The organism is Ketobacter sp., assembly GCF_003671495.1.
Lineage (GTDB): Bacteria > Pseudomonadota > Gammaproteobacteria > Pseudomonadales > Ketobacteraceae > Ketobacter.
In genome coordinates, this window is record NZ_RCHN01000028.1 from 1 (window position 1) to 102,884 (window position 102,884).

Consider the following 102,884-nt stretch of genomic DNA (forward strand, 5'->3'; position numbering starts at 1 on the left):
TGCCCGATAGTCTGGTGTTAAGTTATGGCGACAGCAGCCTGTCGATCATGCCGGGGAGTGTGAAGACGGTGGGTAAGCCGCGGCATCACTTCGGGTTTAGTGCGAGTTTTGACGCGTTATGATGCTGATTTAATAGCCATTGTTCCAAGACTGACCGGGGCGTACGCATAACGCCCCGGTCAGTTTTTGCCCTCTAAAAACGCCTACCAACGCCGAAAAACTGTGAACCAATAGACTATTTGACTTAATTTACGTCGATTTATTTTACAGTTTTAGTTCCATTTAAAACTTAACTTATTGTTTTTTATGCCTAAATTATGTTTGGCTTGGATTTTGCGAGCGGTTTCAAGTCAAATGCTTTCATGGCTGTGCATTTTTTAGTCACCGAGCGCTTTGGCTTATTGGGGGATGGGCGTTATCAGTCGATTCGTACTGTTAGTTCCCAGCTCATAATCAAACACTTTTGGAGTTTTGCTATGAGAAAAGCTATTTTGCTGGCATTTGCCTTGAGCGCAGCATTGTTCTCATCCAGTTCCTTCGCTACCTATGGACATGGCGGCGGTCACGGCGGTGGTGGATACGGCGGCGGCGGATACGGTGGTAATTGTACTTGGGTATGGTACGGGTTCATTCCCGTGAAAAAGTGCTCCAAGCCTGATCCAACCCCGACCCCAGATCCGGGCCCCACAGCCGTACCTGAAATCGACGGTGCCGGCGCGGGTATTGCCTTCGCACTGGTAGGTGGTTTGGTTCTCGCGTATCGCGAGCGTCAACTGTCCAAGAAGTCGAAGTCCAAGTAAGCTTCTGAAACAAAGATCAACCCCATGGCCAGTGTCATGGGGTTAATCTTTTTGATCCGCTGATGTTCTGGGCTTGCCTGGAGATTTGATTCCCCATGATGATCCATTCAGACCTGAAGTTGTCGTTGCGGTCGGTGTTGATATGCAACCTGGTTGCGGTGGTGGCCATCCTGCTGGGGGAAAAGTTTGCCATCGGCGCCCACGTTTATGGGGCGGTCAAACAAGCGGACCCTTCCTTTCTTTCTGATCTGCTGTTCAATCATGGCAAAAGCCTGTCCAGAACTCTGTTCCTCTCGCTGGTTGTCTTTGCGATTCTGATCCAGGGGCAGCTGAAGGATTACCGCAAACTCTATTTAAACCATTACAGCGTCTCCCAATTCTATTTTATGCCGTTGCAGTTGCTCTGCTTTGGTCTGTTTTATCTGCTCACCCACAAAGCCTTTCCTATCGGTTCGCCGCAGCCGGTGTATCAGGTGTTATGGCTGGCCGCCGGGGTGGCACTGGTGACCTTCACGGCGCTATCGGTCGCAAGCCGATCCTTTTGGGCGCTGGTATTCCGCCAACATAAGTGGCATCTGCTGAGTGCACTGGCCATCAGTTATGGCGTGTGGTGGCTGGGTGTTTCCACGCAGAGTTTATGGTCCTATCTGAGCGACATTACCTTTTCTTGCGTTGCCTTCATGCTCAGTCTTTTCAGCGATGGCATTCACCTGGATTTCGGCAAGCGGGTCATCGGCCTGAACGGTTTTCTGGTAAGCGTGGATACGCAATGCTCAGGCTATGAGGGCATCGGCCTGGTGATCTCGTTTATCTCTATCTTCTTGTACAGCTTTCGCAACGAATTCAGGTTCCCGCGGTCTTTGTGGCTGTTCCCCATTGGCATCGCCACCATCTGGCTGTTCAATCTGTTGCGCATTGTGGTGTTGATTTTCATCGGCAGCTATTGGTCGGAAGAGGTGGCAGTGTGGGGATTTCATTCCCAGGCCGGTTGGATTGCGTTTATTCTGACGTCGCTGGGCATCATGATGCTGGCTCACAACAGTCGGTTCTTTTCCAAGTCCCAGGCAAAGCCATCCCTCACGCACAAGCAGCCGATGGGCCTGCCACTGGCCACCCTGATACCGTTGCTGGCGTTGTTGGCCATGACCTTCCTCACTCAGGCATTATCCGGGCAGTTCGATTGGTTATACCCGTTGCGAGTGGTTGTGGTGGGCGCGGCGGTGCTGTATTGCATGAAGCATCTGGATTTCTTCCCAATGCAATGGAGCTATGTTTCGGTGCTGGCCGGTGCGGTGGTGACCGTGCTTTGGATCTGGATGGTGCCAACGGATACCGAGGCAGACCAGTTGATCGGCAGCACCCTGGCGGAATCCAGCGGCTCATTGGCCCTGTTCTGGCTGGTATGCCGCTTTATCGGCACCGTGATCACCGTGCCCATCGCCGAGGAACTGGGCTTTAGGGGTTATCTGCTCTGTAAGCTGGCCGGCAAAGAAGTGGTCACCCGGGGCAACATTGAATTCTCCATCGTTGCAGTTGTGGCCAGCTCCCTGGCGTTTGGCCTGCTGCACGGCGCCTGGCTGGCAGGCACTGTAGCGGGTTTGATTTATGCGTTCGTGCGATACAAAAGCACGCATGTTCTGGATGCGATCATCGCCCACGGCACCACCAACATGCTGTTGTTCATCTATGCGTTCTACAGTGGGCAGTGGTCATTGTTGTGATCAGCGTTCACCGTTCATTCAGTACCGTGCCGCTTCCCTCAGTTTTTTGATATCCCGCAGCGGTGGCTCCCCAAACAACCGCGCGTATTCCCGATTAAATTGCGAGACGCTTTCATACCCCACCTGTAATCCGGACGTGCTGGCGTCCAGACCTTCGTTCAACATCAACAGTCGTGCCTCTTGCAACCGCAGGTGCTTTATGTATTGCAACGGGCTGATGCCAGCGATGGTTTTGAAATGCTGGCGAAAGGTGGTGGGGCTCATGTGGGCTTGATCTGCCAGTGATTCGATGCTGATGGATTCCATATAGTGCTGTTTCAGCCACGCAATGCAATTGGCGATCTGGCGACTGGGTGTGCCCATGGCATTCAGCTGCAAAAAGTGGAGGCCGTGGGGGCTCACCAGCAAGCGGGCGATGATTTCTTGAATAACCAGTGGCGTCACCGTCGCCAGCAGCGCGGGCTCATCCAGCAAGCCAAGCAATCGATCCAATGCGTTCAGCATTGCCGCGTCCAGAGTGCTTTTCGACAAGGCTCGGTATTGGGTATCCCGTGTGGCGCGGGCCGGTGTTATGCCGGAGGCCACCTGCATAACCAGTTGTGGATTAAGTTGCAGCATGATGCCAAGATAGGGTTCAGTCGGGCTCGCCTGCATCACGCGGGAAACCACCGGCATGTCCACCGAGGCCAGGAGGGCTTCCCCACCACCATAGTTGTACACATCCTGACCTGCAGTCACTTGCTTCTGCCCGGCAATGGTCACAGCAAGCCCAAGATCGTAGATGCAGGGGATGTCGTCGGTGATATGGTTTCTGCGATGCACAGAAAGAGCAGGTATATCAGTGGCATAGTCACCGTCGGTTAGGGCAATTTTTAGCAGGCGCTTGCTGATGGCATCCAAGAGCTGTTTATTTGCCTCTTGCCGGGATTCACCATTGCCTTTTGTATTGTTTTTACTGATTTTTTCTTCAATTTTTTGCATAACCGTGCACCTTTTCTAGCAGGTTACAGTTTACCCACTTCCATCCTGAAAGATAGACACAAAAACGCAGTATCGTTGAAACAGGCAAAAGTTGGGGTGCAATGGGCAAGAACCCCTCCGCTGTTTTTCGCACACTGTATCTCAACGGGCACACAACCACAGACGCCCATTCATCCGATAACGCGAAAGCATCGTACCCAGGAGAACACCATGAACCCAGGAAACAGCACCATGAAGACTGTGAGCTTGCCCAATACCAACGGATTGAACATCACCATCGCGGCCGTCATCAGTTTTCCCGCAGGGTTCGATGAGGACAAGCAGTATCCGGCCATCGTGGTTTCCCATCCCGGTGGTGGCGTAAAGGAACAGACCGCCGGCACCTATGCCCGTAAATTGGCAGAGCAGGGGTTTATCAGCATTGCCTATGATGCCTCGTTCCAGGGTGAGAGCACCGGCGAGCCGCGACAGCTTGAGAATCCTCACATCCGTACCGAAGACGTCAGCGCGGTGATCGATTATCTGACTACCCTGCCTTATGTGGACAACAGCCGCATCGGTGCCATGGGCATCTGTGCCGGTGCGGGCTACACCGCCAACGCCGCCATCAATGACCGCCGCATTAAAGCGGTTGGCACCGTGAGCATGGTGAACATCGGGCAGATGTTCCGCAACGGTTGGGACAACTCGATTGCCGACAGCGATGCGATTCCCTTTATTCAGGCCGGATCAGATGCGCGCACCTCCGACGCAAGCGGTGCTGAAATTGCGACTATGCCCATGGCACCGTTGAAAGAGGAAGACGCACCCAACGAGGAATTGCGCCAGGCCTGGGAGTATTACCACACCAAGCGGGCAGAGTATTGCACCGCACCGGGTTTTGCTACCGCCCGCAGCTTGAACCAGATTATCACCTACGATGCCTTCCACAAAGCGGAAGCGTTTCTGACCCAACCATTAATGATGGTGGTTGGCAGCGCAGCCGGTAGCAAATGGATGAGCGACGACTTGATGGAGCGAGCTGCCAGCAACGACAAGCACCTGCATATTGTGGACGGTGCCAATCATATGAACCTGTACGATGGCGAAGCGGAAATTGCCGAAGCCATCAGCGTGCTTGCGCCCTTCTTTGAGCAGAAGTTATGAGAGATACTTTAAGAGTCATTGAGAGAATAGAAACCTGGTGAGCACCATGGAAAAAGTAACGTTTCGCAATACCGATATGGCGTGGGATATGTCCGCTTTGATTTTATTCCCACCCAACTTTGATGACGCAAAGCAGTATCCCACCATTGTCAGCGTGCATCCGTTCGGCAGCTGTAAAGAACAGACTTCCAGCGCCGTATTTGGCAAGGCACTGGCCGAGGCAGGGTTCGTGGTAATCGCCTATGATGCCAGTTTTCAGGGTGAATCCGGTGGTACACCGCGCTACGTGGAAGATCCCACTCAGCGGGTGGAAGACATCAGTCGGGTGATCGACTATGCGGTAACCCTGCCTTTTGTGGATGCCGAGCGCATCGGCGGTATTGGTATCTGTGGTGGCGGCGGTTATGTGATAAATGCAGCGCTCACCGAAAAAAGGATCAAAGCCGTTGTCGGGATAACGCCAGTGAATGTGGGCCGTCTGTTTCGAGAAGGCTTCAGCCAACATGACCCGCTGGGCGCATTACACGCCATGGCCGCACAACGTACCCTGGAAGCACGGGGTGGCGAGTTGCAGGTCAACGAGTTGTTACCACCCAGCCCGGAGTTTGCCCGGGAGAACGGCCTTACCGAACGGGATGTGTTTGAAGCAACGGACTATTACAAAACAGCTAGAGGGCAACAACCCGGTGGTGCTACCCGGATGCTGTTTTCTCATGCACAGAAAACACTGTCCTGGGACGCCTTTGCCTTCTCTGAGATTTTGTTGACGCAGCCGGTCATGTCAGTGGTGGGGCAGAAAGTCGGCGCATTTGGTGCCTATCGCGACGGTTTGGAAATTTTTGGCCGTGCGACGGCTTCCAAAGATCGGCAGTTGGTTGAACTTGCAGAGTGGTCTCATTACGACTTGTATGACCGTGCAGAACCGGTGGGCCTGGCGATGGAACGGATTGTGCCTTTTTTTAACAACCACCTGACCTAGGTGGCTGCGTTCTCGATTCCGCCTATGTGATCCAACCCCATAGATCTGAGCATTAAACCACCACATTCTGCTGGAAGCATTCCACCGGCCATTAAGCTGTTAACGAATAAAGGTTCATTTTGGTTAATATTCACTATTTCTAGGCAGTGTCTCCACCAAATAATATAGGGCTCAATATTCACGCGCATTCAGATGACCTTGCTGTATTGCGTCGAATGCAATTCTCGCCCGGGGAGAATGCCACGTGCACCGATCATCGAACATTTCAATGATGATGCTGGCCGTCATGGTTTACGCTTTGTCTGCATGCGGCGGCGGTGGCTCCGGTTCCAGCGCAGACCGAAACGCCAATCAAATCGCCATCAACGGGCAGGTGGCCATTGCCCGCAGCGACAGCACTTTCTATTCCATGGAAGGCGCGGATTTCGCAATCTATGGCCTGGATAAGGATCTGGTGCTGCGCGGCAAGCAGCAGGTGGCGCTGGGTAACGGCAAAGTGGAACAGGATGGCACACTGAGGTTGGCGGTTCCCTCCAGTGCCGTTCGTGACAGTCGCCTGTATGTAGTGGAAATTACCTGCCCCCCCACACCACCCGCGACAACCTGCGCAGTAGAAGCCCCGATTCACGTCATGCTGAGTGGTCGTCAGCTGCAGCAAGGCAACTGGACGGCATCAGCGCTGACCGAAATTGTGTATCAGAACCTGGCGTATTACGTTGCGGCTGAATATTCCGCTGACCAGCTGGCGAATATTATGAACAGTATGGCCAGCTGGCTATTCAATCAGTCCCCGTCGAAGCGCATCACCTATCAGGATCTGTTGCGATGGCACCCCGACCGATCTGCAGAGTATCCTCCTACAGCCCGCTCTCTGCTGCTGGAGCAAGTATTGGATAATCTGATCTCGGGTTTTGATGTCAAAGAAAATCGACGTTTGTCTGTGCAGTATATTCAACCGATGGTTGCCAGCGCTGACCCTGGTGGGTGGTTCTTTGATATTGAAATTCAGGATCACCTTGCCTTCATCGCTGACACCCGCTTCGGTCTTAGGGTGTATGACATCAGCCAGTCCGAAGAACTGCAAGAAATTGGGTCACTGAGCATGAATAGCACCGGTAGGGATATAGCCCTATATGGTGACTACGCCTTCGTTTCAGCAAGAGACCGGCTTCACATCGTGGATATCACAGTCCCTCAGGCACCCAGGATTTTGAATACCCTAAAACTTACGGATGTGCATTCTATCTCGATCACCGGGCAAAACCTTATTGTCAGCGACGGTGTAAACGGCGTTCTTATTTACAGCATCATCAATCCAGATAACCCATTCATTTTCAGAAGTTATCCAGCATCACTCGAGGCGCACAAAGCGGTCCTGGACGGCAATATTCTCTATGCGTTATTCATCAATACCGAAATACCCTCCCCAGAAAGCAAACCCGACAAATTACTGGTGGTCGACATCAGCCAGTCAGATAGCAATGACATATATTTTGGCGACATTGACGGACGACATCTCACATTACTACCGGAACATCTTTACGTCACCTCGCCAAGAGGTATTACTGTCTTTGATCGGTCCAGGCCAGATACTTTGGTGCAGGTTGGACATTTGGAACTTGATTTCGCCATCACGAATGCTGTACTGGGGGATGATGAGATCTATCTGTTGCAACACGGCGGGGACATTCAGGTGGTTGATATCAAACAACTGGCTAACCCGTCGCTCCTCACCCGCATTTCAACCCCCACTTTGACCTACAGCGCAGCCATTAAAGAACAACGCTTGTTTGTCGCCGCTGGGCCGTCGGGGTTGCTTTCGATGGAACTGGATAAGCTGGCTGATCCTATTAGCCGGCCGATAATTTCAGAAAATCGCTTCGTTCGCAGCACTTGGGCGAATAACGACAGGTTATTTTCCCATGAATTGGATTACGGCATTGAGGTCCTGGATATTAGCCGCCCATCGACACCAAAGCATTCGGCGAAATATGAAGATCCAGAGCGGCACATCAGTGGCATCACGCCGCATAATGGTATTGCTTACCTCACTTTGTATGGCAATGGGGTTCAGGCTTTGGATTTTAGTGATCCAACAGCACCAACCCTACTGGCTGAATACGATGTTGGGGCACAGGCTTACTCTATTCTAATAGATGGAAACGTCGCCTATATCGACTTCGAGGATCAAGGCCTGCACGTTGTGGACATCAGCGATCCTGCCCAAATGATGACAATAGGCCGGATGGAATCCATAGGGCAAATTCTTCGCTCAACAAAAATCGGCGACTATCTCTACTCCGCATTGGGCCCAGGCGGGCTGGCTATTATCGACGTGAATAACCCTACTGATCCGCAGTTGATTGCGGTGACGGATGACCTTGGGCAGGTTCTAAGTGTCGCCCGCCTGGGTGACTTCGCTTATGTCGCTACCCGAGACTCGGGCATCCATGTACTGGATGTAAGCAGCCCCGCAGAACCCAGCTTGGCAACCACCATTGATCTGGAAGATCCGGCCTATCATATTATCTTTAATGGCCGCTATGCCTATATCGCGAATCACAGCTCTGGAGTCACTGTAATGGATGTATCCACGCCATCCGCGCCTGAAATTCTTGGCACGGCTCCCACTTCGAGCTATGCACTTCACCTGACTGCCCACGGCAACAACCTCTATGTTTCCACCAGCCGCGGTGTAGAAAGACTGTCACTTATCAAACAGTAGACGTTATGACGATGCATCCGATTACCAAGCCAAGCACACTCTCTCTCATACTGCCGGTGTTCCTGTTACTGTTGCCGGCAAGCACCTGGGCCAGCGAGGTCGGCGCCGGCTTTTCGCTGGCGGTGCAATACAAACAACTGGAAATGGAGCAGCGGTTTACGGGCTTGAACCTGCTCAGCAACAGCAACGCCAACGACGGCGATTTGAAGGCCACCCTGCCGGTGGCGACGGTGCAGGGGATTCTGTTCTACAAACAATTCTATTCGGTACTCAAGGTGGAAAACACGCTTTCGGAGAGCAGCGTCGATTCCAGCATTCCCTTCACCACCGAGGGGACCTCGTTGTCCACCGATGTGCTCCGCAATGACATCAGCCTGGTGCTGGGGTATAACTTCAACGATACCTTCTCGGTGTTTACCGGCTACATGCAGGGGCTCACTGAACTCACACCCGACGCCTGCCGGGATGTAACCTGTACCAATGCGGCCTCGGTCATGCTGCAGGATGACGATCAGGAATATAAGCAGCGCTACGAAGAGAAAGGTTTCTTTGTGGGTGTGGGTGCCGGATGGCGGGTTGGTCCCGGTAAGGTGTCCGCCAGTTTGGCCTATGCCTATATGGATGGCGAGTATTCGGATAACTACCACGATGCGTTCGGGTCTTCGGAATTTGATTATGAAGGCAAGAGCAAGGGCACCAGTACCTCTTTGGCGTGGACCGCCCCCTTGAATGAGTACTTGTTCTATTTTGTAGATGGCCGAGCACAGTTCTACAGCATGGACGCGAAAGACACCACTGGATTGCCTTCGTTCGAGGGCTCCGAGGTTGCAACGGATGAAACCATTCTTGGTCTCAGTGCCGGCTTACAGTTTATTTTTTAGAAGGAACCGAAAGTCCGAACTTTGGGTTGGGCCGGCGTCTCTTCTAGTGGGGCCGGTTCCGGTTCTGATACCGGTGCAGGCGCAGGTTCAGGCAGCGCTTCAGCAACCGTTTCAGCGGCAGTCTCGGGAATGGGTTCAACGGCTGTTTCAGGAACAGAGTAAGATTCAGGATTGGGTTTGGATTGCACTTCCTGAGACGCCTGTTGATGCTGCTGGACCGGATTGCTTTCTACCTGCGGCGTAATCGGCTCCGCCAGCGGGCGGGCAGCAGCAATTTCGTCTTCGTCACTGGGTTTGATGTCCAACGCTGGCAATTGCTGGTAGAGATCCCCCAACCGTTTTTGCGTATCCCAATCGTCCAGATCGGCGTCGGGAACAACGACTTCGAACACGTCCGGCAGAGCCGTCAACGTTGTGGCAGGCTCCGGTTTTGCCGTAGTGAGTTCGATCACCGTGGGTGTAGTGTCATGCTTTCTGTCGCTTAGGTTGGAGGGCGTTTGAATCGAGACTCGAGTGTCATTCGCCCACCAGATCCCGCCCCCTATCAACATGATTAAAAGCAAGATCAGCAACCTCGAGCCTGAGCGCCGCTTGGCTGACTCCGGCGGCACCTCAGCACCGGTTCTGTCTTCCGCATTGGGATGGATTAACGCTGAATTCACCAACGTGGTGTTTTTATGGAACGAATGGTTGGCAGCCTGGTTGGGGGCGCCCGGCATGGTCAGGGTGGCCTCGTGCTGTTCCCCTGCAGGGTATTGCAGCAACTCCTCCGACAGGGTTTTCTCTAACGCATTCAGTGCCGCTTTCAATTCGTTGCCCCGGGCAAACCGGTTAGCCGGGTTCTTGTCCAGCAGTTTATTCAGGATCGGCTGGAACGCCTGCAACGCCTGTGGTAGATCCGGCGGCGGGCTGTTGAGATGGGCGTACACAAACAACTGAAAGGCTTCCAGGGGGTTACGCTGCTCGAACTCAAACGGGCGCCGTCCGGTGAGCATTTCATACAACACCACACCCAGGCTGTACAGATCACTGCGGGCATCCACCTTGCCTGCATTGGGATTGGCCTGCTCGGGGCTTAAATAGGCGCCGGTTCCCACTAACATACCACTGCTGGAAATCACCGTCGTCGAGCTGCTTTTTTTGGCAATGCCAAAGTCGAGAATGCAGGGTGAGCCATCTTCCCGGAACAGGATATTGTCCGGCTTGATGTCGCGGTGGACGTAACCCTTTTCGCCAGCGAAATCCAAACCCGAAGCCACCTGCCGCACAATATCGATCACCCGCCGCAGGTTCAAGTGCCCCTGTCGGATGTGCGTCTTCAGGTCGCCGCCTTTCATATACTCCATGACAATATAGGCATTACCTTCGGCGTTGCCCCAGTCAAACACGGGCACGATGTTGGGATGCGAGAGTTCCGCCAAGCGGGTGGCTTCATCCAGAAAACGATTGGCCCAAAGGGAGTCCGATTGCAGGTGTGTGGCCAGAATCTTGATCGCCACTTCCCGGCCAGTGCGGGTTTGCCGCGCCAGGTATACCGACGCCATTCCACCTTCGCCGAGCTTGTCCAGCATTTCAAACTGGGGGATACGGGGAAAATCCGCGGAAGTCGCAGGCGCAGGTGTGCGCTTCCTGCGTAACGACAGGCGGGAAAAGATCGAGCCACTGAAGAGATCGCTTTTTTCTTTTATAGTCATGGTGTGATTATAGAGTCTTCATGGCTATAAAATAAGCGGATGTTTGTGATCAAAAAGCAGGCAACCCTGGTCGGTATTGCCTGCAGAGGCTCAGGGTAGATGAATACCAAAACTTCCGGTGTAGCTTTCCATGTCCTGACCCACAAAGCTGAAACGGCCTTCCAAGTAATTCGGCTCAACAGCAGTGATTTCGATGGTAGCTGCATCCGGAGCGAGGATATTAGAGCCGACGGCATCCCAAAAACCCGTTGCTCCAGAGTACACGTTCACATCAATTATCTGGTTGTTATCGTTGTATTCTTCGTACTCATATTCACCGACTTGAAGAACCCCAATGAACCGAATTGAAAAACTCAGGTAATGGTCCAGATAGGGCACCAATAGTTCCACGGTCTGAGTGATTCCCAGTGTGCTCGTTACATGCCAGTAGCACACATTATCGCTTTCACTCACGTTGACGTTAGTCCCGGAAATGGTCAGATGTCCATCGTCTACCAGGGTTTCAGTACCCAATCGCTGCAGCTTTTCTTGTTTTTTGAATATAAAGCCCGGGCGGTACTCATCCGTGTACTCTGATCTCCGCAATAAGGTGTTTTCATCCTGCATTTTGTATCCATCTTCGTAGACACTCATGTAGAAATGCTCAAGGGTCTTCACGCCGTATCCTGCGTAGCCTCCCAATTCCCAACACCTCTCAGCTTTGACACCGTTGGGTGTGTCTTCCAATACGTATTTGAATTTAACGTAGGTAGTGGACAGATATTCTCCGGTTTCCTCTTTATACATCTCGGTTGTATCGGTGTTAAGCCAGGTCCCGGTGAGATCCACATCAGAAACCGCAACAAATTCTTCCTCTTCGGGCCCATCGTCATCAGAAGAGGACTTATCGGAACCACCACAACCAAATAAAAAAAGAGCTGCATTTATAAAAACGAAAAGCCTGAAATATTTCAACATCATCGAATGACCAAACCCAGTTCACTCACAGACACACGACGCATCAAACGTCACTAATTACGATCAATTATTAATCGGTCGCTTAGCTTAGAGATAATTCTTGCCTAGATCAATGGCCGCGAGCGACAGCTGCGCCCGAATCATCGAACAGATAACACTTGTGGGGCTCCATCTTCAGCACCACTGGCTGACCGGTCTCCCACACCACGTCTCCATTGGCTCTGAATACCAATGGCTCAACCGGGGCGTCGGTTTTCAGATTCAGATGGACATAAGCCTCTGACCCCAAATGCTCAACAGCCACCACAGTTCCTTCCACATTGGCAGGAGGTTCGTTGTTTCCATTGGCCGACGCACGGGTAACGGACAGGTGTTCTGGTCTCACGCCCAGCGTGACGGGCGCGCCGGAACCTAATGCTGATGCTTCACCCACCTCCACCGGGATCGGATTCCCTGCACCAATATCCACCTGCACCTGCTTGCCGTTGCTGGCCACCACCTTCCCCGCAATGAAGTTCATCTTCGGCGACCCAATAAATCCCGCCACAAACAGGTTGGCCGGGTGATGATACAACTCCAGGGGCGTGCCGACCTGTTCCACCTTTCCGCCGTTCAACACCACAATGCGATCTGCCAGAGTCATGGCTTCCACCTGGTCATGGGTAACGTAAATCATGGTGGTACCCAACTCACGGTGCAGCCGTTTCAGCTCCAGCCGCATCTGCACTCTTAACGCTGCATCCAGGTTGGAGAGGGGTTCATCAAACAAGAACACCCGGGGTTTGCGCACAATGGCACGGCCGATGGCCACCCGCTGCCGTTGCCCTCCGGACAGCGCCTTGGGTTTGCGCTGTAGTAGATGTTCGATCTGCAGGATGCGTGCGGATTCCTGTACCCGTTGTTGGATGGTGGTGCTGTCGGTTTTTTTCAGTTTGAGGCCAAAGGCCATGTTGTCGTACACGCTCATGTGAGGATAGAGCGCATAGGACTGGAACACCATGGCCACGCCGCGCTCGCTGGGTTCCAGCGCCGTGACATCCTGTTGATCGAACTGGATGCTGCCGGCGCTGACGTCTTCGAGGCCCGCGATCAGCCGCAGCAGCGTGGATTTGCCACAGCCGGAGGGCCCCACAAACACCGCAAACTCACCGTCGTTGATGGCCAGGTTCACCTGTCGGATCACCTCGGTTTTGCCAAAGCGTTTCGCAACCGTCTGCATGGAAATGGCCGCCATGGTTTATGTTCTCCTCATCCTTTCACCGCGCCGGCGGTCAATCCCGACACGATTCGACGTTGAAACACCAGCACCAGAATAATCAGCGGCACCGTCACAATCACCGAAGCCGCCATAATGTTGCCCCAGGGCAATTCATGGGCGCTGGCGCCGGAGGTCAAGGCAATGGCCACCGGCACCGTACGCATTTCGCTGGACAGCGTAAAGGTCAGCGCAAATAAAAATTCGTTCCAGGCGGCAATGAACGCCAGCAATCCGGTGGTGACCAGCGCCGGCCCCATCAGCGGCAGAAACACCTGGGTAACGATGGTAAAGGGCGTGGCACCGTCGACGATGGCGGCTTCTTCCAGTTCTTTCGGCAACTCACGCATGAAGGTGGTGAGCACCCACACGGTAAACGGCAAGGTGAAAATCAGGTACGAGAACGACAGCGCCAACAGATTGTTGTACAGGCCCAGTGAATTGATCAGCTCGAACATACCCGACAGCACCGCGATCTGCGGGAACATGGAAACCCCCAGGATCACAAACAGCAACAACATGCGCCCCCGAAACTGAATGCGGCCAATGGCATAGGCCGCCGCCAAAGCCAGCACCAGCGACAACGCCACCGTGGACACCGCCACGAATAGCGAGTTCAGGATGTTGCGGCCAAACGGCTGTTCCTGGAACACCGACACATAGTTCTGCCAATAGGGTTGCGAGATCCAGTATTCCACTTCAAACAGTGCCGAGCCGGTTTTGAGGGACGACACAATGGCCCAGTAAAACGGGAACACCGTGTACATGCCAATGACCACTAACAGCAGATAGAAGGCGATGCGTACGATAATCTTTTTCATCCGCTTAACGTTCATATCAGTTCTCGCGCCCCACCCGTGCCGCCATCAGATACACCACGGTGAACAAGGCAATGATGGCAAAAATCAACGTGGCGGCGGCGGAACCAAAGCCCAGGCCACCGAAATCAATCAATTGCTGCCGAGCGTACACGGACATGGACATGGTGCTGCGATTGTTGCCGCTCATCACGTACACCAGATCGAACACCCGCAATGCATCCAACAGGCGGAAGATAATGGCCACCGTCAACGCCGGCTTCAATAACGGCAGGGTGACTTTAAAGAACACCTTGAGCGGATGCACGCCATCCACCCGGGCGGATTCATAACACTCCCTGGGCAGCATCTGTAACCCCGCCAGCAGCAACAGTGCCATGAACGGCGTGGTCTTCCACACATCCACCAGAATGATGGACAGCAACGCGGTATCCGGGGAGGCGGTCCAGGCGATGGGCGCCTGGATCAGGCCCACATCCAGCAGCAGGTGGTTGATCACCCCGAACACATCATTGAACATCCAGTTCCACATCTGCGCCGACACCACCGTGGGAATGGCCCAGGGAATCAGGATCGCCGCACGCAAGCCACCACGGCCACGAAACTGCGCATTCAAGGCCAACGCGATGATCAATCCCAGCACGGTTTCCAACAATACCGAGCTCAGCGCAAACACCACCGTGTTCCACACCGCTGACCACCAGTACGGGTCCTGCAGCAGAAACGCAAAGTTATCCAAGCCCACAAATTGCGCCGACTCCGGATCAATCAAACTGGCGTCGGTAAAACCATAGGCCATGGTTTTCAGCAACGGCCAGCCTGCCACCAGGGCCAGCACCAACACCACTGGCGCCAGGAAGATCCAGGCCCAGCGCACCCGTTTTTTGTGCAGATGGCTTTTCTGATGAAGAGAGGTCACCACTGTTCCCCCCGCGATAGCCGGACCAGTTTTTGGTGCAGTGCGTTCAGTGCCGGGGCAGCTTGCAGCTTGCCGCTCAGAATATCGTGCACGGCGTAATAGAACTCCGCGCTCACCCGGGCGTACTGGCTACCGGTCACCCTGGAGGGCCGGGCCACCGCGTGTTCAAAACTGCGATACAGGGTGCCGAAAAACGGCACCGCCTCCAGCACGTCTTCATCCTGATACAGGGCGCGAATGGTAGGGTTGTAGGAGGCCGCAATGGCGCGCCGCTTTTGCTCCTCATAACTGGTGAGGTAACGCACCAGATCCGCCGCCAGCGCCGGGTGTTTGGAATAACGGGACACCGCCAACTGCCAGCCCCCCAGGGTGCCACTGTGATGGCCCTGTACTTCGCCCCTGGGCAGCGCGCTCACCCCAATCTTGCCTTTGATGGGGCTGTCCGCTGCATTCCCCAACGACCAGGCATAAGGCCAGTTACGCATAAACACGGCGTTGCCGGACTGGAACACACCGCGGCTGGCTTCCTCGTCGTAATTGAGCACACCCTGCGGGGCAATGTCGCCGATCCAGCTGGCAGCCAAGTCCAACGCAGCAACCGCCTGTGGATTATCAATAGTGACCCGGCCTGCGCTGTCCACCACCGTGCCACCGCCAAAGCTGTCGATCCATTCCAGGGCATCGCAGGTGAGCCCTTCATAGCCCTTGGCCTGAAACACAAACCCCTGCATCCGGCTGTTGCCCGCTGCGCGCTCCGCCTGTTGAATCCTGCGGGCCGTGGCCGTGAGCTGCTGCCAGGTCTCAGGCGGTGATTCACCGTATTTCTGCAGCAGGTCTGCGCGGTAATAGAGCACTCCGGCATCGGTATACCAGGGCATGGCCACCAGCGCGCCATCGATGGTGTTGTTGTGAATCATGCTGGCAAAGTACTGGTCGGTGATGTCGGGCCCGATATAGCGGGAGAGATCCACCAGATGGGGTGCAAACGTGCCGGGCCACACCACATCAATCTGAAAAACATCAATATCCGGGGAATGGGAGGCCAGAATCTGTTGATATAAGGCAAAGCGCTCGGTGGAGGAGTTGGGTGTGGCCACCACGGTCACCGCGGTACCGGTGCTGCGGGACCAGGCCGCCACCCCTTCCTGGCACAGGGTGAGCTGTATCCCCAGTGCACCGCAGGAGATCGCCAGCTGGGCCGGCTGGGCGGCCAATGCTCCGCAAACCCCCAAAAAAGCCAGCCCACAGGCCCATTTGAACAGCCTTGCGGTGAATTCCTCAAAATATCGCATAGTCAAAAACTACCACAATTGGCAGTTGGAGTGAAAATTCGCCGCAAGACAGGCGGGTGACGGGGCTCGGCCATCCGGCGCCTAAGACGCTGGTGCTTTGAGCTGAATCACACTAGTATCATCAAAGCAGGGTAATCTCTACAGCACGTATTTATGCCAGGGGAAACATTATGCTCAAAGTCGCGATTAATGGTTTTGGTAGAATAGGCAAGCTGACGTTCCGTAAAATCTTTGCTGACGATCGTTTTGAGGTGGTGGCCATCAACGACCTCACCGAGCCCAAGATGCTGGCTCAGTTGTTGAAGTACGACAGTGTGCAGGGTCCATTTACCGGGCATACCGTAGAGAGCGATGAGGAATCCCTGATCGTGGACGGCCAACGCATTCGGGTGCACAAAGAGCCCGATCCCCGCAATCTGCCCTGGGGCGACTACGATGTGGATATCGTCCTGGAATGCACCGGGTTCTTCTGTTCCAAAGCCAAAAGCCAGGCCCATATTGATGCCGGCGCCAAGCGGGTCCTGATCTCCGCCCCGGCCGGCAATGACCTGCCCACCATTGTATACGGCGTCAATCAACATACCCTGAAAGCCGAAGACCGGATTGTTTCTGCCGCCTCCTGCACCACCAACTGCCTGGCCCCCATGGCCAAAGTACTGAATGATTATCGTGAAGTGCGCACCGGCTTTATGACCACCATTCACGCGTACACCGGCGACCAGATGATCATCGACGGCCCCCACCGCAAAGGGGATTTCCGGCGGGCCCGGGCCGGCGCCATCAACATCGTGCCCAACTCCACCGGCGCCGCCAAGGCCATCGGCCTGGTGATTCCCGAACTGGCTGGCAAGCTGATTGGTTCCGCACAACGGGTGCCGGTGCCTTCTGGTTCCATCACCATTCTGGATGCAACCCTGAAGGATGAAACCGAATCCGTCAGCGTGGAAGGCATCAACGAGGCTATGAAAAAAGCGGCGGACGAATCCTTCGGGTACACCGACGAGGAACTGGTGTCCAGCGACATCATCGGCATCAGTTATGGCTCTCTGTTCGACGCCACCCAAACCCTGGCGCAACGCTGCGGCACCAAGATTTACGAAGTGCGGGTGGTGTCCTGGTACGATAATGAAATGAGCTATGTGAGTCAGTTGATTCGAACGTTGAATCACATGGGGAACCTGGCTCAATAAAGAACACAGGTACTCAGATTACAATAATCAACATGAACTATTTTTTTCTGCTGCTGTTGACCGGGCTGCTGTTATCCGGTTGCAGCGGCAACAAGCCACTGCCCAATCAAATCTTCCTGATGCCCACACCCGGTCTCTTCGACGAGGAGATGACCAATCAGTTCCTGGCAGGAAAGTCCGTATCCGGTGATCCCCCCACCATACTGTACGCCACCGATCGCGAACCCGCTGCGCACGACGACAAGCGCTTTGAATTTTACTCTGACCAACGGGGCCAGGTGCTGCGGCTGGGTCAGGCTCAAATTCGTTTGACCCATGAGGAAGCGGTGTCGTATGAAGAGTTGCGCCATATCGCTTTACTGAAAGATCGCGATGAGGATTACCCCCTGGAAATTGCCGAGGTGGATGAGTTCGGCGCCTTGCAACGCACGATTTCGCCGTTGGACGAGCAGACACCCGTCAGCCCCGAGCCCGGCTTACGTTTCAGCAACCTGATCAACGCACAGCTGACACGATCCAAATCCAAGGACGTATATATTTATGTGCACGGTTATAAAGTGAATTTTGAGAACCCCGTGCTGGTGGCCGGTGAGCTCTGGCATTTTATGGGAACACAAGGGGCGTTTATAGCGTATTCCTGGCCTTCCAGTTTCAAGGTGACCGACTATTTTTCAGACATCGAGGATGCCGAGCAATCCGCCCGTTACCTGCGCAGCCTTATCCTGCACATCAGCCAAACCACCGACGCAGAGAAAATCCACCTGCTGGGATACAGCATGGGCACACGCTTGGTGGCGCGAACGGTGGCTGACCTCAGCCTGCTTGCCTATGGCCTGGATGCCGGCGCGGTGGCCGATCAGGTGAAACTGGGCAACGTAATTCTGGTGGGCAGCGATCTGGATCGCTCGATTCTGGCGGGCTACCTGCTGGACGGAATGCTGCGGGTGTGTGACAGCTTCTCCCTGTATCAGTCTGCTCAGGACAAAACCCTGCATCTCTCTGAGTTTCTGTACGGTAAGGCCCGGGCAGGTAAGGCCATGGATGCGGCTGCGCGGGGGGATAAAATCCGCCAGTATCTGCTCGACAACCCGCAGATCCGCATCATCGACATCAGTCAGGCAGCGGAGATAGAGCGCAACAATGGTCACAGCTATTTTCGCAGCAGTCCCTGGGTTTCCAGCGATATTCTGGCCACCTTGCGCTTCAACCTGTCGCCGGAGCAACGTGGGTTGGAGCGGGGAGAGGATGGGGTGACCTGGCAGTTTCCCGAAGACTATCTCAGCCGCCTGCGGGTGTCCGTGCAACGGAAAATCACCGCTCATCAACCTTAACCCCATCCGCTCCTGTGTGGTTGCACCTCTTGGTTTGGGTTACTAAATCTCATCCATGGCATTGATGGCGATCAATCGGTCCAACCGATCAAAGTCATTCACCACCCGCCAATTGCCGCCGCCGTCCAGCACCCGTTTCTGCCACTGGGCCAATCGGTTCAGGTAGTCCCGCGGATCAATATTGTCGGAACGCAATTTGGTGACGTTGAGGGCGATGACCTGTATCCCATCCAATTCCAGGGGAAAGTCCCGGATATGGCCTTTTTGCAGATCCTCCTCCAGATCTGAGAACACCAACACATACTTTTCCCCGGCACCGGTTTCCTGCAGGTATTCAGCCGCCTGCAGAATGGCGCCGGTGATGTCGGTGTGGGCACTGCCGGTTTTGATGGTCGCCACAAACTGATCCATGTCGTGTTTGAAAACCCGCTTCTGGTCATTGGCCATGCTGGGGCGTTCATCGAAGGTGGCCTTGGCAATGACATCCTTTTCACTGAAGCTGCCGCTGTCGATGCGCGCCACCGCGATGGAGTCACCGCTGTCCAGGGTGGCCAACAGGTAGTTGAGAATACCCTGGGCCTTGTTCAGCTCCTCGGTGTAGGTGCCGGAAGTATCCACCAGCAGGAACACGGCCTTGTTGGTGGGTTGGGGCTGCCCGCAAGCGGACAGCGTCAGAGCCAATGTGGCGAGTGCTAATGAGACCAATAATGTTTTCATGATCGTTACTCCTTAGTTGCTATTCGTTCAGCTCTTGTTGAGCGCCAGATCCGTATCCAGGTCCGGCGTTTTGCGTTTGCGAGTACGCTTGGGCTTTTCAGAAACCGATACGGTTTCTTGCTGAATCTCATCTGCATCCTCTAGTGGCAGATAAGGTTCTATCGGGTATTGATGGGTTGCTTCCGTGCCACGGTCACGACGGGCTTGCACACCCTGACGCACCCACTTCTCTATAGAAAGTGGCACCGTGATCACCATGTCGTAACCGAACACCAGCATCTTGCTTACCTGATGGGCAAAGCCACCCACCAAACGCAGGCTGATGATCACCGTGCGCAACACCGCGACCGTCAACACACCCAACACCGTGCGTGATGAATGGATGAACGACTCCAACGGAATGGCCACGAAAGCGAGCGCGAAAGGCAGAATGAAACCCATCACCATTTGTCCGATGGAGGGAATCCAGCGAAACTCCGCATTCAGCGCCGACACCCCTGCCAACGATTGCTTCAGTGCCTCGCGATCCAGGGCCAGCAAATCCCGCATGTAGGCCAGTGAGGCTTCAATGCCCGCCAGGATGAACAGGATGCTGAAGGAAATCACCATCATGCGTTTGCGCATCTTGTCGTCCATGTGGGCGATCACCGGGAACAATTTGGTGATGCGCAGGCTTTCCAGCAGGAACAATCCCATGGCGATCTCCACCATGATGATCACCAGGGCCGCGATGTCCGAGGTTTTGAAACCTCCGGTATAGGTGTTACCGCCCACCATTTCCGCCATGGGCATGGCAATCAACTGGAAGTTGATCAGGCCACCCATCACCGCCACAAACAGCACCAGTCCGGCGATGAAGAACTGGGTCAGGGATGAGGCCGTCAGGGAACGGGCAATGTGATCCTCGTGATCGCGAATGGCTTCGTAGTTCGCCATGTGTTTGTCCACGGCATCGGCCCGTTCCTGGGTGATGGCTACCACGTCCTTGGTTTTGTTCAACTTGTTGGCCAAAGCACGCCATTGGGGTTGCAAGGCACCCAGCAGGCGATGACGCTCAGCGCTGGATTTTTGGTACGCCTTTAGCGTTTCCTCATGGGCGGTGACCACTTCGTCCTGAATGTTCTCGAGAATAGAAGACACCACCGGATCGCCTTGCCGGGGCAACTCGGAAATGGTCTGCACCACACTCAGCCATTCCGGCGGTAACGGCGGCGCATCCGTTGCAGCCTGGTAGTCGTTTTCCAGGCGCTCGATGGCATCCGTTAATTCCCGGTGCAGGTTGGGGTAGTGGCTCAGGTCCCGCGCCACGATCTCATTGATGCGGGTGAATTCCCGTTCGATGAATTTCTCGGTGGCTTCCCTGCCCTGGGCCAGTATGATTTCCTTGTTACGGTGAATGGCCCGCTGTTCAATATGCGAAACCGCGCGGGCGGCGCTGCGCATAAAGCGATAGATGGCACGCCCGGTGCTTTTAATCAGCAGATGGGCCGGCTCCCGGGCCAGGTACAGCACGGTGACCAGCACCAACAGCCAGACGGCCAGGGAAATGGCCGGTTGCTCCGACCAGAGCAATAACAACTCGTTTAACATGACAGACTCCTCAAGTTTTTGTGATCAGTGGCGCACTCGTTGCTTTTCGGCGCCCTTGAGAAGGGATTTTTGGCTAAGCTGGTGAATAATCCGTGAGTTTTTATTGATCCGTTCGCATTGGGGCGACTTATTTGTTAAGTGTTTGATTTCTTATGGCTAAGCTGTTTTGGGTAGAAGACCAGTCCCATTGGATCGACCGCTTTTCCGCTGTGTTGAAGCAGGCGGACCTGGACGGCGAGCCCAATCATCTGGAGGTTTATAAGTTTCCGGAAGCCGCCAAGCAGCGCATTGCGGTGATGACCGATCAGCATAAGCCGGATCTGGCGTTACTGGATGCCCACATGAACGGTTCCGATCAGGCGGGTTTCAGTGTGTCCCGTGCTTTACTGAAAAAGTGGCCGGACCTGCCCATCCTGTATTTGTCGGAACACAGCGGCACCGAGATCGAGGAACAGGCCATCACTCAAAACGACGCCCAGGATTTTATTGCCAAGCATCAACGCAATATCGAGGCGGTGTTGTGTTGGCGCATCAAAGCCGCGTTGAAAAAACGTCAGGCGCAACAGCTGGGTGAGCAGGCCGGATTACGCAGTGGCAGTCTGGAAATCCATACCGACAGCTGGGAAGTGTTCTGGAAAGGGGTCAAGCTGATGAACCCTCACAATCCGAAGCGGCCACTGGCGCCGACGCCGCGCAAAATTCTGCGGTTCCTGGTGGAGCGCAGTCCGCGCCCCTTGAGCACGGAGCAGATCGCCGATTTGCTGGAGGCGGATCTGGAACGGTTTTCCTACGCCAATTATCGTCAGCACATCAAAACCCTGCGCTCTGCATTTGATGCTGCCGAAGGGCATTCCGGTGAATTTTCTGAGCTTTGCCAGCAAGGACGCGGCATCGTCACCTTCGGCGATGCCCACGCCTATTTCTGGAAGAGCGACTCATGAACCCGAGCCGAATGAAAACGCCGTATCCGTTGTTGAGCATTCTGCTGGCGTTCGCCCTGCTGAGTTATTTTTATCTGTTGGTGCATCCGGATCTGGCGCAGTTTTATCGCATCCCGGCCCTGGTGTTTGAACCACCCATTCCTGAGGCCCTGCTGGCCGCCTTCGCCCTGGTGGTGTTGCTGGAGCTGCGCAATGTGCAGATGCAACGGCGCCATCAGCACGAGATGATGCTGCGGGTGGAAGAGCAGATCGATGAACTGCTGGACAACAAAAAGCAGCTGCACGCCAAAGCCCATGTGTACGCCAATCACGCCGAAAAGCTGAAGCTGTTCATCAGCGACAAACTGCTGGAATACATTGAGTACGACGAAAAGTTTCTGCACTTCAAAAGCATTGCCAGCGAAGTGCGCCACAACGGCGTGATCAGTTACGATACCCTTTCCACGTTACTGGACCGGCAGATGAATGAGATCGGCATCGCCGACCTTGACGAAGTGCAACGGCTGCAGGAGGCCCGCGACAGTCTGCGTTATCTGTGGGATCTGCTGGATCTGTCCACTGCGGATAACATCGCTCTGCACATCGCCAACCAGGTGTGCGAGGCAGAGGAAGTGATTTTTCAATCGGAGCTGGATAACGGGCAGGACGTCAATCCGGAGCGGCCGGTGTTTCAGCCCGACTCCGCCCTGGTGAAAGCACTGCACCGTTGTTTTGGCAGTGCGCCGCAACGGCGGGAAGACGGTTCCCTGCTGCTCAGCGACCATGATTGGGTGTGGCTGCAGGTATCCGCCACCGACGCCTTGCTCGGCAACGAAAATCATGTGGTACTGGCCCTGGAAAACCTGATCAGCAACGCCCAGTTTTTTACCGGCCGGGTCAATTCGCGCAAGATTGAAAAGCGCGCCCGCATTGCCATTCAACTGGATCAGGAACACGGCTATGTGCGCTATCGGATCTACAATCGCGGCCCCCACATCGATGCGGATACCGCCACCAAGCTGTTTCAACTGGGCTATTCCACCCGGCGGGTACGGGAACATCATGGCAAGGGGCTGGGCCTGTATTTCGTCAACGAGATCATCAAGGGTTATGACGGCAAGATTGCGTTCAGCAACCTGTACAACCAACCGGATGTATTGTCACTGCGGCTGGAAACCGGGAGCGGGGAAGTGATTACCGAGGTCATCGAACTTCTGGTAGAGGAGGGCACGCCGGTGTGTCGTAAATCCGGCAGCGAGTCCGCCGTTGACCGGCTGGAGTGGGAATTCAGCGGCAACCTGGTGTCCATTGAGATCACCCACCAGAGTGATCAGAAGACCCATCGCCGGCAGCAGGAGGATCTGGTGGACGGCTGTGTGCTGGACCCGAGCCAACCGGCCCAGCCACGCTGGCGCCTGCAATTGGATACCAAACGCCGCAAGAGCACCGTTCTCAGCTTTACCCCGCTGGACGTGGCCGGCGTGGTGTTTGAACTCCAATTGCCGAGCCTCAGCGCCCGCCTGGAAGGGGATCTGCTCAACGCCGATGAAGCGGACATGGAGCGACAGGTGGAGATGATCTCCCGCCGCTTCACCGGATTTTCGGGGGAACTACCGGAGTAACGTTACTGGGCCTGGACACCCGCGGTCGCGCCAACCACTGCTGAAGTCTCTGCCGCTTGCCAGACCCCTGACGCAGCGGTCTTGCGAACGTAATCCCGGAAACTTCGGGCAGGTCGCCCCAGGGCCTGCATCACCCCCTGCTCAAGTCGGCTGTTGCGTCCATCCATCACCACGGTGAACAACTCATTCATCAACCACTGCATGGGCTCCGGCAAGCCCTGCGCCTCCAGACCCTGGAGCAATTGCCGGGCACTGATGGGCACAAATTCGATGGGGCGCTGCAGCTCCTCCGCCAGGATGGCCACGCACTGTTGAAAGGTCAGCAACTCCGGCCCGGTCACTTCAAACAGGGTATTGGCCAACTCCGGCCGGGTCAGGCAGGCGACCGCCACCTCCGCAATGTCATCCACATCAATAAACGGCTCTGGCACATCACCGGACGGTAAGGCAACCTCTCCCTGGAGCACACCTTCAATCAAAAATCCTTCGCTGAAGTTCTGGTCAAACCAACTGGCCCGCACCACGTTCCAGGTGAGGCCACTGTTCATCAACACTTGCTCCGCCTGTTGCGCGCCGGCTTCGCCGCGGCCGGAGAGCAGCACCAGGTGCTCCAGGCCCGCCTGCTTGGCGGTTTCAATAAACCGGGCCAGGGTTTCCCGGGCGCCGGGCACCGCGAGATCCGGTTGAAAGGTCACATAGGCGGCCCGGCAGCCGGCCATGGCCTGGGCCCAACCGGATGGGTTGTCCCAGTCGAATGCGGGGGCGGTGGAGCGGGAAACCGCCCGGGTGGCGTGCCCCTGCGCCCGCAGCAGGGCATCCACGCGGGAGCCGGTCTTGGCGTGTTTTCCGATGATCAGGGTGGTGGGTGATGACATGGTCGTATCCTCTTTTGTGGTATGGATGGGCTTGCGTTTACTGCAACGAAGCCAGTATCCTGTAACTCCACTGGATATTTAATGCCTGTTATTCCATGAATATTGATTATTCGTCCAATTCCGCGCCCACCCCGGCGCTTCCAGCCGCCAATGATCCACTGGGGGAAATACTGCACCAGCTGCGGTTGACCGGGAGCCTGTACTGTCGATCCACCCTGAGCGGTGATTGGTCCCTGGCGATGCCCAGCCTGCCGGGCAGCATGATGTTTCACATCATCACCCGGGGGGAATGCTGGCTGCAGGTGGAGGACGAAGCGCCCCGCCCCATGGGCCAGGGCACCCTGGCGCTGATCCCCCACGGACGCGGGCACAGCATCAGCAGTGACCCTCAGCTGCCCCCCACACCGCTGTTCGACGCCGGTATCCGCAAGATCAGCGAACGTTATGAGGTGCTTGAGATTCAGGGTGCCGGGGCCACCACAGAACTCACCTGCGGCGTGATGGGGTTTGATCAGGCCCTGGGTCACCAGCTGCTGCAGCAACTGCCCCCGCTGATGATTCTGGATAGCCTGGACCACTGTGGTGAACAATGGCTGCACAGCACCCTTGAATTCATCCGTTGTGAAGCCAGTGACCTGAAACCCGGCGGCGAAACCATCATCACCCATCTGGCGGACATTCTGGTGATCCAATTGATCCGCCACTGGCTGGAACGCTCTGACCGGGGGGAACAGGGCTGGCTGGCGGCCCTGCGGGACCAGCACATCGGCGTGGCCCTGCGAGCCATCCACCATCAACCGGACAAACACTGGACGGTGGACAGCCTGGCGCGGGAATGCGGACTCTCCCGCTCCGGATTTTCCGCCCGCTTCACCCAACTCATGGGCAACAGTGTCAAACGCTATTTAACGGAATGGCGCATGCGCCTGGCTCATCAGCGGCTGCAACAGCAGTCAGTACCACTGATCGTGTTGGCGGAAGAACTGGGCTATCAATCCGAGGCCGCCTTTTCCCGAGCCTTCAAACGCATCATCGGTGTTTCACCGGGACGGGTGTAGCGGGCCGGATAGGGTGGATCAGGCTTTGGCCGGTTCTGACCACACCGCAAATTCGTTACCACTGGGCTCACTGAAGTGAAAGCGCCGCCCACCGGGAAAGTCAAAAATCGGCTTGATGATGTGCCCACCCGCAGCGGTCACTTTCTGCAATGTGGACTCCAGGTCCGCACTGTAAAAAACCAGCAAGGCCGATCCCTGTTGTGACGATGCACTGAGATCACTCTGATAGAACCCGCCGTCCAGACCCTGGTCAGAAAAGGCCGTGTATTCCGGCCCATAGTCGGTAAACACCCAACCGAACGCCGCTTCAAAAAACGACTTGGTGGCGGGCAGATCCCGCGCAGGATATTCGACATAGTTGAGTTTTTCGTGTTGGTTCATGGGGAATTCCTTTTTTGTGGTGGTTGCCTTTCTGTGGTGGTTAACGATCAATCGCTGAACACTCAGCAATGCCTATCCCCCAAGGGGCTTGATCAAGCCGATTGATGATTATAAAGTTAGCGCAGCATCACCCGGGACGGGTGATTCGGCCTCCACCTGAACGGTTCGGATGGTGCTGGCTTAATCTTGTATCACCCGACTGTTAACCCGCGTTACTCCAAAAGAAGAATAACATGTTATGGAAAACGACGAATTCAAGCACGGAAAGCAAAGCCTTGAGTATGCACTTCCCAACTACACACCCAATACCTCGGGGAAAATCATTTCAGAATCGGACGATCACTTTATTGGTCGTACCAAGATTCTGGAAAAGACCACCACCACCATGCATCAGCTGGATCGCACAGGCCAGCGCCGCAGTTTTCTCGTAACCGGTTACCGCGGGTCTGGTAAAACGCTGTTCGTCAATAAAGTCATCAGAGAGTATCGACAGAAGTTCGGCCAGCGTATCCGGTTTCAGGAAAAGATCACCCACTGCCAATACCGGGAGTGCGAAACCATCTATCTCAACCTGGGCAACTCCCAGAATCTTGATATCAATCCGATTCTGTTTGACATGGCCCGCCAGCTGAAAGCCCGTTTGGCCCGCATCAACCTGCGCACATCAATGGTCTGCAACGTCAGCCTGGGTTTGTTGCTGCTGTCGTTTCTGTACCTGGTGACCTGGGGTGCCGCCAACTGGTATCCCAACCAGGTGGAGAAACTGCTGCCATCCGGTCTGGATTTCTTACCGGCTCTCAATATTGCCAGCACCCTGACGCTGATCGAGATGGCGTATGCCCTGCTGGTGTTCACCTACGTTCGTAACATCAGAAAAGTCCCTAAATCCCGCTTTCTTCCCCAGGTGCTGTTTCGTTTCTTCAACCAACTGAAAATAGGCCGGGAGCTGCAACAACTCATTGATGATATTGATTACACCGTCACGTCGGATATCCGCGCGACCAATTGGGCACTATCTTTTCGACAACGGCGTTCGCGCCGCGACATCACCGAACGCGAGTGCGAAATCCGTTTGATTGAAATCCTCGACCTGTGCAAACACTCTGGCATTCGCGTGGTGTATATTTTTGATGAACTGGATAAGATCTCACTGAGCGATAAAGACCAGCGGGAGCTGATCGAACTGAAGGATCGAAAAAACCAGATCGATCTGGTGCTCACCGGACTGAAGAACATCATCAGCTATGGACACGCGTACTTTTTCTTCATTGCCGGGCGGGAGATATTTGATACCTATCATTCCGAAATCGGCAAAACCGGCAATCTGTACGAAAACCTGTTTGATGAGATCATCAATGTGCCTTCCCTGTTGAAGGACTTTTCCGATGATCAACCCGCGTATCCGGATTCGATGATCGAGCGTTTTGTGATTTCCAAACTGTATCCCCCCGTCAAGAAGGATACGCCTATCGGTGACGAGTGTTTCACCCTCGCGTTTCATATCAAAGGCAAATTCGATTTGTCCACTGTTGATGCGAGCTGGGTGCGCAAACATGCCTTTCTGCGTTCCTTTATAAACTACCTGACGCTGAGATCCTGGGGCAACTGCAAACGTCTGAATCAATTGTTTCATCAATATGTGGAGTCCAAGGATGACCAATCCAGCCTGGTTTTTTCCATCGAGGATCAACAGCGGATTCTTCTGGGGTCCTTTTTATATAACGCGCTTTATCGCAGTATGGCGGACAAAATCATTCGCGGTGATGACAAGCTGGTGGTCTCTACACTGCTGATCTTCGATCACATTCTGAAGTTTCACAACACCGGGTTTTCCCGTCGCCATCTGGAACGGGTTGCCACGGTCCTGAACATCCATAGTTCGCCGGAGCTCACTGACGTCATCGACTCCATTATCAATAGCGTGCTCTATCCTTATATTCGCCACATCCGCAATGGCGTGCACGATCTGCGCTTCTCCAGTCTGTTGTCCAATGAATTGAAATACTCCTCTTACATCAATCCTGTGGAGTCGGCGTTGTTCAACTTCTCGCTGGGCGCCAATGAAGATGTAAAACTGTATTATCTGGAGCAGATCAGTATTCTGGGGAACTGCCCCAGCAACCATCAGGGTGGCCTGATCAGCCTGGCAAAATACCATTCGATCCTGGCGGATCTGTACCGCTGGGAACGCAAATTCGACAAAGCCGTACAGCACTATGATCAGTCCATTGAGATTTATCTGAATGCCTATCAACAGGACGAGGCCAACATCGAGCTGCACAGCCTGATTTACTCCCTGCTCAACGCCGGCAACGTGTACGAAATCTCTGGCGCGTTCAATAACGCGGAATCCTACTATCACCATGCCTTGGTGTTGCTCTCCCGTTTTCGCAATCACCACGCCTACGACAATCGTAAAAGCCCCTATCTAAGCTCCATCAGTCAAGCCTATATGGCCATGTCTTATGTACAGGCCAAGTCCATAAAAAATTCGATCACTACCCGGGGTGCGTTTTCCCTGCGACGGCCACACCCGGAATCGGAAGAGGCTTTAACCACCGAACCCAAGTACAGCATTGAAATCATAACCGGGGATAGCAGCGAGACATTCACTCCGGACGACATGACCCTGTTACGAATTGCCACCCTGAAGTTCATCAACCATAAGCTGGACGAATCCTCTGAGATATTGCAGGAGCTCTCCGTTAAAAAGCAGAGTTTGCTGCAGGAAGAAACCGTTTCAGAATACGGAACCGATACCAATGTGGATCGGCATTCCCACTTTCTGCACGCCATTTCCAACGTACGGCTGCTGGAGCTGAACCTGTACCGGCGAATATCGGATGTGTGCAAGCCCCTGGCGATGGCGCCGCCCAATCTTTCTTTAGGCGAAGCAGATTCAAACTTCTGGAAACATTGGATCAACACGGTTAAGGAAGTGATCAAACAGTACCGCTCCGATCATAACGGCTCCATAAACTATGAGCTGAGCCTGGTATTGGAAAAGGTGCCTGTACATGCCGCCAATCTGTGCAGGAACAATCTGAAAATACGCGGCATGATGAAGATTCTATCCATTTTCAACATCAAGATTGCACTGACTGAATTGTTTCCGGTGGATCTTCTGCATTTTATTGAACTGGACCGGGATCACTATCTTCCGCCTTCCATTCAGCCCCATCGTTTCCGCCAAACCCGCGATCAATTGCTGAAAACGCTGGTGACCGAACTGGAACTGGTGGAGGGCGATTCCAATTATCAACCCCTGATGAATTTCATTTATCGGGATCTGCAACTTGGCCAAGGCAACGCCGATGATGATCAGCCATCCCAATCCCCGGCATCATTGGGTTTTAATCTGCATGAACTTACCCGCTGGGACAAGCTATTGGAGCGTTATGCCGATCCTGCACTTCAGCCCACCATCAATAACCTAAGCCCACTGCTCACCAATCAAAGCCCCCTGTCACAACTTATATGGGCGTACAGTCGCTGGGCATCCCTGCCGCAATACAAGAATGTACCCGTGTTTCCTGAATCAGCGATGTTCTCGGTGCGCTCTCGCCTGTTTGAATTGCTGCTGGAGGCCAAGAATTGCTATGAGGATATTGATGGTTGCCTGGTGAGTTTTGAGTCGTTGGACCAGATATTCAGCAGCAAAGTGGAATTGATCCGCTTTGACAGCAACTGTTTGGACAGCGTCTACAGAGCAGTCTATGCACACTTTCGGCTGATCAAAGCGATTCAACGCTTTGTGGACAACGACAACCACCTGATGTGCCCACCCATTTGTTACGCCTATTATGGCATGTGGAAGGTACTGTTTCGGTTAGTGGCCCACCTGGCCATTGGTGATCATGAATGCCGCTACTCACTCAACCGGGCCATCGCCAAAGCCACCCGTCTGCTCTGTAAACAGCACGCCACCGTATCCCAGAAAGATACCCAGTATCGCCCGTTATACGATTTCTCTAACATCGAAAGCCTGGCCATCAGCAGCCTGGATACCCTGGGCCTGTTCAAAAAACCCATTGGCTCTGCCAAACGCAACGTGTTTTCCACCAAGTACTTGATCAGCGACGATTACGAAGACTCCCTGTTCCTGATGGAGACCTATTTTTATAAGCTGATTTCACTGTCAGCGGATACGCACACAAACTTCATCCGTTTTTGTCGCTTCAAACTGGAGCAGAACATCAACGACACCAGGGTGTCCAAGTCGATGCGCCAGACCGTCACCTGAGTTGAAGTGGCTTTGGCCGAGGCAGGTCATGATCCGGACGTCACGCCACCTCTTCCTCCTGCCGGATACGGGAGGCGAAGTCCTGCGCGCTCATGGGCCGACCCAGAAAAAAGCCCTGGACACTGTGACAATTGAGCCGTTTCAGGTAGTCCAGTTGCAGTTGGGTTTCCACCCCTTCCGCCACCACGTTCAACCCCAACTTATCCGCCATCGCAAGGATGGTTTCAATCAGGGTTTCGCTGGTGGTGTTGACACCGATGCAGTTCACAAAGGAGCGGTCGATTTTCAGTTTGTTGACGGGGAAACGGGTCAGGTAACTCAGGGAAGAATAACCGGTACCAAAGTCATCGATGGAGATTCCAATCCCCAGTCCGGCCAATTCATGCAACACTTCCTCCGTGCGGGTGGATTCTGCGGTAAGCAGGCGCTCGGTGATTTCCACCACAATGGGCAGTGAGCGGCACGCTGAGCGCACCAGATCCAGCCACCGGTCTAATGCCTGGTCCTTGGTTTGGAACAGGCGTGGTGATACGTTGACAGACAGCGCGATGGGCACTGCACGCTGGGCATTGATCGCCGTCAGCGCTGCAATGGCTTTATCCATGATCAGATAATCCAGTTGATTGATCAGCCCGGTTTCTTCTGCCAGAGGCACAAACTCACCCGGCGACACCCATTTTCCATCCCGGCGCTGCCAACGGGCCAGGGCTTCACAGGCGGTGGTTTTCCCGGTGCGGGTGTCCACAATGGGCTGCAGATGGAAAGTCATTTCCTCGCGATTGATGGCGGTGATCAGGGCGGTGTTCAGCTGATGACGATATTCCGATTGGCGCTGCATTTCGTCGGTGTAAAAGTGCCAGCCGTTACGGCCGCTCTTCTTCACTTCATACATGGCCTGGTCCGCGTTGATGAGCAGCTCTTCCGCGCTCTTGGCATCCCCCGGGAACATGGCGATGCCGACACTTGCGCCACTGTACACCACCACATCATGCAATTTGAAAGCCTTGCTCATTTCCACGACGATCATCTCGGCAATATTGGCCGCGGTGCGTTCGCTCTCCAGATCATTGAGAATCACCGTGAATTCATCGCCGCTGTGCCGCCCCACCGTATCGGAAGCACGCACGCAATGCTGCACCCGGCGCGCCGCCTCACACAACACCAGATCCCCTTCACGATGGCCATGGTTGTCATTGATGGTTTTGAAATTATCCAGATCCACAAACAGCAGGGCGATTTTTTTGCCATTACGACGGCTCATGGCCATGGCGTTCTGCAGCCGGTCCAGAAACAGCAAGCGGTTGGGCAAGTTGGTGAGGCCATCGTAATTGGCCTGATGTTCAATTTTGGCATCGGCCTGTTTTTGCTGGCTGATGTCCTGTATCGCGCCCACCAGTTCCACATTACCCAGTTCATCGGTGGACGGGTCGGCGATCAATCGCAACCAGCTTTGCTGATCCTTGGATTGCAGTTCCAGATCCAGCGGCTGCACCTGTTGCAAAGCGGCTTTCAATTCCCGCGCCAGCATCCCACGGGCACCGCTGAACAGTTCGGCGAATTCTTCGGTGGCCAACGCCACCTCACTGAAGTCGATGCCCAGCAGGGTTTGGGCTTGTTCCGACAGTTCATAGACCACACCGGCACTGTTCATGCGCCAGCCGCCCACCTTGGCCACCGTTTCCACCTCACGCAGAAACTCCGCGTGGTGCTTCACCACTTTTTGATACTGACGCCGACTGTTGAAGCGCTGGGTTTGGGAGTACAGCAACAACATGATCAGCAACCCCACCAACGCACAGCCGATCCTGACCCCGGCAATACGAGTGGACAGACCGGCGTCAGCATCCGCCGGCATGGCGGCAATCTGCCAGGCGCCACCACCGAAACTCACCGATTGCGTCACCACACCGGGTTGATCAAACAGTTCCGCTCTGCCGTAGAACGTCTCGCCGTCTTTGCCCAGGCCGTCCTTACCGCGGATGGCCACCTTCAGCTCCAGAGCCGGGTCCAACAGGCCGGCTTCCCGGTACACCGACGCCACGTCGATGGGCGCCGACACGATGCCCCACAGGCGGTGTTGCCCGCGCTGGTTCAGCACCCGCACCGGAGCCCGACTGATCAGGGCCCGCCCACCCTGAACCAGGGTAACCGGCCCGGCCACCACCGGCTCATTGAACTCAATGGCCCGCAGGATGGCAGGCAGCTGCTGGGGATTGTTGCGATAATTCAAACCCAGAGCGGCTTCATTGCCGGGCAGGGGATAGATGTACTTGATGACCAGATCCGGCGCCGCCGCCAGGTTGATCAACTGGGGGTCCAGCTTGAGCACGTTCCTGGCGTAATCGTTGAACTCCGTCTGGGTCAGATCCGGATTGGCAGCGATGAATGCCGCGGCGCCGGTCAACTCCGCCAGGTTGCGGGAGATGACCTGTTCCAGCCGGGAACGTACGGTGGCAAGGGTTTCCAGCGTGCTCACCGACTGCTGCACTTTGTGGTCCCGTTCGATCCAGGTTTCCAGGCCCTGTTCCGCCAGCAGCAGGAGCAACAGCACCACCAGCTGTAATCCATAGGCCGGCTTGCCTGAGGCCAGTGCAACCCCCAGGATCAGCACCGCCAGCGCCACCACCGCCAGCAACCAATTGAAGTTGAGCCAGTGTTCCTGGCTGGCTTTGGGTTTGCTGAACAACAGGGATTCCGGTTCGTAAGGGTGCTCAATTTCCCCCAGGCGTTCCAGAATATCGTAGGTGCGCTGCAGGCGTTTCTGATTCACGTGACCCAGCTCCACCGCCGGGTAAAAGGTGTAATCGTCGATGACGTGGGCAAACGCCAGATTGTAGGCGGCAAAGTCATCATACCGGTACAGGTGGCGGGGCAACTGCTCCGCTATGCGCTGCGCCACCTCGGCTTTGTTGTCCAGCGCGTAACGCCAGCCCGCCAGGCTGGCCCGGCGAAAGCGTTCCACCAAATCCGGATTGCGGCGCGCCAGGGTGCCGGTGGTATACAGCGAGTCGCCGTAAAACTGCACCCCAAAATCACTGGGGTTCATGATGTTCAGCTCCAGGCCCAACTCCCTGGCCCGGGTTTCGGCGGATATGCGATAGGTGATCAGCGCATCGGCCTTGTTCTGCAGCAAGGTCTCCATCGTGAGCGGCTCCTGCACAAACTGCACCCGGCCCGCATCCACCCCGTTCATCATGAACATGGCCCTGGCCTCCAGCGCCGTATCGTCGTCGGCCACGGCGGCCAAGCGCAGGTGAGAAACCTGTTCCACATCCTGCAGCGGCGTGGTATGCAGGCTCACCAAGGCGGTGGCCGAACGTTGGAAGATCGGGGCCACCATCACCAGATCGTAGCCATGCCCCTTGTTCAGCAGAATATCATTGGCACCCACCGCAAACTGGGCTCGACCACTGAGCAATTCCTCCAGGGGCGACACCACTTTGCCCGTTGGCGCCGCCCAGGAGCGAATGTCCACCTCCAGGCCCTCGCGCTCATAGTAGCCCTGCCATTGGGCCGCATAATATCCGGCAAACTGAAATTCGTGCTCCCACTTCAGCTGCAGCACAACCTTGTCGACGGCATACGCCTGGCCATACACGCAAACCAGCAAAAGCACGGATAGGAAATGTCGAATCCAGAGGGCTGTTTGAAACATCGGCAGAAAAAGCTCAAACCTATCGGGTAATCATCACCAAAATATAGCCTATTGGCGGCGAAATCACCTGATCTTTCAGTATATTGCCTGTTTTCCGCTCAATTGTGGGGTTGTTTCAGATGACCTGTACGATGGTCAGGGCGATGGGCAGGAAGAAGGGGGTACCCGGCAGGGAACGGGCGGTGTCGTGTTCACCGCCCGCAGGGTCAGGCTCAGTCGCCGCCACGCAGTTTGGACAACAGGCGCAGCATTTCCAGATACAGCCACACCAACGTTACCATCAAACCGAACGCCGCATACCACTCCATGTATTTGGGTGCGCCGTAGGCCACGCCGTTTTCGATGAAATCAAAATCCAGCACCAGGTTCAACGCGGCAATGCCCACCACGAACAGGCTGAAGCCGATTCCGATGGGGCCACTGTCGTGAATAAAACCCATGCCTTCGAAGCCGAACAAACGCATGCCGATGTTCACCAGGTAAATCAATGCAATTGCGCCGGTGGCGGCAAACACACCCAGTTTGAAATTCTCTGTTGCCTTGATCAGGCCACTGCGATACGCCATCAACAGCGCCAGCAGGGTACAGAAGGTCAGGCCCACCGCCTGCATGACGATCCCGGGAAAGCGCACTTCAAAAAACGCCGACACCGCGCCCAGGAACAAGCCTTCGGACAGGGCATATAACGGCGCTACGACAGGCGCGCTGGTTTTTTTGAAGACGCAGATCAGCGCCAGGATAAATCCACCCACCGCACCCCCGATCATCAGCGGCATCAACAGCGGGCTCATCTGGCCCCCATTCTGCGCTGCTTCGATGGATTCCAGGGCCATGCCCCAGGTGATCATGGCGGTAATCAAACTCAGGGCCAGCAACATGGCCGTTTTGTTCACCGTGCCCGACAGGGTCATCGGCGGGCCGCTGCGTTCTACGTTCGCAAACGCCTTGTCGCTCAAAGCAGGATTCGAGGTGCGCATAAGTACTCCAACAGGATAATCAGGAATCGTAACCACAGCCAAAGGGGCCGCTGGTTACGATAAGCATAATCGGTGATGCTTGAATGGGCAAACTTCGGGCGGGTGGCTATTGCTCCTCACCCAATACCCGATCCAACTCCCCATAGGCCTTGCTCAGCCACACCCGCACCCGCTGGCGCTCCAACATGCCCAACGTGGGGCCAACGGCTTCGTCTTTATTGTTGGCGGCGGCCCACAGGCTGGCACCGATGCGGTCGATTTTGCGCATGGAGGCACCGTGCAGTTCCGGCAGGTCGATGATGGTGGCGCCGTAGGCTTCCGCTTTCGCCTTGGCCTCGGATTCGTTAAAGAACGCAAAGTCGCTGCCGCGCCCATGGTTGCGCACGATCACATAGGCGGGCCGGGGGCCGTAGGTGTCCAGAGTCTTTTCCAACAAGCGCACGGAATCCGTGCCGTCGTCCATCACATGCCAGAGGGTGACCACCAGGCCCATCTCTTCGGCAAACTCCACCAGGCCGCTTTCCGCAATCCAGCGATCCACATTACGGGCAGACTGGGCCGCCAGATCCACCAACACATCGCAACCCTGTTCGGCGCAGGTCTCGGCAATCTGATCTGCACTGTCAAACCGGCTCACGTCCACCGGCTTCGAATAATCACCGTAGTAGCGAATCAGGGCACCGTGGGACAGGTCCGCATCGAAGGCACTGAATGGCTTGTTGCGATCGATGTAGTACTGGGCCAGCACCCGCGCCAGCACGGATTTACCCACGCCCCCTTTTTCTCCACCTACAAAATGGATGCGATTCATAACAGTGATTCCTCTCGTTGACTGCTGGATGGGTTGGTTACTTCAATATTGGACGGGAGCAGATATTGCTATACAAATATGAGCGTAAGATGAACCCTAAACCATCCCCGGGGTATCAATCAACCGGCTTGCCGCGCAAGGCTTTAATTTTGCCCCGATGGGTCTTGCTGTCGACACGGCGTTTCTGCGAGGCACGGGTGGCTTTGGTGGGGCGGCGGGCTTTTTTAACCACCGTGGCGTTGCGAATCAATTCCACCAGACGTGCAATGGCATCGTCCCGGTTTTTCTCCTGGGTGCGATAACCCTGGGCCTTGATGACGATCACGCCGTCTTTGCTGATGCGCTGGTCGGACTGGGTCAACAGGCGCTGTTTATAGGCATCCGGCAGGGATGACGCCTGAATGTCAAAACGCAGGTGAATGGCGGACGACACCTTATTCACATTCTGCCCGCCGGCGCCCTGGGCTCGAATGGCGGTGATCTCGACTTCCTCGTCCGGAATGGACACCAGGTGATTAATCACGATCATAGGCAATACTGAAATCAGGCTTCGAACGCCATGCTTTCCTCTTCATCATGGGTGTACACCTTCACGCCGAACCGACGCCGGTATTCGCTCATGGTCAAACCGGTGTGACGCTTGAACAAACGTTGGAAGGAACTCAGATCCTCGTAACCGGCTTCCCATACAATTTTGTTCACCGGCTCGGGGGTCAGCTGTAAGGAATGCATGACGGATTCAATGCGCACCCGCTGCACAAACTGCATGGGGGTCATGCCCAGTTCCCGCTGGCAGGTTCGGTTCAGGGTCCGTTCCGACAGGGAGGTGGCACCGGCCAGATCCGAGAGCGTCAGGGCGTGGCGAAAATGCTGCGCCACATACTGTTTCATCATTTCCATTTTGGGGTGCTCATAACGCACGTCCAGCGCGCCGCGAAAATACACCGCCTGGCGCTCACCCTGGGTGTCCAGCAACAGCATACGGGACGTTTCCATGGCCACATCGCTGCCCAGGTGCCGCTGGATCAGTTGCTGCAGCAACATGGTGTAGATGTTGCCACCCCCGGCGGTGATGACTGCGCCGTGTTCCACCATGGATTCATCCACCCGCCATTGCACCTGTGGAAAGGCCTGCTGCGCCACCTGCTCGATGGCCCAGTGGGTGGTGGCCGGTACGCCCTGCAACAATCCCGCGTCCGCCAGCAGCAGGCTGCCGGTGCAGGTGGAAGCGATCTGGGCCCCATGGGCATGGACCTGCTGCAGCCAATCCGCCATGGGGCGACAGGCCTGAAGCCAGGCCTGCAAACTGCCCCCATCAATCACCGGCGGCGGCCCGGCCGGCACCAGCACCAGATCCACCTGATCCGGTGCCGGCAACGCATTCACCTGCTCCACCCTGGCCCCGGAGAAGGACTGGGTGCCCAGCGCATCCAGGCCCACCAGCTGGGCACGGAAGTGCTTTTTGCGCACACCAAACTGCGAGGCACAGTAGTTGGCCACCATCAGGCTTTCCTGCATGGCAAACACACAGGACAACAAACCCATGGGGAAGGTAAGAATGGCGACCCGGATGTCGTTGCTGTGCTGATCGCCGTCGGTTCTTGTGTCCATTTTGCCTGTCATCTTGTCAATCCTGCCAATTCAGAAGCGGATGAGGTGAGCTTAGCCTAGCACTGTCGACCAAGACAACCGGGCAAACGCCATTATTCGCCAAATTTTATTTTGAGTGTGCTGTGAACACTTGAAAGGATTTCACTCAGCCTGAAAAAGGCAACAGGAGGACACCATGGGATACGTATTTGTCATTTTCGGATCACTGATCGCACTGAATTTCGGTTTCGGCGTCAAGATGTCGGACGCCACGTACTCCACCTGGGATGCAGAATCCAGGGTGGAAGTGGAGGCGGTGGAAACACCTTCTGTAGAGGGTGGTAAAGAGCAGTGATGCCGCTTGAGTGTTACTAACAAGTACGCTTTGAAACGTGGGCTGAAGGCCGGCCCACGTTGTTCAAGGTGACCAGTTCAACGTGCCCGGCCCGAGCCAACCGCTTCCCGAAACACCGCATTCAACTGCTCATACACAGCCTGCTTGTGCTCTGAATCCGGTCGCCCCTGACCGGAAAACGCCGTACCGTGGCGATTCAATTCCGCTTCCACAAAGTCATTGATCTCGGGAACACGAGCCCCCATTCCCAGCTCGGCTGTATTGCGTTTCAGCTCCAGCAGGCGATTGATGCTGGGAACCAGATGCGCAGGGGCAACGGCGTCCATCAAGCGCGCAAATTCCACCGGGGGAACCCCTTTGCCGGCCTCAATGTGTCGAATGGCCAACAGCGGGCGTAACACATAAAAATATTTTTTCAGTTTCACTTGTTCCTGAAACAGATATTCCCGTGCATTACCCCGCGCCATGTGACTGTAGTGATAACAAAGCGCCGTGGGATTCATCACCACCGGCGCCAACCGTCGCAAGGATTGCGCCGTGGTTCCGGATTCAATGTACTGCACCGGACTGTTCAGCCATTCCAGCAGGGCGCCATTGGTGCGTGTCAGCAGGTAGAGCGCTTTACGCAGATCCCAGCCACCACAGTCGATCTCGTCCACAATCGGGTATTCGATCACGTCCCGTTTACGCTCAACATCAAATGACAAATACCATTCCGGTTTGCGCACGTAAATAAAGCGCACATCGTAATCGGAATCGGGAGAAGCGAAGCCCCAGGCCCGACTGCCGGATTCACAGGCGTAAAGAATGCGAACGTCATGTTCCAACTCAGCGGCACGCAGGCGGGTAATGATCTCCTGGCGTACCTCTTCTTGAATGATGTTGTCCTGAAGACTGGTCACTGGCTCCTCCCCAAAATCTTAATACTGTACGCCGCTCACTCCGGGGCGCAAGTAATCAGCATGAATTAACCTGTTAATAAAACTGCACCCGGCACGGCACCTTGCCAGACATGACTCCTCATTTGCCGAAAGTAACATGGCTCCTGCGGTTGGTTCTGGTGTTTCATATCCATCCCACTCAATGCTTTACACACAAACGACAGGAAGGAACCGCATGAACACATTAAAAGCCTGGATCGGAGGCAGCCTGCTGGCCTGTGCCGCCGTCACCTCGATGAACGCCAGCGCCGGCATTTACGATTACGAAGGCACCTATCAGATGGACTGCAACAACGCCACCCGCACCATCGGAGTAGCCTTCGCTTACGGCGAGATCGCCCCCACTCAAGGCGCCGTGCTGTTGAATGACGCCGACAGCCATGGTCACGAATTCACAGTGGAATTCGATACCTGCGACGACTTCACCTTCGACGACATCGACGCCGCCAAAGTTCAGGAGCTTTACGCCAAGGCCAGAGCCAAATGCATCGAGACGGACATGCCCATCGGTGGCATTGTGAAAGAGGCCGTCTGCAGCATCGCGGCCGGTGAGGTGCGAAACAGCCTGGAAGATTCCGTATTCCCCGACCCACAAACCTATATCGGAAACTATGTCACCAACGCCATCAACCTGGACGTGAGCTGTGCCCTGGTGTTCTTCTCCTGGTGTCTGCAGTATGGCACCGACACCACCTACAGCTTTGATTCCGGGAATTCCCTGTACTACCACGCCTACATCAATAATGCCGGTAAATGGATGGAGAATTTCGCGCTGAACAACGTACTCCAACAACCTTCCCTGCCCTGTGTGAGCCTGCAGCAAGCGGTGTTGAATGGGGATGCGGCCGCGGCCGGTACGGTGGTGACCTCCACGAACCTGCTGGATGGACACACCTGTTTGATCCCCAACCCGTTTGACCCGAGTGAAATGATTACCATGGTGCTGGGAATGAACGTGGGAATCCGTCAGTCCGGCGCGGAATAACGCTTCCGCTGAGTCAATGAAAGCAGGGCGGCGTGCCAAGGCTCAGCCCTGCTTTCCGGTGGTTCACAATCGAGGATCAGGCCAGTCCCAGGGCCACCGCCAGACCTTTGTTGTCCTTGGTGGGGATGGTGGAACAGGTGCGCAGATCCTCCTTCTTCAGGTTGGGAATCCAGAACTGATAGGCTTCGATGCCACCGAGCACTTCAGGTACATAGTGGCCTTTTTCCTGAATTTTGATTTTCGCCTCAATGTTCTTGATCATCTGTTCCACCCGCTTGCCCTTCTCGGCAGGACTGTAGGCCGGTTGCGGCTCGAACTGGCCCCATACCGCTTCCACCTCCTTGGTCAACGAGATTTCCTGGTAGTTATCCAACCCATTCCAGTCCACCCGCACCGCCGACGCAAACCGCACCATGGCCTCAAAACTGATGCCATTCAGCTCGGCCTCTTTGTAGCGGCCCACCGCACCCAGCTTGTCCTCCCGAAACGGCCGTACCGGCGACCACCAGGGTGACACACTGTTTCCTCTGGCTTCATTCACAATGGGGTATTGAGACAATTTATACAGCCCTGTGCCTGCGGGAATCGTAATGATCTCGAACTGCCCGCCTTTAAACGCTTCTTTCACATAATCCGGAATATCAGACTTATTCATCGCAAACCCTTATGAGGCCACTGCGCCGTTGCAGATGACTGGTTAAAAAGTGAAGGTTCCGGATGAATAGTAGACGTCCGAAACGGGTTAGTCATCATACCAAAGACTAACCCGGTCGCAGTTTCCGCTATCGGGGCGGCTTGAGTCCCGCCAGCCCCTGCCCCGGCTTGGGGAGCTGAGCGCGGTCCGGCACCAGACCCGCCAGAGTCAGCGTGGGGGTTTCGGACAATTGCTTGTTTTCAGGCCCAGATCGACTACTGCTGCTGTCACCTCCGCAGCCAGTGAGTAAAAGCCCTGCACCCAAGAACAGTACTGGAAAATAGTATCGCATCGTCCCACCCTCCCTAATACTTAATCCAGAACACTTCACCGGGGTGAATCTGTTCCAAGGTGGATGCCTCTGCATCGTCCTCAATCAATTGCTGGGTCACCGGATTGGGGCTGTAAGCCGCACTGCCTTTCCACACGATCTGGGCGTCTTTGAAAATACTCATATCGTGGAGGTGATCGGGAGCCGTGTATTGATTCCATCCGGGTGACCGTGGGGGATACACAAACAAACTGGGCGCGGGCTTTTCACCGGCATCTGCACCCCCGCTGCCCCCACCATGATCGTGACTGCTGTTGATACCCACCCAGGCGGCGGTGGATTCCACCCCTTGTGTGTCGCGACAAAATTGAGTAGTGGGAAAGTGGTAACGCACGAATTCAACTGCCGGTAATTTGGTGCGAAAGCTCACTTCATAGGTATGGGAGTCCGAATCCAAAAGCTCGGCTTCCGGCTTCTCCCAAATCAACCGGGTGGGCAGCCCGGTATCCGCCTCGGCTTCAATGGTGGCATAACCGAGAGGGCCCAATACTGCGCGAACAGGCGGAAATCCAGCGGGCAACACCACTTCTACCCGATAGCTATCGGCCCCTTCGCATCCGTGCGGCACCGACAGGTCCACCTGATAATAGCCGTTGGCATAAGCCGTGCCCGAGGTCACCGAAACATGGGCATGGGTCAATTGGATGCAACCCAGTAACAAAATCGTTCCCATCAACGCCTGCAACTGCGCAACCTGTGTCCTGTTCAAATTCATGTGCACTTCCTTTTGTTTATTGATTATAAGGAACGAAACGATACACAGGATGAGGTCAGTGCGGGATGCGACAAATTGCCTCAGGGCTGACCCGTGAACAATGTGAACAAATCATGACGCCAACGTGATACCCCTGTAATCGTTTTTACCACCCGCTGTAACCTGCCTTTGCTACCGTTCGTTCCCGCAAAACCCCAGAGAGTCCATCTCCACCCTGAAACTCATCTTTATCAGTAGACAACAATAATTGCGATCCACGGAGAAACGCATGTCTTCAACTATCAATCGCCGTAAGTTCATTCAACTGTCCAGCGTCGCCGCAGCCGGCACCATGGTTGCGCCACTGGGCCTGTTGAACTCTCGCATGGCCGAGGCGGCCGCAAGCTGCAACCTGGCCAGCTTTGCCGTCAATGGCTTCGGTCCGATCAATCCAACGTTGCCCGAAAACACCCTGATGCTGGCCTCCCATCCCCGCGGGGACCTGTCCAACACGCCGCTGTTGCGGTTGCCGCAAGGTTTCCGTTACAGCGCCGTCAGCATCGTCGGCACACCCATGAGTGATGGCGTGCTGACCCCGGGCGACCACGACGGTATGGCCTGTTTTCAGGGCCGTCGCGGTGATGTGATCCTGGTGCGCAACCACGAGCTGAGCCCCACCGAAAACAAATACGGCAACAACCTGGGATGCCTGGCCCCGAACGGCAAACAGTACGACCCGTTCACCGGCAGCGCGGCCGGTCTGGGTGGCGGTGGCACCTCCACCGTGGTCATCAACCGTCACGGCCAGGTCACCCAGGATTACATCTCCCTGGGCGGCACCATCCGTAACTGTGCCGGTGGTCCAACCCCCTGGAACTCCTGGATCAGCTGTGAAGAAGACACCAGCCTGCCGGGCAGCACCAACACCAAGAAACACGGCTACTGCTTTGAAGTGCCCTCTCAGCTGGGCGAAGCCGTTGACCCGATCCCCCTCACCGCCATGGGCCGTTGCAATCACGAAGCCGTATCCGTGGATTCCAAAGACGGTTATGTGTACCTGACGGAAGACCGCGGCGACAGCTGCTACTACCGCTATGTGCCCCGTAAGAAATCACATTGCTTTGGCAACCTGCAGGATAACGACGGCGACCTGTACGCCATGGTGATTGAAGCCGGTCAGGTGGCACACTGCGACGGCGTATCTCAGGTGCCGGTGGCCAACTATCATAACGCCGATCTGGTGGATACCCGCGGTGTGCGCCGTGGTGCGCCCGCCAGCATGCTGCCGTTCCTGGGTCAGCCCTTGAAAGTGCGCTGGGTCAAACTGGAGGACGTTGATCCCGAGCAGGACACATTGCGCCAGGAAGCCCAAGCCAAAGGCGCTGCGGTGTTCTACCGCGGTGAAGGTGCCTGGTTCCATCAGGGTAAACACTACTTCGTGTGCTCCGGTGCCGGTGAAGCGGGAGAAGGGCAGGTGTACTGCTACGATCCCAAGCGCGAAACCATCACCCTGATCGTGGAATCCACCGACGAAAACCTGCTGGATGGCCCGGACAACATGACCGTGGCCCGCGATGGCACCCTCTATCTGTGTGAGGATGGCAGCGGTGGCAGCGAAGGCGACGCCAACTACAGCCAGTACGTGGTGGGTGTGGACGCCAGCGGCGGCCTGTTCCAGTTCGCCCACAACATCATTCCGGGCGACACCAGCGAATTCGCCGGTGCCTGTTTCTCCCCGGATGGGCGCTTTATGTTTGTGAACAACCAGGGCATGGGCATCACCTACTGCATCTGGCGCGAGGATCACCGTCCGATTTATCTGGAAACCGGCTATTCCCGCCGACCCGGACACGGTCGCGGTCGTGGTCGTGGTCGCAACTGGTTCTGATCACGGGTGATAGAAGATAGAAGAGCCCGGCGCACGGTGAAGTTCGCCGGGCTTTTTACTCTCCCATTGCCATCCTCATTGTCATACAAGCAGCATGGATTTCCCCTCAAACTTGGATTATAAGTAAGTTTCCGGTGTACGGGGATTCAAGTCCATGTCATCCATCCCATCCAATTCACGCTGGCCTGCCCGGCTGGATCTGCTGCAAAGTGCCAGCGGCCTGGCTCTGGCCCTGTTCATGTGGGTGCACATGTTCCTGGTGTCATCCATCCTGATCAGCAACGATGCCATGTACGCGGTGGCCAAGCTGTTCGAAGGTTACTATGTCTTTGGCCGTTCATATCCGTGGCTGGTATCCGCAGCAGCGGCCGCTATCCTCGTCTTGATCATGCTGCACGCCGCCCTGGCCCTGCGCAAGTTTCCCCAAAGCACCCGTCAATATCAATTATTCCTGGGGCATAAGAACCGCATGCATCACCCGGATACCACCCTGTGGTGGTGGCAGGTGGTCACGGGGTTTCTGTTGTTCTTTCTGGCGCCCATGCATTTGTTCGGCATGTTTTCCCAACCGGATCAGATCGGACCCTATGCCTCGTCCTACCGGGTGTACAGCACGCACTGGCCCCTGTATCTGATTCTGCTGTTTGCGGTGGAGTTGCACGGCGCCATCGGCCTGTATCGCCTGGCCATCAAATGGCTGAGTTTCCCCACCATGCCGGTGCCGGTGATGCGGAAGCGACTGAGTCTGTTGAAGTGGGGCATGAGTGCGTTCTTTATCATACTGGGGCTGTGCACTCTGCTGGCCTATTACCGATTGGGCAGCACCCTGCAGGATCAGCCGGGGGAGCGTTATCACCCGGTCACGCAATCCCAATGCCCCACCAACAGCGAGGTGCTGTCATGAAGATCCTGCATACCGATGTGCTGGTGATCGGAGGGGGTCTGGCGGGATTGCGCACCGCCATTGGTGCCCGCCGCCGGGGTTTGGACGTGTCCATTCTGTCACTGGTGCCGCCGAAGCGTTCCCATTCCGCCGCTGCCCAAGGGGGTATGCAGGCCAGCCTGGCCAATGCGGTGAAAGGTTATGGCGATAATGAAGACGTGCATTTTGCCGACACCGTACGCGGCAGCGACTGGGGTGCGGATCAGGATGTGGTGCGCATGTTCGTGCATATGGCGCCCAAGGCCGTGCGGGAACTGGCCCACTGGGGTGTGCCCTGGAACCGGGTACAAGGGGGCAAACACAACGTCATTATCAATGGCCAACCGGTAACGCTGGAAGAATCCGAAGCCGCCCACGGCCTGATTACCGCACGTAATTTTGGTGGCACCGCCAAGTGGCGCACCTGTTATGTGGCGGACGGCACCGGCCATTCCATGTTGTACAACGTCAGCGACCAGGCCATCGCCGCCAACATCCCGGTATTGGAACGCACCGAAGCCATGGCCCTGATCCACGACGGCCAGCGCTGTTACGGCGCCATCGTGCGCAACCTGATGACCGGCGAACTGTTTGCCCATACCGCTAACGCCACCTGCATTGCCACCGGCGGCTTCGGCCGCATCTATCGCATCAGCACCAATGCCGTCATCAACGAAGGCATGGGGGCCGCCATCGCCCTGGAAACCGGTGTCGCCACCCTCGGCAACATGGAAGCGGTGCAGTTTCATCCCACCGGCATTTTCCCCGCCGGCATTCTGGTGACGGAAGGCTGTCGCGGCGACGGCGGCCTGTTGTTGGATGGTGATGGTCATCGCTTCATGCCCGATTACGAACCGGAAAAAGCCGAACTGGCCTCCCGCGATGTGGTGGCCCGCCATATGGAATACCACATCAAACAGGGCAAAGGCGCCCGCTCCCGTTTTGGCGAACACCTGTGGCTGGACATCCGCCTGTTGGGGGAACAGCACATCAATCACAAACTGCGGGAAGTGAAAGAGATCTGCCAATACTTTCTCGGCATCAACCCGGTGCATGAACTGATTCCCGTACGCCCGGCACAGCATTATTCCATGGGTGGCATCCGCACCGACGCCCACGGCCAGAGCCCACAACTGCAAGGCCTGTTCGCCTGTGGCGAAGCCGCCTGTTGGGACATGCACGGCTTTAACCGACTGGGTGGCAATTCCGTGGCGGAAACCGTGGTGGCGGGCATGATTGTGGGGGAATCCATCGCCGATTACTGTTTATCGGAAGCAGGGCAGGGGATGATTGATACCGCACTGGTGAAACGCTTTTTGCAGCAGGAGCAGGATGCTTTGGATGGCATCTGCAAATCCAAAGGCACAGAAAAAGCCAGTGAGCTGATCAAACAAATGCAAACCCTGATGACCGATTACGTGGGCATTTATCGGGATGGTACCAACCTGCAAACCGCAGTCAGTGAGCTGAAATCGTTATTAGAGCGTAGCGAAAGGGTCGGCCTGCAATCCAGCGCACCCGGTGTGAATCCGGAACTGGTGATGGCGTATCGCCTGCCACGGATGTTGAAGCTGGCCCTGTGCGTGGCACAGGGTGCATTGAACCGCACCGAAAGTCGCGGCGCCCACACCCGACTGGATTATCCGCAACGGGATGACAGCCAATGGCTGAAGCGCACTTTGGCCAGCTGGCCACTGGGTGCATCCAGCCCAACGTTGAACTACGAACCCATCGACATTATGAAAATGGAATTGCCCCCGGGTTGGCGCGGCTATGGCAAAAAGGATTTTATTCCCCATCCGGATGCAGACACGCGACAACAGCAGGTGGACGCCATTCACCGTAAGACTCAAAATCGTTTCGAGCGTCAGCAGGCGCTGCTGCCGTTCCACCACCTGTTGCCCGAGAAATTCCACCAGAACAACGCCCGCTTTCAGGAAAACAGCGAAGGGGAATCCCCATGACCCAAGACAGCAAACAGCGTATTCCTGTAAATGAATCGGAACCCAATAGTCGACAACTGACCTTTGAAATTTTTCGCTTCAACCCGCTGGACCCGGGCAGCGAACCCCACTTTGACACCTTCACCCTGGAAGAAACCGCAGGCATGACGCTGTTCATTGCCCTCAACCTGATCCGCGAAGAACAGGACCCCAGCCTGCAATTTGATTTTGTCTGCCGTGCCGGTATCTGCGGCAGCTGCGCCATGCTCATCAACGGCCGACCCGACCTGGCGTGCCGCACGTTGACCCAAGCCCTGCCCAGCACCATCCGCTTGGCACCGTTACCGGTGTTCGAACTGATTGGGGATTTATCGGTGAACACCGGTAAGTGGATGCACGGCATGAGCGAACGATTGCAGACCTGGGTGCACACCGAAACCGAACCGGATCTTGATGCCATGGAAGCGGCCATGGAGCCTGCCCTGGCGGAACAGATCTATGAGTTGGAGCGCTGCATTGAATGCGGATGTTGTGTGGCGGGTTGTGGCACGGCCGTAATGCGGGAGGCATTTGTGGGGGCCGTGGGGTTGAACAAAATGGCACGGTTTCGCCTGGACCCAAGGGATGAACGAGACGATGGTGCGTTTTATGAGTTGATTGGCCATGATGACGGAATTTTTGGCTGCATGTCGTTGATGGGATGTCAGGATGTGTGTCCGAAAGCATTGCCGTTGCAGACGCAGTTGGCGTTTTTGCGCAGGAAGATGGCGTTTGCCGGGATCTAATGCAGTGATGAGGCAACCCAGTTTCATTCAGTTTATTGCAACTAGAAAAATAAAAAAACGGCTGACAGTCCCCCATCAGCCGCTTTCTTCCAACCCTATGTCGAAGCAATTACCTCAAATCACCCCGCCATAAAACCCTTCTGCACCAGCCACTCCAGACACTTGCCGGTGGCTTCATCCAGTTTATCTTTCTGCCCGAAGTAATAGTGATTAGCACCCTTCACTTCATACATCTCTTTATCATCATGGCCCACTGCTTCATACAAACGATGAGTATGGCTCGGGGTACAGGCATCATCAGCGGTATTACCAATCACCAGCGTGGGCACACTGATCTGCTCAGCGCAGGTCAATCCATTGGCATTGGAATCGTCATAACTCCACTGTGACAGCCAACCTCGCAGGGTACAGAATCGCGCCAGGCCTACGGGGCCGTTGTTCACCACTTTGGGATCACCCAGGTAACACCAGCCGGGCATGCGGTCGTTGGGGTCTTGAGTGGGATCCAGCCAGCGAGGATCGGCCATGGTGCCGTGCACCACAAAGGCAAACTCTTCGGTGGTGAGGCCATCCTTGCGGAAGTCTTCCAGCTTTTGTTTTACCCAGGCGGTGATTTTACGGTTACGGGCAATCTGGGCGGCGCGATACTTTTCCACAAACTCAGCGGAGTAGGGCGGCTGGTTGGGATTGTTGGGGTCGTACAGGTCCAGCTCGGGATCGCGTTTGGTGGGATCGTTTTCATCCAGGATGGACGCATCCATCCACTCGGTCATGGTGCCGGCGCGGCTGATGTGAGCCGCCAGCAGCATCATGCCGTCGGCAGGGATCAGGTTGGCACCCACCAGGTCCACGGGATCGCCGGCGGGGGTTTCGGTGATGGTGGGATTTTCCGCCTGGGCCTGATAGAACAGGGAGAGGGAACCGCCGCCACTCCAACCTGCTAATACCACTTTTTTATAGCCTTTCTTCTCTTTCGCATCCCGTACGCAGGCCGCCATATCCAGGGCCACCTTTTCCATGATCAGGGCACTGTCGGTGCCGCGGTAGCGGCTGTTGCAATAAATCACATGACAGCCCTTTTTTGCCAGGGCCGACACCATGGGCAGGTAGGCACCACCACCGATGGGATGCATAAAGATGATGACGGTGTCGCTGGGTTTGTCTTTGGGTTTCAGCCAGTAGGATTCCAGGGCCACGATGTCGGCGGTGCCGCCGTAGGTATCCTTGAATTTGGACTGCTCGGCAAAGGCCAACAGGTAAGGGATGCGGTCGTATTCGTATTTGGTGCTCATGATTGTGCCCCCTCTTGCTTCACCTTGGAGAAGTCCGCTTTGCTCATATCAATGCCGCGCTGATCCAGCATGTCCGCCTGCAGGCGTTCAAGTTTTTGCGCACGGGTGCGTTCGGTCCATTCTTTCAATACGTCGTGGGCCTTGGCGCTGTCTTCCGCCAGGATGGCATCGTAGTTTTTGTCTTTCAGGGTGAGCTCCACCTGCACGCCGTTGGGATCGTACATGTAAATGGAGTGCACAAAGCCGTGGTCGATGGGGCCAAAACAGGGGCGGCCCATTTTGTTAATGTGGCGGCGCCAGGCTTTCAGCTGTTCCAGGCTGTCCACTTCAAAGGCGATGTGCTGGTCAAAGCCGTGGCGGGCAATGAACATCTTTTCTTCCACATCATCGGGCACATCAAAGAAGGCAATGAAGTTGCCGTCGGTGGTCTGGAAAAACAGGTGCATGTATTCGCGCTTTTTGGCTGCCCCTGGTTCTTCGTCGAACACCATGGCCGCAGCCAGTTTGAACCCCAGCACGTCTTCATAGAACCAACGGGTTTGTTCCGCATCCCGGCAGCGGTAGGCGGTATGGTGCATGTTGTGCACGGCTTTGCGGGCAATAGTGGGCTTTTCTTGTGGCTTGTCCTGGCTGGTTGGCTCGCTCATGGCACTTCTCTACCTTCTCTCTGCAGTCTTCTCTTTTAGCGATGTGTGAGACCGATTTTGTATTTGACTTATGGGTCACGATTGTAGATTGTATACAATCATAATGATTGAGCAGTTTCAACCCCTATTTTATGCCTGTTTCAGGCTCTGTTCGGCTGGAATTGCATACAAGTTGTAGCGTTATCCTTGATTCCACAGAAGGTTTGCCCATGAGTGCGTTGTCCCATATCACGATTCTTGATCTCACCCACATGTTGTCCGGCCCCTATTCCAGCCAGTTGCTGGCGGATATGGGGGCCCATTGCATCAAGGTGGAGCCGCCGGGCCAGGGGGAAGGCACCCGCAGGCTGCTGGCGGACGATGAGAAGTACTCCATCGACGGAGTGGGCGCTTACTTTCTTACTCTTTCCCGCAACAAGAAGAGTGTGGCCATCGACCTGAAAAAGCCCGCCGGCCTGGCGCTGTTCTACCAGCTGGTAAAGCACGCGGACGTAGTGATCAACAACTTCGGGGAGGGGGTTCCCAAACGCCTGGGCATCGATTACGAGGTGCTCAAGCAGCACAATCCCCGCATCATTACCTGTTCCATCACCGGTTTTGGCGAGACCGGTCCCGACCGCAACCGGGCCGCGTTCGATCTGGTGGCCCAGGGCATGGGGGGCGGCATGTCCATTACCGGGGAGGAAGGGGCGCCGCCGCTGCGGGCGGGGATTCCCATCGGTGATCTGGGGGGCGGCCTGTTTGCCACCATCGGCATTCTGGCGGCCCTGAACCAGCGGGATCAGCCCGGCCCGCGCCAGGGGCTGGGGCAGCACGTGGATATCTCCATGCAGGATTGCCAGGTTTCCATGCTCAATTACATGGCCACCATGTACCTGATGAGTGGGGTGCAGCCACCCGCAGTGGGCAACAGTCACTTTGTGCACGTGCCCTATGGCACCTTCAAAACCCAAACCCGCTACCTGATCCTGGCCTGCATGGGTGATGCCTTCTTCGGCAAACTGGCGGCGATGTTGAACGATCCGGAGCTGATGGACCCCAAATTCGCCACCCAGCCGGTGCGTTGGGAGCACCGTCATTTCATCAACGCCCGGGTACAGGAACACCTGGAGCGGGAAACCTGCGAGCACTGGCTGGAACAATTGAAGGAACACCGCATTCCCGCTGCCCCGGTGAACGATTTCGAGCACGCCCTGAATGACACCCAGATCCAGGCGCGAGACATGGTGGTTGAAGTGCCTCTTGGAAATGGTAAGATTGTCAAACAACCCGGAAACCCCGTGAAATTGTCTGCAGCAGGTGAGCAAGTATTTACTCCACCTCCCACTTTAGGTCAGCACACGGCATCGGTGCTGCAGGAATTACTGCAAATGAGTGATTCACAAATCGCTGAATTACGTCAAAATGGCGTGATCGATGGATGATTACCGTCTCAGTTACCTTATAATCGACACTGTTGTTTATTTCTGAGACCACCAAAGAAGAATCATGACTATGCGCGAACGTATCTATATTAATGAGGTGGGCCTGCGCGACGGCCTGCAGAATCAGCCCAATCCCGTTTCCACCCAGGCCAAGCTGGAGATGGCCCAGGCCCTGTTGGACGCCGGTGTGGAATACCTGGAGGCGGTGGCTTTTGTGCACCCCAAAGCCGTGCCGCAAATGGCGGACGCTGCTGAAGTGCTGGCCGGGTTGGCTCAAATCCCACTCAAGAAGGATGTGGAGATCTCGGCCCTGGTGCCTAATATGCGGGGTTATGAGCGGGCCCGCGCCAACGGGGTGAACTCCGTCGCCGTGGTGGTGGCCTCCACCGATACCTTCAATCTGCGCAACCTGAACATGACCACCGCGAAGGCCACCGACGTCTGCCGCGAAGTGATCCAGCAGGCCCGGGCAGACGGGGTGAAAGTGCGGGGCTATGTATCCGGCGCGTTGTCCTGCCCTTACGACGGCAAGACGCCGGTGGATGTGGTACACCGCATGTGCGCGGAGATGATTGAGTTCGGCGCCGACGAAATTTCCATTGGCGACACCATCGGGGCCGGAAACCCGCAACAGATCAATGATATTCTGGGCCCACTTGTGCAACAATTCGGGCCTGAGCGCTTTAACCTGCATTTGCATGATACCCGGGGGCAGGCGCTGGCCATGGCCTGGGCTGGTATCACCCAGGGTGTGCGTCGCTTTGACAGTTCCATCGGCGGGTTGGGCGGTTGTCCGTTCGCACCGGGGGCATCAGGGAACGTTGCTACCGAGGATCTGGTCTATATGCTGGAGGAAGCCGGCTTTGATACCGGTATTGATATCGCCAAACTGCGTGTTGCCGTGCAGGCCGCCGAGCGTGCCACCGGCCAGGCATTGGGCGGTCGTATTCTGCAATGGATGAAATCCCAGGAAATCAGGGAACAAAACAAACAAAACCCCTGCATATAACAAACAAGAGCGCGACCAAAGCAGGGGCATAACGAAAAAGGTCCAACGACACATTATGCTTACACGAAGCGCCAGATGGGTAATGGCCAGCCTGTTCGTGTTGACGGGAATCATGACGCCGGGGGTTCACACCCTGGCGGACAAGATCGATCGCATCATCGACGGGGAAAAGGCCAATATCAAGTCCGCTGTGCAGTCGCAGGAGCGGGTCAACACCATCGCCGACACCACGCAGCAAATGTTCCAGGATTTTCAACTGGAACTGAAACGCATTGAGGATCTGACCGCCTACAACGCGCAACTGACGCAGCAGATCCGGCGTCAGCAACAAAGCATGCTGGAAACGGAGAAGGCCATTGAAGATGTGGCCATCATCGAGCGCCAGCTGACTCCGCTGCTGGACCGCATGGTGCAATCCCTGGAAACCTTCATCCGCCTGGACGCCCCCTTTCTGCTGGAAGAGCGCTTTGAGCGCATCGCTTTTCTCAAACACACCCTGGCCCGGGCCGATGTCACCATCGCCGAGAAATTTCGCCAGGTGGTAGACGCCTATAAAGTGGAACTGGAATACGGCAACACCATCGAAAGCTACCGTGGCACCCTCACCAACGGTGAGCGGACCAGTGAGGTGGAGTTCCTGCGGGTGGGCCGCATCGGCCTGATGTACCAGACCCTGGACGGCAGTGAGCGGGGCGCCTGGAGCAAGGAAACCAAACAGTGGGAAGCATTGGGCAGCCTGTATGCCCGTGATATTCGCCTGGGCCTGAAGGTGGCCAAGAAGCAGGCCGCCCCGGAAATGTTGACGTTGCCCATGCCGGCACCGGAGCCCATGCCATGATGCGAATGACCTCCCTATTGGTGTTGGCACTGCTGTGCTGCTTGCCCCTATCCAAAGCCCATGCGGTGTGGCAACCGAAAGAAGAAATCCAATCCCTGGATGAACTGCTGGAGCTGGTGAAACAGGGCCGGGTTGAACAATCCCGAGAGAATCGCGCGCGGGAACAGCGCTTCCTGGCCGAACAATCCAAACAGGAACAGATGCTGAAAGGTACGGTGGAGGAACGGCAGAAACTGGAACGTCGCAGTGAACTGCTGGAAACCACCTACGCTGAGAACAAGGAACAACTGGATGAGCTGACCCGGCGCCTGGAAAAACGCATGGGCTCGTTAAAGGAACTGTTCATCCAGTTGCAGACCGACACCGCAGAGGCATCCGGCCTGTTGCAGCAATCCATCACTTCAGTGGAGTTTCCCTCCCGCAATCTGGAAATGGAGGATCTGTCGGATCGCCTGGGCGGCAGTCGCAGCCTGCCCAACATCAACAACATCGAACAGCTGTGGTATCAGATGCAGCGGGAGATGGTGGAGTCCGGCAAGATCAAACACCTGAACCTGGAGGTCATCACCACCGACGGTGAACCGGTGAAAGCGGATGTGGTGCGGCTGGGTTCATTCAACCTGTTGTCCGGCAACCGCTACCTGCAGTTCATTCCCGAGACCGGCAAGATCATCGACCTGAATCGCCAGCCGCCCCGATACATGCTGAGCTATGTGGAGGATTACACCCAAAGCACCGAAGGCTTTAATGCGGTGGCCATCGATCCCACCCAGGGCACTCTGCTTAACATGCTGTTGGACGCACCGGACTTTGTGGACCGGGTGGAGCAGGGCGGTTTTATCGGTTACGTCATCATCGTGCTGGGCTTTGTGGGCGTGGTGCTGGCGCTGGAGCGCATCATGTTCCTGATCGTGGTGACCCGCAAAGTGGCGGACCAGACCCGTATGAAAGAAACCCGCCGCGACAATCCCCTGGGCCGCATCATCCTCACCTATGAGCAACACAAAAGCCTGCCCCTGGAATCGCTGGAGCTGAAGCTGGGCGAAGCCATTCTGCGGGAGCGGGGTCCGCTGGAAAAACACCTGGCCATCATCAAGATTGTGGCGGTGATTGCCCCCCTGCTGGGACTGTTGGGTACGGTCACCGGTATGATCAACACCTTCCAGACCATTACCCTGTTTGGCACCGGTGATCCCAAGTTAATGGCCGGCGGTATTTCCCAGGCGCTGGTGACCACCGTGCTGGGTCTGTCGGTGGCGATTCCGGTGGTGTTCTTCCACGCCCTGGCCAGCACCCGCAGCAAAGCGGTGATTTCGGTACTGGAAGAACAGAGCACCGGCCTGGTGGCGGAAAAAGCGGAGCAGGAGAACAGCTGATGTGGGCGGTGATGGAAGCCTTCGCCATCGTGCGGGATTTCCACTTTGCCGGTGGGGTGGTGCTGTGGACCATCGGCCTCAACACCCTGCTGATGTGGACGCTGGTGATCGAGCGGGTGCTGTTTTATCGCTTCACCCTGCCCAGGGAAGTGAACCGGGTCACCCATTCCTGGTTTTCCCGCGATGACCGCCGTTCCTGGTACGCGCGCCAGATTCGCCAGAAACTGGTGGCCGAGATCAGCCAGCGGGCGCACTTTTCCCTGCCGGTGATCAAAACTCTGGTGACCCTGTGTCCGCTGTTCGGTTTGCTGGGTACGGTGACCGGCATGATCGAGATTTTTGATGTCATGAACGCCTTCGGCATGAACAACACCCGTTCCATGGCATCGGGTATTTCCCGCGCCACCCTGCCCACCATGGCGGGCATGGGGGCGGCCATTTTTGGCCTGATGGCCTATCGCGCCCTGCTGCGCTATTACGAAATCCAGGTGCAGGGTGTGGCCGACCAGCTGTCGCTTTCCACCCGTGCTGCCACCCGCAGTACGACAGGAGGTACTCCCGCATGAGACGCCCATTCGCCCACGTTACCGAAGACGACGATACCAATATCGACATGACCCCCATGTTGGATATCGTGTTCATCATGCTCATCTTTTTTGTGGTGACCGCGTCGTTTGTAAAAGAGACCGGGATCGACATCAATCGCCCCCAGGCCAAAACCGCCATCACCAAGGAAACCGCCAACATCAAAATCGCCATCGACGGTAACGATGCCATCTGGATTGATCGTCATCAGGTGGACGAACGCAGTGTGCGGCCGTTGCTGGAGCGCATGCACATGGAAAACCCGCAGGGGGGATTGATCGTGCAGGCGGACCGCCGTTCCACCAACGAAAAACTGGTGCAGGTCATGGACGCCGCCCGCCAGGCGGGCATCACTTCCATTTCCATCGCGGCCTCTGAAAAGTAGTTATGCTGCGCCGCTATTGCATCGCGTTCGTGTTGGCCTTCTGGATGGTTACCTTTCTGTTTGCGCTGATGATCGCCCTGATCAAAACCAGTGAGGTGCCGGTGGCCGATAACAGCCGATTGAATCTGGTCAATTTCATTCGCGAGAAGCGGGACCCCAATCTGCGCCTGGAAGACCTGAAGCCCGAGCCACCACCGAAACCTTCCGAACCGCCACCACCGGCCGCATTGCAGATTGAAACCCTGGATCCCAGCGGCGAATCCTTTGCCATTTCCGAACTGCCGGTGGCGGACAGTTTTGTATTGGAGCCCGGCCTGGGCATCGGTGAGGGCGACGGCGAGTATCTGCCGGTGTATCGGGTACCGCCACAGTATCCCCGCAAGGCCCTGTTTGACCGGGTGGAAGGCTGGGTGGTGGTGGAGTTCACCATCGGCACCCAGGGTGAGGTGAAGGATGCCCGGGTGGTGGAATCCAGTCCCCGCGGCACCTTCGATCAGGCGGCCCTGGATGCGGTGCGCCGGTTCCGCTTCAAGCCCCGCAACATCGCCGGCACTCCGGTGGAAGTGCAGGGCGTGCAGAACCGCATTCGATTCAAGTTGAAGAAATGATGCGCCGGCTGCCTGTTCTTGTTCCGCTGATCCTGCTTTTGAGCCTGTTGCTGAGTCTATTGTTCGGCAACCCCGCCCGGGCCGACAGCCCCTCGCTGACTGCCCGCGTCTACAAAGTGATTGTGGATGCCCAGACCGCACTGCAAAAAAAGCAACTGGACAGCGCGCAAAAGATGCTGGAGGACCATACCGGCGACACTCGCAATTCCCCCTATGACAATGCCATGCTCTGGCATCTGCTGGGCTATGTGTATTACGAACAGGGTCAGCTGAACAAGTCCGCCGACGCCTTTGAAAAAGTATTCGACTACGACATCCCCGTCAGCCTCAGCAACAGCAATCACAAGATGCTGGGGCAGGTGTACATGGCCCGCAGCCAATACCGGGAGGCGTTACCCCATTTACGGCGCTGGCTGGAAAACGAGACCGATAACCGCGAAGAGATCCACGCCCTGATCGCCCATTGCTACTACGAGATGAAGCAGTACAAATCCGCCGTCACCCATCTGGAAACCGCCATCGACGGCTATCAGGCCCGCCGCAAAACCCCGCGGGAATCCTGGCTCAATCTGCTGCAGGCCAGCCTGGCGCAAATGAACGACGTGGAGCACCGCATCCGCACCATCCGCATGCTGCTGGCCTGGTTCCCAAAGAAGGAATACTGGCTGGCCCTGGCCAGTGCCTATGCCCAGTTGGAGCAGATGGACAAGTACCTGGCGATTCTGGCCCTGGCCGAGCGCAAGGATCTGTTGAATACCGACGCCCAGTTTGTGTCCCTGGCCAGCGTTTATTTTGCCGAAGGGGCACCGCAGAAGACCGCGCAGATTCTGGAAGAGGGCATGCAGAAAGGCGTTGTCAAACGCAACATCCGCAATCTGCGTTTTCTGGCGTCCGCCTACACCATGGCGCGGGAATACGAAAAGGCCCTGGTGCCGCTGCGGGCGGCGGCAGCCCAATCCAAAGACGGCGAGCTGGACATCATGCTGGGCAACGCCCTGTATCAGCTGGCCCGCTGGGAAGAAGCCAGCAAGGCACTGCTCACCGGCCTGGACAAGGGCGAGCTCAAACAGTCCACCACCGCCTGGCTGATGCTGGGACAATGCCAGATAAATCTGAAACAATACGACGCAGCCATCGCGGCGTTTGAGCAGGCAGCCCTGGATGAAGAGCGCAGCCAGCAGGCGCAGCAATGGATTCAATACGCCCGCTATGAAAAAGAGCGCCAGGAAAAGCTGAAGCTGGAGGCCGACCCGTCATGAAAGCCATTGTGATTGAAGCAGACAAGACCCTGAGCTGGCAGGACCACCCGGAGCCGGCGCTGGGCCCGGATCAGGTGGCCATCGCCGTGCGGACCACTGCGGTGAACCGGGCCGACCTGATGCAACGGGCCGGCCTGTATCCACCGCCGCCGGGGGCCAGTGAGATTCTGGGTTTGGAATGCGCCGGTGAGATCAAAGCCATCGGCGCCAATGTGCGCCAGTGGCAGGTGGGGGACAAAGTGTGTGCACTGCTGGCGGGGGGCGGTTACGCCGAAACCGTGGTGTGTCACGCCGATCACGTATTGCCGATACCCGACGGTTTCGATTTTGTTCAGGCCGCTGCCCTGCCGGAAGTGTTCGCCACCGCCTGGCTCAATCTGTTTATGCTAGCGGAGTTGCAACCTGGCCAGAAGGCCATCGTCCACGCCGGTGCCAGCGGAGTGGGCACCGCCGCCATCCAGCTGTGTAAGGCCCGCGGCAACCCGGTGTTCGTCACCGTTGGGGATCAGGCCAAACTGGACAGCTGCATTGCATTGGGCGCCGATGCCGGACACCTGCGCACCGAAGGTGATTTCGAATCCAAAGTGAAAGACTGGGCTGGCAAGGCCGGTGTGGCCGCAATCCTGGATCCGGTGGGCGGCAGTTATCTGGAGCAGAACATCCGGTGCCTCAACACCGATGGCAGCCTGGTGATCATCGGGCTGATGGGAGGCCGTTCCGGGTCGCTGGATCTGGGCCGCCTGCTGGTGAAACGCATTCGGGTCATTGGCTCCACTCTGCGCAGCCGCAGCGATGCCAGCAAGGCTGCGGTGATCGCGCAATTGCGGGAGCAGGTGTGGCCAGGGTTTGCGGCCACGGCCAACACCAACCCGATACTGCAGCCGATCGTCCACAGCCGCTTTCCCATTACCCAGGCCAATCAGGCCTTTGAGCTGGTGGCCAGCAACCTGACCACCGGCAAAGTCATCCTGGAGTTGCCGTAGCGCTGTCAGCCGCCACTGGTGTCTGCCAGGTCGGCCTGTTCAAAGGTGCCTTTGTTGGGGGTCAGATCCTTGGGCTTGGTGCCAGGCATCAGTTCAAAGCCGATGTCGAACTGCACCAACAGGGTTTTCAGGGTCTCATAGGCTGACTTGTCGCCCTCCAGTTTGGCCTTGCCGGATTTGATCTGATCATCAAAGCTCACCGCACCCATCATGGTTTTTTCCAGGTCGGAACGGTTGATGGTGATGGTGAGGTCTGCGTTTTTGTTGGTAAAGCCCTGAATGCTGGTCAGGGTGCTGTTACTCAACTCCACGGCGAATTTTTCCTTGTTGTCCGGCGTCACCAGGTTAATGGAAAACGCCTTGCCTTCCGCCTTGTGGCTATCCAGTCGAATGCCGAGAAAATCCAGCCACAATTCGGTGCTCATGGCCTGGATCATATCCGGACCGGAACTCTTCGGGGAGGAACCGGAGGGAATGCCGGAACGCAATTCATAGGCAGCGGCCAGGAAGCTGTTACGCACACTGGGGCTTTCCTGCTGATAGCCAATCTGCTCGAATACATCCGCCAGCAGGTCCTTGGCTTTCTGGTTATCCGGTTCCGCATAGACCAGTTTGTTGAGGATCTCCTGGGCGTGGCGGTACTTGCCTTCGTTATACAGCTGCTGACCTTTTTTGAGGATTTTCTTTGCGCCACCCATCATCTCCACGTACAGCGGTGCGGAATCTTCCGGCGACAGCGGGATCAGGGTGGTGGGGTTGCCATCCCAATAGCCCAGGTAACGGTTCACCACAGCACGGCTGTTGTGTTCCACGGAGCCGTGATAGCTGCGTGCGGACCATTGTTGTTGCAGACTTTCTGGCACTTCGTATTGGTTGTGGATCTGGTTGATGGTCACGCCCTGATTGGCCAGGTGCAGCACACCGTTGTTGAGGTTGGCGTAAGTGTCGCGCTGGGCCCGCATCACTTCCTGAATGCGTTCATTACCCCAGCGTGGCCAGCTGTGGGAAGCAAACATCACCTGGGCATCCTGACCGAACAGGTACAGTGCGCGGTTGATTTCTTTGGACCACTTCAACGCATCCCGCACCAGGGCGCCGCGCAGGGTATAAATATTGTGGATGGTGCCGGTGATGTTCTCCGCCGCCCAGAAGGCTTTCCACTCCGGGAAGTAGGTATTCATCTCCGCCGGTGCTTCTGTGCCCGGAGTGTTCTGGAATATCATTTTCACGCCATCGACGGTGAGGGTTTCCAGATCTTTGGACACGATCACATTGGGTGGGATCAGGCCCAGGTTACCGGCTGCGGTGTTTTTACCGATGGACTGGTCCACGTGGCCGAAGGGGCTGCGGGGCAGCAACACGCCGTACTGGAAGAACATGCGGCGGTTCATGGCATTACCGGCGTACACGTTTTCCGCGACGGCATGATCCATAAAGCCCACCGGGGCAATGACTTTGACTTTACCACTCTGGACGTCTTTCAAATCCACCACACCCCGCACTCCACCAAAATGGTCGGCATGGGAATGGGAATAGACCACGGCCACCACAGGGCGTTTGCCGAGCTTTTCGTTAACCAGTTTGAGGGCCGCCGCTGCGGTCTCTTTTGCCGTCAGGGGATCAAATACAATCCAGCCGGTGTCACTTTTGATAAAACTGATGTTGGCCAGGTCGAAGCCTCGCACCTGATAGATCTTACCGGGCAACACTTCATACAGGCCGTAGTTCATGTTGAGGATGGCCTGGCGTTGCAGGGAAGGGTGGATGCTGTCCCAGGTTTGGCCTTCTTCCAGCAGCCATTCATAGCTGCCCATGTCCCAGGCCACATTGCCGGCTTCCGCCATGATCTGTTTGTAATCCGGCGCCGCGATGAAGCCGCGTTTGGACTCCTCAAAATCGCGGGTGTCCTCAAACGGCAGGCTGTCCCGCTGCAACTGTTGCAGTTTGACGGTGTATTCAGAGGGCAGCTTGCCTTTGGGATGGAAGTGTTTACCCTCAGCGGCACCGGCGTCTGACAGGACGCCACCACCACCGGCGGCCATGGCGCTGGATGCCCCAAGGCTGCAGGCGATCAACAGGGCCCGGGCGATATTCGAGGATGCGGTCATCATGACTCTCCTTTTGTTATCCTGAGTGTGATTAGATTGAATTCCCACTGAGCAAAAAATCCGCGTTAGAGAAATTGCATGTTGAGTCCCATGTAGACCTGCCACTGGGGCTGCCCGGGGCCGTCGTCTGCCAGGGAAAATTGAGGCTCGATGAACAGGTTGTAAACGGTTTTCTGTTGCTTGAACACCTGGCCGATGCCGATGCCCACCGGCACACTGTAATGGTCGTTCTCAAAGTTGTACACCCAGATGGGGGCCGCACGCAGATAGGTGCCTCCCCCCAATTGATACATGCCGAACGGTTGGAAAGCGCCCACGTTCACGGTATCGCGGTCGTCTTCTCCGGCGAAGCTGTGCTGCCAGGAAAGCAGATAACCAAACTGGAACTGTGCCGAAGTGGCGTTGAACAAGACATTCACCAAGCCCGCTGACCACTTTTCACTGCCCACGGCATCCTCGGTGGCAGTGGGGGCGGTGAGCTGCGGACCCACCCCAAAACTGATGGCCGGGTTGCCCGTATCAATCAGGTAAGCCGTAAACAGGTTGAGATCGCCAATGCCGCTCTCACTGCTGCCGCCGGGACCCACCGGGAACCGGTTGAAAGGCAGAGACGCTCGCAACAGCCAGTTGCTGTCCCCCAGGCTGAAGGGCTTGGCGAAGCGCAGCCAGGCCTGATTGGCGGTTTTGTCGGTATCGCTCAGGTCACCAATGTAGTAATCCTGGACATTGAAAGCAGTCATATTGGCGAGCGGATTGTTGGCCTGGGCCGCCGCCCGGTTGTCGGTCTCCGCCCAGGCTAGAACCGGCAGTAGGCTGGCATGCAGCAGCGCGATGAGCAATCGCTGCCGTGTTCTGTGAAGCATGGTTTTTCCCTTCCTCAACGTGTAACAGGACGTTCGATAGCATACAGGGATGGCCGCAAAGTTCAATGCACTGGCCTGGCCGGACGACACCGCCAAACCCGCGAAAAATTGATCCAGTCGATGGCTTTGGTGTAAATGAGTCCTGTATAAATCGGGCCTGGCTGGTAGAATCATCAACACAATAAAGACAAGACGAGGGGAAGGCTGTGGAAGCGCCGATACTGGATGAACCGGACCTGATCATTGCACCTGATGATCTGGCGATGTTTTCGGATCAGGACGATCTGTTTCTTGCCGGTGACACCCAAACGTTCAATACCTCCCGCCTGCATCAGACCATCACCGATTCCGCCCATCGCGCGCTGCAGGTCTGCAATGCCCAGGCTCAGCTGATGCTGGCCAAGTACCAGAGCGAACACGCCGAGGACACCAAAGTGGCCCAGCTCAAGGCCGAGCACATTGCCTATGACCTGGGGGATTCCGAGTTCGACCCCAGCCAGGAACGGCAGAACCCCTTTGAGGAGGAAGTGCTCGCCCAGGCCTGGCAGGAGGGCTATAACGCCGCCCGCGACGCCAAGCGCTTCCGCCCCATGTTGCAGATCGAACAGAAGTATTGGGAAGATGGGGTGGACACCGAAGACGCCCGCTCCCAGTACGAATTGTGTGCCCTGCAGTTGTTCCGCATCGCTGCTCAGTTGGAAGACGCCGCCCAGGCAGAACGGGCCAAACGCCTGGCCATGGAGATGTGCCGCTACCACGAGGGGGAAACCCCATCCAACAACCGCCAGGGCGAAATTGATCGTTTTATGGCCAAGCAGGCGGAACGCATTGCCCAGGCCATCGACTTCTGAGGATCTGGTCTTTGCCATCGACTACTCCCGCATCCTGGCGGGGGTACTGAACCTTGACCACCATCAGCTGCCCGCCCTGCTGGCGGACACCGGGCTGACCCCACAGCAGTTCCTGGAGAAGGAAGGCTACATCTCCTGGCCGGAGCAGCACCGCATCATCACCAACGCCCTGGCACTCTACGGCGCCCCCGGACTGGGGCTGCGGGCAGGAGAACGCTATTCCCTGATGACCCACGGCCTGGTGGGTGTGGCCACCATGGCCTGCCCCACTGTGATGGAGGGATTGCAGGTGCTGGCGCGCTACCACCCCACCCGGGCGCAGTTTGTTGAGCAATCCCTGGAGGTGGTGGCCGACACCCTGATCATCCAGTTTTCCCTGCGGGTGGAGCGGGATGCGGTGGGTCAGTTCCTGTTGGACGCCCTGCTGGTGTCCCAGGTGTCCACCCTGCGCTTTCTGCTGGGGGACCGGGTGGCGGACCTGACCCTGGAGCTGGCCTTCCCCGAGCCGGATTACGGCGCCCTCTATCATGAAATCCTGCCCGGCACGCTGAGCTTCGGCCACCCGGTGAACCGCATGCTGCTGCCCCGGGAGGTGGGGGATCTGGCGGTGGCCACCCACGATGCTGCCCTGCAGCAATGGGCCGTTCAGCAATGCGAGCAACAGTTCGAGCGCTTGCACAAGGCCGCCTCCTTCACCGCCCGTACTCTCACCATCCTGCGCCAGACACCCGGTCGCACCCTGGGCCAGGATCAGGTGGCGTATATGCTGAACGTCTCGCCACGCACCCTGTTAAGAAAGCTCAGGGAGGAAGGAAGTACTTACAAACAGCTGGTGGACCAGGAACAGAAGCGGCTCGCCCGTTATTATCTGGAGCATACCCGCCACACCATTGAGTCCATCGCCGAACAATTGGGCTATCACGACCAGTCCAGTTTCCGCCGTGCCTTCAAACGCTGGTTCGGCCAGTTGCCATCGGAATACCGACGCTGATCAACACTCCGTCAGCTTGGCGGCAAATGTCCCCCTGATCGTCCGCCCCGGTCCTCCTGTAGACAATCCGTCTATGCCATTCTCCGGCACATAAGAACAAAAGGAGAACCCCGATGACGACGCACATCCAACCTCAACCCCAGCCCAGCCTGGGCGCCGCAGAGAAAGCGGCCATTGCCACCCTGCGCAAGAAACCGCTGGTGGCCTGGCCCACGGTGATCCTGCTGTTTGCCTCCCAGGCCCTGGTGGCCGGGGTGTGGTATCTGGCCCTTACGGATCAGATTAATCTGTGGCTGGGCTGTCTGGTGAACACCATCGCCTATTACGCCCTGTTCACCCCGGCCCACGATGCCATGCATAAGTCGGTCTCCAGCAAATCCTGGATCAACGAGTGGGCGCTGTACCAAACCGCGTTCGGCTACCTGCCGCTCACCAGCGGCAAGCTGCTGGGGCTGATGCACATGCAGCATCACCGCTTTACCAACGACACCCTGGACCCGGATCACGATCTGGTCCAGGATTGGAAGAACGTACTATTTTTATGGTTTTTCTGGGATTTTCGCTACATTTGGGTCTACAACAAGTACCGCGACCAGTATCCGGATATCAACCTGACCCGCATCTACACCGAACTGGCCCTGGGCCTGTCCATCGTCGGCATGGTGGCCGTGTTCTTCCCCCTGGAGGTGTTGATCCTGTGGTTCATCCCCACCCGGCTCATGGTGTGGCTGATCTGCCTGGTGTTCATGTACCTGCCCCACGTACCCCACACCTATAAGGACAAAGACGCGCCGTTCCAGGCCACCCTGATCCGCGAAGGCTGGGAATGGCTGCTGACTCCGCTGATGATGTACCAGAATTACCACCTGGCCCATCACCTGTATCCCACGGTGCCGTTCTATCGTTATAAAAAGGTGTGGCGAGCGGCAACCCAATACCACGAGGCCCAGCAGCCCGCCAAGGTCAAAGCCTTTGGCCTGCACCCTTACAACCTGCCCGTGTAATGCCATCAAGGTGGCCTGTCAGATCCAGAAAGTGACAGGTCACCACTGCCCCGACACGCTGATCTGACCCCGTTCCCGCCTGATCATAAATTATCCTGAATCTCATTTTTCCTAACAAATACAACAGATTACAATATTGGCACAGAATCTGCGATAGACCGGTCAGAGCAGTCATCTTTCGTTTGATCGGAGCAACATCATGAGTTGGGATACAAAAGTAAGCACAGGAGTACAGAAATTCGGCGGCCAGGTTCTGGTGCTGTATCGGCAGGGCCTGGACATCCGGGTCAAGAGCGGGGGCTCCCTGGTAAACGGTGGCTGGTGTCTGGCCATGTCCATCCAGTGGATCATCAAAACCGCCAATGAGCAGAGCTTCTGGGGATGGTTCAAACCCCCGGCGGTGGCCTGCCCCTCCCTGGCTGACCGCAATGCCTCCGCCGGCGTGGGCGCCCCCTTCGTGGCCCTGAAAACCATCATGCAGCATGACGCCAAGCTGGTGAAGCAGAAGGAATACCTGATCCAGAGCGGTCTCAACCCCACGGCGGTAATGAACTGGTACGCCCCCAAAATCACCTTCGAAACCCCCTGCCAGCGCAACCAGAATGGGGATTCCCTGCAGCAGAACGTGGTGAGCGGGGAGACCTTGGCCCAGATGTGCACCCGCACCAGCGGCTATAAAACCATCAGTATCTACGGCGATAGCGGTGCTCACGCCATGGCCGCCCGGGTCATCGACGATACCGTGGTCTTCATGGACCCCAATTACGGAGAGTTCTACTTCCCGGATTTCACCGCTTTCAGCAAGTTCATGAAAGGATTCTGGACCAAGTTCAAGTACGCCAACAAGTTTTCCAAGCTGGTGGCGGTGACCTCTTTCACAGACCCCGAAGGCAGCTACGGTCAGGTCTCCTTCTGATCCAACCGCTGCCCCCGAAAAGGGCAGCGGCTGGCGCCACGCGGTAAAGCTCCTACACTTATAGGATGAGCTTCAATCAATGGACTGTGTCACGGTAGCCAATGGCGTTAGATCTGATTCCCTATCACAAGAAGAGCGTGCTGATCATCGAGGATCTGGCAGAGATGCGCTCTTCCATGAAATCCATGCTGGCCAGCCTGGGCGTGCAGAAGATGGAGACCGTGAACAACGGTGAGGAAGCACTCACCAAGATGGCTTACAACCGCTACAACATCGTGTTCTCGGACTACGAGCTGGGGCGGGGCAAGGATGGCCAGCAGATCCTGGAAGAGGTGCGCCATTCCGGCCTGATTCCCGCCTCCACCGTGTACATCATGGTCACCGCCGCGCAGACCGTGGAGATGGTGATGGGTGCCCTGGAATTCGAACCCGACGGCTATATCACCAAGCCGGTGACCCTGGAGATCCTGCGCACCCGCTTGAACCGCATCATCCGTACCAAGGATGTGTATCAGGAGATCAACCGGGCCATCGACAAGAAGGACATCAACGGCGCCCTGGAAGCCTGCAACCGGCTGGCGGTGGAGAAGCCCAAGTTCGCCCTGCCGGCCTATCGCATCAAGGGCAAACTGCTGATCGGCGAGCAGCGCTACGAAGAGGCCAGGGACATTTACGACACCGTGCTCGGCATCAAAAGAGTGGCCTGGGCGGTCCTGGGTATGGGTAAAGTGGAGTATTACCAGGGTAACTACGAAGCGGCCCAGACCCTGCTGGAAAGCCTGGCGAAAACCAAGTCCAAGTATGTGGAAGCTTTCGACTGGTTGTCCAAGGTGTTGGAGGCCCAGGGCAAGTTCAAGGCGGCACAGACGGTGTTGCAGCAGGCGGTGGAGGAATCCCCCAAAGCGGTGGTGCGGCAGCAGGAGCTGGCCCGGCTGGCGGAGCTGAACGGCGACATGGAGACCATGTACAAAGCCTGCCGCAAGGCGTCCGGCCTGTCCCGCAACTCGGTGTTCCGCAACGCCGAGAACATGATTCGCTATGCCAAATCCCTGCAGGCCAAGATCAAACACGGCAGCATGCGGGACCAGAAAATCGCCACCAGCGAAGCCTTCAGCCTGATCGAAAACGCCAAGACCGAGTTTCACCTGAATCTATCGCAGATGGTGAAGTGCGGTCTGGTGGAAGCGCAAACCCTGTTCAACGCAGGCAAGCCGGAGGAGGGTCAAATGGCCTATCAGGCGGTGCGCGCCATGATTAAAGACGATTCCTCCCTGTCCCTGGACGATCAGTTGGACGTGCTGGTGGCCAAACTGCAGTTTGAGGACGAAGCCGATGCCAATGCCTACTGTCAGAGCATCTTGCAGAAGATCGGCGGCGACCGGCGCCTGCAAACCAAGTATTACAATATCCTGGATTTCCACCTTTCCCGCACTCCGGAAGCCCGCCTGGCGCTGCTGAAAAAGCGCGGTGCCGAATTGCTGGGCATGAAGGATTTCGAGGAGGCCTGGGAGGTGCTGTACAAGTCCACGCGCCTGCCCTGCGCCGATGTGGATTGCCAGTTGGACGCGCTCAAGGCGGTGGTGAATCTGTACAAGCAGGGGGATCGTTCCCAGGAACATCTCAATCAGGCCAACGAATTGTTTGCGCTGCTGCAGAATATGGACAGCGGCGATCCCCGTTACCCCACCTTGGAAAAACTCCGTTTGCTATGGGCAGAACAATCCTCCGATGACTCACAAACCGCAACTGGCTGACCAGCTTCTCGCTGCCTCGATCCACGAAATCAAAAACCGCTTCGGGCTGATGTTTTCACAACTGGATCAATTACTGGCAGCCTTACCGCTGGATGACGCCACCACCCACAACGCCGAGCAGATCAAAAGCGAAGCCGAATTCATCGGTGCCGAACTGGTGCGGGTGCTGGCCAGCTACAAAACCCTGGAAGGCGACAACATCATCAACTCCGACCAGCAGTTCGTGGTGGATTTTCTGGAAGAGAAGGTGGCCCGCCACGCCAACACCGTACGGGCCCATGGCCTGGCACTGGAATTCGACTGCGACGAGGATCTGGACGGCTTCTTTGATGCCGGGGTCATCAATATCGTGCTCGATACCGCCATCTACAACGCGGTGAAAGAGGGTGCCAAAACCATCCTGCTGAGTGCGGAGATCGTCGAGGGGTTTTATCTGTGCATCCAGATTCACGACGACGGTCCGGGGTTCCCCGCCACCATGCTGGAGGCGGATCCGGCACAGGGAGCCGTGAAAGCCGATGGCCAGTCCACCGGCCTGGGTCTGTATTTCGCCCGGCGCCTGGTGAGCCAGCACCGGGAAGGTGACAAGGTGGGCCGCCTGGAACTGGGCCCCAGCGATCGGCTTTCCGGGGCCTGCGTGAGTGTGTTTTTGCCGCAGTAGGGCGGCCCTTACCAAGAGATGTCGGACAGGCCGCTGCCACCACCGCCGTTGGCAAAGGTAAGGGGGGCATTATTGGTGACCGGTGCACCCAAGGTCGACAACCCACTGTTAAACACCGGCTGCCCGGGGCTGGCCATCGGAGGCGCGAAGCTTCCCGCGCTGGTCATGCCCATTCCCAGGCCCAACCCCATCGGTGCCATCGCCGCCGGCGCTGCGGCACCCAAGCCCGCCGCGGTGCGAATGGCGTTCACCTGGGGCTGCGTTTCCACACCAAAATTCGTTCTCAAAAAGTTCAAGTCACACATCTGGTCGCGCGACAGGCTGCGCTTGCCATCGCCCCCATCGAAACACTTGAGCATGGCCCAGGCGGCCACAAAGGTGCCGGTGCGCCCTTGTCCGTATCCGCAGTGCACCAGCACCGCACCACCACCCTGCGTGACGTGCTGGATCATGTTGGCGGCGTTTTGCAGCTGGGCCGGCGTAGGGGGCTGGAAGTCCTCCACACGATAGTGGTGATGGGCGATGTTGGCTGCGGCCAGCTTGCGCGTGGACTCTTCGCTGATCCCCTCATGATTCGCACTGATGATGCAGCGAATGCCTTTCATTTTCAGAAACAGAATGTTGTGCATGCTGTATTCCTGAACCCGATCGGTGTTGTTGTAGTTCGGCTGGGAAGCGCGGGCCACGCGGCCATGGTGTACCCACTGGAAGTTTTTGAAGCCCATTTCAGTCTGGACGTTATCTTCGTAGCAATTTAATCCGAACAGGGTGTTTGGCATGGTGAAATCCTCATTGTTGGGTTGCTTCACCTTTAATACGTCGCCCCATTGTAGAAAGTTGCACGGATATCCTTCTCATTTAATCAATCGGATTGACACACCAGCCCAAGCCATCCAAGTATCGAAGCCGCCACGGTTATCAGGCTATAATAGGCGCCTTTTGAATTTGAGCGCTTCACGATCAAGGTTTTCCATGAGCGAACAGACGTCCGGCCAATCCAAGCCCCTGACTTTTCAGGAATTGATCCTCACCCTGCAGAACTTCTGGGCCTCCCGGGGCTGCGTGGTGATCCAGCCTTACGATATGGAAATGGGGGCGGGCACCTTTCACACCGCCACTTTCCTGCGGGCCATTGGCCCCGAGACCTGGAATGCGGCCTACGTGCAACCCAGCCGCCGCCCCACCGATGGCCGCTACGGGGAAAACCCCAACCGCCTGCAACACTACTACCAGTTCCAGGTGGTGCTGAAGCCCAGCCCCTCCAATATTCAGGAGTTGTATCTGGAATCCCTGCGCCTGCTGGGCATCGACACCAACGCCCACGACGTACGCTTTGTGGAAGACAACTGGGAATCCCCAACCCTGGGTGCCTGGGGTCTGGGTTGGGAGGTGTGGCTGAACGGCATGGAAGTCACCCAGTTCACCTATTTCCAGCAGGTGGGCGGCGTGGAGTGCTATCCGGTGACCGGTGAGATCACCTACGGCCTGGAGCGCCTGTGCATGTACCTGCAGGGCGTGGATTCGGTGTACGACCTGGTGTGGACCGACGGCCCCTTCGGCAAGGTCACTTACGGCGATGTGTTCCACCAGAACGAAGTGGAGATGTCCACCTACAACTTCGAGCACGCCAATGTGCCCAAGCTGTTCGAACTGTTCGATTACTACGAAGCGGAATCCAATAAATTAATGGAGCAGGAATTACCGTTACCCGCCTATGAAATGGTGGTTAAAGCCTCCCACACCTTTAACCTGTTGGATGCCCGCCGCGCCATCTCGGTCACCGAGCGTCAGCGATTCATACTGCGGGTGCGCACCCTGGCCCGCAACATCGCCAAAAGCTACCTGAAAGCCCGCGCCAAGCTGGGCTTCCCCATGGCGGAGGCCACCCTGCGCGATGAAGTGCTGGCGAAACTGGCACAGGAGGACGCAGCATGAGCAACGCGGATTTCCTGGTGGAGTTGGGCACCGAAGAACTGCCGCCAAAAGCCTTGAACACCTTATCCCAAAGCTTTCGTGACGGCATTGTCAAAGGCCTGGAGGCCGCCGGTTTACCCCACGGTGAAGTGCAAGCCTATGCCGCGCCACGCAGACTGGCGGTGCTGGTGAAAGCCCTGGCCAAACAGCAACCGGATCGCGTGCAGAATATTGATGGTCCTCCGGTTCAGGCGGCGTTCGATGCCGACGGCAATCCCACCAAAGCCGCCCTGGGCTTTGCCAGGAAAAATGGCGTGGAGGTGGCAGATCTGGATCGCAGCGGCCCCAAACTGCGTTACGTGCAGGAAGTGAAAGGCAACCCTGCGCAGCAATTGGTGCCGGAGATCGTGGCACAGTCCCTGAATGATCTGCCGATTCCCAAACGCATGCGTTGGGGTGCGTCCCGCGTGGAATTCGTACGCCCCACCCAATGGCTGGTGATGCTGTTGGGTGACCAGGTGGTGGAGTGCAATATCCTGGCGCAAACAGCGGGTCACGAGTCCAGAGGCCATCGTTTTCATCATCCGGAAAGCGTGCGCATCAGTGCACCGGCCCATTATCTGGAAGACCTGCGCGCCGCCTGGGTCATTGCCGATTTTGCCGAGCGCCGCGAGATCATCAAAAGCAGAGTCCATGCGTTAGCCGCCCAGGAAAACGGCACGGCCATTGTGCCGGATGATTTGCTGGACGAAGTGACGGCGCTGGTGGAATGGCCGGTGCCCCTGGTGTGTTCCTTTGAAGAGCGTTTCCTAGAAGTGCCCCAGGAAGCCCTGATCTCCACCATGCAGGACAACCAGAAGTATTTCTGCCTGCTGGACAACAGCGGCAAATTGCTGCCCCGTTTTATTACCGTCGCCAACCTGGACAGTACGCATCCCGAATTCATTGTGGAAGGCAACGAAAAGGTCGTGCGCCCGCGTTTGAATGACGCGGAATTCTTTTTCAAGCAGGACAAGAAAAACACGCTGGAATCCCATAATGAACGCTTAAAGAATGTGGTGTTCCAGAACGAACTGGGCAGCGTTTACGACAAGGCCGAACGGGTGTCCAAACTGGCGGGTTATATCGCCAGAACCCTGGGTGCTGACGTGGCCATGGCAGAGCGTGCCGGCCTGCTGTCAAAATGCGATTTGTCGACGGAAATGGTGGGCGAGTTCCCGGAACTGCAAGGCATCATGGGCACTTACTACGCCCGTCACGATGGTGAAGCTGACGAAGTGGCACTGGCGTTGAACGAGCAGTACCAGCCCCGTTTTGCCGGCGATGAATTGCCGGGCACCACCACCGGTCAGGCGGTTGCCATCGCTGACAAAGTGGATACTCTGGTGGGGATTCTGGGCATCGGCAAACACCCCACCGGCGACAAGGACCCCTTCGCCTTACGTCGGGCTGCTTTGGGTGCATTGCGCATCATCGTCGGCAAGGAACTGGCCCTGGATTTGCTGCAACTGGGTGAGCAGGCCGCCGCCCTGTACGGCGACAAGCTCACCAACGACAACGCCGTCGCGGATTTTATGGCCTTCATGAACGGCCGCTACCAGACCTGGTTTGTGGAAGAGGGCATCAGCGTCGACATCGTTAAAGCGGTGCTGGCGGTGAACCCCACCCAACCGTTGGATTTTTACCAGCGGGCCAAAGCGGTTCAGGCCTTCAAGCAGTTACCCCAGGCGGAAGCCTTGGCCGCCGCCAACAAGCGGGTGGGCAATATTCTTTCCAAGCGAGATCAAAGCGCGGCCCTGCCACCATTGAACGAATCCCTGTTGCAGGATGCCGAAGAACAAACCCTGGCCAGCGCCATTGCCCTGCATCAAAGTGACAGCAGCATGGATTACCCATCCCGCCTGGAAGCCCTGGCCGCCCTGCGGGAACCGGTGGACGCGTTCTTTGACAAGGTGATGGTAAACGTGGAGGACGAAGCGCTGCGCAACAACCGGTTGTCGCTGCTCAGTCAACTGCATCAGTTGTTTTTGGATATTGCCGATATCGCCGAGTTGCAATAAACACATTCGCATTTTGCCGGGGGCCCTTTGCCCCCGTTTGAGGGTTGCCTGGAATTTCCATGAACGTCATACGCGGTCTGATCTTTAATCTGTTCTACAGCATGAGTGTGATTCTGATCAGTGTGCCTGTGGTATTGATCGGCCCCTTCATCGGCTTTCGCGGTCGCACCCGCTTTTTCGTGCTCTGGACTCAAAGTATCCTGTGGTACCTGCGCATCATCTGCGGTATTCGGGTGCGGGTCATTGGGCGCGAGAACATTCCCCGCCAGCCCTTAGTGATTGTGTCCAACCATCAAAGCACCTGGGAAACCTATGCCCTGTATCATCTGCTCTATCCGGTCTGTACGGTGCTGAAGAAAGAGCTCACCTACATTCCCATTTTCGGCTGGCTGCTGCGCTGGTCGCGCCCCATCGTCATCGATCGCAAGAAGAAAGCCACCGCCCTCAAAGAGATTCTGCGCCAGGGACAGAATCGCCTGAGTGACGGGCTGTCGGTGCTGATTTTTCCGGAAGGCACCCGGGTGCCCCCCAGTGAAACCCGCAGCCATATGCCGGGCGGGGCCATGTTGGCGGTGAAAAGCGGGGTGGCGGTGCTGCCGGTGGTACATAACGCCGGACAACATTGGCCTGCCCACAAACTGGCCAAGATTCCGGGTGAAATTGTGGTGAAAATTGGCGCACCGGTGCCTTCCGAAGGCAAGTCCGCCAAGCAGCTCAACGCCCAACTAGAGCAGTGGTTGAACGGCGAAAAGCAGATTTTGCTCAACAATGGATCATGAGTGTTCCCGATTGTCACGGGGTCTGTTTCAATCAGTAACACGGTTATCCACAGACGGGAAAAATACTAAATTTAATTTATTTTTTTCCTCGAGTGTGAGCCATCACTTACAACCGGCCCTTGACTAAAATCGAACTATACACATAAGTCATTGTTATTCAATGTTTTTTAATCAACTGATAAAGTACCTTAATCAGTTTGACCGGATAACACCCGGACGCCCACAATCAGTGGACTGTCCGGTAAGCATGTCCTTATTCACATTTTTATCCACAGATTTATCCAGAGTGTTCCCGTAATGTGCGCTGCTCCGGCAGGATCGGCAGATCGTTGATGCTGGCGATACGGCGCTGCATGAGCCCGTTTTCCGCAAACTCCCACATTTCGTTGCCATAGGAGCGGAACCAGTGGCCGTCGTGGTCGTGCCATTCATACTCAAAGGTCACCGCAATGCGGTTAGCGGTGAAGGCCCATAGCTGTTTGCGCAGCCGGTAATCCAGCTCCCGCTCCCATTTGCGGGTGAGAAAGGCTTCTATCTGGTCCCGTCCCAGCAGAAACTCATCGCGGTTTCGCCATTGGGAATCGGGGGTATAGGCCAGGGCCACCCGCTTGGGATCGCGGCTGTTCCAGGCATCCTCCGCCGCCTGCACCTTGATGCGGGCAGTTTGTTCGGTAAAGGGTGGCAACGGGGGTCGGCCCGGCTCCGGATCTTGCTTGTGGTCAGTGGTGGTGCTCATGATGTTCTCCTGTGATGGAAAGAGTTGGCCTGGTTCGGGATTGCAGGTTCGGCATTCCAGAATCGGGATCAATGCGGTGTCGCCTTGGCAGGGCGGTGACGACTGCGCCCCAGCAGGGTGTCCATCGCCAACATTCCACCTCCGTAGACTGCGGTCTGCAGCAGCAGGATGCCCCAGATCACGTGCAGGTAAAGTGCGGCGGTGGCAATCTCCGGCAGGCTGATCACCGCCACCAGGTTCACCACAAACAGTGCCAGTGCCGACAAGCGGGAAAACAACCCCAGCACCAGCAGAATGGGAAACAGCAATTCACCGGCGGTGCCGAGCCATGCGGCCAGTTCATAGGGCAGCAGGGGAACCTGGTATTCCTCCGCAAACAGGAACAGGGTGCTGTCCCAGTCCCGCAACTTGGTGAGGCCGGCACTAAAGAACACGTTGGCCAAATAGAGTCGGGCCGCCAACATCACCGGTGAATGCAGTTTCGACAGACTGATGTCCGCCTTTTCAATAAGCGGTAGCGCCAGGTGGGTAAGGTGGTTCATGGATTTTCTCCTGATAGATAGCAGTGGGTTGGGTAATCGGGTTTAAACCGGTTTTTTGGTGGCGGTTAACGCAGGTGCGTAATCCATTGATGCTGTACCGCCCGGGAAAACCAGTGCACAAAATTAAAATCGGGGTGACGCTCCAGCAATTCGGCCAGATCGAGGCCGCGCAGCAGATCGTCAAACCATTGGAATTCTTCGCCGGAAAGCCGCTGCAGGTGAGCACGGCTACGGCGCTGATCAATCAACAGGAAGCAGTCGTCATCCTGTTCGGCAATGGCCCGGGACAGCGCACCGAGATCCAGGCTGTGGTGGTCCTGGCCATGCTGTGCAGACACCGGGCGATGAGCACGCCAGATCGCATCGATTGGGAACGGGCTGCGCAGTAGCACAATGGCCGGTGACAGCTGCAGGCGAATGTCTTCCGGAGCACATTCCTGCAGCCGGTTCAGGCTGCCGGGGTCAAGGGGCAGGGGTGCCCACCGGCTCACCTGATGCCAGGACCATTCCAATCGGGCTACGTCCGGCAGAAAGTCCATCTGTGCCAGCTCCGGTGCTGAATCCACCAGCGGAATCAGGCCTTCACCCCATTCCGCCCAGTCCCCAGCGCTGGGTGGGGACTGACGCAGAAGCGTGCGGGCCAGTACCGCCATGGCCTCATTACCCAACAGCCGGGTCAGCACGGGATAAGTGGTGCTGAGCGCACGGGCCCCGTTGGTCCACAAGCTGTGGCGATACACCCGCAGGCCGGTGGTGCAGGGGCTGTCCTGATCAAACACACATTGGATCAGTTGTTGTTGCCGCTGCTGCAATGCCGCCCGTTCACGATCAGAGATCATCGCCATTCACCTCGCCAGTAGCGGACTCTTTCAAACCAGAAGTGGACTCGTTCAAAATGGCACGGGCCTGTTCCGCCTGTTGCAACAACACCGACCAGGATGGCAACTGGTTATCCCATTCCACCAGAGTGGGCACCGGGCCAAACCGGGTCAGGGCATAGCGATACAGATCCCAGCAGGTTTGCGAAACCGGTTGCGCGTGATCATCCACCTGGATGTCGGCATCGCCTACCGGGGTACTTCCCGCCAAGTGAAGTTCACCCACCGCCTGGGCAGGAATATCCCGCAGCCAGGCTTTGGCATACTGCAGGGGATCAGATCGCCCTTGATTGTGCGCATTCACCAGCAGGTTATTCAGATCCAGCAGCAGGCCACATTGGGTTTGCTCCACCAGGGACACCAGAAACGCGGTCTCACTGAGATCTGCCGGTTGCAGGGCAATGTACTGGGCAATGTTTTCCACCAGCAGGCGCCGCCCCAGATGCTGTTGAACCCGGTCCACGTTTTCCACCAACACCGCCAGGGCCTGTACTGAAAATTCCACCGGTAACAGATCACCGGCATGCACCGGGCGCTGTTCAAAATGACTCCTGGCCAGGGCCGCGTGATCCGATACCAACAGGGGATCACTGCGGTCCACCAGATGCTGCAGGCGTTGCAGGTGCTGATCGTCCACCCCGACGGCGGAACCCAGGCCCAGTCCGGTGGCGTGCAGACTTAATCGGTAACGGTTGCCAATCTCCTCCAGCAAGGTGCAGGTCAGCCCGCCCGCTGCAAAAAAGTTCTCGGCGTGCACTTCCACAAAATCTATGGACGACGCCCCATCCAACGCCATCTCATAATGGGGATGACGCAATCCCACACCCACCATCGACGCATTGAAATGAGACATCGTTCTACTCCTCTTAAGCATTAATTTACGTTGCGCGCCGCGACCACTAGCGTTGACTTTCCTGGTAGCGACGTTTGGCTTCCGCCTTCAACATGCCACCGATGCTTTCACAGGTGCCTTTGGCAACCAGCTTCCATTCGCCCGGGTCGTAATCCACTTTCGAGGCACCGGCGCAGGAATGGGTACCCGCCAGGTTGCCGCAATCGTTTTGTCCTGCGGCGGCCACGCCATAGCACTTTTCCTTACCTTCCGCCTGGGCCGGGGCAGTGGCCAGGGTGGTGAGTGCCAATGCCAGGGCGGCGGTGGCGATCCGTTGTTTGCTGTTCATGGTGTTCTCCTTGTTCGGGTTGAGTTGGCTTGAACTTAATGAACCCGGTGGCGCGCTACTGCGGTGATGTTTGTCACCTAGTAGCGCGCACAACCATCAGTCTTCTGCGTTCACCACCGCCACCGGCAGGTCTTCAATGCCGTTCCAGATGCGCACGGCGCTCCTCACGTGTCCGTTCACATCCGTCAGCCATTTTTTCTGGATGTCTTTATTCAGGTTCAAATACAGCTTGTCGCCGGCGATGTAGAAAGCCTGTGGATCAATGTCGAGTTTTTTGTTCAACACGACACCCATGGCGCAGTAGCCGCCGAACTGAGGTGCATAGTGATCCGCGTCGGACTTGAACAGATCACGGTTCTGCTGGCTGGAAAAACGGTAGATGGCACCGTCATGGGTGGCGGTGAACTGGGCCGAACCCACCACCGCCTTGCTCTGGGTGAAGTAGGCAACCGGATCGTAGCCGTGGATGGCCAGGTCGTTGGCGCCGATGTTGCTGGCAGAGGCAACGCTCAGGCTGCTCATCAGTAAAGCGCCCGCGGCGCCGGCCAGTTTCAGGGTTTGAGTCAGTTTCATGGGGTGTTCTCCTTTCATGGTTTGGTTTGGTTTGTTGCGTTCGGTTATTTAAAGGATGGTGCTCGGTACGGTTTGCTTAACGACTGCTTGCTGAAAAGCGACTTCACTTAAAAGGTGTGATTCACTGGCGCCAGTCCGGCCGTCGTGGCCGCTGCGTGGGCGGGCACCTGGCAGTAACGCTTCTGGTAAACGGAAATCCGTTTCTCGAAGTGATGCACCCACACGCAGGTTCGGCCGCCCTGGGCGTGGTCTGCCCGGGGCCACTGGTGCTCGCCCTGGTGGATATGCCCGGACTGTTTGATATGAAAGTACGCCAGGGAAAACGGCGACTGGGCCAAGGGCTTGGCACTGCGGTCACTGATGGCGGCACTGGCAAAGCCGGCGAGCAGCAGGGCTACAATCAGCCCGGTGGCGTTGAGGATGGTACGTAAGGTCATGGTCTAGGCTCCTGTACTGGATTCTGGTCTGATATTTGGCTTTGATTTACTTGCGTTCTCGATGACGGGATATATCAGTTATCGTGCCAACTATTTTTCCTATGAAATTCATATAGTTACTATAAATTGAAGGTCTCAGAAATTTGTGATTCTCAATTTTCTGAGGATTTACTCTCAAATATTTGTTAACGTCTTCGAATTCATTCGAGCGCATTTCAGGGCCATTCACACACGCACCAAGGCTGCCATCCCATGACCGAACACACTCAGCTGCTCCAGGAACCCAGCCTGCATCGCCTGCATCAATTGATACTGAAGGCCGCCGGGGAGGGCATTTACGGCCTCGACTGCGACGGTAAGGCTACCTTTGTCAACGAGGCCGCGGTTCGCATCCTGGGTTGGAAAGAGCAGGAGGTGATCGGCACTTCCATCCACGACCTGCATCACCACACCCATCTGGACGGGCGTCATTACCCCACTGAGGAATGCCCCATCTACGCCGCACTCAAGGACGGCGAGGTACATCAGGTGGACGACGAAGTGTTCTGGCATTCCGCCGGACACGCAGTACCGGTGGAATACACCAGCACACCGATCTGGGAAAACGGCCGCTTGAACGGGGCGGTGGTGATTTTTCGGGACATATCCGAGCGGGTGAAAATTGAAGAGGAGCGGGAGCGGGCCTTCGCCGAGATCAACCGCCTGAAAGAGCAGTTGGAGCAGGAGCGGGATTATCTGCGGGATGAAATCAACATCAGCGCCAACTTTGGTGAGATCATCGGCGCGAGCCAGGCCCTGAAGCGCACCCTGTCGCAAATAGAAGCGGTGGCGCGAACCCCCACCAGTGTTTTGATCCTGGGGGAATCCGGCGTCGGCAAGGAAATGGTCGCCCGGGCCATTCATCTCAACAGCGACCGGGCCCATCATCCCCTGGTGAAAGTCAACTGCGCCTCAATTCCCAAGGAGCTGTTTGAAAGCGAGTTCTTCGGCCACGTGAAAGGTGCCTTCACCGGTGCCCATCGGGACCGGGTGGGCAAGATGCAACTGGCCAACCAGGGCACGCTGTTTCTGGATGAAGTGGGCGAGATCCCCCTGGACTTACAGGGCAAGTTACTGCGGGCACTGCAGGAAAGTGAATTCGAAAAAGTCGGTGACGAGCGCACCCAGCGGGTCGACGTGCGCATCATTGCCGCCACCAACCGTGACCTGGCGGAAGAAGTGAAGCGGGGCCGGTTTCGGGAGGACCTGTATTACCGCCTTTCGGTATTCCCGGTGGACGTGCCGCCGCTGAAACAACGGCGTGAGGACATCGCCCCCATCGCCCAACACTTCATCAACAGTTTTTGCCGGCAGTTGGGTCGCAGGCCTTTTGCGCTCACCCAGGCGCAAATCGCCAAACTCAAACAACACCCCTGGCCGGGTAACATCCGGGAATTGAAAAACGTCATGGAGCGCGCGGTGATTCTGTCCGCCGGAGCCCATCGCTTGAATCTCGACATGGCGCTGCCCGGCTCAGAACCACCGCAAGAACAGGCGGAAGATCAAATGTTCGTGGCAGGGGAAATCCTGACCGAAACAGAATTTCGTCAACTGGAGAAAAACAACCTGCTGGCGGCCATGCAGCGTACCCAATGGAAAATCTCCGGAGCGGACGGTGCCGCTGAATTATTGGGGTTGAAGCCCTCCACCCTGGCGTACCGGCTGTCCCAGTTCGGCATCAAACGGCCGCAGCCTTAGGCCGCGCCTGTTCCAGAACGGACCTGATCACATCCAGGTCCAATGGCTTCAACAGGTGATCGTCAAAGGCAGAGGCATTCAGTTCCGCCCGTGACAACTCGCTGCCGCTGAGGGCCACAATGCGGGTGGCGTTGACACCCAATTCCCGAATCTGTCGCGCCAGATCATCACCCCGGCAGTCCGGCAGGCCGCGATCCATGAGGATCAGATCCGGCTGCTGTTGCTGGTAGTGCTGCAGTGCCTCCTGACCGCTGTGGGCCACCTGCACCTCCCAGCCCAGGTTGGCCAGTAACAAGCGGGTCATGGCAGCCGCATCGTGATCATCTTCCACCAACAACAGCACGGGGTTGGCCGGAGCCTGTTGTGGCCGTTGGGGCCGCGTTTGCAGTTGGCGGCGAATGCATTTCACCAACGCGCTTTCATCCACCGGTTTGCTCAGGTAGTCAGAACAGCCGGCCTGCAGACAGCGATCCCGCTCCCCCTCCATGGTGGCCGCGGTCAGCGCAATGATGGGTTTGTCGTAGCCGCCCTGGCGCAGTTGCGCCGTGGCCTCCAGCCCATTCAGTTTGGGCATCTGCACATCCATCAGCACCAGGTCAAAGGCCGCACCCTCCTGCTCGGCGGCCAGCACCTGGGCCACCGCCTGCTCACCGTTCTCCGCAAAAGCGGTGTCGATGGACATGGTGGACAGGATCTGACCTAGCATCACCCGCAGATCTTCCACATCGTCGGCAATCAGAATCCGGGCCTGAAGAGTGGGCAGCTGTCGGGGCTGGGTGGCACTTTCCACCGTCTGCAAATCGAAGCTGCGCCAGGCCACTGCTTCTGGCAGTTCCACCATCACCTCCAGGGTAAACACGCTGCCCTGTCCCGGCGTGCTCGCCACCTGAATATCACCGCCCATGCGCTGGGCCAGTTGCCGACTGATGGCCAGACCCAGCCCGGTGCCTTCGCGATTGTTGCTGTCTGTACCCGGCGCCTGGGAAAACGGTTTGAACAGGTGTGGCAGAAAATCCGGCCCGATGCCCACACCGGTGTCCATTACCTGGCAACGCAGGCTCGATACTGGCGTTTGCTCCTCCACCGACACCAGCAGGCGGACTTCCCCCTCGTGGGTGAACTTGATGGCGTTGCCCAACAGGTTCAGCAGGATCTGCCGCAACCGCGTGGGATCGGTTTTCACTTCCTCCGGCAAGGTCGGTGGCAGTTCAAAACGCAGCGCGATGTTCTTGTCGTCCGCCCGCACCCGCAGCAGTTGATAGACATCGCTCAGCAGGCGTTGCAGGTCCACCGGATGACTTTCCATCTCCAGTTTTCCCGCTTCAATTTTGGAAAGGTCCAGCACATCGTTGAGCAGGCTCAACAGGTGATGCCCGTTGCGTTTGATCACACCCAACTGTTGTACCTGCTGCCCTTGCGCCTGCCGCAGCATCAGGTCGGTGTAGCCCAGAATGGAGGAGAGCGGGGTACGCAGCTCATGGCTCAGGTGCGCCAGGAATTCGGTTTTAGCCCGGTTTTCCGACTCAGCCTTCAATCGTTCCAGACGCTCCTGCTCGGTATCGCGACGGGCCACGGCATAGCGGATGGCCCGTGCCAATCGGGATTGTGTGAGGTAGGACTTCACCAGGTAATCCACCGCCCCGGCCGACAACGCCAACTGGTCCAGCCGTTCGTCATCCTGACCCGTAAGCATGATGATGGGGCGGGTAAACCCCAGTCCCTGGGCTTCCTTCAACAGGGAGACGCCGTCCACCGGACCCAGCTCATAATCCATCAGACAAACATCGTGCTCGTTCAGGCTCAACCACTCGCGGGCGGTATCCAGGTTCGAGGCCCAGTCCAGGCGATAATCTCCCCCGGCGATGTCGTCCAGCAAATCCCGGGTGATGATGTAGTCGTCCTCATCATCTTCCACCAGCAGCAGGCGAATCTTACTCATACGCGTCAACCGTCGTCGTTGTCATGGTGGGCCTGCGGCAATTCCACAAACTCCACCCAATAACGGCCCAGGGCTTTCATCAGATCCACCAGGCCTTCAAAGGTCACCGGTTTGGTGAGATAGGATGCCGCGCCCAGATCATAGCCCCGCAACATATCCTCCTCGGTTTTGGAGGTGGTCAGGATCACCACTGGAATCACCCGCAACCTGGGGTCCGCCTTGATCTCCGCCAGAGCCTCCCGGCCGTCCATGCGCGGCATGTTCAGATCCAGCAGAATCAATCCGGGCCAGGGGTTGTCCTGATTCGCGAAAGGCCCTTCACCGCGCAGGTACTGCATCAGTTCCACGCCGTCATTCACCACCACCAGGGTATTGGACACCCGGCTTTCCTCCAACGCATCCCGCGTCAGCAGCTGGTCATCCTTATCATCATCCGCCATCAGAATCACAATGGGGTTGCGGTCATGCATCGAGGGATCACTGGTCATAATGCTGCGTTCTCCGTTACCACCTGCACCGGCGGATTGAATGGAATATCCAGAATGAAAGTGGCGCCGGCACCCGGCTCACTGCGGGCGTGAATTTCACCGCCGTGACGCTCTACAATTCGACGGCAGATGGCTAGGCCGATGCCCGTGCCCTGGTATTGATCCTTGCCATGCAGGCGCTGAAACGGGGTGAAGATTTTTTCCAGGTACTGTTCATCAAAGCCAATGCCGTTATCCACGATCTGCAGACAGTAACGACTTTGGGTTTGTTCACAACGGATCTGGATGTGGGGATGGACGCCAGGGGGAATGAACTTCAGCGCATTGCTCAGGATATTCTGCAGCAGTTGCTTCATCTGCGAAGCATCGCCTTTTACCACCGGCAGTGGGTCCCGTTCGATTACCGCCCGGGTTTCCTCTATACGTACCGACAAATTATCCAGAACTTCGTCCAACACCTCTTCCAGTTTCACATCCACAAAGGGTTTGGCGCGGGTGGTGACCCGGGAGAACGTCAGCAGATCATCAATCAGGTTTGACATGCGCACGGCAGCACTTTGCATGCGGATAATGTAGTCGGCACCGTCCCCCAGTTGTTCGGCGTAGCGGGATTTCAGGCGGTCGCCAAAGGTGCGGATTTTGCGCAACGGTTCCTGCAAATCGTGGGACGCCACAAACGCAAAATCCTGCAGCTCCCGATTGCTGCGCTTCAGCTCATCGGAATACAACTGCAACTCCCGCGTGCGCTGTTCCACCATGGCTTCCAACTGCATGGCCTCCATCTGTTGCCGGCCAATGCCGCGATACAACAGCACCGCAATGAACGCAATCAGCAACAGACCCAACCCGTTGGCCACCACGATGGTCTGCATCACCGTCTTGCGACTGACCCGGGCCTGACGGGATTGCACTTCCAGCAACTGGTATTCCGCTTCCTCCATACGGGTCACCAGATCCCGGATGCTGGACAGACTCTCGTGACTGGCCAACATGTTACTGGAGGAGAGCCAGTCCAGCTCACTGTTCTTGCTGTGCTGGTTGATGTGCTCGGTCATCTGCTCAAGTCGTTCCAGAATGGCCTCTTCCAGTTCGTCCACCCGGGAGCGCTGCTCCGGTAACTCGGAATGGAAACTCCGCAACTGGGAAATATGCTCCTGAATATTTTCCAGGGAAGTGAAATAGGGCCGCAGATGATCGGCTTTGCCGGTGATCAGGAAGCCCCGCAGCCCCAGCTCTGCATCCTGTACAGAAGAGAACACATCCTTGATGGCGCGCAGGATGGACTTGGTGGTGCTGGTGCGTTGTTCGTTATCCACCAGCTCTTCGATGGCACGATAGGATTGCACGGCGTTGATGCCCAGCAGCAGAATCAGGGTCACAATACTGACGATCCAGACCCGTTGTAATACGCTGATTTGTTTCATCATACTGGATGGTGGTTATCCCTGGTTCTGATTCAGGTAGTGGGCACAGTGCTTACATTCCTGCAGGATCTTTTCGACACTGGCCATCAGTTGGGGTGTGGGCACATCCTGTTGCACCTGCAGTTTGATCAGCTCGGCGTTCATGGTGATGTTGTTCAGCATATTGCGCAGGGTGTGACGATCCAGTGACGTTTTATCGTGGTCACTCATGGTAGGGTCTCCTCAACCGGATTCCAGATTGGTGTCGGCTGTCTGTTGATATTGGTTGAGCCGGTTGTACAACGTCTTGAGGCTGATGCCCAGCATCTCGGCCGCCTCCGGCTTGCTGCCGTCGGTGGCTTTTAACGTTTCCAGAATCAGCTGGCGTTCCACTTCCTCAATGGTTTGCCCAGCCTGCAGGGCCGTGGGTTGTTTGGTTTCACTGGCAAAGGGCGAGCCCAGATCATCCGGCAGCACCAGCACCTCGGCGTCCGGCGGAGTAAGAATGTGCGCGCGCTGAATGGCGTGACGCAGCTCCCGCACGTTGCCCGGCCAACGGTAACATTCCAGCCGCGCCAGGGCATCGTTATCCAGTCGATAGCCGGTGCCCTGTTCACGGTTAAACTCATCCAGGAACGATTGCGCCAACAACGGAATATCCTCTTTGCGATTCTGCAGGGGCGGCAGTTCGATGGGAAACACCGCCAGACGAAAGTAGATGTCTTCCCGCAGATACTGTTTCGAGGCCAACTCATCCCGGGTGCGGTTGGTGGCGGACAGCACCCGGCAATTCACGGCAATCTCCTCACTGCCGCCCACCCGGGTAATCCTGCCGGTCTCCAGTGCCCGCAACAGGTTAGGCTGCAGGTCCAGGGGCATTTCGGTGACCTCATCCAGAAACAGGGTGCCGCCCTGGGCCCGTTCGAACAAGCCGATCTTACGGGCATTGGCTCCGGTGAAGGCGCCTTTCTCATGACCGAACAATTCACTGGCGATCAGGTCGGTGGGAATGGCACCGCAGTTGGCGGCCACGAAGGCACCGTCACACCCACTGGCGTTATGAATGGCCCGCGCCACCAGTTCCTTGCCGGTCCCGCTCTGGCCCTGAATCAACACGTTAGCGTTGGAGGCGGCCACCCGTTCAATCATGGTGTAGAGTGCCTGCATGCTGGCGGATTCTCCCACCAGAACCCCAAAGTGTGTCTGCGTCACTGCGCTGTTGTCTTCGGCGCTGGCCACCACCCGGTTGAACAGGGAGCGGATCTTATCCACGTCAATGGGCTTTAACAGAAAGCTCACCTCCGGACCCGCCACCGAACGCACAATGTTCTTCACGGCAACATGGCCGGTGATGAACGCGATGTGTGCCGAACGATTGTGGCGGTACAGTGCTTCCAACACTTCAAAGCCACTGCCGTCGGGCAACATGATGTCCAGCAACACCAGATCATACGTGTTTTGCTCCAGGCATTGGCGGGCATCGGCAACCGTGCCGGCCACGGTCACCGAGTGCTGCAGCAACTCGATTATCTGTGCGGTAGCGTCGGTAAATCCCGCATCGTCATCCACCATCAGGACTTTGGCCACGGTGTTTCACCTTTTTCTGTCGAATGAGTGCATAGGTATAACACAGTCAGAAATGAAAGTTCCATGCCAGCTTTCTCCAAAGTGGTATTAGCGCGAAATACGTCGTAAGTAACCGCATTGAGCGTTGCTGAATTTGTAAGTTCTCCCAAGGTCGCTGGTAAAACTTACAAAAAGACCCTGTATAGCGTGTGCTTTTGCGCAGGGTGGGAACGCCAAACTCCGCGTCATCCCGCGGTAACTCGGGCGTTCGATTGACTGGCATGAAACTGGCTAACCGGAACCACGCTAGCATTTCATACACATCAATATGCACCCTGACATGCAGAGGCTTTTGGCCACAAGGAGACACACCATGAGAACCACCGCTAATCAACCCCACCAACATCCTTTCCATAAACGCCACTGGTTTTGGATGTTGGCGCTGTCCGGATTCATCGCCACCGGTTGCAGTTCCACACCCACAGCAGAACCGGAACCAACGGTTCCCAGCGAACCCGTTACCATTTCCGTCCCGGAGCAGGAGAGCACACCGCCAATCCAGGAACCGGTGCTGGCAGTACAACGCAAAATTTTGTACTTCGATTTTGATTCCGCTGAATTGACGCCACGCTCCCAACAAGTGTTATCGGAGTTGGTCACTGCAGCCCGCAACAATGAACTGATGAATTCCCGCATCGTCATTGCCGGGCACGCTGATGCCACCGGGCCAGAGGTCTACAACGATGCACTCTCGGAGGCACGGGCCAAGACCGTCGAGTCCTTCCTGCGCAGTAAGCTGGATCCCTCGGAGTGGACCGTACAGAGTTTTGGTGAAACCCAACCCACCGCCTCCAATGATAATGCCCAAGGGCGTGAGCAGAATCGCAGGGTCGTGGTGGACTATGTTGCATCCAACAAACCGTTGGCCATGAACTGAATCGCACCTTACGTTTATTTCACGAAAAGCCGGCACTCTGCCGGCTTTTTTTATATGGATTGTATTTGCAAACGGCTCAATGCAGCTTTTGCAAATAGCTTGTAAGCCTTACTTAAAACACCCCCTGATTTTCCGTCTCAGCGCCAGCACGTTATTAAAGGGAATCTCTCTGCAGCCCCCGTCAATACTGGGCTTGAGCGCTTATCAATACGGCCTGGCACGGTTGTTGATATATCTCTGGTGTAACCCATTAACAGGAGCTCACCATGAAAACTGCAATCTTCGCTTTCGTATGTTTGTTCACTCTCGGTTTGACCGCCTGCGACGTTGATGAGGGCGGCGCGGAAGAAGCCGGTGAAAAAATTGATGAAGTGGTTACCGATACCGGCAACAAGGTTGAGGACCTCTGTGAAGACATGAAGCAGGAAATGAACAGCAAGGACACCGACTGTTAATCCCAGTCAGCACAGATTCCACTTTTAAACCCGTTACGGAGGACATCATGAAATACTTAACGCACTTATCCATTGTCACCGCTCTGCTGATACCGGCTCCGCTGGTATCAGCCAGCAACGACGACGATTCAGGTCTCTACGTTGGCGGCAACTACGGTTATCTCAAAGTGAAGGACGACGATGACTTTGACGACGACAACGATGCCTATCAACTGATTATCGGTGGTGACTTCAACGCCTTCATCGGCGTGGAGGGCAGCTACATCGACTTCGGCAAGTATGGCGGTAACGTTGCCAGCGCCGATACCGATGGCTACACCCTGGCCCTGAAAGGCACCCTGCCACTCACCGACTTTTTCTCACTGCACGCCAAAGGCGGTCAGCTGTGGTGGAACAGCGACTACGAGGTCGTCGGTTTTGATGGCAGTGCTGACGGAGATGAATTGTTCTGGGGTGTCGGAGCGGCCTTCGCCGTCACTCAGAACGTTGAGATCACCTTCGATTACACCCGCTACAACGTGGAGTTTTCTGAAGACGAAGTTGGCCTGCTGGCCACAGACAGCATCGACAGTGATGTGGACCTGGACCACGCCGCCGCCGGTGTTCGCTTTAAGTTTTAACCACCCGCGATCAAGTTGATCACCTAGTTCAAGCAAGGAGAAACATCATGACTAACCAAGTGAAAGCCCAAACCCTGTCTGCTACCCAATCCACTCATACTGCGCAATTCGGCGTAGTCAAAAAAATTGCTCTGGCGGTTTGCCTGGGGGTAGCCTCCACCGCCGCTGTACAGAGCTTTGCCGAAGACACCAGTATTCAAACCAAGATCGAACAGATGTCGGAAGACACCAAGACCTATTTCAACAACGGATTGCGCGAAGGCAAGATCGAAACCGCGCTGCTGTTCAATGACAACCTCAACAGCTTCGACATCGATGTGGAAGTGAATGGCAGCAAGGCCCTGCTGCGCGGTGACGTTCCAGGTGGCGTGGAAAAAGAACTCGCCGAGGAAATCGCCCTCAGCGTGGAAGGCATCGATGAAGTGGATAACCTGCTGATGATTTCTGAGAGCGCCAAGGACAAGCCTATGTCGAAAGATGACGATAGCTTCCTCTCTGCAGTGGAAGATGCGTCCATCTCAGCCCAGGTGAAAATGAAGTTGTTGGCCAATGAGTTTGTGGACGGAGTGGACATCAGCGTCGACACCAACAAAAACGTCGTGACCCTCGAAGGTAAGGTGAAAACCGAAGCTGAGAAGGACCTGGCACAGCAGCTGGTGGAGAACATGGAGAGCGTCAGCTCGGTGGAAAACCGCATCGAAGTGCGCAAAAGTTAATGCGCTTTGAAGGTTGGGGGCCAGTGCGTTGTATCGGCATCGCACTGGCCCCGGTGTTTTGGATAACCCAAAGTCTTTTGAGCATATAAGCAAGTTAGTTAGTACTTACTTATATGTCCAGATTCGATACATTCAACGCATTGGTTTCAATAAAGTCACGTCTGGGTTCCACCTGATCGCCCATCAAGGTGGTAAAGATCTGGTCCGCAGCAATAGCATCTTCAATGGTCACTTGCAGCATGCGCCGGGTTTCCGGGTCCATGGTGGTTTCCCACAACTGATCCGGGTTCATCTCACCCAATCCCTTATAACGCTGAATGGTGTGACCTTTCTTGGATTCCGTCATCAACCAGTCCAATGCCTCGGCAAAACTGTCGATGGGCCGCACTTTTTCCCCGCGCTTGATGAAGGCGCCGTCTTCCAACAGGGTGCTGAGCTTTTCACCCATGGATGCAATGGCCTGGTAATCGTCCGAAACCAGGAACTCCCGGGACAGAATGTACTCAGTGGGCACACCGTGAGCCGTCTGCACCACCTTCGGCAAATAAATGTGGCGTTCCTTGTCCTCGTACACCGACACTTCATAGCGTTCGGTGGCGGGTGCTTTACCCATCAGATGGGCGGCCAGTTGTGTACACCAGTCCGCCAGGCTTTCGGCTGAGGTCAGGTTATCTTCCAAGAATGTAGGACTGTAGATCAACTGCTCCAATACAAACGCCGGGTACACACGGGAAAGCCGGTCAATTCGTTTATAGACAGTCCGATATTCCGTCACCAACGTTTCAAGAGCCGACCCTCCAATGCCCGGAGCGTCGGCGTTCACGTGCAGTGACGCGTCATCCAGGGCCGCCTGGGTGAGGTAATTCTCCAGGGCAGAGTCGTCTTTCAGGTATTGCTCCTGTTTACCTTTCTTGATTTTGTAAAGCGGTGGCTGGGCAATATAGACGTAGCCCCGTTCAATCACTTCAGGCATCTGGCGGAAGAAGAACGTCAGCAGCAGGGTGCGAATATGGGAACCGTCCACGTCCGCGTCCGTCATGATGATGATGGAGTGGTAACGGCATTTCTCCGGATCGTATTCGTCCTTACCGATTCCACACCCCATGGCCGTGATCAGAGTGCCTACCTCCGCAGATGAGAGCATCTTGTCAAAACGGGCTTTCTCCACGTTCAGGATCTTACCTTTCAATGGCAGGATCGCCTGGGTTTTACGGTTACGACCTTGTTTGGCAGAGCCGCCCGCAGAATCACCCTCCACCAGGTACAGTTCGGACAGGGCCGGGTCCTTTTCCTGGCAGTCCGCCAGTTTGCCGGGCAGACCGGCAATATCCAGTACGCCTTTGCGCCGGGTCATCTCACGAGCGCGACGGGCCGCATCCCGGGCGCGAGCCGCATCAATGATCTTGTTACAGATGATTTTTGCGTCATTGGGGTTTTCCAACAGATATTCCTGCAGTTTCTCCATCATGTGCTGTTCCACCACGGCTTTCACTTCCGAGGAAACCAGCTTGTCTTTGGTCTGGGAGGAAAACTTGGGATCGGGCACTTTCACTGAAACAATAGCCGTCAAGCCTTCGCGGGCATCATCGCCGCTGGTGTTGACCTTGGCTTTTTTCTGCAGCCCTTCTTTTTCGATGTAGGTGTTCAGACAGCGGGTGAGGGCAGCGCGGAAGCCCGCCAAATGGGTTCCGCCGTCCCGTTGGGGAATGTTGTTGGTATAGCAATAGATGTTCTCCTGGTAGGAATCATTCCATTGCAGGGCCACTTCCACCGAGATCCCTTCATCCTCCCGGTGGCCGTCAAAATAGAACACCTGGTTCAGAGGATTCTTGTTCTGGTTCAGGTAGCTCACGAAGGCGGAGAGCCCACCTTCGTATTGGAATACATCTTCATGGCCGGTGCGCTCATCCACCAGCACGATACGCACACCGGAATTCAGGAACGACAGTTCCCGCAAACGCTTGGCCAGCACATCGTGGGAGAACTTGATGTTGGTGAAGGTCTCCGCAGAAGGCCAGAAATGCAGCTCGGTACCCGTGCTGTCGCTGTCACCCACGGGCGCTAACGGGGCCTCCGGCACGCCGTGCTTGTAGGTTTGCTCCCAGATTTTGCCTTCACGGCGAATGGTGAGCTTGAGCTTTGTGGACAGCGCGTTCACCACGGAAACCCCCACACCGTGCAGTCCGCCGGACACCTTGTAGGAGTTGTCATCGAATTTTCCGCCAGCGTGCAGTACCGTCATGATCACTTCTGCTGCGGACCGGCCTTCTTCCGGGTGAATGTCCACCGGAATACCGCGTCCATTATCTGAAACGGAGATGGATTCATCAGGGTGGATCACCACACGTATTTCCGAGCAATGTCCCGCCAAGGCTTCATCAATCGAATTATCCACCACCTCGAACACCATATGGTGCAGGCCGGTGCCGTCGTCGGTGTCACCGATGTACATCCCCGGCCGCTTGCGAACGGCGTCCAATCCCTTAAGTACTTTGATATTTGAGGAATCGTAGGTCTTTTTGGAATCATCAGACATAGGTGCATTTCGCTCCGGTTGCGGGTTTAGCGGATTTCTTCAAAGGTTCCATGTTCCACGTGGAACATCTTGTGCTCTTCGAAAGCGGACAACATCTCTTGAGTGATAGACTGGTCACTGATGGCAGTAATGAACGTCTGGCAAGGAAACTCTTTCAAAAACCGAATCACATTGTTTATATTTTTTTCATCCAATTCAGCCGGTAGATCGTCTAGCAAAAGAATAGGGGATACCCCGGTCTTCCTCATCATGTACGCAATCTGAGCCAGCCTAACTCCATATAATACCAGCTTTTTCTGCCCCCTGGAGCAAATATCTTTCGCCAGTGACCCGTTCCACAGGATGTCCAGGTCGGCACGATGGGGGCCATAAAGACAGCTCGCACGCTGTATCTCTGACTCCATCTTCTCACTAAGGCACTGTTCCAGGGTGACAAAGGTGGCCTTGTCCCAGCCGGGTCGATACCGGAATTGAATCTCAAGTTCTGACTCAAAATAGTCATGTCGAATGCGACCAAACTGTTCAATCAGAGCATCACAGTACTGCGTCCGTTCTATGTCCAGGCGCTCACCAAAATGGGCGATCACCCGGTTCCAGTGTTGAAGCTCCGTTGTGTTTACCTTCTTACCGGATTTTAGGAGCGCATTCTTTTGTTTAAGACCCGCACGATACTGGCCCCAAATCTCAAGAAAGCGATGTTCCACGTGAAACATTCCCCAGTCCAGCAAGCTGCGTCGCAACGACGGCCCACCCTCTATCAATTCCATGGAGTTGGTTTCTATTGAAATCACGGGGAATACCTTCGCCAGGGCAGACACTTTCTGCTGTAATTTGCCATCCAGCTTTGCGGATGTGATTCCTTTACCGCTCTTGGAAATCCCAACTCGGTGCTTACCAGAATGCTCTGATTCGATGGCACTGAACACCACCAGCTGGTCAGAACCATGCCGGATCAGCTTTTTGCTGTCCGGGGTGCGAAAAGAGCGCCCATTGGAAAGTAAAGCGATGGATTCCAGCAGGCTGGTTTTACCGCTGCCGTTGGCGCCAATAACGAAATTGGTGTTAGGGTGGGGGAGGAGAGAAACAGACTGGAGGTTCCGAAGATTGGACACCTCCAGTGAAAGGAGACGCATACAGAAGTTACTGTTTGGCTGCTACAGGCGCATGGGCATAACGACGTACATGGCGGAATCGTCATTGGCATCAGTGACCAGGGCACTGCTGTTGGAATCCGCCAGTTGCAGCTTGACGCTCTCACTGCGAATCACATTCATCACATCCAGCAGGTAATTCACGTTAAAACCAATTTCCAACTCACCACCGGCGTAATCCACATTGATGGTTTCTTCGGCCTCTTCCTGCTCAGGGTTGTTGGCAACCGTGGTCAGGCTGCCGTTTTCAAAACGCAGGCGAACACCGCGGTATTTCTCATTGGACAGGATCGACACTCGAGAAAAGCACTGCTTCATCTCATTCTTATCACTGATCACGGTTTTATCGCTGTTCTTGGGCAGAACCCGCTCATAATCGGGGAACTTCCCGTCGATCAATTTAGAGGTAAACCGCAGATCTGCGCTCTCGACCCGAATATGGTTGGCACTCAGGGAAACAGAAACGTCGGCATCCATATCGGCAAACAGCTTGGACAACTCCAAAACACCCTTGCGCGGCACAATGGCTTGCACCGGCGATTCCACTTCAACCTGGATCTCGGCATTGCACAGCGCCAATCGATGTCCGTCAGTGGAGACCGCCCGCAACAGGTTGGTGGACACTTCGAACAACATACCGTTCAGATAGAAACGAACATCCTGCTGGGCCATGGCAAAGCCGGTACGATCAATCACCGATTTCAGATAACCCTGATTGATGGAGAAGGTCACGTTACCGGTGGCTTCCTCCAGGTTCGGAAACTCGTTGGAGGGGAGGGTCGCCAGGCTGAAGCGGCTGCGACCCGCTTTTACCGACAGCTTCTGTTCATCCGTGGTGAATTGGATAGTGCTTTCATCCGGTAAGGATTTGCAGATATCCAGCAGCTTCTTGGCAGGAACCGTAATTTCAGCGTGCTCGTACTGACCGTCCAGGGCAACGTGAGCCACCAGCTCTACTTCCAGGTCAGTGCCGGTCAGCGACAGCGTGTCGCCGTCCACCACCATCAAAACGTTGGACAGCACCGGCAGGGTCTGCCTGCGCTCCACCACACCGGCTACCTGTTGCAAGGGTCGTAATAGTTTTTCCCGCTCAATGGTAAAGTTCATAACGAATCCTAAAGCTAGTTAGTGCTAACTTACGAGGTAAGCAACCTCAATAAATTGGTATAGTCCTCACGCACATCGGAGCTGGTCTCCCGCAGCTCCTTGATCTTGCGGCAGGCGTGCAACACGGTGGTATGGTCACGACCACCAAAGGCATCGCCGATCTCCGGCAAACTGTGATTGGTGAGTTCCTTGGCCAGCGCCATGGCAATCTGACGCGGGCGGGCCACGGATCGACTGCGTCGCTTGGATAAAATATCCGCGATCTTGATCTTGAAATACTCGGCCACGGTTTTCTGGATATTATCGATGCTGACCTGCTTTTCCTGCAACGCCAGCAAATCCTTCAATGACTCCTTCACGAAGTCCAGCGTAATGGGCTTGCCGGTGAAGTGAGCATTGGCCACCACCCGCTTCAAGGCCCCTTCCAGCTCACGCACATTGGAGCGCACCCGCTGGGCTACGAAAAACGCGGCTTCATCCGGCAGATTGATTTTCGCCTCTTCGGCTTTCTTCATCAGAATAGCAACCCGGGTCTCCAGTTCAGGCGGCTCAACCGCCACCGTCAACCCCCAGCCGAAACGGCTTTTAAGGCGCTCTTCCACCCCACTGATCTCCTTTGGATAGCGATCACTGGTGAGAATCATCTGCTGACCGCCTTCCAACAGCGCATTGAAGGTGTGGAAGAACTCCTCCTGGGAGCGCTCCTTGCCGGCAAAGAACTGGATATCATCGATCAAGAGGGCGTCCACGGATCGATAGAAGCGTTTGAATTCGTTGATGGCATTGATCTGCAGAGCTTTTACCATATCCGCCACAAAGCGTTCGGAATGCAGGTACACCACTTTGGCATTGGGGTTTTGGGCCATCATGAAATTGCCCACCGCATGCATCAAGTGGGTTTTACCCAGACCCACGCCACCGTAGAGAAACAGGGGGTTGTAGGCCTGGCCGGGATTCTCCGCCACCTGGGTGGCCGCGGCGCGGGCCAACTGGTTGGACTTACCTTCCACAAAGCTGGTGAAGGTAAAGGCAGGGTTCAGGTTGGTCTTGTGCTTGATGGTCCCGCCCATGTCCACTTCCCGGGCTTTGGCTTCCTTTATAGTACCTTTATTAGAGGCAGCCGCAGGGGAGGTATGGGATTCAGCTTCGGAGGCCGGCAGCGCGTGCTCAACCACGGTTACAGAACGACCGGAACGGCCGGTGGAGGTATCCACATTGGACGGCGTCGGCTTGGTCTGGCGGGAACCGATGGCCAGCACCACGTGCAGGGGTTCTTCATCCAGCGCCAGCTCTTTCATCAATTCTGAGATACGACCCAGGAACTTTTCATTCACCCAGTCCAGAACAAACCGGTTCGGGGCCAACAGGCGCAACTGTACGCCATCCACTTCAGCCTGCAGCGGTCGTATCCACATATTGAATTGCTGTGAGGGTAATTCTTCTTGTAATCGATCCAGGCATTGATGCCATAGCGAACTTACCACTTGGCCAGCCCCCAGTGATATCGGCGATTTGAAATGGATTGAACCCAGAATGATATACCCCGATCCAAGACTTATCCACAGAAGAAAGTGAGTTTTTTAGCCGCCAACTCCTTGACTGACCGAGTGAATTTATCTTGTGGACAAAACCTGCATGAACACAGGGAATAACTGGGTACCAAACAGGGGATAACCGTGCAACCTGAGTTATCCACATCTATATCATCAATTTTCCAGCAGCTAATACCGTTTTATAACACATAGTTATTAATATCCTAACTATATGTATTTGTTGAACAAATAATGGTTATCCACAGAAACTATCAACACCAGTAACAACAACCATAATCTTTTCTTTATATATTCTTTATTTATTATTACGACCTGTGGACGGTGAAAAACAGCGTGCGATTCACCGATTGACAGTCCCCTTTCTTAACCTTAGAATTGCGCCTCTTTTTTCCCATGGTGGGTCAGGGGCTTTGCGAGCACTTTGTGGGCCACCCTGAAACACTTGAACACACCAGAGCGGTCGTACCATGAAAAGAACATTTCAACCCAGCAATCTGAAGCGCAAGCGCACCCACGGTTTCCGTGCCCGTATGGCCACCAAGAACGGTCGTAAAGTCTTGGCTCGTCGTCGCGCCAAAGGCCGTCATCGTCTCTGCGCCTAAAAGCTGAATCGGTGGCGTGAGCCCGTTTGCCTTCCAACGCCACCAGCGCCTGCTGACCCCGTCACAATACAAAAGTGTATTTGACCAGACAGAAGGCCGCGTCAGTCATTCCGCTTTTTTACTGCTTGCACGCAAAACCCAGCCGGAGCAACCCGCTCGGCTGGGTTTGGTCGTGGCCAAAAAACACTTAAAGCGCGCGGTGGACCGAAACGGGTTCAAGCGGGTCGTCCGTACCCAGTTTCGCCTGTCTCAAGCACAGCTGATCGGCCTGGATATTGTGGTGTTGGCCCGCCCGGGTGTAAAAGAGCTGGATGCCCGGCAATTGGCGGCGGAGCTGCAGAAGTACTGGCCCAAGCTGGTGCGCCGGTGCCATACTGCACCGACCCAGTCCTAGGGGGTACTCCACTGAAAGCGGTCGCCTTGTTCCTGCTTAGAATTTACCAATTGGCCATCAGCCCGTTGATGCCGCCCCATTGCCGCTTTGAACCCTCCTGCTCGACTTATGCCCAAGAAGCGATCCAACGCTATGGCTTTGCTCGCGGCAGCCTGTTAACCTTGCGGCGGCTATCTAAATGTCATCCTTGGGGCCCCGGCGGCTACGATCCGGTACCGGACGCAAACGGCCACCAGGGCTGTAATCATTCAAACACTAATCCGACAGACAATAAGTGAAGATGGACTGGCAACGAACCCTCTTGATCGCCGCTCTGGCCGTGGTGTCTTACATGATGATTCTGCAATGGCAGAAAGATTATGTGGAAGCACCCCAGTTGGAACAGGTGGAATCTTATGCACAAAGTTATCCACAGGACCTGGCGGAAGACGTCCCCACTGAAGACATGGCAAGCGCGGCCGATGTGCCCCAGGACCCATCCGTAGCGGCGGACACTCCGGCTCTGGAAACCCTGAAACCCACCCAGGGGCTGATTCGGGTGGAAACGGATGTGCTGTCGGTGAAAATCAATCCAGTGGGTGGCGATATTGTGGCCGTGGGCTTGAAGGATTATCCAGCGTCCCTGGCCACACCCAACGTGCCGTTTACCCTGTTGGAATCCTCCAACGAGCATACCTACATTTCCCAGAGTGGCCTGATTGGTCCCGACGGTCCGGACAGCAATCCCGGTGGCCGCCCTCAGTACGCCAGTGACCAGACCAGTTATACCCTCAGCGGGAAAGAGCTGGTGGTGACCCTGCGTTACCAGCAGGATAACGGCGCCCTCATCAGTAAAGTGTTCACCTTCACCGCCGGCAGTCATGTGGTGAACGTGGATCATCGGGTGGAAAACCACGGCACCGAGACCTGGCAGGGCCTGATGTACGGCCAGATCAAACGGGATGGCAGTGCCGATCCCGGTCTTAACAGCATGGTGGGCTTTGGCTTGCCTACTTATCTCGGGGGCGCCTACTGGGATCAGGAAAAGACCTATAACAAGATCAGCTTCGACGATATGGTGGAAGCGCCGCTGAACAAGAAAATTCCCGGCGGTTGGCTGGCCATGATCCAGCACTATTTTATGAGTGCCTGGATACCGGACCAGGATCAGACCCACCACTACAGTACCCGGGTGGCCAAGGGCAATCACATCATCGGTTTCACCACGCCCAAGATTTCCGTGGCACCCGAACAGTCCCACACCTTTTCTGCCCGTTTCTACGCAGGGCCCAAAATCCAGAAAGATCTGAAAGCACTGTTGCCCGGCAAGGGCATGGACCTGGCCATTGATTTCGGCCCCCTGTTTTTCATTTCAGAGATTCTGTTCTGGTGCCTGGATACGTTCCATTCCTGGACGGGTAACTGGGGCTTCGCCATTATTCTCTTAACCATGTTGGTAAAAGTGGTGTTCTTCTATCCCTCTGCGCTGAGCTACAAATCCATGGCCAAGATGCGCAAAGTGGCACCGGAGATGACCCGGCTGCGGGAGCAGTACGGTGATGATCGGCAGAAGTTGTCCCAGGAAATGATGAATCTCTACAAGAAAGAGAAAATCAATCCGTTGGGTGGCTGTTTGCCGATTCTGATTCAGATGCCGGTGTTCCTGGCGTTGTATTGGGCTTTGTTAGAAAGTGTGGAATTGCGGCAGGCCCCCTTCCTGTTCTGGATCCAGGATCTGGCGGTGATGGACCCCTATTTTGTACTGCCCTTGATCATGGGTGGCAGTATGTGGGTGCAGCAGATGTTAAACCCGGCACCACCGGACCCCATGCAGGCCAAAGTGATGAAGATGATGCCGATCCTGTTCACCGTCATGTTCCTCTGGTTCCCGGCGGGACTGGTACTGTACTGGGTGACCAACAACATTCTGTCCATTACCCAGCAGTATGTGATTACCAAGCGCATTGAATCCGGCGCCAGCAGCTGACGCCCTCACCGGAACAGCCAGTGAACAGCCTTCGCGGTTTGGATAACGACACCATTGCGGCCCAGGCGACTCCGCCGGGGCGCGGTGGCGTTGGCATCATCCGCCTGTCCGGTGCCAAGGCCAATGGCATCGCCCGCACACTGTGTAAAAGAAACCTGCCATTTGAACCCCGCTTCGCCCACTTCGCCCGCTTTCACGATGGTGATGGCCAGGTGCTGGACGAAGGGCTGGTGTTGTATTTTCCTGCCCCCAACTCGTTTACCGGCGAGGATGTGGTGGAACTGCAGGGCCATGGCGGCCCCGTGGTGATGGCATCGCTGCTCAATCAGGTGGTGGAGCTGGGTGCGCGGGTGGCCCGCCCCGGTGAGTTCTCCGAACGGGCGTTCCTCAATGACAAAATCGACCTGGCCCAGGCCGAGGCCATTGCCGACCTGATTGACTCCTCCTCTGAGCAGGCTGCGCGCAGCGCGTTGCGCTCCCTGCAGGGGGCTTTCTCCGACCAGATCAATACCCTGGTGGAACAGGTGATTGCCCTTAGAATGTATGTGGAAGCCGCCATCGACTTCCCGGAGGAGGAAATCGATTTTCTGGCGGATGGGAAAGTGCTGGGGGATCTGGATGCCATCATCGAGCAGCTGAACCTGGTGTTCAAGGCCGCCAATCGCGGCGTGTTGATGAAAGAAGGGATGAAGGTGGTGTTGGCGGGTAAGCCCAACGCGGGCAAATCCAGTCTGCTCAACGCCTTGTCCGGTCGTGATACTGCCATTGTGACCCCCATCGCCGGTACCACCCGGGATGTATTGCGGGAACACATCCACCTGGACGGCATGCCACTGCACATCACCGACACCGCAGGCCTGCGGGACAGCCCGGATGAGGTGGAGCAGGAAGGCATCCGCCGGGCCTGGGAGGAAATCCGTCAGGCCGACCGCGTGCTGATGCTGGTGGATCGCACCACCGTAAGCGCTGGGGATTTTTCAGCACAGGCTCTGTGGCCGGAGTTTGTGCAACAATTGCCGGCGGGAACCCCACTCACCCTGGTGCTGAATAAAATCGACCTGATGACGGATGTCCCGTTGCTGGATAGTTCGGGCCACACCGTGATTCCGCTGTCCGCCAAAACCGGCGAGGGAGTGGACGTGCTGCGAGAGCACCTGAAATCCTCTATGGGCTACAGTGGTGAGAATCAGGGGAGCTTCACCGCCCGCCAGCGACATATTGAAGCCCTGAAGCGGGCCCGATCCGCCTTGGACCAGGGACGTGAGCAATTAGTGTGCGCCGGAGCCGGCGAGCTGTTGGCCGAGGACCTGCGTCTGGCGCAGGAACACCTGGGCGAAATAACCGGTCGCTTTACCCCGGACGACCTCTTGGGAAGAATCTTTTCCAGTTTCTGTATTGGTAAGTAAAACAGAGACTTATAATAATTTTTCCGACTCCATGCTGAACCCTCAACCCCTGTAAGAGAATTCGACACGGCGCTATGACTGTGACCTGTAAACATTTCTTTACAGTCATGTTGCTCTGATTAAATGTTAAAAATGAAGCAATTGATTGAGTGGCTCCCTAATTGGGTGCGGCCTGCTCTGGCTTGTAAACTACCTTGAAAACTAAAGTTATATCCATATATATCAATAACTTATACAGATATACAGAGTAGATTTTTGGTCAGTTATTGATCGAAACTGGGTGTTGTTCTGTCGGTATTCTTAACACCCTGAACGTCAAATTATGTTAACTACATGATTTAAATAGAATTATTTTTTGGCCTGCTGTTTGCAGATCAAGGCTCATCGCAGTAAGCGACCCACCAGCGATCGTCAAGGGAAGGAGTGATCGCCGTTTTGGGTGCAGACTCCGGTCTGCTTTCGGCAAAGGGAAGTTGACCCCTTAGGTCAGTCGTTATTGCCTTGTATTCCTTCCCACTTGCCACAGCGGCCCCCCAATCTGGCCCCGGCAAGATTGGCCCCCGATACAACCCTGGGGCTGGCGAAGAACACGGAAACTTCAAAGTCAGACTTCTGATTTTGGCAGGGACAGTTTGTTTGAATTTCAGTGTGCAAAGACGAACTCTTATTGATTTGGGCGACGTAGTATTATGAGCAACGATGGATTTGTGAGAAACAACGTGAATCAGTTTGCGTTTCTGTATCGATTAGTCGATCTCGTAATCATTCAGGCAACGCTTTTTCTGGCAACCCAGTTGTACGGAGTGCAGTATGATTTCCAGCACTTTGTATTGGCGCTGATTGCCAATGTATCGTTTTCGTTTGTGTCTGAACTGCTGTGGCTTTACCGTTCCTGGCGTGCCGGTGCACTCAAGGAGATGCTATTCTACAGTTTCCTCAGCTGGGTGGTGGCCTTACTGCCGGTACTGCTGTTTGTGTTTTTCGCCCAGGTGGCGGAGCACTTCTCCCGTCTGATTCTGGGTGCCTGGATCGTTTCCACGTTTGTAGCGCTCAGTGGCTGGCGCATCGCTTTCCGCTATTTTCTGTTTCACATGCGTCGCCGCGGACACAATACCCGCAAGGTGGGCATCATCGGTTTGTCTGATTCCGGCTGCAAGCTGGCCAAGGAGCTGCGGGACCATCCGGAAACCGGTTATGTGCTGAAAGGCATTTTTGATGATCGTGCAGGGGATCGTCTGGACTGTGAGTTTGTGTCCGGTCTGGAAGGCAATGTCGCGGAAGGGGTACGTCGGGCTCAAGCCGGCGAATTTGATGAACTGTTCATCGGTCTGCCTTTTACCGCAAAAAATCGAATCGAACACATCCTGCGTCTGCTGGGTGATACCACCGTCGATGTGCACCTGATTCCGGACTTCTTTATCTACAATCTGCTGCATGCCCGCATCGGTCAGGTGGGTGAGCTGCAGACTGTGAGTGTGTACGACACACCCATTCGTGGTGGCTGGTCGCTGTTGAAACGCATGGAGGATCTGGTGTTGTCGCTGATGATCCTCACCGTGATCGCCATTCCCATGTTGTTCATCGCCATCGGTGTGAAGCTGTCTTCCCGTGGCCCGGTGATTTTTGCCCAGGATCGATACGGCCTGGACGGCCGCAAAATCAAAGTCTACAAGTTCCGCTCCATGCGGGTGACGGAGAATGGCGCCAAGGTAACGCAGGCATCAAAAAACGATTCCCGCATCACGCCCTTCGGAGCTTTCCTGCGCCGTACCTCGCTGGACGAGTTGCCCCAATTCATCAATGTATTGCAGGGCACCATGTCCATCGTTGGCCCCCGCCCCCATGCGGTTGCCCACAACGAGGAATACCGCAAGCAGATTGAATACTATATGCTGCGGCACAAGATGAAACCGGGTATTACCGGCTGGGCCCAGATCAATGGCTGGCGCGGTGAGACGGACACTCTGGACAAGATGAAGATGCGTATCCAATACGACCTGGAGTACATCCGCAACTGGTCCTTGTGGATGGATTGCCGGATCATTCTGGCTACGTTCACCAAAGGCTTTGTGGGTCAGAACGCTTACTAGAGCACTCCTAATCCCGAGCACAAAAAAAGCCATCGTTTGATGGCTTTTTTTGTTATTCCGATATTTATTTTGGCAGTAGTGGTTGCCACCAGTCCTGATTTTCCAGATACCAGTCCACGGTTTTCACCAGGCCCTGCTCAAAGTCTACGCTGGGTTTGTAGCCAAGCTCATCGCGAATTTTTTTGGCGTCGATGGCGTAACGTCGGTCATGGCCGGCGCGATCGGTGACAAAGGTGATCAGCTCCTTGCTGGATTGCCCATTGGCCATAGGGCTGGCACTGAATTGCTCTTTCAACTCGGGGCGACGGCTGAAGATGCTGTCCATGGTTTCACACAGCACGTTCACCAGGGAAAGGTTATCCCATTCGTTTTCGCCGCCAACGTTGTAGGTTTCTCCCACCACGCCTTGCTCCAGGATCAAACCGATGCCGACACAGTGGTCCTTCACATACAACCAGTCCCGGATGTTTTTGCCGTCACCGTAAATGGGCAGGGATTTGCCGTGCAGAATATTGGTGATGCACAGGGGGATCAGCTTTTCAGGAAAGTGATAGGGCCCATAGTTATTGGAACAGTTGCTGGTGGTGGTGTTCAGGCCATAGGTGTGATGGTAGGCGCGAACCAGGTGATCGGACGCGGCCTTTGAGGCGGAATAGGGTGAATTGGGTTCATATTGATTGGACTCCGTGAACGCAGGAGCATCCGCATCCAGGGAACCGAATACTTCGTCGGTGGAAATATGATGAAAGCGGTGGTTATCGAAGTGTTGCTTTTGGGTGAGCCACACTTCCCGTGCAGCTTTCAGCAGGGAATGGGTGCCCACCACGTTGGTATCGATAAAGGCGTCCGGACCGGTAATGGAGCGATCCACATGGCTTTCTGCAGCGAAATGTACGATGGTATCCAGATCGTGTTTCTGCAACAGCTCAGTAACCAGCGCCTGATCGATGATATCACCCTGAACAAATTCAACCCGGTTACTGTCCAGAGCCAGATCCAGGCTGGCCCGATTGCCGGCATAGGTCAGTGCATCCAGCACCACAATCCGGCAGTCGGGATAGCGTTCCAGGCAATAATACACAAAGTTCACACCGATAAAGCCTGCCCCGCCGGTGATTAAGAGCTTACGCACAGCTGTCTCCTTAACATTACTCGGTTATTCAAAAATCTATTGGCCGGCCAGTCGATCCAGCACGGCCCGCAACTCTTCCCGCCAATGCACTTTGGGTGCCTGCACAGCGTCATAGGTCCTGGATTTATCCAACACACTGAAAGCCGGACGTTTTGCCGGCGTCGGATAATCTGCGGTGAAAATAGGGTTGATCTTCACACCAGTGGGTACCAGATCACGGGCCAGCGCTTCTTCATAGATGGCCACGGCAAAATCATACCAGCTGGCGACGCCGGCATCGGTCCAGTGATACACGCCATTGCCATCGGAATCGAGAAAACGCACCAGGGTATCCGCCAGGCTATAGGCGGAAGTGGGGGTTCCCACCTGATCACATACGATGCCCAGGGTGTCCCGTTCCCGCATTAAACGCAACATGGACAACAGGAAATTAGCGCCCACATCGGAATACAACCAGGCGGTGCGAACAATCACCGAGCGCCCGGGATGGTATTGGGCAATGGCCTGTTCCCCGGCGAATTTGGACTCACCGTAAGCCCCGATCGGCTGGCAGGGTGCATCCGTGGAATAGGGTGTGGACTGATTGCCGGAGAACACGAAATCCGTGGAAACGTGAAACAGCGGACGATCCAGTGTCGCGCAGGCCTGTGCCATGGCGGCTACCGCATGCTGGTTGATGCAATACGCCAGTTCGGTGTCGGACTCGGCTTTATCCACCGCGGTATAGGCGGACAGGTTCAGCACAGAATCCGGCTGGATTGCCGTAATAAAAGGTGCAATGGCCTGAGTGTCCGTCAGATCGATCTCCGCCCGGGTAGCGGCCACCACGTCATGGCCGGCTAACTTGGGCAGCAGGCATCGACCCAGCTGCCCGTTAGCGCCGAATACCAACACCTTCATACTGTGCCACCCTCAAAATAGTCCGCCTGTTGTAATGTAGCACCCTCGGCATCCTTGGCCGAAAGCAGGGGAGCTTCGCCTTCCTTAAGGGGCCAGTCGATGTTTACATCAGGGTCATTCCACAACAGACTGCGCTCATACTCTGGCGCATAGTAGTCGGTGCACTTATAGAGAAATTCTGCACTTTCCGACAACACCAGAAAGCCGTGGGCGAAACCCGGCGGCACCCAGAACAAGCGCTTGTTCTCGGCGGAAAGTTCCACGCCCACCCATTTGCCGAAGTGGGGGGATGCCTTGCGCATATCCACCGCCACATCGAACACCCGACCCTCGGTGACCCGCACCAGCTTACCCTGAGGATTCTGGATCTGGTAATGCAGGCCCCGTAACGTCAGGTGCTTCGATTTGCTGTGGTTGTCCTGGATGAAGCGGCCCTGGATGCCCAGCTCCTCTGTCCAGCTGTCCCGCCAGCTTTCCAAAAAGAAACCGCGATCGTCGCCAAAGACTTTGGGTTCGATAATCTTTACATCAGGAATGTCGGTTGGAATGATGTTCATATTTGAGAGGGTCCGTGTTTGTCGGTCAGAATTTTTTCCAGATATTGCCCATAACCGCTTTTGCGCAGGGGTTCGATCAGCTGGGCCATTTGCTCAGCGTTGATGTATTTCATCTTGTAGGCAATTTCCTCCGGGCAGCCGATTTTAAGGCTTTGCCGGTCTTCCACCAGCTTCATGAAGTTGGCGGCATCCAGCAGGGAGTCGTGGGTGCCGGTATCGAGCCAGGCGTAACCGCGGCCCAGCACTTCCACGCTTAACTGACCCTGGTCCAGATACACCTTATTCACATCGGTAATCTCCAGCTCGCCCCTTGCAGAGGGCTTGATGGATTTCGCGATATCCACCACCTGGTTATCGTAGAAATACAACCCGGTGACGGCAATGGAGGACTTGGGTTTTTTCGGTTTCTCTTCGATGTCCGTGACCTGGCCATCGTCGGAATAACTTACAACGCCGTAGCGCTCGGGGTCTTTAACGTAGTATCCAAAGACCGTGGCACCGGATTCCTTCTGGGCCACTTTCTGCAGCTTCTGCGACAGGCCGCCACCGTAAAACAGGTTGTCCCCCAGTACCAGGCTCACATGATCCCGGCCGACGAACTGCTCGCCGATGATGAAGGCCTGGGCCAGGCCGTCCGGGGAGGGCTGCTGGGCATATTGAATATTGATGCCCCATTGACTGCCGTCACCCAGCAAATGCTGGAAAGCCTCTGCATCGCGGGGCGTGGTAATGATCAGCACATCCTTGATACCGGACAACATCAGGGTGGACAGGGGGTAGTAAATCATCGGCTTATCGTAAACCGGCATGAGCTGTTTGCTGACGCTGTGCGTTAAAGGGTGCAGGCGTGTACCGCTGCCCCCGGCCAGAATGATGCCTTTCATACCCATTATCTATCCTTCCTTCTTCATCAATTAGCGGCATTGAGCGCCGGCAACTCTAGGTGTGACTCTAACAGACTTTCACGGATGTCTCGCCTGTGGTGTGGCAATTGTTATTCAAGAATCAGACCATTGCTAGTGACACCCCACTGTAAGGGCATCCATGGTACGGGGCAATTGTGGAGCCCCCATTACGGAAGACCCGTAACATACTCCGCATTCAAAATGGCACAAATTACGCTTTTATATAGGGAGCTTTTGCTTAGGGTGAGAGGTCTTATCGTTTAGACTATGGCTCTCGTGTGACTGGCAACTTTGGCAGGGTTTACAGAAAGTTACGTAACGTAACTATCGCTATAAAGCGCATGGTCATAATTTTACTATAGTTGAGCAGTAACTTTACAGTCTGCGAGACAGTCTGCGAGTAGTAACCTGTATTGGGGCGGTATCGGCTATGACTAACGAAGGATTTGTTAGAAACAACGTAAACCAGTTTGCGTTCATGTATCGTTTGGCGGATCTGGTGATCATCCAGCTGGGATTGCTGTTGGCGACCCTGATCTACGGTGTTCAATACGATTTCCTCTATTTTGTTTTGGCACTGATCGCAAACCTGTCCTATTCCTTCGTCTCTGAGTTGCTCTGGTTGTATCGTTCCTGGCGCGCCGGCGCGCTCAAGGAAATGCTGTTCTACACCCTGTTGAGCTGGACCATCGCGTTGCTGCCGGTGTTGATGTTCGTGTTCTTTGCCAAAACGGCGGAGCACTATTCCAGGCTTATTCTGGGAGGCTGGATCGTGGCGACGCTCTGTTTTTTGTGTGGTTGGCGGATTCTGTTCCGACTGTTCCTGTTTCATATGCGAAAGCAGGGGCACAACACCCGCTCGGTCGCCATCATCGGGCTATCGGATTCGGGCTGCAAACTGGTTCAGGAAATCCTCGACCACCCCGAAACCGGCTACAAGCTCAAAGCCATCTTTGACGATCGTTCCAAAGAGAATCAACTCGACCGCATCAACAACCGCTTCAGCGACCTGGTGGAAGGTGATGTGAATGAAGGGGTGAGACGGGCCCAGGCCGGGGAGTTTGAAGTCCTGTTCGTTGGCTTGCCGTTCTCTGCCAAAAACCGGATTGAACAAATACTGCGGTTGTTGGGGGATACCACGGTGGATGTCCACCTGATACCGGATTTCTTCATCTATAATCTGCTGCATGCCCGCATTGGTCAGGTCGGTGGACTGCAAACCGTCAGTGTGTACGACACGCCCATGCGGGGGGGCTGGTCGTTGCTGAAGCGTGTGGAAGATCTGGTACTGTCGCTGATTATCCTCACCGTGATCGCCATCCCCATGCTGATCATTGCCATCGGTGTGAAGCTGTCTTCCCGTGGCCCGGTGATTTTTGCCCAGGATCGATACGGCCTGGACGG

91 protein-coding genes and 1 pseudogene are annotated in these 102,884 nt (G+C 56.0%); 48 read left to right on the forward strand and 44 right to left on the reverse strand.

What is annotated here, in order from left to right; all coding sequences use genetic code 11:
- Window positions 1-317: 317 nt before the first annotated feature.
- Together D9N14_RS13875 and xrtE are read left to right on the forward strand one after the other, a co-directional pair.
- On the forward strand, window positions 318-800 hold the full coding sequence (locus tag D9N14_RS13875; RefSeq protein WP_290580674.1) for a hypothetical protein: 483 nt from the start codon (window positions 318-320) through the stop codon (window positions 798-800).
- Between the two features lie 95 nt (window positions 801-895).
- On the forward strand, window positions 896-2,521 hold the full coding sequence (gene xrtE / locus D9N14_RS13880) for an exosortase E/protease, VPEID-CTERM system (RefSeq protein ID WP_290580676.1): 1,626 nt from the start codon (window positions 896-898) through the stop codon (window positions 2,519-2,521).
- 18 nt (window positions 2,522-2,539) lie between these two features.
- Here the strand turns inward: xrtE and D9N14_RS13885 are convergent, their stop codons facing one another.
- Window positions 2,540-3,502 carry an AraC family transcriptional regulator gene (locus D9N14_RS13885; protein ID WP_290580678.1) on the reverse strand — a complete coding sequence of 321 codons (963 nt, stop codon included), beginning with the start codon at window positions 3,500-3,502 and terminating at the stop codon, window positions 2,540-2,542.
- Window positions 3,503-3,733: 231 nt separating this feature from the next.
- On the opposite strand from D9N14_RS13885, the gene D9N14_RS13890 reads away from it, so the two are divergent.
- The 4 genes from D9N14_RS13890 (at window position 3,734) to D9N14_RS13905 (ending at window position 9,233) form a co-directional block, all read left to right on the forward strand.
- Window positions 3,734-4,648, forward strand: a complete 915-nt coding sequence (locus D9N14_RS13890) for an alpha/beta hydrolase (protein ID WP_290580680.1) — start codon at window positions 3,734-3,736, stop codon at window positions 4,646-4,648.
- A 46-nt stretch (window positions 4,649-4,694) separates the two neighbouring features.
- Complete coding sequence (locus D9N14_RS13895; protein ID WP_290580682.1) at window positions 4,695-5,627, forward strand: alpha/beta hydrolase; 933 nt, start codon at window positions 4,695-4,697, stop codon at window positions 5,625-5,627.
- Window positions 5,628-5,895: 268 nt separating this feature from the next.
- Window positions 5,896-8,352, forward strand: coding sequence for an LVIVD repeat-containing protein (locus D9N14_RS13900; protein WP_290580684.1), 2,457 nt, complete (start codon window positions 5,896-5,898; stop codon window positions 8,350-8,352).
- 5 nt (window positions 8,353-8,357) lie between these two features.
- The gene (locus tag D9N14_RS13905) at window positions 8,358-9,233 is read left to right on the forward strand and encodes a hypothetical protein (RefSeq protein ID WP_290580686.1); all 876 of its coding nucleotides are present in this window, start codon (window positions 8,358-8,360) and stop codon (window positions 9,231-9,233) included.
- Here D9N14_RS13905 and D9N14_RS13910 read toward each other — a convergent pair.
- From D9N14_RS13910 to D9N14_RS13935, 6 genes are all read right to left on the reverse strand, one after another.
- Window positions 9,230-10,927 carry a serine/threonine-protein kinase gene (locus D9N14_RS13910; RefSeq protein ID WP_290580688.1) on the reverse strand — a complete coding sequence of 566 codons (1,698 nt, stop codon included), beginning with the start codon at window positions 10,925-10,927 and terminating at the stop codon, window positions 9,230-9,232. The genes D9N14_RS13905 and D9N14_RS13910 overlap by 4 nt on opposite strands.
- 90 nt (window positions 10,928-11,017) lie before the next feature.
- Complete coding sequence (locus D9N14_RS13915) at window positions 11,018-11,887, reverse strand: hypothetical protein (protein WP_290580690.1); 870 nt, start codon at window positions 11,885-11,887, stop codon at window positions 11,018-11,020.
- A 106-nt stretch (window positions 11,888-11,993) separates the two neighbouring features.
- Window positions 11,994-13,118, reverse strand: coding sequence for an ABC transporter ATP-binding protein (locus D9N14_RS13920; RefSeq protein WP_290580692.1), 1,125 nt, complete (start codon window positions 13,116-13,118; stop codon window positions 11,994-11,996).
- Window positions 13,119-13,132: 14 nt separating this feature from the next.
- Window positions 13,133-13,975 carry a carbohydrate ABC transporter permease gene (locus D9N14_RS13925; protein WP_290580694.1) on the reverse strand — a complete coding sequence of 281 codons (843 nt, stop codon included), beginning with the start codon at window positions 13,973-13,975 and terminating at the stop codon, window positions 13,133-13,135.
- A gap of 1 nt (window position 13,976) precedes the next feature.
- The gene (locus tag D9N14_RS13930) at window positions 13,977-14,876 is read right to left on the reverse strand and encodes a carbohydrate ABC transporter permease (RefSeq protein WP_290580696.1); all 900 of its coding nucleotides are present in this window, start codon (window positions 14,874-14,876) and stop codon (window positions 13,977-13,979) included.
- Window positions 14,873-16,168, reverse strand: a complete 1,296-nt coding sequence (locus tag D9N14_RS13935; RefSeq protein WP_290580698.1) for an ABC transporter substrate-binding protein — start codon at window positions 16,166-16,168, stop codon at window positions 14,873-14,875. The genes D9N14_RS13930 and D9N14_RS13935 overlap by 4 nt, the downstream gene beginning before the upstream one ends.
- Before the next feature lie 167 nt (window positions 16,169-16,335).
- Here D9N14_RS13935 and gap point away from each other — a divergent pair, with 167 nt between their 5' ends.
- Together gap and D9N14_RS13945 are read left to right on the forward strand one after the other, a co-directional pair.
- Window positions 16,336-17,358, forward strand: a complete 1,023-nt coding sequence (gap, locus tag D9N14_RS13940; RefSeq protein ID WP_317622628.1) for a type I glyceraldehyde-3-phosphate dehydrogenase — start codon at window positions 16,336-16,338, stop codon at window positions 17,356-17,358.
- A 32-nt stretch (window positions 17,359-17,390) separates the two neighbouring features.
- A complete protein-coding gene (locus tag D9N14_RS13945) occupies window positions 17,391-18,689 on the forward strand; it encodes an alpha/beta hydrolase (RefSeq protein ID WP_290580702.1) in 1,299 nt (432 codons plus the stop codon).
- 42 nt (window positions 18,690-18,731) lie between these two features.
- Here the strand turns inward: D9N14_RS13945 and D9N14_RS13950 are convergent, their stop codons facing one another.
- A complete protein-coding gene (locus D9N14_RS13950; protein ID WP_290580704.1) occupies window positions 18,732-19,406 on the reverse strand; it encodes a VWA domain-containing protein in 675 nt (224 codons plus the stop codon).
- 27 nt (window positions 19,407-19,433) lie between these two features.
- Window positions 19,434-20,996 (reverse strand): hypothetical protein, encoded by a 1,563-nt coding sequence (locus D9N14_RS13955; RefSeq protein WP_290580706.1) that lies wholly within the window; start codon window positions 20,994-20,996, stop codon window positions 19,434-19,436.
- Window positions 20,997-21,148: 152 nt separating this feature from the next.
- Between D9N14_RS13955 and D9N14_RS13960 the strand changes: the two genes are divergently transcribed.
- Both D9N14_RS13960 and D9N14_RS13965 read left to right on the forward strand, forming a co-directional pair.
- Window positions 21,149-21,937, forward strand: a complete 789-nt coding sequence (locus tag D9N14_RS13960; protein WP_290580708.1) for a response regulator — start codon at window positions 21,149-21,151, stop codon at window positions 21,935-21,937.
- Entirely contained in the window at window positions 21,934-23,538 is a 1,605-nt protein-coding gene (locus D9N14_RS13965) for an ATP-binding protein (RefSeq protein WP_290580710.1), read from the forward strand. The genes D9N14_RS13960 and D9N14_RS13965 overlap by 4 nt, the downstream gene beginning before the upstream one ends.
- A 2-nt stretch (window positions 23,539-23,540) precedes the next feature.
- Here the strand turns inward: D9N14_RS13965 and D9N14_RS13970 are convergent, their stop codons facing one another.
- Window positions 23,541-24,413, reverse strand: a complete 873-nt coding sequence (locus D9N14_RS13970; RefSeq protein ID WP_290580712.1) for an SDR family oxidoreductase — start codon at window positions 24,411-24,413, stop codon at window positions 23,541-23,543.
- Between the two features lie 95 nt (window positions 24,414-24,508).
- Here D9N14_RS13970 and D9N14_RS13975 point away from each other — a divergent pair, with 95 nt between their 5' ends.
- A complete protein-coding gene (locus D9N14_RS13975; protein ID WP_290580714.1) occupies window positions 24,509-25,471 on the forward strand; it encodes an AraC family transcriptional regulator in 963 nt (320 codons plus the stop codon).
- Between the two features lie 18 nt (window positions 25,472-25,489).
- Here the strand turns inward: D9N14_RS13975 and D9N14_RS13980 are convergent, their stop codons facing one another.
- Entirely contained in the window at window positions 25,490-25,852 is a 363-nt protein-coding gene (locus D9N14_RS13980) for a VOC family protein (protein ID WP_290580716.1), read from the reverse strand.
- Between the two features lie 238 nt (window positions 25,853-26,090).
- On the opposite strand from D9N14_RS13980, the gene D9N14_RS13985 reads away from it, so the two are divergent.
- Window positions 26,091-30,095 carry a tetratricopeptide repeat protein gene (locus D9N14_RS13985; RefSeq protein WP_290580718.1) on the forward strand — a complete coding sequence of 1,335 codons (4,005 nt, stop codon included), beginning with the start codon at window positions 26,091-26,093 and terminating at the stop codon, window positions 30,093-30,095.
- 40 nt (window positions 30,096-30,135) lie between these two features.
- Here the strand turns inward: D9N14_RS13985 and D9N14_RS13990 are convergent, their stop codons facing one another.
- From D9N14_RS13990 to D9N14_RS14010, 5 genes are all read right to left on the reverse strand, one after another.
- Window positions 30,136-33,711, reverse strand: a complete 3,576-nt coding sequence (locus D9N14_RS13990; RefSeq protein ID WP_290580720.1) for an EAL domain-containing protein — start codon at window positions 33,709-33,711, stop codon at window positions 30,136-30,138.
- Window positions 33,712-33,962: 251 nt separating this feature from the next.
- Complete coding sequence (locus D9N14_RS13995; protein ID WP_290580722.1) at window positions 33,963-34,727, reverse strand: Bax inhibitor-1/YccA family protein; 765 nt, start codon at window positions 34,725-34,727, stop codon at window positions 33,963-33,965.
- A 106-nt stretch (window positions 34,728-34,833) separates the two neighbouring features.
- Window positions 34,834-35,538 carry a mobilization protein gene (locus D9N14_RS14000; RefSeq protein WP_290580724.1) on the reverse strand — a complete coding sequence of 235 codons (705 nt, stop codon included), beginning with the start codon at window positions 35,536-35,538 and terminating at the stop codon, window positions 34,834-34,836.
- Window positions 35,539-35,653: 115 nt separating this feature from the next.
- Window positions 35,654-36,067: an alternative ribosome rescue aminoacyl-tRNA hydrolase ArfB gene (arfB, locus tag D9N14_RS14005; protein WP_290580726.1), complete on the reverse strand. Its 414-nt coding sequence runs from the start codon at window positions 36,065-36,067 to the stop codon at window positions 35,654-35,656.
- A 14-nt stretch (window positions 36,068-36,081) separates the two neighbouring features.
- Window positions 36,082-37,161: a GlxA family transcriptional regulator gene (locus tag D9N14_RS14010; RefSeq protein ID WP_290580728.1), complete on the reverse strand. Its 1,080-nt coding sequence runs from the start codon at window positions 37,159-37,161 to the stop codon at window positions 36,082-36,084.
- A gap of 163 nt (window positions 37,162-37,324) precedes the next feature.
- Here D9N14_RS14010 and D9N14_RS14015 point away from each other — a divergent pair, with 163 nt between their 5' ends.
- A complete protein-coding gene (locus D9N14_RS14015; protein ID WP_290580730.1) occupies window positions 37,325-37,483 on the forward strand; it encodes a hypothetical protein in 159 nt (52 codons plus the stop codon).
- Between the two features lie 77 nt (window positions 37,484-37,560).
- Here D9N14_RS14015 and D9N14_RS14020 read toward each other — a convergent pair whose 3' ends face one another.
- A complete protein-coding gene (locus tag D9N14_RS14020; RefSeq protein ID WP_290580732.1) occupies window positions 37,561-38,385 on the reverse strand; it encodes a nucleotidyltransferase domain-containing protein in 825 nt (274 codons plus the stop codon).
- 214 nt (window positions 38,386-38,599) lie between these two features.
- Between D9N14_RS14020 and D9N14_RS14025 the strand changes: the two genes are divergently transcribed.
- A complete protein-coding gene (locus tag D9N14_RS14025; protein ID WP_290580734.1) occupies window positions 38,600-39,409 on the forward strand; it encodes a hypothetical protein in 810 nt (269 codons plus the stop codon).
- A gap of 76 nt (window positions 39,410-39,485) precedes the next feature.
- Here the strand turns inward: D9N14_RS14025 and D9N14_RS14030 are convergent, their stop codons facing one another.
- Window positions 39,486-40,064, reverse strand: a complete 579-nt coding sequence (locus D9N14_RS14030) for a hypothetical protein (protein WP_290580736.1) — start codon at window positions 40,062-40,064, stop codon at window positions 39,486-39,488.
- Window positions 40,065-40,408: 344 nt separating this feature from the next.
- Complete coding sequence (locus D9N14_RS14035) at window positions 40,409-41,149, reverse strand: DUF1775 domain-containing protein (RefSeq protein WP_290580738.1); 741 nt, start codon at window positions 41,147-41,149, stop codon at window positions 40,409-40,411.
- A gap of 268 nt (window positions 41,150-41,417) precedes the next feature.
- Between D9N14_RS14035 and D9N14_RS14040 the strand changes: the two genes are divergently transcribed.
- The 4 genes and pseudogenes from D9N14_RS14040 to D9N14_RS14055 all read left to right on the forward strand — a co-directional run bounded on the left by D9N14_RS14040 (window position 41,418) and on the right by D9N14_RS14055 (window position 46,666).
- Complete coding sequence (locus D9N14_RS14040) at window positions 41,418-43,016, forward strand: alkaline phosphatase PhoX (protein WP_290580740.1); 1,599 nt, start codon at window positions 41,418-41,420, stop codon at window positions 43,014-43,016.
- 151 nt (window positions 43,017-43,167) lie between these two features.
- Window positions 43,168-43,920 (forward strand): annotated as a pseudogene (locus tag D9N14_RS14045) (fumarate reductase cytochrome b subunit); the annotation flags it as partial.
- Window positions 43,917-45,902 (forward strand): fumarate reductase flavoprotein subunit, encoded by a 1,986-nt coding sequence (locus tag D9N14_RS14050; RefSeq protein WP_290580742.1) that lies wholly within the window; start codon window positions 43,917-43,919, stop codon window positions 45,900-45,902. The pseudogene D9N14_RS14045 and the gene D9N14_RS14050, both read left to right, overlap by 4 nt.
- Window positions 45,899-46,666 carry a fumarate reductase iron-sulfur subunit gene (locus D9N14_RS14055; RefSeq protein ID WP_290580744.1) on the forward strand — a complete coding sequence of 256 codons (768 nt, stop codon included), beginning with the start codon at window positions 45,899-45,901 and terminating at the stop codon, window positions 46,664-46,666. Before D9N14_RS14050 ends, D9N14_RS14055 begins: the two co-directional genes overlap by 4 nt.
- A gap of 119 nt (window positions 46,667-46,785) precedes the next feature.
- Here the strand turns inward: D9N14_RS14055 and D9N14_RS14060 are convergent, their stop codons facing one another.
- Entirely contained in the window at window positions 46,786-47,958 is a 1,173-nt protein-coding gene (locus tag D9N14_RS14060) for an alpha/beta fold hydrolase (RefSeq protein ID WP_290580746.1), read from the reverse strand.
- Window positions 47,955-48,605: a VOC family protein gene (locus D9N14_RS14065; protein WP_290580748.1), complete on the reverse strand. Its 651-nt coding sequence runs from the start codon at window positions 48,603-48,605 to the stop codon at window positions 47,955-47,957. The genes D9N14_RS14060 and D9N14_RS14065 overlap by 4 nt, the downstream gene beginning before the upstream one ends.
- Window positions 48,606-48,814: 209 nt before the next feature.
- On the opposite strand from D9N14_RS14065, the gene D9N14_RS14070 reads away from it, so the two are divergent.
- From D9N14_RS14070 to D9N14_RS14110, 9 genes are all read left to right on the forward strand, one after another.
- On the forward strand, window positions 48,815-50,029 hold the full coding sequence (locus D9N14_RS14070) for a CaiB/BaiF CoA transferase family protein (RefSeq protein ID WP_290580750.1): 1,215 nt from the start codon (window positions 48,815-48,817) through the stop codon (window positions 50,027-50,029).
- Between the two features lie 64 nt (window positions 50,030-50,093).
- Window positions 50,094-51,038 carry a hydroxymethylglutaryl-CoA lyase gene (locus tag D9N14_RS14075; RefSeq protein WP_290580752.1) on the forward strand — a complete coding sequence of 315 codons (945 nt, stop codon included), beginning with the start codon at window positions 50,094-50,096 and terminating at the stop codon, window positions 51,036-51,038.
- 55 nt (window positions 51,039-51,093) lie between these two features.
- Entirely contained in the window at window positions 51,094-51,876 is a 783-nt protein-coding gene (locus D9N14_RS14080) for a DUF3450 domain-containing protein (RefSeq protein WP_290580754.1), read from the forward strand.
- Window positions 51,873-53,252, forward strand: a complete 1,380-nt coding sequence (locus D9N14_RS14085; RefSeq protein ID WP_290580756.1) for a MotA/TolQ/ExbB proton channel family protein — start codon at window positions 51,873-51,875, stop codon at window positions 53,250-53,252. The genes D9N14_RS14080 and D9N14_RS14085 overlap by 4 nt, the downstream gene beginning before the upstream one ends.
- The gene (locus D9N14_RS14090; RefSeq protein ID WP_290580757.1) at window positions 53,252-53,818 is read left to right on the forward strand and encodes a MotA/TolQ/ExbB proton channel family protein; all 567 of its coding nucleotides are present in this window, start codon (window positions 53,252-53,254) and stop codon (window positions 53,816-53,818) included. The genes D9N14_RS14085 and D9N14_RS14090 overlap by 1 nt, the downstream gene beginning before the upstream one ends.
- Window positions 53,815-54,222 (forward strand): ExbD/TolR family protein, encoded by a 408-nt coding sequence (locus D9N14_RS14095; RefSeq protein ID WP_290580759.1) that lies wholly within the window; start codon window positions 53,815-53,817, stop codon window positions 54,220-54,222. The genes D9N14_RS14090 and D9N14_RS14095 overlap by 4 nt, the downstream gene beginning before the upstream one ends.
- 2 nt (window positions 54,223-54,224) lie before the next feature.
- Window positions 54,225-54,830, forward strand: a complete 606-nt coding sequence (locus D9N14_RS14100) for an energy transducer TonB (protein WP_290580761.1) — start codon at window positions 54,225-54,227, stop codon at window positions 54,828-54,830.
- A complete protein-coding gene (locus D9N14_RS14105) occupies window positions 54,827-56,089 on the forward strand; it encodes a tetratricopeptide repeat protein (protein ID WP_290580763.1) in 1,263 nt (420 codons plus the stop codon). The genes D9N14_RS14100 and D9N14_RS14105 overlap by 4 nt, the downstream gene beginning before the upstream one ends.
- Window positions 56,086-57,072: an NAD(P)H-quinone oxidoreductase gene (locus D9N14_RS14110; RefSeq protein WP_290580765.1), complete on the forward strand. Its 987-nt coding sequence runs from the start codon at window positions 56,086-56,088 to the stop codon at window positions 57,070-57,072. Before D9N14_RS14105 ends, D9N14_RS14110 begins: the two co-directional genes overlap by 4 nt.
- A 5-nt stretch (window positions 57,073-57,077) precedes the next feature.
- On the opposite strand, the gene D9N14_RS14115 is transcribed toward D9N14_RS14110, so the two are convergent.
- Window positions 57,078-59,183, reverse strand: coding sequence for an alkyl/aryl-sulfatase (locus D9N14_RS14115; RefSeq protein ID WP_290580767.1), 2,106 nt, complete (start codon window positions 59,181-59,183; stop codon window positions 57,078-57,080).
- Window positions 59,184-59,245: 62 nt separating this feature from the next.
- Window positions 59,246-60,043: a hypothetical protein gene (locus tag D9N14_RS14120; protein WP_290580769.1), complete on the reverse strand. Its 798-nt coding sequence runs from the start codon at window positions 60,041-60,043 to the stop codon at window positions 59,246-59,248.
- 206 nt (window positions 60,044-60,249) lie between these two features.
- Here D9N14_RS14120 and D9N14_RS14125 point away from each other — a divergent pair, with 206 nt between their 5' ends.
- From D9N14_RS14125 to D9N14_RS14150, 6 genes are all read left to right on the forward strand, one after another.
- A complete protein-coding gene (locus tag D9N14_RS14125) occupies window positions 60,250-60,894 on the forward strand; it encodes a hypothetical protein (protein ID WP_290580771.1) in 645 nt (214 codons plus the stop codon).
- Entirely contained in the window at window positions 60,872-61,885 is a 1,014-nt protein-coding gene (locus D9N14_RS14130) for an AraC family transcriptional regulator (protein WP_290580773.1), read from the forward strand. The genes D9N14_RS14125 and D9N14_RS14130 overlap by 23 nt, the downstream gene beginning before the upstream one ends.
- 113 nt (window positions 61,886-61,998) lie before the next feature.
- Window positions 61,999-62,889 carry a fatty acid desaturase gene (locus D9N14_RS14135; RefSeq protein WP_290580775.1) on the forward strand — a complete coding sequence of 297 codons (891 nt, stop codon included), beginning with the start codon at window positions 61,999-62,001 and terminating at the stop codon, window positions 62,887-62,889.
- A 199-nt stretch (window positions 62,890-63,088) separates the two neighbouring features.
- Window positions 63,089-63,805 carry a YopT-type cysteine protease domain-containing protein gene (locus tag D9N14_RS14140; protein WP_290580777.1) on the forward strand — a complete coding sequence of 239 codons (717 nt, stop codon included), beginning with the start codon at window positions 63,089-63,091 and terminating at the stop codon, window positions 63,803-63,805.
- 101 nt (window positions 63,806-63,906) lie between these two features.
- On the forward strand, window positions 63,907-65,559 hold the full coding sequence (locus D9N14_RS14145; RefSeq protein WP_290580779.1) for a tetratricopeptide repeat-containing response regulator: 1,653 nt from the start codon (window positions 63,907-63,909) through the stop codon (window positions 65,557-65,559).
- Window positions 65,534-66,220, forward strand: coding sequence for a sensor histidine kinase (locus tag D9N14_RS14150; RefSeq protein WP_290580781.1), 687 nt, complete (start codon window positions 65,534-65,536; stop codon window positions 66,218-66,220). The genes D9N14_RS14145 and D9N14_RS14150 overlap by 26 nt, the downstream gene beginning before the upstream one ends.
- A gap of 8 nt (window positions 66,221-66,228) precedes the next feature.
- On the opposite strand, the gene D9N14_RS14155 is transcribed toward D9N14_RS14150, so the two are convergent.
- Window positions 66,229-66,999: a dual specificity protein phosphatase family protein gene (locus D9N14_RS14155; protein WP_290580783.1), complete on the reverse strand. Its 771-nt coding sequence runs from the start codon at window positions 66,997-66,999 to the stop codon at window positions 66,229-66,231.
- A gap of 193 nt (window positions 67,000-67,192) precedes the next feature.
- On the opposite strand from D9N14_RS14155, the gene glyQ reads away from it, so the two are divergent.
- The 3 genes from glyQ to D9N14_RS14170 are packed head-to-tail and all read left to right on the forward strand — an operon-like array spanning window position 67,193 to window position 70,973.
- Window positions 67,193-68,155 (forward strand): glycine--tRNA ligase subunit alpha, encoded by a 963-nt coding sequence (glyQ, locus tag D9N14_RS14160; RefSeq protein ID WP_290580785.1) that lies wholly within the window; start codon window positions 67,193-67,195, stop codon window positions 68,153-68,155.
- Window positions 68,152-70,194 (forward strand): glycine--tRNA ligase subunit beta, encoded by a 2,043-nt coding sequence (gene glyS / locus D9N14_RS14165; RefSeq protein ID WP_290580787.1) that lies wholly within the window; start codon window positions 68,152-68,154, stop codon window positions 70,192-70,194. Before glyQ ends, glyS begins: the two co-directional genes overlap by 4 nt.
- A gap of 59 nt (window positions 70,195-70,253) precedes the next feature.
- Complete coding sequence (locus D9N14_RS14170; protein WP_290580789.1) at window positions 70,254-70,973, forward strand: lysophospholipid acyltransferase family protein; 720 nt, start codon at window positions 70,254-70,256, stop codon at window positions 70,971-70,973.
- Window positions 70,974-71,250: 277 nt separating this feature from the next.
- Here D9N14_RS14170 and D9N14_RS14175 read toward each other — a convergent pair whose 3' ends face one another.
- The 7 genes from D9N14_RS14175 to D9N14_RS14205 form a co-directional block, all read right to left on the reverse strand.
- Window positions 71,251-71,709 (reverse strand): nuclear transport factor 2 family protein, encoded by a 459-nt coding sequence (locus D9N14_RS14175; protein ID WP_290580791.1) that lies wholly within the window; start codon window positions 71,707-71,709, stop codon window positions 71,251-71,253.
- A gap of 68 nt (window positions 71,710-71,777) precedes the next feature.
- Window positions 71,778-72,251, reverse strand: a complete 474-nt coding sequence (locus D9N14_RS14180; protein WP_290580793.1) for a DoxX family protein — start codon at window positions 72,249-72,251, stop codon at window positions 71,778-71,780.
- A gap of 65 nt (window positions 72,252-72,316) precedes the next feature.
- A complete protein-coding gene (locus D9N14_RS14185; protein ID WP_290580795.1) occupies window positions 72,317-73,090 on the reverse strand; it encodes a DNA-binding domain-containing protein in 774 nt (257 codons plus the stop codon).
- Window positions 73,080-73,982, reverse strand: a complete 903-nt coding sequence (locus D9N14_RS14190) for a DUF692 domain-containing protein (RefSeq protein ID WP_290580797.1) — start codon at window positions 73,980-73,982, stop codon at window positions 73,080-73,082. The genes D9N14_RS14185 and D9N14_RS14190 overlap by 11 nt, the downstream gene beginning before the upstream one ends.
- A 46-nt stretch (window positions 73,983-74,028) precedes the next feature.
- On the reverse strand, window positions 74,029-74,310 hold the full coding sequence (locus D9N14_RS14195) for a DUF2282 domain-containing protein (protein ID WP_290580799.1): 282 nt from the start codon (window positions 74,308-74,310) through the stop codon (window positions 74,029-74,031).
- A gap of 96 nt (window positions 74,311-74,406) precedes the next feature.
- The gene (locus D9N14_RS14200; RefSeq protein WP_290580801.1) at window positions 74,407-74,883 is read right to left on the reverse strand and encodes a YHS domain-containing (seleno)protein; all 477 of its coding nucleotides are present in this window, start codon (window positions 74,881-74,883) and stop codon (window positions 74,407-74,409) included.
- A gap of 107 nt (window positions 74,884-74,990) precedes the next feature.
- Window positions 74,991-75,320: a hypothetical protein gene (locus D9N14_RS14205; RefSeq protein WP_290580803.1), complete on the reverse strand. Its 330-nt coding sequence runs from the start codon at window positions 75,318-75,320 to the stop codon at window positions 74,991-74,993.
- A gap of 252 nt (window positions 75,321-75,572) precedes the next feature.
- On the opposite strand from D9N14_RS14205, the gene D9N14_RS14210 reads away from it, so the two are divergent.
- On the forward strand, window positions 75,573-77,057 hold the full coding sequence (locus D9N14_RS14210; protein ID WP_290580805.1) for a sigma-54 interaction domain-containing protein: 1,485 nt from the start codon (window positions 75,573-75,575) through the stop codon (window positions 77,055-77,057).
- On the opposite strand, the gene D9N14_RS14215 is transcribed toward D9N14_RS14210, so the two are convergent.
- The 5 genes from D9N14_RS14215 to D9N14_RS14235 are packed head-to-tail and all read right to left on the reverse strand — an operon-like array spanning window position 77,038 to window position 82,474.
- The gene (locus D9N14_RS14215; protein ID WP_290580807.1) at window positions 77,038-78,996 is read right to left on the reverse strand and encodes a response regulator; all 1,959 of its coding nucleotides are present in this window, start codon (window positions 78,994-78,996) and stop codon (window positions 77,038-77,040) included. The two genes, D9N14_RS14210 and D9N14_RS14215, sit on opposite strands and share 20 nt — an antisense overlap.
- Before the next feature lie 5 nt (window positions 78,997-79,001).
- Window positions 79,002-79,484 carry a response regulator gene (locus D9N14_RS14220; protein ID WP_290580809.1) on the reverse strand — a complete coding sequence of 161 codons (483 nt, stop codon included), beginning with the start codon at window positions 79,482-79,484 and terminating at the stop codon, window positions 79,002-79,004.
- Window positions 79,481-80,911, reverse strand: coding sequence for a sensor histidine kinase (locus D9N14_RS14225; RefSeq protein ID WP_290580811.1), 1,431 nt, complete (start codon window positions 80,909-80,911; stop codon window positions 79,481-79,483). Before D9N14_RS14225 ends, D9N14_RS14220 begins: the two co-directional genes overlap by 4 nt.
- 12 nt (window positions 80,912-80,923) lie before the next feature.
- Window positions 80,924-81,118: a hypothetical protein gene (locus D9N14_RS14230; protein WP_290580813.1), complete on the reverse strand. Its 195-nt coding sequence runs from the start codon at window positions 81,116-81,118 to the stop codon at window positions 80,924-80,926.
- A gap of 12 nt (window positions 81,119-81,130) precedes the next feature.
- Window positions 81,131-82,474, reverse strand: a complete 1,344-nt coding sequence (locus D9N14_RS14235) for a sigma-54-dependent transcriptional regulator (protein ID WP_290580815.1) — start codon at window positions 82,472-82,474, stop codon at window positions 81,131-81,133.
- Window positions 82,475-82,826: 352 nt separating this feature from the next.
- Between D9N14_RS14235 and D9N14_RS14240 the strand changes: the two genes are divergently transcribed.
- The 4 genes from D9N14_RS14240 to D9N14_RS14255 all read left to right on the forward strand — a co-directional run bounded on the left by D9N14_RS14240 (window position 82,827) and on the right by D9N14_RS14255 (window position 85,181).
- Complete coding sequence (locus tag D9N14_RS14240; protein WP_290580817.1) at window positions 82,827-83,390, forward strand: OmpA family protein; 564 nt, start codon at window positions 82,827-82,829, stop codon at window positions 83,388-83,390.
- Window positions 83,391-83,656: 266 nt separating this feature from the next.
- A complete protein-coding gene (locus tag D9N14_RS14245) occupies window positions 83,657-83,845 on the forward strand; it encodes a hypothetical protein (protein ID WP_290580819.1) in 189 nt (62 codons plus the stop codon).
- Window positions 83,846-83,892: 47 nt separating this feature from the next.
- On the forward strand, window positions 83,893-84,465 hold the full coding sequence (locus D9N14_RS14250) for a porin family protein (protein WP_290580821.1): 573 nt from the start codon (window positions 83,893-83,895) through the stop codon (window positions 84,463-84,465).
- A gap of 47 nt (window positions 84,466-84,512) precedes the next feature.
- The gene (locus tag D9N14_RS14255; protein ID WP_290580823.1) at window positions 84,513-85,181 is read left to right on the forward strand and encodes a BON domain-containing protein; all 669 of its coding nucleotides are present in this window, start codon (window positions 84,513-84,515) and stop codon (window positions 85,179-85,181) included.
- Between the two features lie 109 nt (window positions 85,182-85,290).
- Here the strand turns inward: D9N14_RS14255 and gyrB are convergent, their stop codons facing one another.
- From gyrB to dnaA, 4 genes are read right to left on the reverse strand one after another with little or no spacing between them, the layout of a single operon-like run.
- The gene (gene gyrB / locus D9N14_RS14260; RefSeq protein WP_290580825.1) at window positions 85,291-87,717 is read right to left on the reverse strand and encodes a DNA topoisomerase (ATP-hydrolyzing) subunit B; all 2,427 of its coding nucleotides are present in this window, start codon (window positions 87,715-87,717) and stop codon (window positions 85,291-85,293) included.
- Window positions 87,718-87,743: 26 nt separating this feature from the next.
- Window positions 87,744-88,850: a DNA replication/repair protein RecF gene (recF, locus tag D9N14_RS14265; RefSeq protein ID WP_290580827.1), complete on the reverse strand. Its 1,107-nt coding sequence runs from the start codon at window positions 88,848-88,850 to the stop codon at window positions 87,744-87,746.
- A gap of 21 nt (window positions 88,851-88,871) precedes the next feature.
- A complete protein-coding gene (dnaN, locus tag D9N14_RS14270; RefSeq protein WP_290580829.1) occupies window positions 88,872-89,975 on the reverse strand; it encodes a DNA polymerase III subunit beta in 1,104 nt (367 codons plus the stop codon).
- Between the two features lie 29 nt (window positions 89,976-90,004).
- The gene (gene dnaA, locus D9N14_RS14275) at window positions 90,005-91,459 is read right to left on the reverse strand and encodes a chromosomal replication initiator protein DnaA (RefSeq protein WP_290580831.1); all 1,455 of its coding nucleotides are present in this window, start codon (window positions 91,457-91,459) and stop codon (window positions 90,005-90,007) included.
- A gap of 536 nt (window positions 91,460-91,995) precedes the next feature.
- Here dnaA and rpmH point away from each other — a divergent pair.
- From rpmH to D9N14_RS14305, 6 genes are all read left to right on the forward strand, one after another.
- On the forward strand, window positions 91,996-92,130 hold the full coding sequence (gene rpmH, locus D9N14_RS14280; RefSeq protein WP_290580833.1) for a 50S ribosomal protein L34: 135 nt from the start codon (window positions 91,996-91,998) through the stop codon (window positions 92,128-92,130).
- A 16-nt stretch (window positions 92,131-92,146) separates the two neighbouring features.
- Entirely contained in the window at window positions 92,147-92,524 is a 378-nt protein-coding gene (rnpA, locus tag D9N14_RS14285; RefSeq protein ID WP_290580835.1) for a ribonuclease P protein component, read from the forward strand.
- Window positions 92,525-92,535: 11 nt separating this feature from the next.
- Complete coding sequence (gene yidD / locus D9N14_RS14290; RefSeq protein ID WP_290580851.1) at window positions 92,536-92,802, forward strand: membrane protein insertion efficiency factor YidD; 267 nt, start codon at window positions 92,536-92,538, stop codon at window positions 92,800-92,802.
- A 2-nt stretch (window positions 92,803-92,804) separates the two neighbouring features.
- On the forward strand, window positions 92,805-94,490 hold the full coding sequence (yidC, locus tag D9N14_RS14295) for a membrane protein insertase YidC (RefSeq protein ID WP_290580837.1): 1,686 nt from the start codon (window positions 92,805-92,807) through the stop codon (window positions 94,488-94,490).
- A gap of 20 nt (window positions 94,491-94,510) precedes the next feature.
- Window positions 94,511-95,896, forward strand: coding sequence for a tRNA uridine-5-carboxymethylaminomethyl(34) synthesis GTPase MnmE (mnmE, locus tag D9N14_RS14300; protein WP_290580839.1), 1,386 nt, complete (start codon window positions 94,511-94,513; stop codon window positions 95,894-95,896).
- A 689-nt stretch (window positions 95,897-96,585) separates the two neighbouring features.
- On the forward strand, window positions 96,586-97,986 hold the full coding sequence (locus D9N14_RS14305; protein ID WP_290580841.1) for an undecaprenyl-phosphate glucose phosphotransferase: 1,401 nt from the start codon (window positions 96,586-96,588) through the stop codon (window positions 97,984-97,986).
- Between the two features lie 64 nt (window positions 97,987-98,050).
- On the opposite strand, the gene rfbB is transcribed toward D9N14_RS14305, so the two are convergent.
- Genes rfbB through rfbA form a run of 4 tightly spaced genes read right to left on the reverse strand, consistent with a single transcriptional unit; the run spans window position 98,051 to window position 101,465 of the window.
- On the reverse strand, window positions 98,051-99,118 hold the full coding sequence (gene rfbB / locus D9N14_RS14310) for a dTDP-glucose 4,6-dehydratase (protein WP_290580843.1): 1,068 nt from the start codon (window positions 99,116-99,118) through the stop codon (window positions 98,051-98,053).
- Between the two features lie 36 nt (window positions 99,119-99,154).
- A complete protein-coding gene (rfbD, locus tag D9N14_RS14315; protein ID WP_290580845.1) occupies window positions 99,155-100,018 on the reverse strand; it encodes a dTDP-4-dehydrorhamnose reductase in 864 nt (287 codons plus the stop codon).
- The gene (gene rfbC, locus D9N14_RS14320) at window positions 100,015-100,575 is read right to left on the reverse strand and encodes a dTDP-4-dehydrorhamnose 3,5-epimerase (protein WP_290580847.1); all 561 of its coding nucleotides are present in this window, start codon (window positions 100,573-100,575) and stop codon (window positions 100,015-100,017) included. Before rfbC ends, rfbD begins: the two co-directional genes overlap by 4 nt.
- Window positions 100,572-101,465: a glucose-1-phosphate thymidylyltransferase RfbA gene (gene rfbA, locus D9N14_RS14325; RefSeq protein WP_317622627.1), complete on the reverse strand. Its 894-nt coding sequence runs from the start codon at window positions 101,463-101,465 to the stop codon at window positions 100,572-100,574. The genes rfbC and rfbA overlap by 4 nt, the downstream gene beginning before the upstream one ends.
- Window positions 101,466-101,910: 445 nt before the next feature.
- On the opposite strand from rfbA, the gene D9N14_RS14330 reads away from it, so the two are divergent.
- A partial coding sequence (locus tag D9N14_RS14330) for a sugar transferase (protein WP_290580849.1) occupies window positions 101,911-102,884 on the forward strand: 974 nt, incomplete at its 3' end.

Coding starts and splice junctions, on each gene's coding strand:
- rfbD (WP_290580845.1), bottom strand. CDS start 100,018: ATGAAGGTGTTGGTATTCGGCGCTAACGGGCAGCTGGGTCGATGCCTG.
- D9N14_RS14000 (WP_290580724.1), bottom strand. CDS start 35,538: ATGAATCGCATCCATTTTGTAGGTGGAGAAAAAGGGGGCGTGGGTAAA.
- D9N14_RS14115 (WP_290580767.1), bottom strand. CDS start 59,183: ATGATGACCGCATCCTCGAATATCGCCCGGGCCCTGTTGATCGCCTGC.
- D9N14_RS14175 (WP_290580791.1), bottom strand. CDS start 71,709: ATGAGCACCACCACTGACCACAAGCAAGATCCGGAGCCGGGCCGACCC.
- D9N14_RS13985 (WP_290580718.1), top strand. CDS start 26,091: ATGGAAAACGACGAATTCAAGCACGGAAAGCAAAGCCTTGAGTATGCA.
- D9N14_RS13895 (WP_290580682.1), top strand. CDS start 4,695: ATGGAAAAAGTAACGTTTCGCAATACCGATATGGCGTGGGATATGTCC.
- D9N14_RS13980 (WP_290580716.1), bottom strand. CDS start 25,852: ATGAACCAACACGAAAAACTCAACTATGTCGAATATCCTGCGCGGGAT.
- D9N14_RS13975 (WP_290580714.1), top strand. CDS start 24,509: ATGAATATTGATTATTCGTCCAATTCCGCGCCCACCCCGGCGCTTCCA.
- dnaN (WP_290580829.1), bottom strand. CDS start 89,975: ATGAACTTTACCATTGAGCGGGAAAAACTATTACGACCCTTGCAACAG.
- D9N14_RS13965 (WP_290580710.1), top strand. CDS start 21,934: ATGAACCCGAGCCGAATGAAAACGCCGTATCCGTTGTTGAGCATTCTG.
- D9N14_RS13960 (WP_290580708.1), top strand. CDS start 21,149: ATGGCTAAGCTGTTTTGGGTAGAAGACCAGTCCCATTGGATCGACCGC.
- glyS (WP_290580787.1), top strand. CDS start 68,152: ATGAGCAACGCGGATTTCCTGGTGGAGTTGGGCACCGAAGAACTGCCG.
- D9N14_RS14240 (WP_290580817.1), top strand. CDS start 82,827: ATGAGAACCACCGCTAATCAACCCCACCAACATCCTTTCCATAAACGC.
- D9N14_RS14120 (WP_290580769.1), bottom strand. CDS start 60,043: ATGCTTCACAGAACACGGCAGCGATTGCTCATCGCGCTGCTGCATGCC.
- arfB (WP_290580726.1), bottom strand. CDS start 36,067: ATGATCGTGATTAATCACCTGGTGTCCATTCCGGACGAGGAAGTCGAG.
- D9N14_RS14080 (WP_290580754.1), top strand. CDS start 51,094: ATGCTTACACGAAGCGCCAGATGGGTAATGGCCAGCCTGTTCGTGTTG.
- D9N14_RS14140 (WP_290580777.1), top strand. CDS start 63,089: ATGAGTTGGGATACAAAAGTAAGCACAGGAGTACAGAAATTCGGCGGC.
- D9N14_RS13900 (WP_290580684.1), top strand. CDS start 5,896: ATGATGATGCTGGCCGTCATGGTTTACGCTTTGTCTGCATGCGGCGGC.
- D9N14_RS14250 (WP_290580821.1), top strand. CDS start 83,893: ATGAAATACTTAACGCACTTATCCATTGTCACCGCTCTGCTGATACCG.
- rpmH (WP_290580833.1), top strand. CDS start 91,996: ATGAAAAGAACATTTCAACCCAGCAATCTGAAGCGCAAGCGCACCCAC.
- D9N14_RS13905 (WP_290580686.1), top strand. CDS start 8,358: ATGACGATGCATCCGATTACCAAGCCAAGCACACTCTCTCTCATACTG.
- D9N14_RS14230 (WP_290580813.1), bottom strand. CDS start 81,118: ATGAGTGACCACGATAAAACGTCACTGGATCGTCACACCCTGCGCAAT.
- yidC (WP_290580837.1), top strand. CDS start 92,805: ATGGACTGGCAACGAACCCTCTTGATCGCCGCTCTGGCCGTGGTGTCT.
- D9N14_RS14040 (WP_290580740.1), top strand. CDS start 41,418: ATGTCTTCAACTATCAATCGCCGTAAGTTCATTCAACTGTCCAGCGTC.
- D9N14_RS13955 (WP_290580706.1), bottom strand. CDS start 20,996: ATGTTAAACGAGTTGTTATTGCTCTGGTCGGAGCAACCGGCCATTTCC.
- D9N14_RS14085 (WP_290580756.1), top strand. CDS start 51,873: ATGATGCGAATGACCTCCCTATTGGTGTTGGCACTGCTGTGCTGCTTG.
- D9N14_RS14075 (WP_290580752.1), top strand. CDS start 50,094: ATGACTATGCGCGAACGTATCTATATTAATGAGGTGGGCCTGCGCGAC.
- D9N14_RS14145 (WP_290580779.1), top strand. CDS start 63,907: ATGGCGTTAGATCTGATTCCCTATCACAAGAAGAGCGTGCTGATCATC.
- D9N14_RS14135 (WP_290580775.1), top strand. CDS start 61,999: ATGACGACGCACATCCAACCTCAACCCCAGCCCAGCCTGGGCGCCGCA.
- D9N14_RS14215 (WP_290580807.1), bottom strand. CDS start 78,996: ATGAGTAAGATTCGCCTGCTGCTGGTGGAAGATGATGAGGACGACTAC.
- D9N14_RS14255 (WP_290580823.1), top strand. CDS start 84,513: ATGACTAACCAAGTGAAAGCCCAAACCCTGTCTGCTACCCAATCCACT.
- D9N14_RS14170 (WP_290580789.1), top strand. CDS start 70,254: ATGAACGTCATACGCGGTCTGATCTTTAATCTGTTCTACAGCATGAGT.
- D9N14_RS13885 (WP_290580678.1), bottom strand. CDS start 3,502: ATGCAAAAAATTGAAGAAAAAATCAGTAAAAACAATACAAAAGGCAAT.
- D9N14_RS14070 (WP_290580750.1), top strand. CDS start 48,815: ATGAGTGCGTTGTCCCATATCACGATTCTTGATCTCACCCACATGTTG.
- D9N14_RS13875 (WP_290580674.1), top strand. CDS start 318: ATGTTTGGCTTGGATTTTGCGAGCGGTTTCAAGTCAAATGCTTTCATG.
- D9N14_RS13950 (WP_290580704.1), bottom strand. CDS start 19,406: ATGAAAACATTATTGGTCTCATTAGCACTCGCCACATTGGCTCTGACG.
- D9N14_RS14065 (WP_290580748.1), bottom strand. CDS start 48,605: ATGAGCGAGCCAACCAGCCAGGACAAGCCACAAGAAAAGCCCACTATT.
- D9N14_RS13995 (WP_290580722.1), bottom strand. CDS start 34,727: ATGCGCACCTCGAATCCTGCTTTGAGCGACAAGGCGTTTGCGAACGTA.
- D9N14_RS14225 (WP_290580811.1), bottom strand. CDS start 80,911: ATGATGAAACAAATCAGCGTATTACAACGGGTCTGGATCGTCAGTATT.
- D9N14_RS14150 (WP_290580781.1), top strand. CDS start 65,534: ATGACTCACAAACCGCAACTGGCTGACCAGCTTCTCGCTGCCTCGATC.
- D9N14_RS14090 (WP_290580757.1), top strand. CDS start 53,252: ATGTGGGCGGTGATGGAAGCCTTCGCCATCGTGCGGGATTTCCACTTT.
- D9N14_RS14015 (WP_290580730.1), top strand. CDS start 37,325: ATGGGATACGTATTTGTCATTTTCGGATCACTGATCGCACTGAATTTC.
- D9N14_RS14245 (WP_290580819.1), top strand. CDS start 83,657: ATGAAAACTGCAATCTTCGCTTTCGTATGTTTGTTCACTCTCGGTTTG.
- D9N14_RS14110 (WP_290580765.1), top strand. CDS start 56,086: ATGAAAGCCATTGTGATTGAAGCAGACAAGACCCTGAGCTGGCAGGAC.
- D9N14_RS14095 (WP_290580759.1), top strand. CDS start 53,815: ATGAGACGCCCATTCGCCCACGTTACCGAAGACGACGATACCAATATC.
- D9N14_RS14185 (WP_290580795.1), bottom strand. CDS start 73,090: ATGATCTCTGATCGTGAACGGGCGGCATTGCAGCAGCGGCAACAACAA.
- D9N14_RS13970 (WP_290580712.1), bottom strand. CDS start 24,413: ATGTCATCACCCACCACCCTGATCATCGGAAAACACGCCAAGACCGGC.
- D9N14_RS14195 (WP_290580799.1), bottom strand. CDS start 74,310: ATGAACAGCAAACAACGGATCGCCACCGCCGCCCTGGCATTGGCACTC.
- D9N14_RS14050 (WP_290580742.1), top strand. CDS start 43,917: ATGAAGATCCTGCATACCGATGTGCTGGTGATCGGAGGGGGTCTGGCG.
- rfbA (WP_317622627.1), bottom strand. CDS start 101,465: ATGGGTATGAAAGGCATCATTCTGGCCGGGGGCAGCGGTACACGCCTG.
- glyQ (WP_290580785.1), top strand. CDS start 67,193: ATGAGCGAACAGACGTCCGGCCAATCCAAGCCCCTGACTTTTCAGGAA.
- xrtE (WP_290580676.1), top strand. CDS start 896: ATGATGATCCATTCAGACCTGAAGTTGTCGTTGCGGTCGGTGTTGATA.
- D9N14_RS13920 (WP_290580692.1), bottom strand. CDS start 13,118: ATGGCGGCCATTTCCATGCAGACGGTTGCGAAACGCTTTGGCAAAACC.
- D9N14_RS14200 (WP_290580801.1), bottom strand. CDS start 74,883: ATGAAACTGACTCAAACCCTGAAACTGGCCGGCGCCGCGGGCGCTTTA.
- D9N14_RS14205 (WP_290580803.1), bottom strand. CDS start 75,320: ATGACCTTACGTACCATCCTCAACGCCACCGGGCTGATTGTAGCCCTG.
- D9N14_RS14060 (WP_290580746.1), bottom strand. CDS start 47,958: ATGAGCACCAAATACGAATACGACCGCATCCCTTACCTGTTGGCCTTT.
- D9N14_RS14030 (WP_290580736.1), bottom strand. CDS start 40,064: ATGAATAAGTCTGATATTCCGGATTATGTGAAAGAAGCGTTTAAAGGC.
- D9N14_RS13925 (WP_290580694.1), bottom strand. CDS start 13,975: ATGAACGTTAAGCGGATGAAAAAGATTATCGTACGCATCGCCTTCTAT.
- D9N14_RS14155 (WP_290580783.1), bottom strand. CDS start 66,999: ATGCCAAACACCCTGTTCGGATTAAATTGCTACGAAGATAACGTCCAG.
- D9N14_RS14055 (WP_290580744.1), top strand. CDS start 45,899: ATGACCCAAGACAGCAAACAGCGTATTCCTGTAAATGAATCGGAACCC.
- D9N14_RS14210 (WP_290580805.1), top strand. CDS start 75,573: ATGACCGAACACACTCAGCTGCTCCAGGAACCCAGCCTGCATCGCCTG.
- D9N14_RS14305 (WP_290580841.1), top strand. CDS start 96,586: ATGAGCAACGATGGATTTGTGAGAAACAACGTGAATCAGTTTGCGTTT.
- rfbC (WP_290580847.1), bottom strand. CDS start 100,575: ATGAACATCATTCCAACCGACATTCCTGATGTAAAGATTATCGAACCC.
- D9N14_RS14190 (WP_290580797.1), bottom strand. CDS start 73,982: ATGTCTCATTTCAATGCGTCGATGGTGGGTGTGGGATTGCGTCATCCC.
- D9N14_RS14010 (WP_290580728.1), bottom strand. CDS start 37,161: ATGACAGGCAAAATGGACACAAGAACCGACGGCGATCAGCACAGCAAC.
- recF (WP_290580827.1), bottom strand. CDS start 88,850: ATGCGTCTCCTTTCACTGGAGGTGTCCAATCTTCGGAACCTCCAGTCT.
- D9N14_RS14105 (WP_290580763.1), top strand. CDS start 54,827: ATGATGCGCCGGCTGCCTGTTCTTGTTCCGCTGATCCTGCTTTTGAGC.
- D9N14_RS13915 (WP_290580690.1), bottom strand. CDS start 11,887: ATGATGTTGAAATATTTCAGGCTTTTCGTTTTTATAAATGCAGCTCTT.
- D9N14_RS13910 (WP_290580688.1), bottom strand. CDS start 10,927: ATGACTATAAAAGAAAAAAGCGATCTCTTCAGTGGCTCGATCTTTTCC.
- D9N14_RS13945 (WP_290580702.1), top strand. CDS start 17,391: ATGAACTATTTTTTTCTGCTGCTGTTGACCGGGCTGCTGTTATCCGGT.
- D9N14_RS14100 (WP_290580761.1), top strand. CDS start 54,225: ATGCTGCGCCGCTATTGCATCGCGTTCGTGTTGGCCTTCTGGATGGTT.
- gyrB (WP_290580825.1), bottom strand. CDS start 87,717: ATGTCTGATGATTCCAAAAAGACCTACGATTCCTCAAATATCAAAGTA.
- D9N14_RS14035 (WP_290580738.1), bottom strand. CDS start 41,149: ATGAATTTGAACAGGACACAGGTTGCGCAGTTGCAGGCGTTGATGGGA.
- D9N14_RS13935 (WP_290580698.1), bottom strand. CDS start 16,168: ATGCGATATTTTGAGGAATTCACCGCAAGGCTGTTCAAATGGGCCTGT.
- D9N14_RS14220 (WP_290580809.1), bottom strand. CDS start 79,484: ATGACCAGTGATCCCTCGATGCATGACCGCAACCCCATTGTGATTCTG.
- D9N14_RS14180 (WP_290580793.1), bottom strand. CDS start 72,251: ATGAACCACCTTACCCACCTGGCGCTACCGCTTATTGAAAAGGCGGAC.
- D9N14_RS14025 (WP_290580734.1), top strand. CDS start 38,600: ATGAACACATTAAAAGCCTGGATCGGAGGCAGCCTGCTGGCCTGTGCC.
- D9N14_RS13890 (WP_290580680.1), top strand. CDS start 3,734: ATGAAGACTGTGAGCTTGCCCAATACCAACGGATTGAACATCACCATC.